We start from the raw sequence: 109,229 nt of genomic DNA on the forward strand, positions 1-109,229 counted from the left end.
AGGATGCGGCTGGGTTGTCACCGACCGAGTCGGCGCGCCTGGCGGCGGTGCTGCCCTCGCCACGCCGCTATGACGCGCGTCGTCCCGGCGCCTATGTGCAACGGCGAACGGCATGGATCCAGCGGCAGGCGCGCCAGCTGGGTGGCCCTGCGTATCTGCAGGCGCCGTGAGCGTGCAGACGTCCGGGCCCGCACAATTGCCGGTGGCAGCAGACCGCCTCACGGTGGTGATTGCAGCCTACAACGAAGAGACCAGCATTCCACTGCTGCACCCGCGCCTGTGCGCAGTGCTGGCGGGCCTGAGTGGCGTGCAGACGCATGTGCTGTATGTCGACGATGGCAGCAGCGATGGCACCTGGAGCGTGTTGCAGGCACTTGCCGATGCCGATGCGCAGGTGAGTGCGGTGCGGCTGTCGCGTAACTTCGGCAAGGAAGTGGCCATTTCTGCAGGCCTGAACCATGTGCTGCCCGGTGCGGTGGTGCTGCTCGATGCCGATGGACAGGACCCGCCGGAGTTGATCCCCGAGTTCGTCGCACTATGGCGTGCCGGTTACGACAACATCTTCGGCACGCGGATTTTCCGCGAGGGCGAGAGCTGGCTGAAGCGCAGTGCGGCGCATGCGTTCTATCGGGTGATCCGGCAGTTGTCGCGCACACCGATTCCGGCCGATACCGGGGATTTCAGGCTGTTGTCGCCGCGGGTGGTGGAAGCCTTGCAGCAGCTGCGCGAGCGCCACCGTTTCATGAAGGGGCTGTTCGGTTGGGTCGGGTTTCGCCAGGTGGCATTGCCATACCGGCGTGCGCCGCGGCTGTCGGGGCGCAGCAAGTTCACGGTGTGGCGGCTGTGGAACTTCGCGCTGGATGGCATCACCAGTTTTTCCACCGTGCCGCTGCGCGTGGCAACCTATCTGGGCTTGCTCACCGCGCTGGTGGCATTCCTGTTCGGTGGCTGGGTGGTGGTCAAGGCGGCGCTGATGGGTGACCCGGTGGCCGGCTGGCCGACCATGATGTCGGTGATCCTGTTCCTGGGCGGTATCCAGCTGATCGCCCTGGGTCTGATCGGCGAGTACCTGGGCCGCTTGTATGACGAGGCCAAGCAGCGTCCGCTGTATCTGGTCGATACCCACTGCGGCGCGGTGGGAGTAGTCTGCGACCACCAGACCAAGCGCGGAGCGGGCCATGCAGACCGTACGACAGCTGTTGGGGACCAAACAGGTTGAGGTGTTCGCGGTAGCGGCAGACGCTGCAGTGATCGAGGCGATCCGGCTGATGGCCGAGAAAGGCATCGGCGCGGTGTTGGTGATGGACGGGCCACGCCTGGTCGGCATCGTGTCCGAGCGCGATTACGCGCGCAAGGTGGTGCTGCGCGATCGCGCCTCATCGACCACCAGCGTTTCCGACATCATGAGTACCCAGGTGGTGACAGTGTCGCCGTCGGATACGGTGGAGCGCTGCATGCAGTTGATGACCGATGGACGCTTCCGGCATCTGCCGGTAGTCGACAACGGCCGCGTGCAGGGCGTGATTTCCATCGGCGATCTGGTCAAGGCGGTGATCGAGAACCAGCAGCGCGATATCGATCAGTTGCAGCGTTACATCGCCAGCTAGGCCGTGCCGGCTATGTTCCCTGCGTTTTGTCTTGAACGACGCGGCTGCTCGAAATAGCTTGAGGAGTGTGGCGAGCCGATAGATCAGCTTTTGGAGCGTTTGATCTGCGGCCTGGTCGCAAGGCCCTTGCCCGCCCACCATCGCAGGACACGCCGCAAGTACGTCCCTGTAGGCTCTTACGCGGCATCCATGCCGCGTAAGGTCCCGCGACGGGGAGCGGGCAAGGGTCAGTTGAGATGGTCGGTGTGCATCGCTCTCAATAAAACAGTCAGCAAACTCCCTGGTGCGGTGTTCTCGACGCTGTGAGTTTGCTGCAAGGCCCTTGCCCGCCCACCATCGCAGGACACGCCGCAAGTACGTCCTTGTAGGCTCTTACGCGGCATCCATGCCGCGTAAGGTCCCGCGACGGTGAGCGGGCAAGGACCAGTCGCGATGGCCGGTGTGCATGGTGCAAGCAGTGCATGCCTTGCGGTCTTCAGAGGACTGCGGTCTGATCAGCTCACTTCGATCCGGTCCATTACTGCAGGTTTCGGGATCACTGCACCAGTCAGAGAAAGTGCATGCGGTCATAACCTTGCCACCATCGCTACAGCGTTGGACAGGTCTGCTGGCCGCCCAAAGTCGTGTAGTGCACTTACTTTGCGAATTTGCCGCCGCAATCGCTGTCCTTGCCGGGGCCCGGTTCGAAGGTTGCTAGCAGGGCGGCGGGTGGAGCGATCATGCCCAGGCCGACCGCAAGCGCGCCGCGCAGACCCAATGCCTTGAAGTCGGGACGGAAGGTCGGGTCCTTGAAGCTGCCAGCGATTCTCAATGGCGAGCGCAGGCTCAGGATGCTGCGGTCTTTCGGGCGTGGGCGCAGCAGCAGATCCAGCGTTTCGTCTTTCAAGCTGATGTTGCCTTCGCCAATGATGATGGTGTCGGTGCTGTCGAAGGCCAGCGCACGCGATTGCATCAGGCCGTCTTGCACGCCGAAGTCGCCGAAGATGCAGCGCACCGGAATCTGGCGGTCCTTGGTGACCAGATACTTGAGCGACTCTGCGATATCCAGCCCGGCCAGTTCCATGATCAGATTGCCGACATGGCCGCGGCCCATGCCCACGCCGATCGTGCCGTCGGCGGTACCGAGCATCGCGCCGATCGAGTTGCCGCGTCCACGCAGATCGAATTCGCCACCGATGGCACCCGAGGCCTGCTTGGCGAGGGCGGTATCGGGGAAGAGCTGATCCAGCCGAATGCCGCGAAGACCTGCCTTGAGGTGCGTGGTGATCACCTCGTTGCGGGCATCCATGCGGATGGTGGAGCGGATATCGCCACCGGCAACGCCGAAGTTCAGCGGGTCCAGCTGCAGCAAGCCGTCCTTCAATGTCAGCGAGGCATCCATGTCGTCCAGCGGCCACGACGGCGCATTGATGCGCTGTGCGCGCCAGCGTACCTGCGCGTCCATCGCGCGTAGCTTCGACAAGTCGTAAGGAGTACTAGGCAGCACGCGCGCACTGGCTGCAAGTTGTGCCGCCTGTTTTTTCTGTTCGGCATTTGCCGACTCGTTCGCGCCGGTCTTCGGTGGTGCGCCGACGAACCCTGCCAGGTCGTCGAAGTCCAGGCGTTTGGACGCGAGATCGGCACGCAGGAACGGACGCTTGTTGCGCAGGTCCACTTCTGCAGTGCCCGACAGATCGCTGTCGCCGGCGGTACCGGTGAACTTTTCGTAGCGCCAGAGCTGGCCGTTGCGGCGCAGATGGCCGTCTAGCTTGTACGGCGGGGTCGACGGCATGGCCACGCCGGTCAGCGGATACAGGTCCTGCATGTCCTGGCCGCTGAGCGCCATCTGCAGATCGAAGACCTGGAACTGGAACGGGTTGGTCAAGGTGCCGCGCACGTGGGTGCGGGTGGCGCCGGCGCTGCCGCGCAGATCGATGCGGAACGGGTGCTCGCTCTGGCTCAGCTCCAGCGGCGAGGCGGTGTTGCCCTTGAGCGTAAAGGGATAGCCCTTCCAGCGGCCCTTGCCGTCGATGCCGATCGGTGCGGCACGCTGGTCGCTGCTCGGTGGTGCGAGGCTGTTGATTGCCACATCCACGTTAGAGCGATTGGCTGCATCGATGTATTGCAGGCGCCCGTTGTTCACCAGCAGGCGGCCAAGGCGCGGCATCGTGCCATCGCCACCGTCCTGATCGAATACCCAGTTGCCGGGGTGGGTGTCGTCGCCGGCTTCCAACAAGACGGTTGGGTGATCCAGACGAATTTCCGGCAGACGCACTTTGCCGCGCAACAGCGGCCACAACTCGACATCGATCTCGGCCGAATTGAGCTCGGCCATCGGCCCGCGCTTGGACCACGCTGCGTTGGCCAGACTCAGACGATTGCCGCGCACGGTGGTCGTGCGGCCCAGCTTCACGTCCAGATAGCCGAGATGGAATTCGCGACCGGTCTTGGCGCTGACTACCCGTTCGACCGGACCGCGCAGCCAGTTCCACTGGAACAGCAGCACGAAGATCACCATGGCGGCGGCGACGATGGCAAGCCCAACCAGCCAGCGTCGACGACGTGGCGTGGGGGAAGGTGGTGCAGCTGAGGTATCGGTCACGTTGTTCACGCGGGCCATGGTTGGCGATGCCTCGTGCACGGCGCGCGAACGCGCTGCAGATCGCGCCTCACATCACTTGCGCAATCACCGCAACGAAGTGGCAAGCGCTGCCCGCTAGCACGAACAGATGCCAGATCGCGTGGAAATAGCGCTGGGTGTCGCGTTGGTAGAAATACGTGCCCAAGGTATAGAAGAGTCCGCCAGCCAGCAACCAGCACAGAGACCATGTATCGACCGAGCGCAGCAACGGCTGGATCGCTACGACGATCAGCCAACCCATCGCCAAGTACAGCACCGTCGACAGCAGGCGGAAACGGCCGGTGAAAAACAGTTTGAAGACCACTCCAGCCGCGGCGATCGTCCAGATCGCGGCGAACAATCCCCAGCCCCAGGAGTCGCGCAGATTGATCAGCGTAAACGGGGTGTAGGTGCCGGCGATCAACAGATAGATCGCGCAGTGATCGAGCACCTGCAGGCGCGCCTTGGCGCCCGGATGCGGGATGGCATGAAACAGCGTGGAGGCGACGTACAGCAACACCAGGGTGGCGCTGAACACGATGGAGGTGGCCAGTTGCCAGCCGTCGCCATAGATGGCGGCCAGCGTGATCAGCACCGAGCCACCGGCCAATGCGGCAATGGCACCCAGGCCGTGGGTCACGGCGCTGGCTATCTCGTCGCGCAGGTCGGTCGAGGGGGAGGCGTCTGCGTTCATGCCAAAAAGGTACCGCAATTGCGAGCAATTCGCATCGCCAGCAAGTGCGGTCGCAGGCGTTGGTTCAAGCCGCGGTCAATCGATCGCCTTGGCATGCGCGTGTTCGCGCGTGGCAGAGAAGCGCACGTCTGGCGCGCGTTCCTGCGCCAGCTGCAGATTCACACGAGTGGGCGCGAGATACACCAGCTGGCCGGCCGCGTCGATGCCCAGGTTGCCGGCGTTTTTCTCGCGGAACTCCTCCAGTTTCTTGGCGTTGTCGCAATGTACCCAGCGTGCGGTGGTGACGCTGACCGGCTCGAAGATCGCGTCCACGCCGTATTCGTCCTTGAGCCGGTAGGCCACCACGTCGAACTGCAGCACGCCCACCGCGCCCAGGATCAGATCGTTACTCATCAACGGGCGGAAGAACTGCGTGGCGCCTTCTTCGGACAGCTGTGCGAGGCCCTTTTGCAGTTGCTTGAGCTTGAGCGGGTCGCGCAGGCGCGCACGCCGGAAAAGCTCCGGTGCGAAGTTGGGAATGCCGGTGAACGAGAGCGCTTCGCCCTCGGTGAAGGTGTCGCCGATGGAGATGGTGCCGTGGTTGTGGATACCGATCACGTCGCCCGGCCAGGCTTCGGCGGCGATCTCGCGGTCGGAGGCCATGAAGGTCAGCGCGTTGGCCAGCTTGACGTCCTTGCCGCTGCGCACGTGCAGTGCCTTCATGCCGGCGGTGAACTTGCCCGAGCACACGCGCATGAAGGCCACGCGGTCGCGATGCTGCGGGTCCATGTTGGCCTGGATCTTGAAGACGAAGCCGCTGAGCTTGGCTTCGGTCGCCTCGACCCGGCGGCCGGTGGTGTCGCGCGCCTGCGGCGGTGGTGCGTGCTCGATGAAGAAATCCAGCAGCGGTTGCACGCCGAAGTTGTTGACGCCTGAGCCGAAGAATACCGGGGTCTGCTGGCCGGCGCGATAGGCCTGCAGGTCGAACGGATTGCTGGCGCCCTGCACCAGTTCCAGTTCGTCGCGCAGCTCGGCCAGCATCTGCGCGCCGATCTTTTCGGCAAGGCCGGGCGCATCCAGAGACGGGAAGATGGTCGAATCCTGGCGGGTGAAGTTGCGGCCCTGTTCGTACAGGTGCACCTCGCCGGTGATCAGGTGCACCACGCCCTTCAGGCGCTGGCCCATGCCGATCGGCCAGGTGACTGGGGCGCACTGGATGCCGAGCACGGTTTCGACTTCATCCAGCAGATCGATCGGGTTCTTGCCCTCGCGATCGAGCTTGTTGATAAAAGTCATGATGGGGGTGTCGCGCAGGCGGCAGACTTCCATCAGCTTGATGGTGCGTTCTTCCACGCCCTTGGCGACGTCGATGACCATCAGCGCCGAGTCCACTGCGGTCAGCACCCGATAGGTGTCCTCGCCGAAGTCGGCGTGGCCGGGGGTGTCGAGCAGATTGACGATCTTGCCCTCGTACGGGAACTGCATCACCGAGGAGGTGACCGAGATGCCGCGCTCCTTTTCCAGCGCCATCCAGTCCGAGGTGGCGTGGCGGGCGGCCTTGCGGCCCTTCACCGAGCCGGCCATCTGGATCGCACCGCCGAACAGCAGCAGCTTTTCGGTCAGGGTGGTCTTGCCCGCATCGGGGTGGGAAATGATGGCGAAGGTGCGGCGGCGCGCGGCTTCGTTGGAGACGTCGGACATGGGCTGAGCGCGCCCGGTCGGACGCCTGCGGAAACTGAGGAAGCCGGAGATTATAGCGGCTTCGCCGCAGCCGGCCTCTGTAGCGCCGGTCAGGGGCTCTCCGGTCGGCAGGTTGGCGCTCCCGGGCGCCGCCACTCACGGTGCCGGCGAGGGGAACTGCAACTCGCCCTGCGGGCCCAGCATCCGGAACGGCAACGAGATCAGGCGCATGTCCGCATTGCGCTGGAGCGAAAAATGCAGGTGCGGGGCCGTGCTGAAGCCGGTACTGCCCGAGGCGCCCAGGCGTTCGCCGGTGCGCACCACCTGGCCTGGGCGTACTGCAACGCCATCGGGTGCCAGGTGGGCATAGATGGCCATGCTGCCGTCGGCGTGCAGCACCCGCACCAGGTTGCCGGCGCCGGCGGCCTGGTCATGCGGGCCGCCTTCGATGACATCGCGCCGCACCTCCATGACCGTGCCCGCGCGCGCTGCCAGCACCGGCGTGCCCTGCGGCAGCGCGAAGTCCACCGCGTACCAGTTGGGCGCATCGGCATGACTGAAGGCCCCACCAAAGCCCTGGTCCACTTGGATCGGCGCATCGCGAAACGGGAGCTGGTAACGCACTTGCTGCTGCAGGCGGGCCTGCGGATCGCCCGGCACCACGTCGAGCTTGAGTCCAAGCCCACCCAGGCTGCGCTGGTTGCTGGCCGGATACAGCCGGACGAGCAGGCGGCGCTCGTGCGCAGCCAGCTGCACCGTCAGCGGCAACTGCGGCACGGCGCGGTAATCCTCGCTGGGCGGTGCGCTCAGCTGCACCTGCGCGGGCCCGGCCAGCGGGTTGCTGACCCAGGCCAGGTAGGCCGGTGCCTGCCACTCCAACTGCAGCGACGGGCCGGTGCCGGAAGATGCGGGCGCCGTCTGTGCCGCTGCGATTGTTGGCGAGCTCGCAGTCGTGTTTGCGGCACCGGGCCAATGCCAGCGTTGCTGCGCGTTGGCGGGTGCGGCATACACCAGAATCGCGAGCAAGAAAGGCCCGACGAGGGCGGGCAAGGCGCTGCGGGACACGTGGTGGGGCACGCGATCGGCTCGAACGAAGGGGCCTCAAGTATGCGGTCCATCACAGGCCGCAGTGGTATCGGATGAAAATATATCTTTCCATCCGCATGAAGAGATTGACATCGCAAAAAAGCGGTGGCATCTTAGCCTCACCATCGAGACCGGCGGAGGGACAGGCCCTTTGATGCCGGGGCAGCCAGCGGAGCGCGCAAGCGCCCGCGTTTGGTGCCAAATCCTGCGGGGATCTCCGCGTCCGCCGAAAGATGGTTCGAATCGTGCCTTGCGCACGTCGAACGCGAGCTCCCGCGAAGCTCGATGGCCGATCCACCCCGGATATCGCCATGAGCCTCGTGAATACAGCATCGCCGACACCGACCGAATACGCCGATACACCCGCCGCCACCGATGACGGCTCGATTGCCGTGCGCGGCGAGCTTGTCATTGCCTTGCCGATGCGCCATGCCGGCATGCGCGAGCTGCGGCTGCGCTATGAACTGATCGGCGCCGCCAATGCGCCGGTGGTATTCGTGGCCGGCGGAATTTCCGCGCACCGCCATCTGGCCGCCAGCGACCTGTTCCCCGAGAAGGGCTGGGTGGATGGCCTGGTGGGTGCCGGCCGCGCGCTGGATCCGGCATCGCGCCGCCTGCTGGCGTTCGATTTTCTCGGTGCCGATGGCACGCTGGATGCGCCGATCGATACCGCCGACCAGGCCGATGCGATCGCCGCATTGCTGGATGCGCTGGGTATCGTGCGTTTGCATGGCTTTGTCGGCTACTCGTACGGTGCGTTGGTCGGCTTGCAGTTCGCGACCCGCCATGCCGCCCGTGTCGGTACCTTGGTTGCGGTCAGTGGCGCGCATCGCGCCCATCCGTATGCCGCCGCCTGGCGTGCACTGCAGCGCCGCGCGGTGGCGCTGGGCCAGCTGCAATGCGCCGAAAACCATGGGCTGGCGCTGGCACGGCAGTTCGCCATGCTCAGCTACCGCACCCCGGAAGAATTCAGCGAGCGCTTCGACGCGCCGCCGGAAGTGATCAATGGCCGCGTGCGCGTGGCCGCCGAAGACTACCTGGATGCCGCCGGCGCGCAGTACGTCGCGCGCACGCCGGTGACCGCCTACCTGCGGCTGTCCGAATCCATCGACCTGCATCGCATCGACCCGGCGCAGGTGCGCGTGCCCACCGTCGTCGTTGCGGTGGAGGGCGACCGCCTGGTGCCGCTGGCCGACCTGGTCAGCCTGGTCGAAGGGTTGGGGCCGCGCGGCAGTCTGCGCGTGCTGCGCTCGCCGTATGGCCATGACGCCTTCCTGAAAGAAATCGATCGCATCGACGCGATCCTCGCCACTGCCCTTCGCATCACCGGAGAAACCGCATGAGCTTTCGTGACCCCGCCGACGCCCCCTGTACCGCTGCCACCGCCGCCGTCCGCGCCGGTATCGATCGCGACACTGCCTATGGTGCGGTGACGCCGCCGATCGTGCTGTCGTCCAACTTCTCCTTCGATGGTTTCGGCAACAAGCGCCAGTACGACTACACGCGCAGCGGCAACCCGACCCGCGATCTGCTCGGCGAAGCGCTGGCCGAGCTGGAAGGTGGTGCGGGCGGGGTGATCACCTCCACCGGCATGGGCGCGATCAACCTGGTGCTCAATGCGTTGCTGCAGCCGGGCGATACCCTGGTGGTGCCGCACGATGCCTACGGCGGCAGCTGGCGCCTGTTCAACGCGCTGGCCAAGAAGGGCCACTTCGCGTTGATCACCGCCGACCTCACCGACCCGCGTTCGCTGGCCGATGCGCTGGCGCAGTCGCCCAAGCTGGTGCTGATCGAAACCCCGTCCAACCCGTTGTTGCGCATCACCGATCTGCGCTTCGTCATCGAGGCGGCCAAGAAGGCTGGCGCATTGACCGTGGTGGACAACACCTTCCTGTCGCCGGCGCTGCAGAAGCCGCTGGAGTTCGGGGCGGACCTGGTGCTGCACTCCACCACCAAGTACATCAACGGTCACAGCGATGTGGTGGGCGGTGCGGTGGTCGCGCGCGATGCCGAGCTGCATCAGCAGTTGGTGTGGTGGGCCAATGCGCTGGGCCTGACCGGTTCGCCGTTCGATGCCTTCCTCACCTTGCGCGGTCTGCGCACGCTGGATGCGCGCCTGCGCGTGCACCAGGAAAACGCCGACGCCATCGCCGAGCTGCTGGACGGGCATGCGGTGGTCAACCAGGTGTATTTCCCCGGTCTGGCTGCGCATCCGGGTCATGCACTGGCTGCGCGCCAGCAGAAGGGCTTCGGCGCGATGATGAGTTTCGAGCTCGACGGTGGCGAAGCCGCAGTGCGCGCGTTTGTCGATGGCCTGCGTTATTTCACCCTGGCCGAGTCGCTGGGCGGTGTGGAAAGCCTGATCGCACATCCGGCCTCGATGACGCATGCGGCGATGACCGCCGAAGCCCGCGCTGCGGCCGGGATTTCCGATGGCCTGCTGCGCTTGTCGATCGGTATCGAATCGGCAGAAGACCTGTTGATCGATCTGCGCGCCGGCCTGGCGCGTGCCGAAGCGACGCTGACCAGCGCAAGCCGCAAACAGGTCGACGCGTGAGCACTGTGCTGCCTGTTTCGCGCCGCGCTTCGGCGGCAGCGGTGACGCCGACACCACGGCTGGCCTTGCTGGGCACCGGGACGGTGGGGCGCGCGTTCGTGGCGCGCTACACCGCGCTGCAGGAGCGCCAGCTGCAGTTGCCGCGCTTTGACTGGTTGGCCAACTCGCGTATTGCCCACGATTGCGGCACCAGCGCCGCACAGGCCTTGCAACAGGCCAATGCCGCGCCGCGTGGCCAGGCCGTGCTGCAGCCCTGGGCGGAAACCACTGCCTTGCGTGCCGGCGATGTGCTGGTGGATGCGACCGCCAGCGAGGTCGTTGCCGATTGGCATGCGGAGTGGCTGCTGCGCGGCGTGCATGTGGTCACTGCCAACAAGTTGGGCCAGGGTACCGCGTTGTCGCGGGCGCAGGCCTTGCACGCGGCGCGTCACGCCAGCGGTGCGCACTACGGCGATAGCGCCACCGTGGGAGCGGGGTTGCCGGTGCTGAGCAGCGTGCGCGCGCTGGTGGCGGGCGGCGACCATATCCATTCGATCGAAGGCGTGTTGTCCGGATCGCTGGCATGGCTGTTTCATCGCTACGACGGCAATGGCGCGTTTTCCGATTGCGTGCGTGAGGCGATGGCGGCCGGCTATACCGAGCCGGATCCGCGCATCGATCTGTCGGGCGAGGACGTGCGGCGCAAGTTGCTGATCCTGGCGCGCGCGGCGGGCTGGCAGCTGGAAGCCGAACAGGTGCATGTGGAATCGCTGGTGCCCGCAAGCATTGCGCGGCTGCAGCTCGATGCCTTGGATGCGCAGCTGGGCGCGCTGGATGCGGTGGTCGGCGCGCGCTGGCAGCAGGCACGTGCCGCGGGGCGTTGCCTGCGCTTCGTCGGCCGCGTGGATGCGCATGGTGCCAGCGTCGGCTTGCGCGAGTTGGCGCTGGATCACCCGCTGGCCGGCGGCGCCGGCACCGATAACCGTGTCGCCATCAGCAGCGATCGCTATCGCCAGCAGCCATTGCTGATCCAGGGGCCGGGCGCGGGTGCCGAGGTGACGGCGGCGGCGTTGCTGGATGATGTATTGCGGATTGTGGCTGGGTAGCGGGTTGATCAAATGGCGAAGCGCCGGCTCTGCTTGAGAGCGGCTGTGGTGCGCGTGCAATCGATTCCGTCATTGACTGCACGGATGGCCTGTTGCCCTTCCTGCACGTTGCAAACGCATCCAACTGCAGCTCGCTTGTCCGCGAGCTGCAGCTTTCGAAGACGCTTTGGTCATGCCAGTGCGCTGCCGTCGGTGCTGCTTACGGCGCAATCGCCTTCAGTAACGCGGCATTGAACCGTGTCGGGTCCTGCACCTGCGGCGAATGTCCGAGGTCGGCGAATTCGACGAGCTTCGCGTTCGGAATCGCCTCGGCCGCACGCTTGCCCAGCTTGGTGTAATCGCCGACACGTGCCTTGACCTCCGGCGGTGCGGTGTCCTTGCCGATCGCGGTGCGGTCCTTGAGACCAATGAACAGCGTGGTCGGCACGCTGAGTTTGGGTAGTTCGTAGACCACCGGCTGGTTGAGCACCATGTCGTAGGTCAGCGCCTGGTTCCAGGCAACCGCCTGCCTGCCGTTGCCCAGCGACATGCCGGCCTGCATGCGCGCCCAGCGTTCGAACTCGGGCTTCCACTGGCCGGCGTAGTAGACCTCCATCTGATACTTCTTGATGCGCTCGAAGCTGATCTTCAGTTCGTTGTCGTACCAGGCGTCGACGCTGCGCCACGGAATGCCTTCGGCCTTCCAGTCTTCCAGGCCGATCGGGTCGACCAAGGCCAGGTGCTCGGTGGCCTGCGGATACATCAGCGCGTAACGGATGGCGAGCATGCCGCCCATCGAATGGCCGACCACCACCGCACGTTCGATACCCAGCTTTTTCAGCAGCGCCTGGGTGTTGTCGGCCAGTTGCGCGAAGGAAAACTGATAGGCGGCCGGCTTGCTGGATTTGCAGAAGCCCACCTGGTCAGGCGCGATGACGCGGTAGCCGGCGGTGCTCAACGCGGCAATGGTCTGTTCCCAGGTGGCGGCGCAGAAATTCTTGCCATGCAGCAGCACGGCGGTGTGCCCGTTGGGTTTGCCGGTGGGCGGGACATCCAGGTACGCCATTTCCAGCGGCTGCCGTTGCGAGGTGAACGCAAAGGTCTTGACCGGATGGGGGTAGTCGAAGCCTTCCAGGCGCGGGCCGTAGCTGGTTTCCTGTGCCATCAATGGGCCGCAGGCCAGGGCCAGGGCGAGAGTGCAGGCAAGCTGTCGCATCGCGATCTCCGTCGGAATCCAGCGTCAAACGGTACACGGCGGCATGTGGTGGGGACGTACAGCGCTGTCATGCGACTGCATCGGCGGGCGCTGCCGTTGGACGCATTGCCCAGTTTGGCGATGTCTGGAGAGCGACTGCAATACATGGCGCGGCCTGGGCCCGCGCCCGGCTCAGCACTCGATAACGTTGACCGCCAGGCCGCCGCGGCTGGTTTCCTTGTACTTGTCCTGCATGTCGCGGCCGGTGTCGCGCATGGTCTTGATGACCTTGTCCAGCGACACCTTGTGCTTGCCGTCGCCACGCATGGCCATGCGGCTGGCGTTGATCGCCTTCACCGCGCCCATTGCATTGCGTTCGATGCACGGGATCTGCACCAGGCCGCCGATCGGGTCGCAGGTCAGGCCCAGGTTGTGTTCCATGCCGATTTCCGCGGCGTTTTCGATCTGCCCCGGGTTGCCGCCCAGCGCGGCGACCAAGCCACCGGCGGCCATCGAGCAGGCCACGCCCACTTCGCCCTGGCAGCCGACCTCGGCGCCGGAAATGGAGGCATTTTCCTTGTAGAGGATGCCGATGGCCGCAGCGGTGAGCAGGAAGTCGAAGATGCGCTGCTCGGATGCGCCGGGGCAGAAGCGGTCGAAGTAATGCAGCACCGCCGGGATGATGCCGGCTGCGCCGTTGGTGGGCGCGGTGACCACGCGGCCACCGGCTGCGTTTTCCTCGTTGACGGCCAGTGCGTAGAGATTGACCCAGTCCAGTGTGGTCAGTGGATCGCGCATCGCCGCTTCCGGTTTGGACGACAGCTCGCGGTACAACGCCGGTGCGCGCCGAGAGACGTTCAGGCCACCCGGTAGCGTCCCTTCCTGGCGGATGCCGCGCTCCACGCAGGACTGCATAGCGCTCCAGAGTTCGCGCAGGCCCGCGCGAATCTCGTCCTCGCTGCGCCAGCTCTTTTCGTTTTCGAACATCAGCGCGGCGATGCTCAGGCCGCTGCGCGCGCACTGCGCGAGCAGTTCGTCGCCGCTGAGGAAGGGGTAGGGCAGCGGCGTTTCGTCGGCCACGATGCGGTCGTCGGCGGCATCGTCCTGGTTGACCACGAAGCCGCCACCGACCGAGTAGTAATCGCGCGTGGCGATCACCGCTTCATCGGCATCGTAGGCGGTAAAGCGCATGCCGTTGGTGTGGTAGGGCAGTTTCTGCCGCTTGTTCATCGGCAGGTCGCGCTTTTCGTCGAAGGCGACGACGTGCTGGCCCATCAGGTTGATGCGCTTGCTGGTGCGGATGCGCTCCAGCGTGGCCGGGATGATGTCCGGGTCGATCAGGTTGGGGCGGTGGCCTTCCAGGCCGAGCAGCACGGCCTTGTCGGTGCCATGGCCGCGGCCGGTCAGGGCCAGCGAGCCGAAGACTTCGGCGCGGATGCGCACCACATCCTGCAGGCGGCCGGCATCCAGCAGCCAACGATGCACGAAGCGCTCTGCCGCGCGCATCGGCCCCACGGTGTGGGAGGAACTCGGACCGATGCCGATCTTGAACAGGTCGAACGTGCTGACAGCCATGCTTGCCGGAGAGGTGAGCGTAAAGGCGGCTATTCTAGTCGGTCGGCGCTTGCGGCACGGCTGCAGCGCAGCATGAGATTTCCCGATGGCCTTGATCCTGTATCAGCGCGACGATTGCCACCTGTGCGACCAGGCCGTGGAAGTGCTGGCGCAGGCACGCGCAGGCGAGTTCGGCAGTGTCTTCATCGACGGCGATGCGGCGCTTGAGGCCGCTTATGGGGAGCGCGTGCCGGTGCTGCGCGATGCGCACGGGCGCGAGCTGGGCTGGCCATTCGACAGCCTGCGGTTGCGAGAGTGGTTGAACGCCGGCACGCGATGAAGCGGTGTGTTCGCCCCCCGTACGCAACAGATTTTGGATTTGGAGTGGCTGAAAACGACGTAGTGCCGGTCTGGTGCGGAGCGGATGTTTGGGCCTTCGCTGCAAGGCGGCCGATCTGCTGCTTGGCTGCAGGGCCCTTGCCCGGCCACCATCGCGGGACACGCCGCAAGTACGTCCTCGCAAGCTCTTCTGCGGCATCCATGCCGCATAACGTCCCGCAACGGTGGGTGGACAGGGACCAGTCGAGCTGGTCGTTGTGTATGGTTTTCAACAGAGCAATCGGCAACTGTCTGGTGCGGTGTCCTTGCCGATTGCGGGACCGTGTGGCGGCATGGATGCCGCCACCGAGCCCCCAGGGACGGGGTCACGGTGTGTCCCGCGAGCGGTGAGGGCACCGCGCCCTCGACCGATTCAGCGTTTGACCTGGACTTTTGACTGCATCCAACAAGATGTGGCTAACAGACTAATCTTGGCGGCCGCCCGCTACGTTCTCGAAGGAAACTTTTGCGCGGTGTCATCCGGCCGACAGGCATAAAAAAACGGCGGACCCGACGAGGTAGTCCGCCGTTCAATGGCCGCGTCCGGTTGCGGCCGGTGGCGTTACTTCGCCTTGAACACGACCTTGGTGCTGATCGCGGTTTCGTTGGGAATGGTCTTGGTGTCGGCCCAGTCGCCGCCGCCGACGCCGAAGTCCAGGCGCTTGACCAGCGCCTTGCCGGCCAGCACCGGCTGCGCGCCGGGTGTCCAGGTGAAGGTCAGCGTGACCGGCTTGCTGACACCGCGCAGTTCCAGCGTGCCGTCGGCCGCGTACTGGTTGCCGCCGAGTGCGCGGAACTTGTCGGCGCGGTAGCGCGCGGTGGCGAACTTGGCGACGTTGAAGAAGTCCGGCCCCTGCAGGGTCGAATCGCGGTCGTTGTTGCCGCTGATGGCACTGGCCAGCGGGATGCGTACATCGAGCTTGGCGCCGGCAAGATTGGCCGGGTCGAAACTCAGCGTGGTGTCGAAACCGGGGAACTTGCCGGTAAACACTTCGCCGTCGTACTTGCTGGCAAACACCAGCGACGAGCCGGGCGCCTGCACGTAGTCGGCAGCGAGGACCGGGGCGGCAGCAAACGTGGCCACCAGGGAGGCGGCGACCAGCAGGGGAGAGGCGAACAACCTGGACGACATGGGGGAATCCTTTAGGGTTTGGAAGAGAGCCAGCCGCGCGGCAACATCCGCACCAAGGTGGCGTCACGCTGGAACAGGTGGTGGTAGAGCGCAGCGCCGGCATGCGCCAGCACCACGGCAATCAACAACCAGAAGCCCCATTCGTGGATGAAGTGCGCAACCGCACGCAATTGTTCGTCCGGCGGGCTGAGCTTGGGCACGGCAAACAGGCCAAACCAGCGGAACGGGCGCAGGCCGCTGGTGGAGTCGTACAACCAGCCCGACAGCGGCATCGCAAAGATCATCGCGTACAGCAGCCAGTGGGTCAGCCCGGCGATGCGTTCCTGCCAGCGTGGGGTGCCGGCCACCGGCGGCGGCGCGCCCGCATAGAGGCGCCAGCCCAGCCGGACGATCACCAGTGCCAACACGGTCAGGCCCACCGATTTGTGCGCTGTGTAGACCCAGAAGTATTTCGGCGTCTTGGGCAATTCGCCCATGGTCAGGCCGACGATGCCCAGCACCAGGATCAGCAGTGCGATCAGCCAGTGCAGGGCCTGGCTGACACCGCCCCAGCGTTCGACGTTCTTCAGGGTCATGCTCAGGATTCCGGGCTGGGCGCAGCGTCAGGGGCGGTGGGTGCGTTTTGGGGTTGCGGTTGCGGCGCGTCGTCGTCGGCGCGGCCTTCGCGCACGGCTTCGGCTTCGATGCGCAGCTCCACCGTATCGCCGATCATCGATTTCCACGCGTCGATGCCGAACTCCGCACGGCTCAGCGTAGCGGTGGCGGAAAACCCGGCGGTACGGCGAAACGGCGGCAATGGATGGCGTTTGAGCGCATTGAGGGTGACGTCCAGGGTGACCGGGCGGGTGACCCCGTGCAGGGTCAGGTTGCCGGTGACCTTGGCGTGGTTTTCGCCGCTGGCTTCCACCTGTGTGGAGACGAAATGCGCGTCGGGAAAGCGCTCGGCGTCGAGTAGGTTGCGTGCCAGGGTGGCCTCGTTCCACTTGGCATCGCCCAGGTCGGCGCGGCGCAGCGGCACGGTCACGTCCAGCCGTGCCGAGGCCCAGTCGTCCGGGTCGAACACCAGCGTGCCGCTAGTTCCGGAAACGGTGCCCAACGCCTTGGAAAAGCCGGCATGTTCGACCGCAAACAGCACCCGCGTATGCACCGGATCCAGCGCGTAACGCACCGGCGCGGCGGTCGCGGCAAGGCTGGTCACGACCAGGGCGGGAAGCAGCAACAGGCGGGCGAGGGTTGTCATGGGCGGATTCTAGACATATCCCGCTGCACCGCGCTTGGCTTGCGCTCGCAACGATCCGTTGCGAGCATGCGGGCTGGACGTGGAAAGGATGCCCACATGCGTGCGCTTGCTGTTTTGCTGGTCTTGCTGCTGGGCGCGCTGCCCTGTGCGGCGAAGATTCCGGAGATTCCGCGTTTCCGGATCGTGGGTCCCAGCGACGGACTCCCATCGACCATGGTGGTTGCGATCCACCAGGATCGCGCCGGCTATCTGTGGCTTGGCACCCTGGATGGTTTGGTGCGGTACGACGGCGCAGGATTCAGGACCTGGCGGCATGATCCTTCCGACCCGGCATCGTTGCCCTGCAACGCGATCCAGGCGTTGCACATCGACGCGCTTGACAGGATATGGATCGGCTGCGGCAAGACGCTGAGCGTCATGGATGCCGGACGAGGCCATTTTCGGCACTACCGCGCGGTTGACTATCCGTTGATGAAGGACGGCGAGATCTACAGCATCACTGCGTTCGACGGCGATATCTGGGCCGGAACCACGACCGGCGCGCTGATTCGCATCGATACTTCCGGCGTGATGTCGTCGGTGGATCTGGGTACGGTCGATGGCGACCTTGACCAGGCAATGGTCATGAATCTCACGGCGGACAACCGGCAGCGGATGTGGATCGGAACCACCAGTGGCCTGGCGTATTACGACGGAAAACGTCTGCATCGCGTCTATGTCCCGGACGAGCCGAACCGGCAGTCTGCCATCTTCGGTCTGCAATGGGCGGGGGACCGTCTGTGGCTGGGCAGCGAATCGGGGTTACACGTCATGGGATCCGACGATGGATGGCAGCCGCTTCCCTGGGGGACGATGTTCGGCACTGGCAACGAATTCTGGGGTGCAGTGGCTGCCCCGGACGGCGAATTCTGGTTGGGAAGCGGACGCGGTCTGTGGCGGACCCGCGGCGAGCGTCCACCGGTCCCTGCCTTCAGCGGAGAGGGGGCTTTGTCACGCCGTAATGTCATTGGCCTGCTTGGAGCCGCTGATGGCGGGCTATGGGTTCCGATGCATGGCACCGGCCTTGGGTATTTGCCGGCAGACTGGAAGCGCACTGCCGTGCTCAGACCCGCGGTGCCGACGGGTGATGCCATCTATTGCAACCTGGCCCCTGCCACACGTTCTGGTGGCTTGTGGCAAGTCGATGCGGAAGGTCGCTTGTTGCGCGTCGATCCAAGCACTGGCGACACGTTTCAGACAGGGTTGCAGTCGTCGCAACTCAAGGACATGGAGTTGGTGTCGGCGCTGGAGGATCGCCTGCAACGTGTCTGGCTAGGCAATTTGAGCTTTGGCCTTTCCCGCATGGACCTGCGTACCGGTGAATTCATCCACTGGCCGTCCGATGGCCCCGAACCGGCGTCGGCGCTATCGGCGCCTGACTGGATCATCGAGCATGGCGATACGGTGTGGATGGCCTTCATCGACATGCTGCAGCAGCGCGATCTGCGTAGCGGTCGTGTCTTGCAGCGCATCACGCAGCAGGACTTGCACGGCTTGCGCGATATCGCCGTACAGCAGCTGGAACAGGGCCCGGACGGGCGTGTCTGGGTTGCAGGCGAAGGCGGCATGTTTGCCTGGGACGAAGCGTCACACCAGTTCGTACCGGTCCCCGGGTTGGAAGGGACGCAGATCCAGGCGTTTGCCAGCCAATCGCCGGAGATGGTGTGGGTGTATCGGGCCGTCGGTGCAGAACAATGGAAAAAAACCGCAACACGTTGGGTACGCGTGCGTCAGGTGGGCCAGGCCGACGGCCTGACCGGGTTCGACGCGTCCGCAATGCGGATCGACCCGCGTGGCAGGGTCTGGATTTCCAGCTTGCGCGGGCTATGGCGGATCGACCCTTCGGTGACGCCGGCACGCCTACGCAATATCGGTACACGCGATGGATTGACCAGCCAGGAGTTCATTCAGCACTGTCTGCTGATGGCGGGCGATACCCTGATCGGGGCGACCAGCGATGGCTCTACCGTGCTGCTGGATACCGCAATGCCCGATATCGCACCGTTTGTTCCGGCACTGCAGCTGGAACATGTCAGTGTGCTACGCAATGGTGCACGCATCGCGTTGCCAATGGATCGCCCGTTTCAGCTTGGCCCTGGAGATCGGCAACTGCAGATCGTCAGCCGTCTGCTGTCGTACAGCGACCCGCTGTCCAATCGTTATCGCAGTTTCTTGAAAGGCTTCGACACCGAATGGCAGACCTCGGGCAACGCGGGAATCCGAGAATTCGCCAGCTTGCCTGCTGGTAGCTACGAACTCACGCTGCAGGGGGTGGATCCGCTGGGCAATCGCTCACAGGTGCGCTCGCTGCGGTTCTCGGTCAATCCACCGTGGTGGCGCAGTGACACAGGCATCGCGCTCATTTGCCTGCTTGTGCTGCTGCTGGGCGCATTGCTCGCCGCCGCTTACCGCCGCCGTGTGCGCATGCGCGCGCAATGGCAGCTGGCCCAGCACAAACGCGAGCTGGCCGAGCAGGCATCGTTGGCCAAGACGCGCTTTCTTGCGACCCTGGGGCACGAAGTGCGGACGCCGATGACCGGTGTGCTGGGCATGAGCGAGTTGCTGCTGCAGACGCCGCTGGATGGCCGTCAGCAGGGCTATGCCAGCGCGATCCAGCTGGCCGGCAAGCATCTGCTGCGGCTGGTCAACGATGCATTGGATCTGGCACGGATCGAGGCCGGCAAGCTGCCGTTGGATTACCGCGACTTCGATCTGCGTCAGCTGATCGGCCAGGTGGCCGAGCTGGTGCGCCCGAGCGCCGAGCAGAAGCAACTGGTCTTCGCCTGCGAACTGGACGACGCGCTGCCGCCGGCCTTGCATGGCGATGCCAGTCGGGTGCAACAGATCCTGCTCAACCTGTTGTTCAATGCGGTCAAGTTCACCGAGCGTGGCAGCGTCAGCCTGCGTGTGGCGGTGGTGCCGCAAAGCCACAAGCAAGGCATCCGGATCGAAGTGTGCGACACCGGCCCGGGCATGAGTGCAGAACAGCGCGGGCGCCTGTTCCAGCGCTTCGAGCAGGCCGAAGGCGCCGTGACGCTGGCCCGGCATGGCGGCAGCGGCCTGGGCCTGGCGATCTGCCGCGAACTGGCAGCGGCGATGGGCGGTGCGGTAACGGTCAGCAGCGAACTGGGGCAGGGAGCGTGTTTTGTCGTCGAGCTGCCGCTGCGCTGGGTGAGTGCGCTCCCCGCGGTGCCTGCGCCTGCACGGGCAAGCTCGCCGCAGGCACAGGCGCCATTGCAGTTGCTGCTGGTCGAGGACGACCCGACCGTGGCGCAGGTGATCATTGGCCTGCTGCAGACGCGTGGTCATCGGGTCACCCATGTCCTGCACGGTCTGGCGGCGTTGGCCGAGGTGAGTACGCGCAGCTTCGATGCGGGGCTGTGCGATCTGGACCTGCCGGGCATCGACGGTGCGGCGCTGGTCGCGCAGTTGCGTGCGCGCGGCGTGCGCTTTCCGATCGTTGCGGTCACCGCACGTGCCGATGCCGACGCAGAACCGCAGGCGATGGCCGCCGGCTGCAATGGCTTCCTGCGCAAGCCGGTCACCGGCGAGTTGCTGGCACAGGCACTGGCAGGTGTGCTGGCCGACGCCGCCGATGCGCATGACGTCCCGGCCGTCGACTGAGCTGTCATCGCGTGCCCCGTCGTACGGTTGCCGCCTGGCGCGGATGCAACAGCGGTGAACCAGATCGAGACCCCGTGCATGCGTCGGTTCGGGCCGAGAAGTGGAAACGGATGAGCCACGCGGCAGGCTCGCTCGGGCTTGCTCGCACCGCGTGCGGCCCGCACTATGCGGCGACTTGTCGTGAAGCCTGTCCAGTGCGCCTTTTTTTGTGTTTTTCCTATTGGTTGATCGCGGCAGTGTCGCTGGGGCTGTGCGCCACGGTGCCACCTGCACGGGCGGCCACGCACGCGCTGCTCACGCCGGTGCCCAGCCAGGTCACGGTCGCCGACGGGCTGCCCTCGGACACCGTCAGTGAGCTTGCCGAAGACCAGCAGGGCTATCTCTGGATCGCCAGCGACGACGGCCTGGCCAGATTCGATGGCCGCAATTACCGCATCTGGCGGATGGAAGAAGGGCTGACCAGCAACGCGATCTGGACCATCTGCGTCGATCGTGACAATCGGGTGTGGATGGGGTTCGAGAACGGCGGGGCCGGGTTTCTGGAGGCCAAGACGCGCACGTTCAGGCGGCTGGAGAACCTGCAGTTTCCGGAGCTGCGCGAAATCACGGTGTGGGCGCTGGCAAACACCCCGAACGGCGATGTCTGGCTTGGTACTGCTGCCCACGGGCTATATCGGCGACGTCCCGACGGCAGCATGCAGCGATTTTCCAACGTGCCCAGCGACCCGACCAGCCTGCCGTCCGACAGCGTGATCGGGTTCGAGGTCGCGCCCGACGGAACATTGTGGATCGGAACCCATGGCGGGCTCGCGCGCTGGGACGGTACGCATTTTCAACGGGTGCGGTTGCCTGGAACCACGCAGGCGGTCAATCGCCTGCAAATGGAACACAGCGGCAACACCTTGTGGGTGTCGGACGTGGTCGGCGATGCGTTCCGTGTGGGCGCCGATGGCCAGGCGCGGCCCCAGCCATGGCAGAAAGCCGTGAGCAAGCGGCGGGTCATGGGGGTGTTGCTGCACGATCGCAGCGGGCGCTATTGGCTGGACACCGACAGCGGCCTGGGCCTGTCCACCGCAGGAACCGAGATCAGCAGCGTCCCGGTCTACAGCCTGTCAGCGCACGGCCTTGTCAGGCGCAACTGGATTGCAGCCTACGAAGATCGGGAGGGCGGGCTGTGGTTTGCGGCGCTCGAAGGTGGCCTGTGGCACCTGCCTCCCCATTGGGACACCTTTGCGGTACTGGCCCACCACGGCGATGACTCACAGTCGCTGGCCAATCCGTCCGTGCTGGCGACGGCGTCTTCGGCTGCGGGCGGTGTCTGGCTGGCTGGTTCGCGGCATGTGCTGGAGTATCTCGATGCGGCAACCGGCCAACTGCAGAAGCATGTGGCTCAGATCGATGCCCGTCCGCCCGACTCCATGCTTGAAAGCCGGCGCGGGTTGGTCTGGATCGGCGTCGAAGGAAAATTGGTCCGGTATGACCCGCAGACCCGGCAAGTCAAACGCTGGCAGTTGCGTGAGGATGTCGAACCCGATCCGGACGGTGCTGCGGACCGACCGGGCTGGATGGCAGAGGACGCGCAGGGCCGACTGTGGGTGACGGTGCTGGAATATGGCCTGCAAATCCGCAACCAGGAGGGGCAGCTGCTGCGGACCATCGTCAATGGCAGTCATGGACTGGAGGTGTTGACCATCCTGGACATACGCCTTGGCCCGGATGGTCAGATATGGCTGAGCAATAACGCCGGTCTACGGCGCTGGGACCCCGCTGCCGACCGGTTTGTCCCCGTCGAGGGCACGCCGTCCCTGCCGACATATCTGTTCCGGCTGGGAGAGGGGGGCGTGGTCTGGACCGGGTTGGCTGGCGAGATCCGGCGGTATCTGTGGGATGGAAAGCGGCTCAAGCACCTGGACACGGTCGGAAAGGAGCAGGAGTTTCCGATGGTGGCGCCCAACGGCCTGGTGGTCGATGCCAGGGGCGTGGCCTGGGTGTCCAGTCAACGCGGCCTGATCCGGATCGACCCCGGCAGCAGGCTGGTGCGTGTGTACGGGGTGCACGATGGGCTCCCCAACCAGCAGTTGCTGATCAACACCCTGGTGCAGGCTGGTAGCGGGCGGATTGTTGCTGCATCGCCCGACGGCGTGGTGGTGTTCGACCCGGCCACGATGCGTCCCAGCACGCGCAGGCCGCCGTTGATCATCGAACGCGTGGGCTTGCGGCGCGGGGAGCGTGGTCTGGATATCACCGGACAGGAGCCGCTGACGATGCAGGACGGCGACCGCGATCTGCATATCGTCGCGCGCCTGCTCAGCCTGGCCGATTCCGAATCCAACAGTTACCGCTTTCGTTTGAGTGGCTACGATCCGGACTGGATCGATGTCGGTCCCAGCGGCGAGCGGCAGTTTTCGCGGCTGCCAGCAGGGCATTACACGCTGGAAGTGCAGGGGCGCACCGCCGATGGGATCTGGTCGGCCAGCCAGACGCTACGTTTTCAGGTGCTGCCGCCGTGGTGGCTGGCGCCGTGGGGACTGGTGTTTCTGGGCCTGCTCGCGCTCTGCATCATCGCCGCGGCGGTGTTGTTGTATCGCCGCCGCCTGCGGCGTTTGAACGCCTGGCAACTGGCAGTGCACAAGCAGGAGCTGGCCGAGCAGGCGTCGTTGGCCAAAACGCGCTTTCTGGCCACGCTCGGCCACGAGGTGCGTACCCCGATGACCGGCGTGCTGGGCATGAGCGAACTGTTGCTCAAGACTTCGCTGGACAACAAGCAGCGCAGCTATACCGAATCGATCCGTCGTGCCGGCGCGCACCTGCTGCGCCTGGTCAACGATGCACTGGACCTGGCGCGGATCGAATCCGGCCGCCTGGAACTGGATCTGGAGCCGTTCTCGGTGCGCCAGCTGGTGGCCGAGGTGGAAGGCCTGATGGCGCCACTGGCACAGGAGCGCGGCCTGCGTTTCAGCCTGGAAATCGGGCTGCTTGGCGACATCACCGCCAGCGGCGATGTCACCCGCATCCGCCAGATTCTGCTCAACCTGCTCAGCAATGCGATCAAGTTCACCGAGCGCGGCGTGGTCGGGCTCAAGCTGACCACGCTCGGGTCGTATCAGGGGCTGCGTTTCGAAGTGGCCGATACCGGCCCGGGCATCAACGCCGACCAGAAAGCGCGTCTGTTCCAACGCTTCGAACAGGGCGACGGCGCCAAGACCACCTCGCGCTACGGCGGCAGCGGCCTGGGTCTGGCCATCTGCCAGGAACTGGCGATGGCGATGGGCGGGCATATCGAAGTGATCAGCCGGTTGGGCGCGGGTACGCGCTTCGTGGTCGATCTGCCGCTGCGCTGGGTCGCTTCCAACGCCACGCTCGGTGGCGAGGTGGCGCGCGCCGGGGGCGCGGTCGCCCCGCAGCGCATCCTGCTGGTGGAAGACGACCCCACCATCGCCGAGGTCATCGTTGGCCTGCTGCGTTCGCAAGGTCACTCGGTGGTGCATGCGCCACACGGGCTGGCCGCGCTGACCGAAGCGGCCGACAACCCCTTCGATCTGGCCTTGCTCGATCTGGATCTGCCCGGGCTGGACGGCTTCGCCCTGGCGCGGCAGCTGCGCGTGTTCGGTTACGACATGCCGCTGGTCGCAGTGACCGCACGTTCGGACGAAGAGGCCGAACCCACCGCGCAGGAAGCCGGGTTCGACAGCTTCCTGCGCAAGCCGCTTACCGGCGACATGCTGGCCGACACCATCGCCGAGGCATTGCGGCGCGAACGCCCGCGCGATGAGATCTAGAGCCGTGTGCCGCGGTTGAAATCGCGCACGGCCCTGCGCTGGCGCACGGCGCTGGTCGATGGCGCAGCGGCCGTGTCATTCGGCGACTTCTTCCACCTGCCTGGGGTGCGGCCGCGTCTCGGCCAGCTGCCAGAAGATCAGTGTCGACGACAAGGTGATGCCACCGACGCACAGGAAGGTCGCATGCAATGCGGCAGTGGCGCCGTGGCTGTCGCCCAGATGCGTGTTGAAGGCGGCCAACAAGCTGCCCGCCGCCGCCGCGCCGAAACCGGTCGCCAGCATCATCACCATCGATAGCAGGCTGTTGCCGGGGCTGGCCTGCTCGCGATCGAGGTCGCGCAGGGTCACGGTGTTCATGACGGTGAACTGCAGCGAGTTCACCGCGCCAAAGCAGGCCAGCTGCACCAGCCGCAGCCATAGCGGCTGGCCCACATCGATCAAGGCAAAGCTGGCCATCGCCAGGCCCACCAGCACGGTGTTGAGCATCAGCACACGGCGATAGCCGAAGCGACCGACCAGCTTCACCGCGGCACGTTTGGCCGCCATGCCGGCCAACGCCACCGGCACCATCATCAGCCCGGCATTCATCGGGCTCATGCCCAGGCCGACCTGCAGCAACAGCGGAATCAGGAACGGCATCGAGCCGCTGCCCACCCGCGCGAACAGGTTGCCCAGGATGCCGATGCGATAGCTGGCCACCTTGAACAAGGCCAGCGGAAACAACGCCGCTGGCGTGCTGGCCGCATGCAACCAATAACCGGCCAACGCGGCCAGCCCACCGATGGCCAGCAGCATGACAAAGGCATGGCGCAGGCCGAGCTCGGAAATGCCGTCCAGCGCCAGCGACAGTGCCACCATGCCGAACGCCAGCATCAGATAGCCGATCAGGTCGAAGCGCTGGCGCGCATCGCCGTAGTGGTCGGGCATGATCTTCAGCGCAGCGATGAAACCGATCACGCCAATCGGCAGGTTGATCAGGAACACCCAGTGCCACGAGGCGACTTCCACCAGCCAGCCACCCAGCGTGGGGCCGATGAGTGGGCCGATCAATGCGGGAATCGCGATGAAACTCATCGCGCGCAGGAAGTCGGCGCGCGCCACGGTCTTGAGCACCGCCAGCCGTCCCACCGGCAGCAGCATCGCCCCGCCAATGCCTTGCACCACGCGCGCCGCCACCAGCTGCGGCAGCTGCTGCGCGGCGGCGCACAGCAGCGAGCCCAGCGTGAACACGATGATCGCCGCCAGGAAGGTACGCCGGGTGCCGAAGCGGTCCGCAATCCAGCCCGATGCAGGGATGAACATCGCCACTGCCAATGCATAACTGAAGACCACCGACTGCATCTGCAGCGGGCTTTCATGCAGGCTGCGCGCCATCGACGGCAACGCCGTATTGACGATGGTCGCATCCAGCATCTGCATGAAGATCGCCAGCGACACCAGCCACAGCAGCGGCTTGATGGTGTCGTAGGCGCGCAAGGTGGGGACGGGCTGAGACATGGCGACCACTGTCGAGGAGACAGGGCATTATCCCCACGCCGATGTGCAGGAACTCAGAAAAACGTGCGCATTCGCGGCCCAGGGTTCAAAGCATGTACTGCGATCAGTCCATCACATCATGCGGGATGGACCATCGCCTCGCACCGCGCGTCATGCCGGATCTAGCGGCGACCAACCGCGCATCACGCGCGGCTGGTCACGCGGCGCATCAGCGCTTGCTCAGCGTCTGCACCGCTTCCACCAGCACGCCCACATGTTCCGGGTTCATGTCGGGCGACATGCCGTGGCCGAGGTTGAAGACATGGCCTTCGCGCGAGCCGCCGTTGCCCTGGGCGTAGCTGTCCAGGGTCTTGCCGACCTCGGCGCGGATCGCCTCGGGCGAGCCGTACAGGGTGGCCGGGTCCAGGTTGCCCTGGAGCGCGACGCGGCCGCCGGCGCGCTGGGCGGCGTCGGCCAGCGCGATGGTCCAGTCCACGCCCACCGCTTCGGCACCGCTGGCGGCCAGCTCGCTCACGTAGGCCCCATTGCCCTTGCCGAACAACACCAGCGGGGTGCGCTCGGCACCGTCGCCGCGTTCCAGCTCGCGCGCGATGCGGGTGAGGTAGGGCAGCGAGAATTCGCGGTACATCGCCGGCGACAACACGCCGCCCCAGGTGTCGAACACCTGCAACGCCTGCGCACCGGCCGCGCGCTGCGCGGACAGGTAGGCAATCACGGCATCGGTGACGGTGCCGAGCAGGTGATGCAGCACGTCCGGCGCGTTGAAGGCCATGGCCTTGATGCGCGCGTATTCCTTGCTGCCGCCGCCTTCGATCATGTAGCAGGCCAGCGTCCACGGGCTGCCGGAGAAGCCGATCAACGGCACCGCGCCATCCAGCTCACGGCGAATCAGGCGCACCGCATCCATCACGTAACGCAGCTCGGTTTCCATGTCCGGCACGCCCAGCCGATGGATCGCGGCGGCATCGCGCACCGGGTGGCGGAACTTGGGGCCTTCGCCTTCGACGAAATACAGCTCCAGGCCCATCGCATCGGGAATGGTCAGGATGTCGGAGAACAGGATCGCCGCGTCCAGCGGAAAGCGTTGCAGCGGCTGCAGCGTCACTTCGCAGGCGATCTCGGGATTCTTGGCCATGCCGAGGAAGCTGCCGGCGCGCGCGCGGGTGGCGCGGTATTCCGGCAGATAGCGGCCGGCCTGGCGCATCAGCCACACGGGGGTGCGGTCCACGGGCTGACGGTTCAGGGCGCGCAGCAGGCGATCGTTCTTGAGCATGGGAGGTGTGTCCTCAGCGCGGCGCGTCGGCGCCGCCGGTGATGAGTTGGAAGCCGCGTTTGAGGTGGGTGTCGCGCGCCTTGTCGAAGGCCCGGTCCGCTTCGTCCTGCAGCAGGTATTGGTCGCGTCGCAACTGCGAGCGTCCACCGATCTCGCCGCTTTCACGCAGCAGCTCCCAGCCGCCGAACAAGTCCGGTTGCAGGGTCAACTGGACGTAGCGGAGCGGCGCGTTGCCGCCAGGATCGTGTTGCAAGTGGATGCGCATGACGCCGATTGTAGCCGGGCGGTGCTGAAGGCTGGGAGCAGTGGGCGCGCCGGGTTGCTCCGCTTGCGAAGGGAGCGTCGGCAAGCAGGGATGACGTAGGAGCGCACCTGGGCGCGACGGGATTTACCGGCAAGCCCTGTCGCGCCCGGGGGCGCTCCTACGAATGCGCCGGAGACAGTGAGTGATGGCGTTGCTCAGCCCGCCAGGATCTCCAGCACTGCCGCCTCGTCAACATCGGGTACCACCTCGGCCTTGCCGATGCCGCGCCACAACACCAGCCGCAGGCGGCCGGCGATGTTCTTCTTGTCCAGCCGCATGCGCCCCAGCAGGGCCTGCGGCGACAGGCCGGGCGGAATGTCGGTGGGCAGGTCGAAGTCATGCAGCAGCGCGCGCAGCGCCTCGGTGTCCTGCGCATCGCTCATGCCCAGCGCGGCCGACAGCCGCGCGGCCAGCACCATGCCCACCGCGACCGCTTCGCCATGGTTGAGGTTGTCGTTGCCGGGCGCGCCGTAGCCCTGTTCGGTCTCGATCGCATGGCCGAAGGTGTGGCCAAGGTTGAGCAGGGCACGCTCGCCCTTTTCCAGCGGGTCGCGCGCCACGATGTCGGCCTTGTGCTCGCAGCTGCGCGCGATCGCCTGTGCCAGGGCGTCGGCATCGCCCTCCAGCAGCGCGCGGCGTTCGGCATGCAGCCATTGGAAGAACAGCGGGTCGCGGATGGCGCCGTACTTGATCACCTCGGCCAGCCCGGCGCGCAGCTCGCGCGCGGGCAGGGTGTGCAAGGTGTCGGTATCGGCGATCACTGCGCGTGGCGGATGGAACGCGCCGACCAGGTTCTTGCCCTGCGGGATGTCCACCGCGGTCTTGCCGCCGACCGAGGAATCCACCATCGCCAGCAGGCTGGTGGGCAGTTGCACGCAATCCACCCCGCGCATCCAGCAAGCCGCCGCGAACCCGGCTAGGTCGCCGACCACGCCGCCGCCGAGCGCGAACACGCAGGCGTCGCGGGTGGCGCCCAGCTCGGCCAATGCCGCGATCGCGGCGCCGAAATTGTCCAGCGTCTTGGAGGCTTCGCCGGCGGCGATCACCAGCTCGCCCAGTTGCAGGTCCGGGCGCGCCTGCAGCAGCGCCTTGCGCACGCCGGCGGCGTACTGCGGGGCCACCTGCGAGTCGCTGAGCAGCAGCACGTGGCGGCCGCGCACATGGCTGGCCAGGCGTGCGCCGTCGGCCAGCAGGCCGGGCGCAATGGTGATGGTGTACGGCTGCGCACCGTCGACATCGACGCTGCGCGAGGAACGGGGAAGTGTCATGCGGGGGTACTCGACATGCGCCATTGCGCGGCCAGGCGCAGCACCAGCTGCGCGGTGGCCTCGGCGGGGGAGAAGTGATCGGTTTCCAGGCTGAGGTCGGCGACCTCCTGGTACAGCGGGGTGCGTTGCGCGGCCATCGCATGCAGCACCTGCTCGCGGTCGGCGCGTTGCAACAGCGGCCGGTTGCGGTCGCGCGCCAGCCGGGTCAGCTGGGCCGGCACGCTGACGTGCAGGTACACCACAAAGCCGCGCGCGCGGATGCGCTGGCGGTTGAGCGGATCCAGCACCGCGCCACCGCCGGTGGAAATCAGCTTGTTGTCCTGCTCCAGCAGCGTCTGCAGGGTCTGGACCTCGTGCTGCCGGAACCGCGCTTCGCCGTGCTGCTCGAAAATGGCCGGGATGCTGCTGCCGACCTGCTCGACGATGGCCTGGTCCACATCGACGAACTCCAGCCCGAAGCGCTCGGCCAGGCGGCGGCCGATGCAGCTTTTTCCGGCGCCCATCGGGCCGACCATCACGAGATTGGAAGCGGGGTTCATGCGCAGGGATCGTAGCATTCGGGCCCGCGCATCGGGCCGATCGGCATGGACTGAAACCATTCCGGCGCGGCGCCCGTCGTCTGCACGCTGCAGCATCGACACCCACGCTATGCGGACAACGGCCGCGTGGACCGCTGAAGATTGAGCGGTCGCACGCAACCCGTGGCGAATGCTTGGCAGCCAGCGTCAGTGACGCGAAGACGCCCCGATGCGCGCGACCTGCGTTTCAGGCGCCAGCCGCAGGTCCTGGCAGCGGGCGCGGGCCTGTCGACCGCCGCGCGTAGGCGAAGCAGGCCCGATGCGCCCACAATAGGCGTCAATCTTGCTGCCCTCGCACCGTCATGACCGATCTGTACGCAGAAGCCCTTGCCACCTTTACCGCGCTGTACGCCGAGGCGCAGGCCGGCGCCGAACTTGAAGCCAGCGCAATGACCGTGGCCACCGCCAACGTGGACGGCCGGCCGAGCGCGCGCACCGTGCTGCTCAAGGCCTTCGATGCGCGCGGGTTCGTGTTCTACACCCACCTGGACAGCGCGAAGGGCCGCGACCTGCAGACCCATCCGCAGGCCGCCCTGCTGTTCCTGTGGCGCAGCCTGCGCGAGGCCGGCATCCAGGTGCGCATCGAAGGCGGCGTGCAACTGGTCGGTGCGGAGGAATCGGATGCCTACTTCGCCTCGCGCCCGCGCATGAGCCAGATCGGCGCCTGGGCCTCGCTGCAGTCGCAGACGCTGGGCTCGCGTGAGGAGTTCGACGCGGCCATCGCCAAGGTCGAAGCCACCTTCGAAGGCCGCGAGGTGCCGCGCCCGGAGGGCTGGGGCGGGTTCCGGGTGGTGCCGCAGGCGTTCGAGTTCTGGTACGGCGCCAAGTTCCGCCTGCACGAGCGCTGGCGTTACGAGGCCGATGCGGCCAGCCACTGGAGCAAGCGGATGCTGTATCCGTGAGCACGCAGGCCGGCTGGCGGGTGCGCACGGCGGTGGGCGCCGATGCGCAGGCCTTGCTGGCCCTGCGCCTGGCCTTGTGGCCCGATGCCGACGACAGCGTCGCCGAGCTGCAGGCCGCGCTGGCGCAGGTAGACGCCAGCCACCTGCTGGTGGTGGACGACGCAGATGCGGCGCTGGGGTTTGCCGAGGTGTCGGTGCGCCACGACTACGTCAATGGCACCGAGAGCACGCCGGTGGGCTTTCTGGAAGGCTGGTATGTGAGTCCGGCCTGGCGCGGCCGCGGGCTCGGTCGCGCGCTGGTGGCCGCGGCAGTGGAGTGGACGCGGGAGCAGGGCTGCGCGGAGCTGGCCTCCGATGCGCGGCTGGACGACAGCGGCGCCCAGGCAGCGCATGCGGCATGCGGCTTCGAGCCAACTGAACGGGTGGTCTACTACCGCCTGCAGCTGGCCTGACCGGCTGACTTCCGGCCCTTTCTGCCGGTCGCGGACAGTCTGTAGTATGTCCGCCCATTGCACGGCTGCTGCTGCATCACCGCAGCGGCATCTGCATCACCACCGCTGCATGACCAAAGGACAGGACATCGTATGACGCAGTACACCACTGTCGAATTGCACGGCCTGCTGGCCGAGCGCTACCGCGACCAGCCGATCGAGGTCGAACTGATCGACGGGCTGGAGCCGGCCATCAACCTCACCCTGGCCGACCACGGCGACATGCAGATCCAGGTCGCCGCCTCCGGCTCGCAGGTGTTCGTTTCCACGCTGCTTGCCAATGCCGACCAGGTCAGCGACCGCGCGGCGTTCAACGACGCCTGCCTGCGGCTCAACCCGCTCAATCCCTTGTCCAACCTGGGCCTGGTGCAGGTCGACGGCAAGGATAGCTATGTGGTCTTTGGCGAACTGTCGGCGTCGTCCACGCTCGACCAGATCGACGAGGAAATCCAGACCCTGGCGGCCAATACGCTGGATGCCGCCGAATCTCTCAAGCCGTTCTTTTCCTAAAGGCGTGTTGTCATGAGTATCTTTTCAAAGCTGATCACGCTGCTGCGTGGCACTGCACACGAAACCGGCCAGAAGGCGGTCGACGCCAACGCGCTGCGCATCCTGGACCAGGAAATGCGCGATGCCGGCGCCCAGCTCACGCGCTCGCGCGAAGAGCTGACCAAGCTGATGGCGCAGAGCAAGCTCGCCCAGCAGAAGATCGACGCGCGCGCCGGCAAGATGGCCGAATACACGCGTTACATCGAAGGTGCGCTGGCCAAGAACGACGAGGCACTGGCGCACGACGTGGCGGTCAAGCTGGCGGCGCTGGAAAGCGAGGACGCCGGCGACAAGGCCTCCAAGAGCTCGCTGGACCAGTCGGTGGTGACGCTCAAGGCCACCATCCAGAAGACCGAGAACCAGCTGCGCGGCATGCGCCAGCAGATCGACACCGTCAAGGCCACCGACGCGGTGCAGAAGGCGCAGGCGGCGATTGCCGCGCGCCATTCCGGTGCCAGCAGCAAGATGGGCTCGGCACTGGAATCGCTGGAGCGGATCAAGGCGCGTCAGGCCGAAACCTCCGCACGCATCGAATCGGCCGAAGAGCTGGAGGCATCCAGCGGCGACGGCGATCTGAACCGGCGTCTGGCCGCGGCCGGCCTGATGGAAGGCGAGTCCAACGCCGCCGCAGTGCTGGCACGCTTCAAGAAGCCGGCCCAGCTCGGCCACGACACCGCCGGCGGCAGCGCGCCGCTGATCGGCCAGGTGCGCGACGTACAGCAGGTTCCGCGCAGCGACAGCTGATCCGCCGCACGGCACAGGACGCGCCATGATCATCGTCGGAAAGCTGTTGCGGGTATTGCGGCGCCACGTGCGCCGCGTCAGCTGGGGCATGGTGGCGCTGGCATTGCTGGCGCACATGGGGCTGAGCTGGGTGTTGCTGCTGCTGGCCGGCGAGCAAAAGCTCGTTGGCCTGGACGCGTTTCCGTACTACTACATGACCACCGCCACCACCATCGGCTACGGCGACCTGTCGCCGGGTTCGGTGGCCGGGCGCTATATCGCCGCGTTCGTGCTGATGCCGGGCGCGGTGGCGCTGTTCGCCACGGTGCTGGCCAAGACCAGCGGCGTGCTCATCACCTTCTGGAGGCGCCACCACATGGGCAAGATGGCTTACGCCGATCTGCGCGGGCACACCATCCTGATCGGCTGGCAGGGCGCCGCGTCCACACGCTTGCTGGAACTGTTGCTGTCCGACACCGCCACCGACGACGAAGGCGTGGTGTTGATTGCCGAGGGCGTGGCCGAGAACCCGATGCCCGACCATATGCGCTTCATCGCCGCCGAGTCCTACACGCATACCGAGGTGTACCTGCGTGCCGGCATCGCCGGCGCGGCGCGGGTGATCGTCAACCCGCCCTCGGACGACCAGACCCTGGCGGCGGTGTTCGCGCTGATGGCGCATGCGCCGCGTGCGCACGTCGTGGCGCACTTCGACTCGGGCAGCGCCGCGCGGCTGGTCAATTGCCACTATCCGGCGATCGAATGCACGCGGCCGATGACCGCCCAGATCCTGGCCCGCGCGGCGCAGGATCCGGGCAGCGCGGCGATCACGGCCGAACTGCTGTCGGTGGACGATGGCCCGACCCAGTTCAGCCTGGCGGTTCCTGCCGATGTCGACCCGCTGGATTACCGCGGGCTGGCCGCCGATTTCGGCCAGCGCGGCGCCCTGTTGCTGGGCCTGCGCGCGCCCGATGGCGCGCTGCGCTTGAACCCGCCCGCACACACCGCGGTGCCGGCCGGTGCCATGCTGTATTACCTGGCCGAACAGCGCGTGCCCGTGTCTGCCATCGCCTGGCAGGCCCTGCGCGCTGCCGCCGTGTCCCGTTCCCCATCGCCACAAGGTGCATGACGATGAGTTTTTTCAGCAAGTTGTTCGGTCAACCACAGCCGCCGCCGTTGCCCACCGCCGGCACCGGCGCCATCGGTCACGCGCTGCCGCTGGGCTTGCGCGTAGGTGGGCAGCTGGAGATCGATACCACGTTGTACCGCATGGCACCGGAGGCCATGACCGCCGAGTTGCCGGGCGGGCATCAAGGCATTCCGTGCTACGGCCACGTCAATCTGGGCGATGGCTATGCCCTGCATCGTTTCTATCTGGACGACGACGCGTTCCTGCAGGTCACCACCGTTGGCGGCGATCTGGAGGCGATGAAGGCCTTCGTGTATTGCGAGACGGTCAATCCGCCCAGCAAGCAGGCGTTTCAGGAGTTCGTGATGCAGCATCCGCATCTGGGTGCGGCGCAGATCGAGTACGCCGGCAAGCGCTGGCAACGCGCCACGCAGTCCACCGACGGTGCCGCGCGCATCCCGCCGATCGCCTACGACGAGGTGCTGTACCGCTATCAGCCCCCGCGCCGCGATGGCGATCTGACCCACTACGCCATGCTCTACAGCCGCGATGTGCCGGAGCTGCAGCGCGAGGAATTCCTGCTGGTCACCGGCGAGGATTCCGGCCCCAACGAGTTCTGCGTCACCTATGCGGTCGGCATCGATGTCACCGTCGCCGATCTGGATATCACCTGAGCGTGCGCGCTCGTCTTCCACTTACCCTGGTCCTGTCATGAACCCGATCAACCTGCAGAGTTTTCTCGCGTTTCTTTCCTACTTCGGCACCGGCCTGGGCGTGTTGATCGTGGCGGTGGTGCTGGTGACCCTGGTTACCCCGCACAAGGATTTCACCCTGCTGCGGCAGGGCAACGTGGCTGCGGCCACCGCCTTGGCCGGCAACCTGATCGGTGTGGCATTGCCGCTGCATTCGGCCATCACCCATTCGGTGAGCCTGGTCGATGCGCTGATCTGGGGCGCGGTCGCCTGCGGCATCCAGGTCGTGGCGTATCTGCTGGCCAACCTGGTGGCCGGGCGCATCTCGCGGCAGATCACCGACAACGTCACCGCCGCCGGCATCTTCTCGGCCGGCGTGTCGATCGCGGTCGGGCTGATCAATGCCGCGGCGATCACGCCGTAACGGAGCGCAGGCATGAAGCGATCACGCAATCTCAAGCTCACCCTGATGGCCGCATTGCCGGCCGCCCTCGTCACCGGCTGCGGCTCCGAACCGGAAACCGGCGTGGTACTGCAGTCGGCCTCCGACTGCTACCAGATCAAGCAGGAACAGACCGACATCCAGCAATGCCTCAAGGCCTACGACGAGGCGGTGACCAAGCACCAGCAGGCCGCGCCGCGCTTCAGTACGCGCTACGAGTGCGACGAGCAGTTCGGCAGTTGCACGGCAGTGCAGACGGCGCAGGGCCAGCAGAGCTGGATCCCGCCGATGGGCGGGTTTTTGCTGGGCTACGCGTTGGGCAACATGACCGGTGGTGGCGGCTACCGCTACGGCGGCTCGATTCCGCTGTACCGCGATTACCGCAGCGGTGGGTACTACAAGCCCAACGGCGATCTGGCCAGCAACCGCGTCGGCACCGTCCGCGGGCGCAGCGGCGCCATCGACATGCCGTCGCGGGCGATCACCGTGTCGCGCTCGGGTTTCGGCTCCAGTGCGGCGGCGCGCAGTTCGTTCGGTAGCGGCGGGCGCAGCTCCGGATACGGCGGCTGACATGCAACGGATCGCAATTGCCGAGCGCCCGGACTGGCGCGAGCAGGCCGAGTCGCTCGGCTTCCATTTCCACACCATCGACGGCGAGCGGTACTGGGACGAAAGCGCGTACTACGCGTTTACGCTGCAGCAGATCGAAGACGACATCGAGGCGCCCACGCAGGAACTGCACGACATGGCGATGCAGTTGGTGGACGAGGTGGTGGGCTCGGAGCAGCTGATGACGCAGCTGGCGATCCCGCCGTTCTACTGGGACTGGATCGCCACCTCGTGGAAGAACCGCGACCCGCATCTGTACGGCCGCATGGACCTGGCCTATGCCGGCAACGGCCCGGCCAAGCTGTATGAGCTCAACTACGACACGCCGACCTCGCTGTACGAATCGGCGTATTTCCAGTGGCTGTGGCTGGAACAGCAGATCGCCGCCGGTGCGCTGCCCAAGGGCACCGATCAGTACAACCTGATCCAGGACCTGCTGTGCGAAACCCTGGGCGCGTTGGCGGTGGATGGCGCGATCGGTGCGCAGATGCATTTCTCCGCGGTGCGCGATTCGCTGGAAGACCGCGCCACGGTGCGCTACCTGCGCGACTGCGCGCATCAGGTGGGCATCATTACCGAGGAAGTGGCCATCGAAGACATCGGCCTCAGCGCCGATGGCTGGTTCACCGATGAGCAGGACCGGGTGATCCACACGCTGTTCAAGCTGTATCCGCTGGAATTCATGATGGAAGAGCGCTTCGGCCCGGCGTTGTGCGCCAACCGCGTGCGCCTGATCGAGCCGGCGTGGAAATCGGTGCTGAGCAACAAGGGCATCCTGCCGCTGTTGTGGGAGCGGCATCAGGGCCATCCCAACCTGCTGGCGGCGCGCTTTGCGCAAACCTGCGAAGCGCCCACGGCAGGCTGGGTACGCAAGCCGCTGCTGTCGCGCGAGGGGGCCAATATTTCCCTGGTCAGCGCACAGGGCGACGCTGCGCAGACCGATGGCCCGTATGTGGACGGGCCGGCGATCCTGCAGGCGCATCATCCATTGCCGGTGTTCGATGGCCGGCACGCGCTGGTCGGCAGCTGGGTGGTGGCCGATCGTCCGGCCGGGCTGGGCATGCGCGACGACGATGGCCCGATCACCCGCGACACCTCGCGCTTCGTGCCGCACGTGATCGTGAACTGATGCAGCAGTGGGTGAGGCAGTGCCGCTGCGACGCGGCGCTGCCGTGTGGCGCGATCGCCCTTGCATGTGGTCGTGAGTAAAGCGCTTTTCCGCATGGCCGGGTGGTACGTAAGGGCCCGCGCTGCATGAAGCAGCTGTCGTCCCGTATCGCTTGACACACGCTGCAGTGGCGGGCAAGTCCTGCGCTGCCTGCCGCGCAGCGCAGGTTTTCCACACCCCCTGTGGATGGAACTTGCACAAGGCTGTGGACAAGTGGGTGCAGGCCCCGGCCTGCAACGCTATCAAGATGGGTGGCGAAAAAATGACCAGCCGCTCGCGGATGCGTTTTTCCGGTCCCGATCGCAGCGATCTCGGCAGGATCGGCAAAGTCGGTTGCGCTATCGGCGATGGGATGTGCCGGCCTGGGTTGCGTCATGCCAACGCGACGTTCCGAGCATGCGGATCATGCAAGCCGTGCAGACCGTACGCGCGCTGCATGCGATGCGGGCGATACACATCGACAAAGCGCGACACGTCAGCCTCGCGATCAGTGTTCTCTCATTTGCGCGCACCGCAAACCCATCACACCCGCCGCGCCACCAACAAGCCCGCCACCGCCAGCAGCCATGCCAGGGCGAACACGCTCAGGTAGGCGGCCGCAGTCGCCGAGGCCAGCAGCGTGGCGAACAAGGCGCCGGCCAGCGCTAGCATGCCGGCCACCGCAATCGCCTCGCTCAACTGCAGCGCCGAACTGTTGGCGCCTTGCTGCGCCGGCGGCGACAGCGACAACGTCAACACCGACAGGCTCGGATACAGCAGGCCCATGCCCAGGCCGGTCAGCGCCCAGCCGGCAATCGCCACCGGCACCGGGATGACCGGCCACACCGCCCCCGCGCTGATCACGATGCCCAGCGACATGAAGCACGCACCGATCTTGAGCAGGCGTGGGCGCGACCAGCCGGCGCGGCTATGGCCCTGGTACCAAGAGCCGCTGAACCAGCCCAGCGCGCCGACGCTCAGCGCCACGCCGGCCAGCAGCGGCGACAGGCCGCGTTCGCGCGACAGCAGCAACGGCAGGAACGCCTCGAAGCCGAAGAAGGCCGCCGCCGCGATGCCGCGCAGCGCGATCACGCTGGGCAGCCCGCGCGCAAGCCGCAGCGTGCCGGCCGGCAACAGCTGCCAGGCGCAGTACCCGGTCAGCGCTAGTGCCGGCAGCATCGCCAGCAACGCGCTCGTGCCATGCAGCTGTCCGCCCAGATACACGCCCAATACGCCCAAGGCCGCACCCACCGCCCAGCGCAACGCGGGATCCGACGCGCCCGCTGTATCGCTGGACCAGGTGCGCCCGCGGATCGCCGGCCACAGCATCAGCCCGGCCGGTATCGCCAGCAGCGGCACCGACAGGAACACCCAGCGCCAGCCGACGTGCTGCACGATCAATCCGCTGATGCCCGGCCCGATCAACGACGGCACCACCCAGCCGGCCGAGAACGCGGCAAACACGCGGGGCCGCAGGGCTTCCGGATACAGGCGCCCGACGATCACGTACAGCGCCACCGAATACGCGCCGGCCCCCAGGCCTTGCAGCAGGCGGCCGGCAATCAGTACCGGCATGCTCGGCGCCAGCCCTGCCACCAGCAGGCCGATCACGAAGCACAGCAGGCCGTAGGCCAGCGCCCCGCCGGGGCCACGTCGGTCGCTCCAGCGCCCGGCGGCGGTCATGCCGACCACGCTGGTCGCCAGGGTGCCGCCGAACGCCAGCGCATACAGCGGCAAGCCATTCAATTCGCGCGCGACGGTCGGCATGGCGGCGGCCACCGCCAGCGATTCGAAGGCATTGAGCGATACCAGTGCCACCATGCCCAGCGTTGCGGCGCGGTACGGAGCGGCCAGGATGGAAGTGGGTTGTGCCTCATTGAGTGGCGTGGCGGGCAGGGCGGTATCGGCGGGCATCGAGCATCCAGAAACTGAAGTGTGTAGAGCCATGACCATGGGGCTTGCACCGGTCATGGCCGCGCAGCATCCTGCCTCAACCAAGGTTGAGGTCAAGGCAATGCAGCGTGAGTTGTCCGTGGGCGAAGTGGCCAAGCGCAGTGGCGTGGCGGTGTCGGCTTTGCATTTTTACGAGCGCAAGGGCCTGATCCGCAGCCTGCGCACTGCCGGAAATCAACGCCGCTATGCGCGCGACGTGCTGCGGCGCATCGCCGTGATTCGCGTGGCGCAACGGCTCGGCGTGCCGTTGCAGCAGGTGCTGGATGCGTTCTCGGTGCTGCCGGACCAGCGCACGCCCACGCGTGCGGAATGGGCACGCATGTCGGCACGTTGGCGCGGGCAACTGGATGCGCGCATCGCCGAGCTGCAGGCCTTGCGCGACCAGCTCACCGACTGCATCGGTTGCGGCTGCCTGTCGCTGCGCCGCTGCCGGTTGAGCAACCCGGGCGATGCGCTGGCCCAGGGTGGGGATGGCGCGTTGCGCTTGTCGCGGCTTGCTGCCGACTGAGTTAACAAGCGCGGGCTAGCCGCCGCCGGGGCAGGGCTGTTGCGATCGGCATCTGCAGATCGCGCGCGGGCCGCGGCTGCTGCGCCCCGGGCAGCCTGTCACCGCCGAGAGAAGTTCGATGCCGCAACCGGGACCAATGACAGTGCCGTGCATGGCGAAGGCGACCGTAGGATGGGGATCCCCTCCGCCGCAGGATTTCACGCATGTTCCCCACCTTGCGCCGATCGCTCGCCGTTGCGCTGTCGCTGGCATGCATCACCTCGTCCGCGCATGCCGCGCCCGCCACCAGCGCCGCCGCGCCGGCAAGGCGCTGACCGTGCATGTCCGCTACCGCTACACGATTCCGGGCACCTGGGGCGGGCGCACTGCGGTCAGTGCCAGCAAGCAGGGCGAGATCTACGAGATTGCCCAGTGGTATCCGCGCATGGCCGTCTACGACGATCTGCGCGGCTGGGACACGCAGCCGTCGGCACGGGCCAGGCCAATGTAGGAGCGCGCTTGCGCGCGATTGAGCGTCACCGGTAACGCCTCGTCGCGCCCTTCCACCCCGGTTCCGAGCGCGCCGTCCACGCCCACCTGACGACTGCTTGCTGCGTGTCAGCCGCTCTTGGACACACGAGACTACAGATGCAGTGTCGCCTGCTGTGTCGTGCCCGCTCTGCACGATGTCTGGTGACTGCGTGCCGCTTGATAGCGGTTGGCGATATCACCGCCGGATACAGGGCGAATGCGCTGACGACAGTGCGCAGCCGGATCCATCGCTGCAGTGCCCGGCTGCTTCGCTACAACCGCATCAAGTCCTTGCCGACCACAATCGGCCCGGCGTAGTGCTTGCGCGCGCCCTCGCTCCACATCGCATCGGTGATCGTGGGGTCGCCGCCGGGCACGAAGTGATTGAGCACCAGCATCCTTGCGTTGGCCGCTGCCGCGATCCTGCCGACTTCCTCGCTGGTGGAGTGGCTCTTGAGCAGATGGTCGAGCAAGGTCGGTGCGTTGTCGTTGGTCTTGAGCATCTTTTCCAGCGCGGGCAGGTACATCACCTCGTGCACCAGGATGTCGGTGTCCTTCGCGAATTCGGCCAGTGCAGGCAGGTAACGCGTATCGCCGGAGAACACCACCGTGCGGTCGCGCGCGGCGAAGCGGTAGGCGAACGCCGGCTTGAGCGTGTAGTGATCCACCAGCGTCGCGGTGACGGTGACCTGGTCGTTCTGCAGCACCGTGCCGGGCTGGTCGAACTCGTGCACATGGATCAGCTGCTTGAACGGCGGGCGGCCTTCTTCGCGGATGCGCGCATCGATGTCGATGGCATTCATCTCGACGAACGCATCCACCATCCTGGCGATACCGGGCGGGCCATAGAGATGCACCGGTGTCTGCAGACCGCTGGCCCACGCCAGCCAGACCACGTTGAGCAGGTCGGCGTTGTGGTCGGAGTGGTGATGGGTGAGAAAGATATCGCGCAGCGCAGGCAGGCGAACGCCGGCCTTGGCCAGTTGCTGTGCAACGCCGTTGCCGCAGTCGATCAGGTAGGGCTGCCCGTCGATGACCAGCGCATTGGCGGCCGCGGCGCGCAGTGGTGATGGCGTGGGGCCGCCCTTGGTGCCGAGCAGCACCAGCACGCTGCCGTTGGCCGGGAAGGGCGCCGGTGACGCCGGGTCCGACGGCGCAGTGTCTTCCTTCGGTGCGCGCCGTAGTGCGGCACCGAGCTGGCTCGTCACGCTCAGCGTGGCCGCTGCCAGCGCGATGCGCAGCACCTGGCGACGGGAAGAGCGTGGCGAAGCGGCGGACATGACGGCTCCTGTCGAAGCGGGGAAGAGGATGTGCCAGGCGGGGCGTGGCACTGCGCCAGACTAGCGTGGGGCTGCCGGGTTTGCGAATGGATCACGCAAACCTCGGCACTGGCATGCCCGCGCCCGATGCAGCAGAGCTGCAACTGCGATGCACGTGGTGCGTGCACTGCTCGGTCCGATGGCCCGCCCCGAATCGGTCACGCCGACCCATCCATTGCCTTCCAACGGGGGACCTGCATCGATTGCCTTCAGAGTTCCCGTGCAATGAACGCGTTCAACGCAGGCGAACGATAAAACGCCATGCATTGCGCGAAGATCCTGTTGAACGGGCCGCGCCGGGCTTCGTCCTTCATCGGCACTTCGGCGCGATGGAAGTCCGCCGTCTGCTCGGCCACGAAACGGTGCAGGCGGTCGGTGGCACCGGTCTTGGCATTGTCGAGCGCATAGGTCGTCAGCAGATACGAGCGATCGCGCAGCTGGTCGGAGGTGTATTTGCCGCTACGCTCATAGTTGTTGTCCAGGCACAGCTGCAGCGCGTAGGCCCTGACGTCGTCGCGATTGGCGGGTTTGCCGGCTGCATGGGCGGTGACCTGTAGCGACAAGGCCAGGAGCGCAGCTACGGCGATGACACAAAGAGTGCGTTGAACGGGCATGCCGATCCAGGTGAAGGACGAGCTGCCAAGTCTGCATCATCCGGGCACTGCAGATGAAGTGCATGACGACTGACGCGCGTGACCGATGGGGTCCAAGGGTTAGCGCATAAAACATCAACCCGTACAGATCGATCCACACAGCACATCAAACAATCGACCACGCTCTGTACAGGCCAGGCGCAGTCGCACGTGGCAGGCGCTACCCGCCTGCCACGCGCATCACCCGCTTACGGGCCGAAGTAGGTGGAAATGCTGGAATACACGTCCGAGAAGCGCGAGTAGTAATCCGGATCGGTCTGCGCGGTGCAGAACGAGTAGCCGCCGTACAGGCCGCCGCGCAGCTGGTAGGCGCCACCGCTGGCGACGGTGAACAGGCCCGAGCCGGACGAGCCGCCCTCGGTGACGCCATCGTTCCAGACAACACGGTACAGCGGGCTCTTGCCGTCGATGCTGGTGCTCAGCCCATTGACGGTGCCCAGCGAATACTTCTTGACGTCACCGGACGGGTGGTGGATGCCGACGATCGAGGTGCCGGTCGCGCCGATCGCCGCGCTGTTCCATGCCGCATAGAACGCGCCGCTTGGCGGTGCGGTCTTCAGTTCCAGCAACGCGGTATCGCGCGTGGTATTGGCGTGGCGCAGGAATGCACCGCCGGTCAAGGTGGTGGCCTGCGAGCTGGCGGTATTGCCGTTGCAGGTGGCCGTGTCGTAGAACCAGTAGGTCTGCAGTGTGTTGGCGACCGTCTGCGTACTGATGCAATGCGCTGCGGTCCAGAACAGGTTGCGCTTGGGCGAGTTGGTGTTGTTGAGCAGCGTGCCGGTGCACAGGAACGAGCCCTGGCTGGTGGTGAACACCATGCGCGCCACCGCCTTTGCGGCATTGGTGAAGCCGGCGGTCGGATTGGCGCGGCAGACGATATCGTTCTGGCAGGAATCGCTCTCGCCGATGGCGATGGTCATCATGTCGCGCGCGCTGGCGGTGGGGCTGATGTCCAGGTGCGACAGTTGCGGGATGCTCAGGCTGAAGTTCTCCGGATACTGGCCGGCCCGCAGCGACAGTTCCACCAACAGATTCTCGCCGCTGACGGTGGGCGACCAACCGATGGCGTCGCCGCTGGCGGCGAAGCTGGCACCGGATTGCTCGAACACCCGGCCATCGTCGCCGGCAAAGCGCAGCGTCACCTTGGACGGATCGCCCGGCGTGGCGCCGGCACCACGCAGGATCAGCGACGCACGCAGCGAGGCCGCCTGCGCGGAGCCGACCTTCAAGGTCGCCACGCGCGAGCCGTCTTTGGCCATCTGCCAATCGAGCGTGGCCAGATTCACCAAAGGCTTGGCAACCGCGCGCGAAAACCCGATCTGCAAGGGCTGCCCATGTTTGACCTGTGCGATGCGACGCTCACGCACCCGACCGATCTCGGCGCTGGTGGGCGCAGTGAGTTGCACCACACGCGTGGGCAGGATGCCGCCACGCAGACTTGCCGACTGCAACGTCGCCGCGCCGAGCTTGGCCGCCTGCGGCGCGGTACTCACCGGTGCCGCATCCATTTCGGTCGGCGGCGTTGCCAGTGCAGCGCCGGAAACGGCGGAAAACAGCGCCAGGTACAAGGCATTCTTGCGATTCATGGGTAGTCCTTCTCGTCAGGGAACGACAGGCTGCGGCGGGGGCCACAGCCTGCGGGCGCCATCGTTGGCGCCGAACGAGACTAGCGAATGTTTAAAGATGAATATGTGCTGAAAATCTCGTTCAGAGATTGATAGTCGATAAAAAGATCATCGTTTTTTTGTACGCAGCGGTCGATGTGTGCACGCCCTGCCAGTGACTTTGCGCATGCGCATGCGCATGCGCATGGCGGCGCATCCCAGGAATCATGTGCAATACGTACGCCGCTCTACCTGCGGCAACTGCGATCACGCAGTGCACCGGCAGCGCCGCCTTGATCAAGCTGTCAGGCGATGCAGGTGGATACGCTGCATGTGGGATAGCGAGCGCGCATATCCTTTGCGGGCCTTAACAAGGCGCGCTCTAAGTCCCTGCAAGCAGGCATGTCGATGACGCCGGCGGCCGTCAGCAAGGCTGCATATCGGCTCGCGACGGATTACTCCAACGCGTCGCTGGCGCGGAAGTCGGTCGAGCGACCACTGGCTTTGAGAAACCCCAGGACTGCAAGCCCGACCACCATCCAGGCCGTGCCGCCGAGTTGCGCATGCTGGTCGGCATTGATCAGCACATAGGCCAGGATCACAATGCCGATCAACGGCGTGGCGACATGCAACAGCACGCTGCGGCCCTGTCCGCGGAAATGCCACAGCACCGCCACGTGCAACAGGATGAAGGCGGTCAGTGCGCCGACATTGCACAACGAGGACAGCAGCGCGATCTGTCCGACGAAGACTTCGCCCAGCACCATGCTCAAGCCTGCCACCAGCAGGATGGCACGCTGCGGCACGCCGGTGCGTGGATGGATGTAGCGCAGGAAGGCCGGTAGCTGGCGGTCACGCGCCATGGCGAACAACAGGCGCGAGGTGGCGGCCTGCGCCACCAGCGAATTGGCGATCGCCGCACTGATCGCAACCGTGAGCGCAATGACGATCTGCAACCATGGCCCGGCGATCAGGCGCCCGATCTCGAAGAAGGCATCGTTGGAGGCCTGCGCGCTGGGATAGCGTTGCAGGGTGGGCTGCAGCAGCGCGGCCAGCCAGGTCTGCAGCACGAACAAGCCGGCCACCAGCAACAGCGCCAGCAGGGTCGCGCGCCCGACCACGCGGTTGCCGCCACGGGCTTCTTCGGACAACGTGGAGATCGCATCGAAGCCCAGGAACGACACCACCGCCACCGACAAGGCGCTGAAGATCAGCTGCGGCGAAAAGGCCTGCGGGTTGTAGAACGGACGCAGGTTCCAGTGCGCACCATTGACGCCACGCTGGATCGCCAGGCTGGCCAGCACCACGAACACCGCCAGCACCACCAGCTGCGCGTAGAGGAAGAAGCGATTGGCCCGCGCGGTGGTTTCGATGCCGCGCAGGTTGACCAGCGTGTTGAGCACCACGAAGAAGGCGATCCACGCCGGCTGCGGCACGGCCGGCAACACGTTGTGCATGGCGTTGGCACCGACCACGTAGAGCAGGGTGGGCACCAGCAGATAATCCAGCAGGATCGCCCAGCCGGCCAGAAAGCCCATGCCGCTGCTCAGGCCGCGTCCCACATACGCATACACCGAGCCGGCGACCGGAAACGCCTGCGACATCTGCTGGTAGCTCAACGCGGTGAACAGCATCGCCACGAAGCCGAGCAGGTAGGTCAGCGGCACCATCCCGGCGCTGATGTCGAACACGCCGCCGAAAATGGAGAACGGCGCGGTCGGCACCATGAATACCAGCCCGTAGATCAGCAGGTCCTTGAGCGTCAGCTGCCGCTTGAGCTCCTGGGTGTAGCCAAAGCGTTCCAGCGCGGCCGCATCGTTGCGGCGGGGGGTGTCGGTCATGCAGGTGTCCGCTGAAAGGAATGCCGGGTCGCGACGCAGGCGCCGTGGGAGCGTCTGCACGTCGATGCTGCAGTGCAGCCATCCGACCGGCATTGTGACGATAATGTGGCCGCCAAGCCCATCCATTGGTAAAAATGCTAGGTTTTCCATGCCGGATGTCATCCAGCGGCGTACGTCGACACCGAAGGACCCCACATGTTCGACACTCTGGCCAGCCTGGGCCGCGACCTGCAGGCGCTGCACACGCTCAATGCCTGCCTGGACCGGGTGTTTTCCGACGTCTGCGGGCTGGGCTTCCAGTCCCTGGTCTACGACTACGCGCCGGTCCCGCTGAGCCTGGAAGGGGCACTGATCACCCCGTCGGTGTTCATGCAGCGCAATGCGCCGGGCGACATGCAGCACATCTGGTGCGAGCACGGCTATTACCAGCACGACCCGGTGCAGCAGCGCGCGACGCGACGCACCACGCCATTCGTGTGGTCCTACCGCAGCGACGGCGAGATGGAGGGCGTGGAATACGTCGGCAGCCAGCATCGGCAGGTCACGCGTTATCTGTGCGATAGCGGTATGGGAACCGGTGTCACCGTGCCTCTGCACCTGCCGGGTGGCGCGTTCGCGACATTCAGCGCTGCGGTCGATGCGGTCGCGGCCGAGGCGCCACGGCTGGCCGAAGCGCAGCTGTCGCCATTCCTGCTGCTGGCGCATACCTTCCAGGCACGCGCGCAGGAACTGCTCGATCCGCAGGAACGCCGCTGCCACCACATCGCGCTGACCCGCCGCGAGCGCGAATGCCTGCAGTATTCGGCAAAAGGGCTGACAGCCAAGAGCATCGCCGCTGCGCTCAACCGTTCCACGGCCACGGTGAACCTGCATCTGAACTCGGCAGCGCGCAAGCTGGGTGCGCGCAATCGCGTCGAGGCCGTCGTGCGCGGCATGCACTATCGATTGCTGGAGCCGTAAGCCCGGCGTGCTCGGCTGCGGCGACATGCCGCGATAGACGATTTCGCTGCGGCGAGAATTTGCGATCGGCAGGCGCAATCTCTGCCCTGATTGATGCCCGTCCTGGCGACCAAATACGCGTTCAGCTGGATCGCATCGCCCGCGCAGCCGGCCCCGATCTTCGAAAGCGCCACGAACCTGGGAGTTTTGCCAGTTAACGCGCGGCGGTTGCCTCGCTAGGCTCGGCGCTCATTCTTGCCGTTAGCAGGCGCAGGTCATGCAGTCCACCGAGGGTTACGTCGAATTCCGTGGGTACCGGACCTGGTACCGCATCACCGGCGACCTGCGCAGCGACGCCTGCCCGCTGATCGTGCTGCACGGCGGCCCCGGCTGCACCCACGACTATGTGGACAGCTTCAAGGACCTGGCGGCCAATGGCCGCGCGGTGATCCATTACGACCAGCTCGGCAACGGCAAGTCCACCCATCTTCCCGATGCAGACCCCGGTTTCTGGACGGTGGGGCTGTTTCTGGACGAGTTGCAGGCCTTGATCACGCAGGTGGGGCTGTCGCAGTACGCGCTGCTCGGGCAGTCCTGGGGCGGGATGCTGGCGGCCGAGCATGCGGTGCGGCGGCCGGCCGGCCTGCGTGCGTTGGTGATCGCCAACTCCCCGGCATCGATGGGCTTGTGGCGCGCTGCGGCGCTGCGGCTGCGCGCGCGTCTGCCCGAGGACATTCAGGCGGCGCTGGACGCGCACGAAGCGGCCGGCACCCTGGACGACCCGGCCTATCGCGCCGCAAGCCAGGTGTTCTACGCCCAGCACGTCTGCCGCGTGCTGCCCTGGCCTGCGGAAGTGGCGCGCACCTTCGCCGCCATCGACGCCGACCCGACCGTGTATCACGCGATGAATGGCCCGACCGAATTCCATGTGGTCGGCAGCCTGCGTAACTGGAGCATCATCGAGCGCCTGCACCGCATCAACGCGCCCACGCTGGTGCTGTCGGGCAAATACGACGAGGCCACACCGGAAACGGTGGAGCCGTACGCACGCCTGATCCCGGACGCGCGGTGGCATGTGTTCGCCAATTCCAGCCATATGCCGCATGTGGAAGAACGCCCGGCGTGTATGCGCCTGGTCGGCAACTTCCTCGACGACCAGACGCCGTGGCCCGGCGAGCAGTTGGTGCATGCGTCGGCGGTGGCCAGTCGCGCTGTTTGAGCGGATAGGGTAGGGATGTATGTGAGTGCACGTGAAGCAGAGCGCGCCCGGCTGCGGTGCGCAGCTGCGACGCGTGGCGATTGAGCATGCGCTGCCTTGCTTGCGCATCGTGCGAGCAAGGTTCGAAGAGTGGTCGTGAAGAGCAGTCGTGTTGATACACGCACCTGTGCCTCAACCGCGTGTCGTTGAGCCGACACATCCAATGCGGATTGCCAGCTACGGTCGAACACCACCTGACGCACCACGTGGTCGGACCGAAGCGGCCTGACAATGTCGAAAGAGGCTGGTCGTAGCGCCAGTGCTTGCCCACTGTCGCGATTGATCCAAAGGCGCAATCACGCATCGTCTTCTGCAAAGCGCCATCTGGTGTGGCGTAAACCGCACAAACCTCGCAAACCGCATATGCCTGCGATGGCGCTGCTGCTACGCACCAATGACGCTCACAACACACGTTCGTGTGCAGTGACCACTGCGCAGCATTTCATGTTGCACTTCGATGCTTAAAGAACGCATCTGCCGATAGCAACTGTGGTCGAACGCGCGCGTGAGTAAACCAGCATCGGCCTGCGTTTGCATGCATGAAAAAACACATCTGCGTAAGCACAAAAACACTGCGCACGCCGCAACGGTGTCCTGTCCCGGGTGTCTCTTGCTGTCCCTTTTGCATGTCCTGCACGGAGAACACCGTGGTGCGTCAAAGTTTCAGTAATTGATAATTGTTTTATGTTTTAAATCGCGCGAAGAATGCGGCCCCCACGCACCGCTTTGCTGTTGTCATCGCTCCGGCGCAGGCAGCACGCATCGCTTTTCCACACTTTGGGAGAGGCTGCATGATCATCAAGACATTCCAGGGCGCAGTTGCGCTTGCCCTGTCCGCCTGCGCTGCGGGCGCCATCGCCGGCCCGGTCGGGTACGGTGCCGGCACCACCGGCGGCGGCAACAAGACACCGGTCACCGTGACCACCTTCGAGGCGATGCAGGCTCCGATCGACAGTTATTCCGGCAGCGGCGGGTTGGTGCTCAACTACACCGGCAAGTTCGACTTCAGCAGCATCAAGGACGTCTGCGCACAGTGGAAGTTGCCGGCCAAGGCCGTGCAGATCAAGAACAAGAGCAACATCACCATCAAGGGGGCCAGCGGCTCGTCGGCCAACTTCGGGCTATGGGTGGTGGGCAACTCCAGCAACGTCATCATCCAGAACATGACCATCGGCCTGCTGCAGGGCGGTGAAGATGCCGACTCGATTTCGCTGGAGGGCAATTCCAGCGGCTCGCCGTCCAAGATCTGGGTCGACCACAACACCGTGTTCGCCTCCTTGACCAAGTGCTCGGGCGCCGGCGATGCGTCTTTCGATGGCGGCATCGACATGAAGAAGGGCGCCCACCACGTCACCGTGTCCTACAACCACGTCTACAACTACCAGAAGGTCGCGCTCAACGGATACAGCGACAGCGACACCAAGAATTCGGCCGCGCGCACCACCTATCACCACAACCGCTTCGAGAACGTCGAGTCGCGCGTGCCGTTGCAACGGCGTGGGCTGAGCCACATCTACAACAACTACTTCAACAACGTCACCACCTCGGGCATCAACGTGCGCATGGGCGGGGTGGCCAAGATCGAGTCGAACTACTTCGAAAACATCAAGAACCCGGTGACCTCGCGCGACAGCAGCGAGATCGGCTACTGGGACCTGATCAACAACTACGTCGGTAGCGGCATCACCTGGGGCACCCCGGATGGCAGCAAGCCGTACGCCAACGCCACCAACTGGATCACCACCAAGGTGTTCCCCGAACCGCTGGGCTACACCTACAGCATCACCCCGGCCGCACAGGTCAAGGCCAAGGTGATCGCCACCGCCGGTGCGGGCACCAACCTGGCCGAGTAAGCGACAACAGAGTGCGGTCACATCGATCCCCGGCCTGGCCGGGGATTCTTGTCTGTGGGGTGCAGCTGATTCGTGCATCGTCGGTCTGCGGCCAGGCACGGCGGCCACCGCTGGTTGCACGTGGCAGTGAATCCCTGGCGGTGGATGCAGGCAAGCGCTCGCCCGGCTTGATCGACCTCGCTCCGGCGCCGGCGTCAAGAGGCGCGGCAGGCGCCGCGACGCGGTATCGTGTCGCGATCCCATCCATGCAAGCCTGTCCATGCCGCTTCCAACCGATCCCGTTGCTGAGCACGCTCCGTCCGCCGCGCCCACCTTGCGCCACGCGCTGAAACCGCGGCAATTGATGATGATGGGCCTGGGCACGGCGATCGGCGCCGGGCTGTTCCTGGGCTCGGGCGTGGGGATCCACGCGGCGGGGCCGGCAGTGCTGGTGTCGTACCTGATCGCCGGAGCGTTGGTGATCATCGTGATGAACGCGCTGGGCGAAATGGCCGCGTCCAAGCCGGCCAGCGGTGCGTTTTCGGTGTATGCAGCCGACGCGATGGGCCCGACCGCTGGTGCGACGGTGGGCTGGTTGTGGTGGCTGCAGATCGTGGTGGTGATCGCCGCCGAAGCGGTCGGCGCGGCGGGCCTGCTCGCCTCGGTATGGCCGGCATTGTCGGTGCCGTTGCTGGCGGTGGTGTTCATGGCCACCTTTACGGCGATCAATCTGCTCGGCGTGCGCAATTTCGGCGAGTTCGAATTCTGGTTCGCCATCCTCAAGGTCGTTGCGATCGTGGTGTTCCTGCTGATCGGCGTGGCCCTGCTGGCCGGGTGGTTGCCCGGCGTGGTGTCGCCGGGGCTGTCCAACTTCACCCAGAACGGCGGATTCGCGCCCAAGGGGCTGGCCGGCATCGGCTCGGCGTTGCTGGTGGTGGTGTTCGCCTTCGGCGGCACCGAAATCGTGGCAGTGGCCGCGGCGGAAACCGCCGACCCGGGCCGCAGCCTGGCACGCACGATTCGCACCGTGGCCTGGCGCATCCTGGTGTTCTACATCGGCTCGATCAGCGTGATCGTGGCGGTGGTGCCGTGGACCAGCGCGGCGCTCAGCTCGCCGTTCGCCGCCGTGCTGGAGGTGGCGCGCATTCCCGGCGCGGCCACTGCCATCACTCTGGTCGCCGTGGTGGCCTTGCTGTCTGCGCTCAACGCCAATCTGTATGGCGCCTCGCGGATGATCTTCTCGCTGGCCCAGCGCGGCGAAGCGCCGCGGCTGCTTGGCAGGACCAGCGGCGAGCAGGTGCCGCTGGTGGCGGTGATCGCCAGCGTGCTGTTCGGGTTTGCCGCAGCCGCGCTGGAACTGCTCTACCCCAACAAGGTGTTGCCGATGCTGCTCAACATCGTCGGCGCCACCTGCCTGCTGGTGTGGACGATCTCGCTGCTGTCGCAGCTGATCCTGCGCGCACGCGCCGACCGCGCCGGCATCGCGCTGCCGTTCCGCATGCGGGGTTATCCGTTTCTGACCCTGCTGGCCCTGGCGATACTGGCGGTGATCTTCGTGCTGCTGGCGTCCTCGGCGGACACCCGCGCGCAGTTCCTGTCGATGGTCGGTCTGACTGTCTTCATTGCCGTGGTCAGCGAAGTGGCGCGACGCGTGCGTGCGCGGACGTGAACGTGTAGGTCCACGCGGCTGAGTGCGTGATCGTCCAGCGGCGCAAATACAGCTGCAGTGCGCTGTTGCACACCGTCGAAGCGAGAACACGCAAGCAGTCTTGCGGTTTCCTTCCCCATCAGACAGGCGAGTGGCTGGATCTGCTGATCCAGCTCGGCTACTGTCATTCGGCCGATTCTGTTGGTTGCATCGGTTGGCTGGAAAACATCCGCGCGCCAGCGCGCGACGATGAAAATGCATCGCTTCATTCCTTGATTGTTTCAGCAATCATCGCCGGGGTTCGTGCATGCATGCCGTTTCGTCCGAGAATTCTGCTGCCTTGCCTACCGCCCGCACCCTGGAGGCGGTGCATGCGCTGGCCTATCCGGTCGATACGCATCTGGACTCCCTGTATCTGTCGCGCCTGGGTGGCTTCGATTTCTGGAAGGGCGACTGGAAAGCACATCGACGCTCGCTGATCCTCTGGCTGATGTCCAAGACCTCGCCAAGAGGTCGCAACCAACCGCTGATGTACCACGTCAGCGGCCCGGACTTTCTGGCCGGCGGCTACGGCGCTGCCTGCTTCAGCGCCCACGCGTTGTGGGAGAACCTCTTCGGCGCGCCGTTTCTCGACCCCTGGAACAACTGGGTGGAGCATCAGCGCTATGTCGAGGAGATGGTGGCCGCGAGCAAGGGTCGGATGCGGCTGGCACGCAGCGCCGCCGAGCTGCGCGCGGTTCGGGCCGAGGGTCTTTGCTGCGCCATCCTGTCGCTGGAGGGCGCGCATATGCTCGGCCCACGCGGAGTCCGCAGTCAGGCGCTGCGGCTGGAGCGCCTGGACATCGCTGCCAGGGCCGGCGCCGCCTATGTGACGCTCAACCATTTCAGCCATACCGACATCTCCCAGGCCGGCTATGCGCCGCTCAATCCGTGGCGCGGGATCGAAGGGGCGGGGCTGTCGGAATTCGGCCGCAAGGTCGTGGAGCGCTGCATCGATGTCGGACTGCTGGTGGATCTTTCGCATACCTCGAGCCAGGGCGTCCTCGATGCCTGCGCCATCTGCGTCCGTCGCAACGTGCCGGCCTTCGCCTCGCATGCCGCCTCGCGCAGCGTCACCCGTGGCGCCGAGACGCGGCCGTCGCGTCATCTCGACCGCGGGCTCGACGACGCGGCGATCCGCGCCATCGTCCAGACCGGTGGCTGCATCAGCGTCATCCTGGCGCCGTACTTTCTGCAACACGCCTATCTGGCCGACGGCAAGCCGAACATGGATGCCGATCTCGCCTTTGTCGTCGGCTACTACGAAGCCTTCGCCCGACAGATCGCCGCCATGGGGATCGTCGAGGATCCGTGGAAGCACCTGAGTTTCGGCAGCGATTTCGATGGCGGCATTTCCAGCCTGCCGACCGGTCTGCGCAGCGGCGCGGATCTGCCCAGGCTCACGCAGGCGATGCTGGATGCCGGCTGGCCCACGCAACGCATCGTCGATGTGTATAGCGGCAATTTCCTGCGGGTCTGGGAGCGGGTGCGGCTTTAGCGTTTTCCGGCGACCTGCGTGTGGATGGGGTGGGGCAGCGCGGCGACCTTCCATCGCGTACCGGTGTACCTGCGAGAGCCGGGTGCATCGCAGTGACCGGCCTGCGTGCAACGCGTCTGCGTGCGAGAAATGCGCGCTGCATTGCACACCGGGTGTAGCATCGCCCAGAGAGCCAACAAAACTACAACGCCGCCGTCAGGCAGGTGCGGCCGGTGCGACGAATCGGCATGAGCCACGCATGCGCTGCGGTTCCGGGCGCGCCGTCCCCACCCACCTGACTGCCACTCGCTGCGTGTTGTGGGTCGCTGCTGGCTGCACAAGCGCGGCAATTTGCCGCAGATGCGACGCCGTGTCGCATCGGGAACGAGCACGACCGTCCTTATGATGATCCCGTAGCGCAGAGGTCGCGATCGACCGGCACTGGTGTTCGGCAATCGACCTGCAACCTGTGCGCTGATGCTGCCCCATCTTTTTCCTGGAGGATTCTCCATGGATGCCTTGCTGTTATCGCGGATCCAGTTCGGGTTCGTCATCGCATTCCACGTGCTGTTTCCCGCATTCACCATCGGGCTGTCCAGCCTGCTGGCATTTCTCGAATGGCGCTGGCTGCGCACCCGGCTGCCGGTGTGGCGCGAGCTGTATTTCTTCTGGCAGAAGATCTTCGCGGTGTCGTTCGGCATGGGCGTGGTCAGCGGCATCGTGATGGCCTTCCAGTTCGGGGCCAACTGGCCGGAGCTGAGCCGGATCGCCGGCAGCGTGATCGGCCCGTTGCTTAGCTACGAGGTGTTGACCGCGTTCTTCCTCGAAGCCAGTTTCCTGGGCGTGATGATGTTCGGCTGGGGGCGCATTTCCGAGCGCCTGCATTTCCTGGCGACCTGCATGGTGGCGCTGGGCACGCTGTTTTCCACGTTCTGGATCCTGTCGTCCAACAGCTGGTTGCAGACCCCGGCCGGCTATGAGGTGGTGGACGGCATCGTGCATCCGGTGGCGTGGCTGAAGATCATCTTCAACCCCTCGTTCCCGTACCGGCTTGCGCATATGGCGCTGGGCTCGTTCATCACCACCTGCTTTGTTGTCGGTGCGGTGGGGGCGTGGTATCTGCATCGCGGCGTGCACCGCGAGGCCGGGCTGCGCATGCTCAAGCTGGCAGTGGCCTTCGCGGCGATCACCGTGCCGCTGCAGATCTTCGTCGGCGACATGCATGGCTTGAACACGCTCAAGCACCAGCCGATGAAGATCGCGGCGATGGAAGCGCACTGGCATGACGAAGGCCAGGGCAAGGGGTTTCCGCTGGTGCTGTTCGCCCTGCCCAATGCGCAGGCCGAGCGCAACGATTACGAGGTGGCGATTCCGCGCCTGGGCAGCCTGATCCTGACCCACAGTGCGGAAGGCAGCATCGCGCCGCTGACCTCGGTGCCGGCGGCCGATCGCCCGCCGGTGCTGCCGGTGTTCTTCGCCTTCCGCATCATGGTCGGGCTGGGCTCGTTGATGCTGCTGGTGGCCTGGGTCTCGGCGTTCGCCTGGTGGCGCGGCAAGTTGCTGCAGTGGCGCTGGTTGCTGGCGACCTGGCGCTGGATGTTGCCGAGCGGCTTCATCGCGCTGGTGTCGGGCTGGTTCGTCACCGAGATGGGGCGGCAGCCGTATGTGGTCTATGGCCTGTTGCGCACTGCCGATGCCGTGGGCCCGCAATCGACGCTGATGACCGCAATCTCGCTGGCGGTGTACGTGGTCGGCTATGCGTTCGTGTTCGGCTGGGGCATCTGGTACCTGGTCAAGATCGGCAAGATCGGCCCGACCCCGCATGACGCGCCGCAGCTGGACCACGGCGAACACACCCCGGCACGGCCGCTGTCGGCGGCCGACGAACCGATCGACGGAGCCGCATGATGGACATGAGCAGCGTATTGCCGGTGGCGTGGTTCGCGGTGATCGGCTTCGGGGTGCTGATGTACGTGGTGCTGGACGGCTTCGTGCTCGGCATCGGCATCCTGGCGCCGTTCCGCAAGGACGAAGCGCAGCTGGATCTGATGATGAATACCGCCGCGCCGATCTGGGACGGCAACGAGACCTGGCTGGTGCTGGGCGGGGCAGGGCTGCTGGCGGCGTTTCCCAAGGCGTATGCGGTGATCCTGTCGGCGCTGTATCTGCCGGTGCTGTTGATGGTGATGGCGCTGGTGTTCCGTGGGGTGGCGTTCGAGTTCCGCTTCAAGGCGCATCGCTCGCGGCGGCTGTGGAGCAATGCCTTCGCTGCCGGCTCGATCCTGGCCACGTTTGCGCAGGGCGTGATCCTGGGCGCGCTGGTGCAGGGCCTGCCGATCGAAAACGACCGCTATGTCGGCGGCATCTGGGGCTGGTTCAGTCCGTTCGCGATGCTGACCGGCGCGGCGCTGGTGTTCGGCTACGCGCTGCTCGGCAGCACCTGGCTGATCCTCAAGACCGAAGGTCATGTGCAACAGCTCGCGCGGCAGTTGAGCCGGCCGCTGACCATCAGCGTGCTGATCTTCATCGGCCTGGTCAGTGCGTGGTTGCCGTCGCTGCAATCGCATGTGATGGACCGCTGGTTCAGCGGTGCGCATTACCTGTGGCTGATGCCGGTGCCGGTGCTGGTCGCCATCGTCGGGTTCGCGCTCTGGCGCTGCACCGAAGCGGGGCGGCCGGATACGCCGCCGTTCCTGCTGGCGATGGGCCTGTTCGTGCTCGGTTTCCTCGGCCTGGTGCTAGGCATGTGGCCGTATCTGGTGCCGCCGGTCTACACGATCTGGCAGGCCGCCGCGCCGCCGTCGTCGCAGCTGTTCGCGCTGATCGGTCTGGTGGTGCTGCTGCCGCTGATCCTGGGCTACACGGTGTGGTCGTACCGCGTGTTCCGCGGCAAGATCACCGCCGATACCGGCTATCACCACTGAGCGGGCGCAGACCGCATCGGCGCGATGCGCCGCCCGCTCAGCGCAGGCGTTGCTTGAACATCCACGCCCACATCGCCGGGTCTGCGTAGGTCGCATCCCAGGCATTGTGGTTGCCGTCCGGATATTCGCTGTAGCGCACATTGGCGCCGATGCCCTTGGCGGCGCGGTACAGCGCACGGTCGTCATGCGGTGGCACCGAGTCGTCCTTGGCGCCATGGAACATCCAGATCGGCACGTGCCTGAGCTGGGTGACTGCAGCGGTGTACGGGTCGGCTTCCTTGGCCACCAGGCTGACGTAGAGCGTGCGACGCTCATCGCGCGGGGCCTTGAGCGCGCCGCAGATCGGCACGATCGCGGCAAAGCGCTGCGGCTGCATCAGGCCGATTTCCCAGGCGCCATAGCCGCCCATCGAGATGCCGGTGAGATAGGTGCGCTGCGGGTCGGCACCGAATTCGGCGCTGGCCGCATCCAGCGCGGCGATCGCCATGCGTGCATTGATGCCCAGCCACTCCTCGTCGTCGGGCACCTGCGGCAGCACCACCAGCGCCGGGAACTCGGCAGTGTGTTCGCTCAGGTAAGGCCCAACGCCGACTTCGGCCTGATCGCGCCCGTTGTCGCCGCGTTCGCCCGAGCCATGCAGGAACAGCACGATGGGGCGCGGTTGCGGCGCCTTGGAGGTCGGCACAAACACCTGATAGCGGTAGAGCCGTCCTTCCAGCTCCAGCGTGCGGGTGACGAAATGGCCGCGGCGCCCGTCGTGGTGGCGCTCAGCCATGCTGGAACAGCCGGCCAGCAGCAGCGCAAGAATCGCAAGAACAAGACAACGACGGATCACGCACACCCCCTGACCGATGACATACCCGCAGTATCGCCGCATGCAGCTGTGCTGGCATGTCGCATTGCGGCGATTTCTGTCGAATATTCATCTGATTGTCGCCGCGGTGTGCTCGGCGCAACGTTGATCGCCATGGCCCGACACGGCGACTACGGCAGCAGGATCAGCGTCGCCAGGCCGAGGAAGCTCAGGAACCCCATCACGTCGGTCAGCGTGGTCAGGATCACGCCACCGGCCAATGCCGGATCGAAGCCCAGGCGTTTCAGCGTCACTGGGACCAGTACCCCGCCGAATGCGGCGGTGAGCATGTTCAAGGTCAGCGCGGTGCCGATCACCAGCGACAGCATCGGCTGCTGGAACCAGGCCAGCACGATCAGGCCCAGGCCCACGCCCAGCACCAGGCCGTTGATCAGCGCGACCGTGAGTTCCTTCTTGAGCAGGGTCATCACGTTGGAAGAGCCGATCTGGCCCAGCGCCAGGCCGCGCACCATCAGGGCCAGCACCTGGGTGCCGGCGTTGCCGCCCATGCCGGCGACGATCGGCATCAACGCCGCCAGCGCCACCAGCTTCTCGATCGTGCCTTCGAATCGGCTGACCACGCTGGACGCGAGGAACGCAGTGCACAGGTTGATGCCCAACCAGATCAGGCGGCGGCGGAAGGCGCGCCGCGCCGGGCTGAACATGTCCTCGTCCTCGTCCAGACCGGCCGCGCTCATGGCCTGGTGTTCGGCCTGTTCGCGGATGATGTCGACCACGTCGTCGATGGTGATGCGGCCGAGCAGGATGTTGTTGTCGTCCACCACCGGCGCGGAAATCCAGTCGTGGTCCGAGAAGCGCCGTGCCACCTCGTCGGAGCCATCGCCGACATCAATCGCCGGTTGCTCGTCGTCGATCAGGCGATTGACCGGCGTGCTGTCCTCGTGGGTGACCAGCGCGGCCAGCGACACCCGGCCCAGGTACTGGTGGCGCCGGCTCACCACGTACAGGTGATCGGTGTGGTCTGGCAGCTCGCCGCGCAGGCGCAGATAGCGCAGCACTACATCGACATTGACGTCGGCGCGCACCGTCACCACGTCCGGATTCATCAGGCGGCCGGCAGTGTCCTCCGGGTACGACAGCACCTGCTCGAGCCGCTCGCGGTTCTCGCGGTCCATCGACTTGAGCACTTCGTCGATGACGGTGTCGGGCAGGTCTTCGACCAGATTGGCCAGATCGTCGATGTCGAGGTCTTCGACCGCGGCGACGATCTCGTCGGTGTCCATGTCGGCCAGCAGGCTTTCGCGTACTTCATCGCCGACATGCAGCAGCACTTCGCCGTCGTCTTCCGGGTCGACCAGCCCCCACACCACTTCGCGCTTGCCGGGCGGCAGCGACTCCAGCAGGTTGCCGATCTCCGCCGGCGCCAGCGTATTGACCAGCCGGCGTACCGGGCCCAGGCGTCCGCTATCGAGCGCATCGGACAGCAATCGCAGCTGGCGCGTGGTCTTGTCGTGGCGGACGGCTTCGGCCATGCGCGGCTCCCTGGAAGAGTGGACACGTCCCGATGGAAGACGCGCTGCTGAGTCAGCACGGCATTATCGCTTGCGCACGGTGACGAAACATACAGTGCCGCTCGCAACGCGTTAGAACATCGCCTGCGCGATGACGCGATCGCTCAGCGCGCCAGGCCCTGCGCAACGGTAGCCAGCCACTTCTCGATGCCCTTGCGGTCGCGCGCGCGCAGCAGCTTGTCGCCCTGCACGCGCAACTCGCCCAGGTGGATGTCGCGCACCGCACGGCGCACTTCCAGCAGCGTGGCCGGATGCAGGCTGAACTCGGTGAGCCCCAGCGCCAGCAACATCGGCACGAAACGCGGGTCGCCCGCGATCTCGCCGCACACCGCCACCGGCTTGGCGTACGCGCGCCCGGTGGCGATCACCTGCGCGATCAGGCGCAGCACCGCCGGATGCAACGGCGAATACAGCTCGCCCAATGCCTCGTTGTTGCGATCCACCGCCAGCAGGTACTGCACCAGATCGTTGGTGCCGATCGACAGGAAATCGATGTCGTCGATAAAGCAGTCCAGCGCCAGGGCCGCAGCCGGCACTTCGATCATCGCGCCCAGCGGAATGTGCTCGGCGATCTCGTGGCCTTGTTCGCGCAATTGCGCGGCCAGCTTCTTGATCTGCCGGCGCAGCAGCTGGACTTCCTCGCGGCCGCTGACCATCGGCACCAGGATGCGCACCGGCCCGTAGCCGGAGGCGCGCAGGATCGCGCGCAACTGCGCCTGCGCCACCGCAGGCCGGGCCAGCGACAACCGCACCCCGCGCAAGCCCAGCGCCGGGTTGTCCTCATCGCTCAAGGTCAGGCCGGTGCGGTCGGCCTTGTCGGCGCCCAGATCCAGGGTGCGGATGGTGACCGGTCGCCCGCTCATGCCCAGCACGGTGTCGCGATAGGTGTGGAACTGTTCTTCTTCGTCCGGCAACTCGTTGCGCTGCAGGAACAGGAATTCGGTGCGATACAGGCCAAGGCCGCTGGCGCCGAGCGCGTGCGCCTTGGCCACGTCCTCCAGCGATTCGGCATTGGCCAGCAGCGTGATATCGACGTTGTCGCGCGTGCGCGTGGGTTTGGAGCGCAGCCGTCCCAGTTCGCGCTGTTCCTTGGCCAGCGCGCGCAGGCGCTCGCGGTAGTCGCGCAGATGCTCGGGCTTGGGGTCGACGATGACCTGGCCGGAGCCGGCATCGACAATCAATACGTCGCCATCGTCGATCCGCTGGACCGCATCGCTCACCCCCACCACCAGCGGCAGGTGCAGGCTGCGCGCCAGGATCGCGCTGTGCGACAGCGCGCTGCCGGCGGTGGTGACGATGCCGACCACCCCTTGCGCCTGCAGCTGCGCCAGCTCCGACGGCGCCACGTTGTCGCAGACCAGGATCTCGCCGGCCACGCCCTTGAGGTCGGGCGCGCGCTTGTGCAAGAACGCGTGGATGCGGCCGATGACGTGATCCAGGTCGTCCATGCGGCTCTTGAGGTAAGCGTCCTCCATGCCGTCGAACACCGCCGCCAGCCGGTCGCGCTGCACGCGCAAGGCGTAGTCGGCGCTGTAGCGGTGGGTGCGGATCAACTCGTCCAGGCCTTGCAGCAGCTCCGGGTCGTCGAGCAGCAGCGCATGCAGTTCGAGGAATTCGCCGACCTCGCGCGCAAGCGCGCCATGCAGGCGGTCGCGCAGCTGCTGCATTTCGGTGCGTGCCGCCTCGATCGCCACGTGCAGACGCTGCAGCTGGGTTTCCACCTGGCTGGCAGGCACGCGTTGTTCGGCCACTTCCAGCGTGTGGCTCTGGCGCACGCGCGCGCGTCCGAGTGCGTTGCCGCGCGAGGCGGCGTGTCCACGCAAACGCAGGCTCATATGCGGCCCTGGCGCGGACGCGCCCTGTCGGTCAGCCCCGCACCGACGCGGCGCATGCTCAGCTGTCCTCGTCGAAACGACGCTCGAACAAGTCCACCAGTGCCTGCAGGGCTTGCGCTTCGTCCTCGCCATCCAGCCGCACCACCACGCTGGTGCCCTGGCCGGCGGCCAGCAGCATCACGCCCATGATGCTCTTGGCATTCACCTCGCGGCCCTTGGCCGCCAGGGTGGCGTTGCTGCGATAGGACGACAGCGTCTGCACCAGCTTGGCGGTTGCCCGCGCATGCAGTCCGAGTCGGTTGGAAACTATGAGTTCGCGTTCAAGCATCGTCGATGATCGCTCCGTTGCGGGTGCCTGCCGCCGCGGTGGCGGGCAGCTCCTGCAATCCTTGTTCGGGGTAGTTCATCACCCGCAGCAGCATCGGCAGGCTGAGCGCGGACACCCGGCGAACCGGCGTGCCGAGCTTTGCCAACCGGCTGGCGAGATTGCTGGGGCTGGCGCCGTACAGGTCGGTCATGACCAGCACGCCGTCGCCGCTGTCGACCCGTCGCATCGCCGACGAGGCCTGGGGCAGCAAGGCGTCCAGGTCTGCATCGAGCGGCACATCGAATGCTTCGGTCTTCAGCGGCAACTGCCGCAACAGCCCCGTCGCCACGTTCAACAACGCCGCGCCGATGCCGGGATGAGTAATGAGGAGAATGCCACAGGCCATGCCGAAACGTTAACAGGTCGGCATGACCGCGCGATAGCGTCTGCTGGCACCGATGTGTTGCGAAATGAATAGCCGTTTAGGACCGCGGCAGCATGTCGCGTGCAGCGCATGCAGTAAGCGCGCCGCTGCCCGCACGGCAATGATCGCGACGCCCGGAGTCTGCCAATGCGAACCGCATCACAAGCGAACGCTGCAGCGCGCACCTGGCAGGCAGTCCCCGATCAGAACGCGCAGACGAATGCACCGATCAAAAGTTTTTTCCGCAGACCCAATGCCTGCGCCAGGCCGAACAATCTGCGCCCGCAGCAAAACTAAGGAAGCAGCAGTGACAAGGACGGCCTGCAGCTCCAAATGAGCTACCAAGATCAAAGCCTCGACAGCAAGCGCGGGGCGGGGACCCGATGCCGAGGCCAACCCGCAAGGCCAAGCTTCAAAGCACAGATGTCACCGACCGTACGCACATTCCAAGCCGCATGACACCGCTTTGACGATTCCCGATTCCCGATTCCCGATTCCCCAATCCCGATTCCCCAATCCCAGCCCCTCAGTCCTGCTCACGATGAAACGTCGCCACCTCCGGCCAGCCCTGCTCGCGCGCATGCCGCGCCATCCGTTCGGCCAGATACACTGAGCGGTGCTTGCCGCCGGTGCAGCCGAAGGCGATGGTCACATAGCTGCGGGTGTCGTTGCGCAGCCGCGGCAGCCAGGTGTCGAGCAGGTCCACGATCTGCGCGCTGTAGCGCACCACGTCCGGTTCCTTGTCCAGATACTCGCGCACGCCGGCATCGCGGCCGGTCAGCGGGCGCAGTTCCGGGTCCCAGTGCGGATTGGGCAGGACGCGCGCATCGAACACGAAGTCCGCCTCCGCCGGCACGCCGCGTTTGTAGGCGAACGATTCGAACAGCAGCGACAGCCGGTCGCTGCTGCCGAGCGCGAATTCGGTGACCACGCGGCGACGCAGCTGGTGCACGTTGAGCGCGCTGGTGTCGATGATGGCATCGGCCTGCGTGCGCAGCGGTTCGGTCAACTGCCGCTCGCGGGTGATCGCTTCCGGCAAGGCCAGGCCGAGATGGCTGAGCGGGTGGCGGCGGCGGGTATCGGCATAGCGCTTGATCAGCGCCTCGTCGCTGGCCTCGAAAAACAGCAGCCGCGCCTCGATGCCGTATTCCTGCGCAGCCTGGCGCCATTGCGCCAGCTGGGTCAGGTCGCTGCGGCTGCGCACATCGATGCCCACCGCCAGACGCTGGTCGCCGAGCGGGTTGCCGCGCAGGCGGCTGCGCACGAAATCCGGCAGCAGCTCCACCGGCAGGTTGTCCGAACAGTAGTAGTCCAGATCCTCGAAGGTCTTCAACGCAACCGATTTGCCCGAGCCGGACAGCCCGCTCACGATCATCAACGTGGAGGGCGCGGTACTCATGGCGTGCGTCGCTCCAGCAGGTTGCTGTGGCGGGCGATGAACATCGCCGCCGGGTCGATGCCCTTGGTGCGCAGGATATGCAGGCGCGTGGCCGCTTCGGTCAGCACCGCCAGATTGCGCCCGGGCATCACCGGCAGGGTGATCAGCGGCACGTCCAGATCCAGCACGTGCCGGCTGCCGGAATCGCCGGTCAGGCGTTCGTAGCCCGACGGGGTGGGCTCGGTCATCGGGCGGGTCAGGTGCACGATCAGGCGCAGGTACTTGTTCTTCTTCACCGCGGTGTCGCCGAACATGTCGCGCACGTTCAATACGCCCAGGCCGCGCACTTCCAGCAGGTCCTGCAGCAGTTCCGGGCAGGTACCGTCGAGTACGTCGGGGGCGATCTGGGTGAACTCGGGCGCGTCGTCGGCCACCAGCCGGTGACCGCGGCTGAGCAGCTCCAGCGCCAGCTCGCTCTTGCCCGAGCCCGCCTCGCCGGTGATCAGCACGCCGATCGAATAGATCTCCATGAACACGCCATGCAGCGTCACCCGCGGCGCCAGCGTGCGCGCCAGGTGGTAGGAGAGGTGATTGAGCAACTCGTGGCCGCGCTTGGGCGAGATCCACAGCGGCGTGTTGGATTCGTCGGCGGCCGCGCGCAGGTCTTCCGGGCAGGACTGGTTCTTGCTGATCGCCAGCGCCAGCGGCTGCACCTGGATGATCTTTTCGATGGTTTCCCAGCGTTGCCGCGCATCCAGCGAATCCAGCCAGGCCAGCTCTTCGGTGCCCAGGATCTGCACCTTGTTGGGATAGATCACATTGAGATAGCCGGCCAGCGACGGGCGGCGTGCATTGTTGCTGCCGGCCTCGATCTCGCGGTGCTCGCCTTTCTGGCCCGCCACCCAGCGCAGTGCCAGCTTGTCGCGTTGCTGGTCGAACAGTTCGCGTGCGGTGATGCTGGTATTCATGCGGCGCTGGCCTGTGCTGGCGGTGCGTCGGTGAGCAGCGCCATCAAGGCGTCGGCATTGGGGGCGGCGCGCAACTGCTGACGGAAGTCCGCGTCGGAAAACCGCTCGGCCAGTTCCGACAGCAGCATCAGATGCTGGTGGGTGTAGTGCGCAGGCACCGCCATCGCAAAGATCAGGTCCACCGGCTCGTCGCCACCGAAGGCCACCGGGGTGTCCAAGCGCAGCAATGCGCCGCGCGGTTCGGTGAGGTTGGGGCAGCGCCCGTGCGGGATGGCGATGCCGTGGCCGATGGCGGTACTGCCCAGGGCCTCGCGTTCGCACAGGTTGGCGTAGAGCTCGTCGGCACCGGCCTGGCGGCAGGACAGCAGGTCGGCGGCGGCATGCAGGACGGTGTCGCGATCGGCGGCCGGCGACACCACGGTGCGCACGGCCGCCATCAGATCGGTTAAAGGCATGAGGGCATCAAGCGGGAAGCGTCATGCGGGATTGTCGCGCACCTCGCGTGCATGGTGGTTACATTTCTTTTCCTTGTGCTTGAGCACAAGGCGGTCGAGCTTGTCGACCAGCAGGTCGATGGCCGCATACATGCTGGAGCCGCTGGCATCTGCGTGCAGGGTGCGACCGGGGAGGTTGACGGTGGCGACCACGTGATGATCTGGCTTGCGAACGGCCAGCTGGGTTCGGACTTCACAGTGCTGGTCGAAATGGCGCTGCAGTCGCTGCAGCTTGCTTGCCACGTACTCCCGCAGCGCGGGGGTCACTTCAAGCTGGTGGCCATACGTCTCGATACGCATCGGATACCTCCATTGGTCGGTGGGCCAATGAACCTTTCCGGTGCTCCGACTCACCCGGCGCAGGCCGGCGTTGCGGTGGGTGCAACGTCAGGCGATACGCACGCGTTCGTGGGAGGCGGAAATGTTCATGGCCTCACGATACTTCGCAACGGTGCGCCGCGCCACTGGTACGCCGGAGGTTTTCAGCAGATCGGCCAACTTGGCGTCGGACAGCGGTTTGCGCGGGTTTTCCGCCTCGATCAGGCGCCGGATCATGGCCTGGATGGCGGTGCTGGAGGCCTCGCCGCCGCTGTCGGTGTCGATGCCGGAGGCGAAGAACGAGCGCAGCGCGATGGTGCCGCGCGGGGTGCGCACGTATTTGCGCGCGATCGCGCGGGAAATGGTGGATTCGTGCAGGCCGAGCTCGCCGGCGATCTCGCGCAGGGTCAGCGGGCGCAGGGCCTGCGCGCCGAATTCCAGGAACCCGGCCTGGTGCTGCAGCAGGCAACGCACCACCCGCAGCAGGGTCTCGCCGCGCGCCTCCAGGCTCTTGAGCAGCCAGCGCGCCTCCTGCAGCTGGCCGCGCAGGTAGCCGGCGTCGGACTCGCCGCAACTGCGGATCAGGTTCTCGTAGCCGCGGTGGATGGTGACCTTGGGCTGCGCGCGGCCGGCCAGCGAGGCCCGCCACACGCCGCGCTGGCGCCAGATCACGCAGTCCGGCACCACGTAGGTGTCCTGCGACAGGTCGCCGATTTGTTTGCCCGGGCGCGGGTCCAGCGAGCGCACCAGCTGGACCGCCTGCTCGACATCGGCGGTGGAGCGCTTGAGTTCGTGCGCCAGGCCGGCCACGCCGCTGCGCGGCAGGCGCTCCAGCGGGCCGGCGACGATCTGCAACGCCAGCTCGCGCCCCGGAGTGGCCGGGTCGAGCACCGCCAACTGCAGTGCCAGGCATTCGCCCAGAGTGCGCGCACCCACGCCGACCGGGTCGAAGCGCTGGATCTGGTGCAGCACGGTCAGGACTTCGGCCTCGTCCACCGCCGCACCGAGCGCCAGCGTTTCCAGAATCGCCGACAGCGGCTCGCGCAGGTAGCCGTCCTCATCCAGCGCATCGATCAGCAGCGCGCCGATCTGGCGGTCGCGCGGCGACAGCGGCGACAGGTGCAGCTGCCACAGCAGATGGTCGGCCAGGGTTTCGGATTCGGCTACGCGCTCGGCGGCATCGCCGGACTCGTCGTCGTCGAAGCTGCCGCCGCTGCCCGAGCCGGTCCACTGCAGTTCGTCCTGCGACCAGTCGTCATCGCTTTCGGCCGGCGCCGGTTCCTCGCGCGGGGTGTCGTCGGTGGAGGCGGCCGACGACGCGTCCACCGGCAGCTCGTTGGCCGCATGCGCGGCCTCGTCGGCCCATTCCAGCAGCGGATTGGTCTCCACCGCTTCGGCGATTTCCAGTTCCAGCTCGGTGGTGGACATCTGCAATAGCTTGATCGCCTGACGCAACTGCGGCGTCATGACCAACTGCTGTCCTAGCGATGTCTGGAGCCGGGCTTTCATGCGGGCACTGACTGGAAGAATCGATGGCGCGGCGACGCGCTCAAAGGCGGAAAGTTTCCCCCAGATACACGCGACGGACGTCGGGATTGGCTAGCAGCGCATCTGGTGCCCCCTGCGCCAGCACGCCCCCCTCGGCGAGAATATACGCGCGGTCGCAGATTCCCAAGGTTTCGCGCACGTTGTGATCGGTGATCAGCACGCCGATGCCGCGTTCCTTGAGGTGGATGATGATGCGCTGGATCTCGCCGACCGAAATCGGGTCGACGCCGGCAAAGGGTTCGTCGAGCAGCATCATGCGCGGCTTGGCCGCCAGCGCCCGCGCGATCTCGCAACGCCGCCGCTCGCCGCCGGACAGGCTGGCGCCGAGCTGGTCGGCCACATGGGTGATCTGCAGCTCTTCCAGCAGCGAGACCAGTTCCTTCTCGCGGCCGGCGCCATCCAGCTCTTCGCGCAGCTCCAGCACCAGGCGGATGTTGTCGGCCACGGTAAGCTTGCGGAAGATCGACGGCTCCTGCGGCAGATAGCCGACACCGAGCTTGGCGCGGGCGTACATCGGCTCGGCGGTGAGGTCGCGGCCGTCCAGCTCGATACGCCCGGCATCGGCCTCGACCAGGCCGACGATCATGTAGAAGCAGGTGGTCTTGCCGGCACCGTTGGGGCCGAGCAGGCCCACCACCTCGCCGGCCTCGAGCGTGAGGCCGAATTCCTTGACCACTTCGCGTTGCTTGTACTTCTTGCGCAGACCGGTGGCGACCAGCATTACTTCTTCCCCTGCGGCTTGGCCGCGGGCTTGGCAGCCGGCGTCGCCGCAGGCGCTGCGGTCTTGGGCTGGATGATCGTGCGCACGCGGCTGCCGTCGCCGCCGCTCTGCATGTTGCCGGTCTTGGTGTTGTAGACCATGCGCTGGCCGGCGTTGGTGCCCTTGGGCGAGTCGACCTTGTAGTTGCCGGTCAGCACGATGACTTCGTTGGCGACCTGGTACTCGATGTTGTCGGCCTGGCCGTTCATCATCGCGCCGTCGTCCATCTGCTGCTTCAGCGTGGCCTGCTTGCCGGTCAGCACGACGCGGTCGGTCTGGCCGTTCTTCTGGAAGATGTCGGCGGTGTCGGCGTGGATTTCCAGCGTGCCCTGGGTGATCACCACATTGCCGCTGAAGCGGCACTTGCCGCTGTCGTCGAGCATGTTGCAATCGTTGGCATTGGAGTCGATCGCCATCGGCTGATTGCGGTCGCTGGTCTTGGCCATCGCAAGGGCGGGCAGCAGCAGCGCGGCAAACGCCAGTTTAGCGGGCAGCATTCGGTTCATAGCGGGTCTTGACCTGGGAAAGGAGCTTGTACTGGCGTGATTTGAGATCGGCCTCGAAGCCGACCCCGCTCTGCATGATACCCGGCCGGCTCATGCTCACCGGGGCCGCGGTCTTGGCGAGGTTCTGCTGCGGGAACACGTCCAGGCTCTGGGTGCGGAACGTGGTGGGCGGGGTCGCGCCGCCGGTGGGGCTGTCGCCCTCGACATCGCCGCGCAGGCGTAGCTCGTCGCCCGTGGGGCTGATCCAGCCGGTCTTGGAGCGCAGCGTCCACGGTTGATTGGTGTTGTCGGGCAGCAGGAACACCGGGGTGGTGACTTCGGAAGTGCGATCGGCACGGTTGCGATGCATTTCCGGCGCACGCAGCGTCATCGATTCCTTGCCGGTTTCCTTGTCCAGCGCAATCAGTTCGAAGTCGCGCAGCACGTAGTCGGCGCGCGCATCGTCCGTCGCCGCGGCGACCGGGCGCGCGCGCTGCTGCCACGCCGACCAGCCGGAAATCACCGCGGCGGCGAACAGCGCCACGCCCAGGGTGGTGCGCCAGTTCCAGCTCATGCGGAGAACCTTTCGATGATGCCCTCGACCTGGCCCTGCGCGGCCAGCACCACATCGCAGACCTCGCGCGCGGCGCCTTCGCCGCCACGTGCCCGGGTATGCCACTGCACGCGCTCGGCGATCCACGGGTGCGCATTGGCCGGTGCCACCGGCAGGCCGACCGCCAGCAGGGCCGGCAGGTCCGGCAGGTCGTCGCCCATGAACAGCACCTGGTCCAGCGACAGGCCGTGCTCCTGGCACAGGGCCAGCACTGCCAGGCGCTTGTTCTTGACCCCGATCTGCACATGCAGGCCCAGATCCTGGCCGCGTTTTTCCGCCGACAGGCTGGCGCGTGCGGTGATCAGCGCGACATGGATGCCGGCATGGTCGAGCTGCTTGAGCCCCTGGCCGTCGAGCACATTGAACGACTTGCTCTCGTTACCGGCATGGTCGTAATAAAGGCGGCCGTCGGTCAGGGTGCCGTCGACGTCGAAACAGGCCAGGCGGATACGCGCGGCGCGGTCGGTAATGTCGGCGGGCAGGTGTTGCAGGGGGGAATAGGGCATCGGCACGAATCGGTGAGAACGGGGTTCCAACGGTAGAAAACTGAACCTGTTAAACCACTTTGGCGCGCAACAGGTCGTGAATGTTCAATGCGCCCACCGCGCGCTGCTGCGCGTCGACCACGATCAAGCCATTGATCTTGTAATCCTCCATCAGCCGTGCGGCTTCGGCGGCCAGCTGGTCGGCGCCGATGGTGCGCGGGTTGCGCGTCATCACCTGGGCAATGCCGGCGCTGCGCACGTCGATGTCGCTGTCCAGCGCACGGCGCAGGTCGCCGTCGGTGAACAAGCCGATCAGGCGCCCGTCCGCGTCCACCACGGCAGTCATGCCCAGCCGCTTGCGGCTCATTTCCATCAGCGCATCGCTCAGGCTGGCGTCCTCGCGCACGCGCGGCAGGTCATCGCCGCTGTGCATCACGTCGGTGATGTGCAGCAGCAGGCGCCGGCCCAGGCTGCCGGCCGGATGCGAGCGCGCAAAATCGTCGGCGGTGAAGCCGCGCGCGTCCAGCAGCGCCACGGCCAGCGCGTCGCCCATCGCCAGCGAGGCGGTGGTGCTGGAGGTGGGCGCCAGATGCAGCGGGCAGGCTTCGGCCGACACGCTCACGTCCAGGTGCACGTCGGCGGCCTGCGCCAGCGAGGAGCTCGGGCGGCCGGTCATGGCGATGATCGGGTTGCCCTGGCGCTTGAGCACCGGCAGCAGCATGCGCACCTCGTCCGATTCGCCGGAATAGGACAGCGCCAGCACGATGTCGGCCTCGGTGATCATGCCCAGGTCGCCGTGCCCGGCTTCGCCCGGATGCACGAAGAACGCCGGCGTGCCGGTGGAGGCTAGGGTGGCGGCGATCTTGCGCGCGATATGCCCGGACTTGCCCATGCCGGTGGCCACCACGCGCCCGCGCGAGGCCAGTACCAGCCGACAGGCCGCGGCGAAGTCGCTGCCGATCCGCGCGCCCACGCTGGCCAGCGCCTCGCGCTCGATCTCCAGCACGCGCTGGCCGCTGGCGACCAGGCTGGCGTCGCTGACGGTGGCGGAGGGCAGGTGCGAGACGGCCATGCGGGACTCGGGTGAAGAGTAGAATGTGCGCTCATTTTATGAGGAAACGCCCTTTGGACGCCGAAACCATCCGTAAACTCATCGAATCCGGCTTGCCCGAAGCCCGCGTCGACGTGCACGGCGACGACGGCGTGCACTTCGAGGCGACCGTGATCAGCCCCGCATTCGCCGGCAAGGCCCCATTGGCGCGCCATCGCATGGTCTACGCGACCCTGGGCGAACTGATGGGCGGCGCGATCCACGCGCTGCAGCTCAAGACGCTGACGCCCGACGAAGGCTGAGCGTCAGCCGGGTCCTGGCCGGTCGGGCTGCGCCTGCGCCCCGACTGCCAGCGGCCCGGCCGGCTCCTGGCCACCCTTCCCATTCCCCCGACATCCCTTTTCGGATTTCCCAAGCTCCCATGGCAAAAATCGTAGTGACCGGCGGCCAAGCGCTGCACGGTGAGGTCAATATTTCCGGCGCCAAGAACGCGGTGCTGCCGATCCTGTGCGCGACCCTGCTGGCAGATGCGCCGGTGGAGATCAGCAACGTGCCGCATCTGCACGATGTGATCACCACGGTGAAACTGCTCAGCGAACTGGGCGCCGAGGTCACCATCGACGAAGGCACGCTGGCCAAGGGCCGCTCGATCCTGGTCGACCCGCGCTCGGTCACCCACCAGGTCGCGCCCTATGAGCTGGTCAAGACCATGCGCGCCTCGATCCTGGTGCTCGGCCCGCTGCTGGCGCGCTACGGCACCGCCGAGGTGTCGCTGCCTGGCGGCTGCGCGATCGGCTCGCGCCCGGTCGACCAGCACATCAAGGGCCTGCAGGCGCTGGGTGCGGAGATCAGCGTGGAGAACGGCTACATCAAGGCCACCAGCAACGGGCGCCTGAAGGGCGGCCGCTACGTGTTCGACATGGTCAGCGTCACCGGTACCGAGAACGTGCTGATGGCCGCCGTGCTGGCCGAAGGCACCACCGTGCTGGAAAACGCGGCGATGGAGCCGGAAGTCACCGACCTGGCCGACTGCCTGATCGCACTTGGTGCGCAGATCGAAGGTGCCGGCACGCCGCGCATCGTGGTGCAGGGCGTGGAGCGCCTGGGCGGCGGGCACCATGCAGTGCTGCCGGATCGCATCGAGACCGGCACCTTCCTGGTCGCCGCGGCGATGACCGGCGGCAGCGTCACCGTGCGCCGCGCCCGTCCGGACACCCTGGACGCGGTGCTGGACAAGCTCACCGAAGCCGGTGCCAGCATCACCACCACTGCCGACAGCATCACGCTGGACATGCACGGCAAGCGCCCGCGTGCGGTCAACCTGACCACTGCGCCGTATCCGGCGTTCCCCACCGACATGCAGGCGCAATTCATGGCGCTCAACTGTGTGGCCGACGGGGTGGGCGTGATCAACGAAACCATCTTCGAAAACCGCTTCATGCACGTCAACGAACTGCTGCGCCTGGGTGCGGACATCCAGGTCGAAGGCCATACCGCGATCGTGCGCGGCACCGAGCGCCTCAGCGGCGCGCCGGTGATGGCGACCGACCTGCGCGCGTCGGCATCGTTGATCCTGGCCGGCCTGGTGGCCGACGGCGACACCACCATCGATCGCATCTACCACCTGGACCGTGGCTACGAAAACATCGAGGAGAAGCTGGGGGCGCTGGGCGCGACCATCCGGCGCATCGCATGATCCTGCGCGGGCGCTTCACCACCCGGCGCAAGATCCTGCTCGGCGTGATCGTGCTGATCCTGGCATGGCTGGCCTATGCCTGGTCGGTCGGCATGGCAATCACTCAGGGCGTCGAGTTCAAGGACATGGACTGGAACAACGACGGCACCGCCGGCCGCGACGAGATCGCGCAGTCGTTCTATGCAGTGGCGGTCAAGAAGACCGTTGAAGGCAAGCGCCATTGCGACCTGTTCTACTGGCGCAGCACCGGCGAGCAGATCCGCGTGGACTGCCGCACGGTGTTCTCCAGCGGCGATGACAAGGCGGCGGGCAAGCCGTGAAAGTCGAGCGTTTCTGCGTGCTGCGCAGCGTCCGCCGCACGCCGATCGAAATGAAGAGCCGGGCTTGCAGCCGGGCTCTTCATCGCTGTCGGAGGCAGGATGCCTGTCGAGCAGGTTCCCATGCTCTGGTAGGAGCGTGCCCGCGCGCGACGGGGCGTTACCGATAAAGCCCCGTCGCGCGCAGGCACGCTTCTACCAGGCGCGCCTGGCGCTTAACGCAGGCCCTTGATGGTCAGATCCAGCGCGTCCTGGCCTTTTTCCTTCTGCAGCAGGCGTGCCGGCACCGGCAGATCCTTGACCACCCAGGCGATCAATTCCTTGTCGCCGTCCACGCGCGACACCTTGGTCGCCTGTTCCTGCTTGCCGTTGACGGTGATGGTTTCCTTGCCGACCACCTTGTAGCTCATCGGCTTGATGCGGCCTTCGTCCACCATGCGGTAGTTCAGCGGCTTGCCGGCGGCCAGGTCGCGGGTAATGGCCAGGTTGATCAGCAGCGCATCCATGTCACCAGGCTGCAACTTCACCGGGCCACGACGGTCCGGCTTGATGTCGCCGCCCCAGGTCGCCTGGCTGGTTTTCCAGTCGTAGTTGGCGGTGACGTTGCGGCGCTTGACCATCATCGACGAGGTGTCGTTGCTGCTGACCGGACGCAGTTGGCCGTTGCTCTCTTCGAACACCGTGCTCTGGGTCAGGTTGGCCAGCTGGTTCTGGATGGTGAGCGTATAGCGCCACTGATTGGCGCCGGCGGCGGCCAGGGTCATGGTGCCGTTGGCCTGCATGCCCATGTAGTTGGCCGAATAATCGGCCTGGAACGGCTGCATGGCGAACGCGGGCAGGCTGGCCACGGCCAGTGCGGCAGCGGCAATCAGCGAACAGGTGCGGGAAACAGTGTGCATGGGTCAGGCTCCTTGATATTCGACCAGGCGTAGATCGACCTGATCCTCACCTTTGTCACGTTGCAGGATGCGCACCGGCGTGGGAACGCCGTTGGCGATCCAGAGGATGGTTTCGTTGTCGCCGCTGTTGACGCGGTACACGCGCAACGCGTCGTAGCTCAGGTCGCCGACCTGTACCACCTCGGTGGCATCGGCGACCTTGTAGTCGTACTTGCGCACCCGGCCGACATCGACGTAGCGATAGCTCAAGCTGCGTCCGGGTTGCGCGTCGCGCATCAGCGACAGGTTCAGCGACAGCGCGCTCTGGTCGCCGCGCTGCAACGGAATCGCCTGCTGGCGCTCCTTCTTCAGATCGCCGTCCCACTGGGCGCTGGCGGTCTGCCAGTTGTAGACGCCGGTGACCTTCTTGCCGAAGAACATCGCCTTGCGCACCGTGCTCTGGCTCAACGGCACATAGGTGTCGCCATCGACGCGGAACACCGTGCTCTGTTCCAGGTTCAACCCCAGGATGCTGGCAAAACCCTTGCGGCCGCGCACCGACATGTCGATACGCCACTGGCTGCCTTCGCCGTTGCTGACCTGCATGGTGGCATCGCCGGCTTCCTTGCCACGGTAGAACGCCTGGTAGGTGGCCACGAAGGGTTGCAGTGGCGGCGGCGTCCAGGTGCTGGCAGGCAGGGCCGCTGCAGAGGCCGGCGCCGCTGGCGGCGCCGCACCTGGAGCAGGGGCTGCTGGCGCAGGCACGGCAGGCGCCTGTTGCGCACGGCCGGCACCGGCCGGGGCGAGCAGGGCGGTGGTCAACAGCGCGGTCGCGATCGGGAGGAGTTTCATGCGCTGGGAGGGAGGCACGGGGCCGCCAGGATGTCCGAGACAGGATGAGGAGGGCGTATCCGCATTCAGACGAGTGCGGTGTCAGCGGACTCTAGTCGCAGTGGCGTAAACAGGCACTGACCGTCGATATGGACGCCATCGCCACGCACCTCCACACGCCCGCTGGCGAGCAGGTCCAGCGTGGCCAGCAGCAGCGGGTGTTCGCGCGCCAGCACGCGCGCGGCCAGCTGCTCGGCGCTGTCGTCGGGCAGCACCGGCACGTGCGCCTGCGCGATCACCGTGCCGGCATCCAGCTCCGGCACCACCAGGTGCACGCTGGCGCCATGTTCGGTATCGCCGGCTTCCAGTGCGCGGGCATGGGTATGCAGGCCGCGGTACTTGGGCAGTAGCGAGGGGTGGATGTTGAGCATGCGCCCGGCAAAGCGGCGCACCAGCGGTTCGCCGAGGATGCGCATGTAGCCGGCGCAGATTACCCAGTCCGGCTGCGCGGCGGCGATCGCATCGCCCAGCGCAGCGTCGAAGGCCGCGCGGTCGGCGAAGTCGCGCGGACTGGCGCTCCAACGCAATGCCTCATCGACCTTGTGCAGTGCCGGCGCCTGCGGGCGATCGGAAAACACGCCGACGACCTCGGCCGGCAGCCGGCCGCTGGCGATGGCATCGAGAATGGCCTGCAGGTTGCTGCCACGGCCGGAGGCCAGGACCGCCAGACGCAGGCTCATGGGGTTGGGTTCGCTGAAGTCATGGGGCAGTGCGCGTCACGCGGCGGTGACGGTCGGAGCGAACAAGGCCTTGACCTGCGGGCGCAGCAGCACCACCAGCGTAAATACGCCGACGACGGTGCCGAACGGCATGAAGGAGCAGGAAATGCCGGCCACGATCAGGCACAGCAGATGCCGTCTGCGCTGGGCGATGCAGCGGCCCGCGTAGGCCATGAACGCCGCCAGCGTCAGGCCGCAGCCAATGAACACAGCCGCGAACACCACGAAGAACCAGCCGAACAATCGCGGATCCATCGATGGTGCGTCCGCGTTGGCATGTGTCATGGGCAGGTGCCCGGTGATGATTGCAATGCCCATGAACAGATGGATCAACGGGAAAAGCGAAAACAGCGCAGTGATGGCGGCCAGCACATAGTGAAAGACCGACAGCAGTTTCAGGTGCTGGAGATCGTCAGCGCTGGCCGATGCCGGCAGTGCGCGTGGGGAAGCGTCCATGCAGCTCTCCTCGATCAACCGATCCGCACGCGCTCGTCGCCCTGCGCCGGGACCACCTGGCCGATGCGCCAATGCACCAGCGACTGCGCATCCAGTGCTTGTTCCAGCGCGGCAGCCTGCTCGGGTGCGGCGATCAGCACGAAGCCGATGCCGCAGTTGAAGGTGCGCCACATTTCGGCATCGGCCACCGCGCCCTCGCGCTGCAGCCAGGCGAACACCGGCGGCAGCGTCCAGGCCTTGGCGTCGATGTCCAGGCCCAGGCCGTCGGGGATCACCCGGATGATGTTTTCGGTCAGCCCGCCGCCGGTGATGTGCGCCATGGCGTGGATGCTGTCGCCCTGCGACTTGAGCAGCGCCAGGATCGGCTTGACGTACAGCGCGGTCGGCGCCATCAGCGCATCGATCAGCTTGACGCCGTCGTCCAGCACCAGCTCGGCCGGTGAGCCGGCACGTTCGTAGATCTTGCGGATCAGCGAGTAGCCATTGGAATGCGGGCCGGACGAGGCGATGCCGATCAGCACGTCGCCCGCGCGCACCTGTGCGCCGTCCAGCAGCTGCGATTTTTCCACCGCGCCGACGGTGAAGCCGGCCAGGTCGTACTCGCCCGGCGGATACATGTCGGGCATCTCGGCGGTTTCGCCGCCGATCAGGGCGCAGCCGGACAGCTCGCAGCCGCGCGCGATGCCGCCGACCACCGCCGCGGCGGTGTCCACGTCCAGCTTGCCGGTGGCGAAATAATCCAGGAAAAACAACGGCTCGGCGCCCTGCACCAGCACGTCGTTGACGCACATGCCGACCAGGTCGATGCCGATGGTGTCGTGCCGGCCCAGCTGCTGCGCCAGCTTGAGCTTGGTGCCGACGCCGTCGGTGCCGGACACCAGCACCGGCTCGCGGTACTTGCCGGACAGGTCGAACAAGGCGCCAAAACCACCCAGACCGCCCATCACCTCTGGCCGGAAGCTGCGCTTGACCAGCGGCTTGATACGTTCGACCAATGCATTGCCGGCATCGATGTCGACACCTGCCTCACGGTAGGTCATGGGCGAGGGATTGGAAGGCGTTGGGCTGGTCACGGGCGGGGAGGGCTCGGCTGTAAAGGCGGCGATTTTAGCAGCCACGTTGGCGCTGGCGTCCCATTCGGGCAACAATTCACCCGGATACGCTTAAGTCATGGAACCGTCGATGCGCCGCAGTCTCGCTTTCTTTCTCGCCCTCGTGGTCGCCATGCCCCTCGCGCCAGCCTTTGCGCAGGCCGATCTACGCACCGAAGGCGACGTCGCCAAGGCGCAAAGTGCCTACGAGGCCGAAGTGCCGGTCAACAGCCAGAGCGAGTCCGATCGCCCCGGTGCGCTGGCGCGCGCGCTCGGCGCGGTGCTGGGCAAGGTCTCCGGCGACCGCGGCGTGATGAGCCGCCCCGGCGTCTCGCAGGCATTGCGCGGCGCGCCGGGCTATGTCGAAAACTACGATTACCGTCAGGACCAGGGCACCTCGCGCACCGGCGCGCCGACCTTCCGCACCGTGCTGGTGGCGCGCTTCCGGCAATCGGACGTGGATGGCCTGATCGCCGCGCTGGGCCTGCCGGTGTGGCCGCTGCCGCGGCCCAAGCCGGTGCTGTGGCTGGCCATCGACGACGGCAGTGGCCCGCGCCTGGTCGGCGTGGCGCAGGCCAATGCCGCGCGCAGCGTGCTGGACCGGGCGATCGAGCGCGGCTACCGGCTCGGCCTGCCCGGCGGTGCCGCCGCCGAGCAGGTGCTGGCCGGCGCGATCTGGCGCAAGGACACCGCCGCGGTGGCGCGTGCCTCGGCCAAGTACAGCCCGCCGATGCAGTTGATCGGCAAGCTCTACCGCAATGATGCCGGCTGGACCGCCGACTGGGTCTTCGTCGACAACGGCAACGTGCTGTCCAGCTGGACCAGCAGCGACGCCGACGCGCGTCGCGCGATGGCTGCAGGTGCCGACGGCGCCGCCGATGCGCTGGTCAAGCGCTACGCCAAGCGCGTGGATTCGGGGGTGCCCGGGGTCTACCGCGCGGTGATCACCGGCATCAGCAGCGCCGACGATTACCTGCGCGTCTCTGCCGCGCTGCAGGGCGTCTCGGTGGTGCGCAGCATCCGCCCGGTCAGTGCCAATGGCGACCGCATGGAAGTGGATCTGGAATTGCTCACGGGCATTTCCGGCCTCAACCGTATGCTCGGCGACAACAGCCCGTTGGTGCCCGTTTCGGTACCGACCGAGGGCCCGATCATTCTCGAAAACGAGCACGCCGAGTACCGCCTGAAATGACTTTGACTCCCGAAGCCGAGATCGCCCTGTTTCTGCGTCGCCTGAAATGGGTGGCGGTGACCGTCGGCGTGTTGTGGGTGGTATCGCTGTTGTCGCCGATCCTGACGCCGTTCGTGCTGGCGCTGCTACTGGCCTGGCTAGGCGACCCGCTGGTGGACCGTATCGAGCGCGCCGGCCGCTCCCGCAACATCGCGGTGGTGCTGGTATTCGTGCTGGCGCTACTGCTGTTCGTGCTGGCGCTGATGATCCTGGTGCCGATGATCGAGCGCCAGATCATGACCCTGATCGACGCGCTGCCGCAGATGCGTGCCTGGGCGATCAGTACCGCGATCCCGTGGCTGGAAGCCAAGACCGGCGTGGAGCTGATGGGCTGGCTGGACCCGGAGCGCCTGATCGACTGGATCCGCAGCCACTGGGAGCAGGCCGGCGGCGCCGCCAAGACCTTCTTCGGCTACGTGCAGCGGTCGGGCTTTGCGATGGTGACCTGGGTGATCAACCTGGCGTTGCTGCCGATCCTGGCGTTCTACTTCCTGCGCGACTGGGACCGCCTGGTCGAGCGTGTGGCCGCGGTCATTCCGCGCGCCTACATCGGCACCGTGAGCCGGCTGGCGCAGGAATCCAACGACGTGCTGGGTGGCTTCATCCGCGGCCAGTTCCTGGTGATGCTGGCGCTGGGGGCGATCTACGCCGTCGGCCTGTCCATCATCGGGCTCAATCTGGGCCTGTTGATCGGCATCATTGCCGGCCTGATCAGCTTCATTCCGTATCTGGGCGCCACCACCGGCATCGTGCTCGCCCTGCTGGCGGCGGTGGTGCAGGCACAGGGCTTCGACCTGAAGCTGCTGATCGGCGTCGGCGTGGTGTTCACCGTCGGCCAGTTGCTGGAAAGCTATGTGCTGACGCCGCGCATCGTCGGCGACAAGATCGGCCTGCATCCGGTGGCGGTGATCTTCGCGGTGATGGCGGGCGGCCAGTTGTTCGGCTTCCTCGGCATGCTGCTGGCGCTGCCGGTGGCGGCGGTGGCCAATGTGCTGCTGCGCTATGCGCATGAGCAGTACACGCGCAGCGATCTGTATGCGGGCGAACGTGCCGGCATCGTGCTGCAGTCCACCAACGAGCGCAGCGTGATCATCGACCCAGGCAAGGACACGGATCGGCTGTGAGCGTTCCGCAGTTGCCACTGGCGCTACGCGCGCCGCCCGATCAGCGATTCGACAGTTACATCGCCGCGCCCGACGGCCTGCTGTCGCAGCTGCAGGCGTTGGCGGTCGGGCAGGTGAGCGACTGGCTGTATCTGGCCGGCCCCGCCGGCACCGGCAAGACGCATCTGGCGTTGTCGTTGTGCGCGGCCGCCGAGCAGGCCGGGCGCGCCCCAGCGTACCTGCCTCTGCACGCCGCCACTGGCCGGTTGCGCGATGCGCTGGAAGCGCTGGAAGGGCGCAGCCTGGTCGCATTGGATGGCGTGGAAAGCATTGCCGGGCAGCGCGACGACGAAGTGGCGCTGTTCGATTTCCACAACCGCGCGCGCGCTGCCGGCACTACCTTGCTGTACACCGCGCGGCACATGCCCGACGGCCTGGCCTTGGTGTTGCCGGATCTGCGCTCGCGGCTGTCGCAATGCATCCGCATCAGCCTGCCGGTGCTCGACGACGCAGGGCGCGCGGCGGTGTTGCGCGATCGTGCGCAACGGCGCGGACTGGCACTGGACGAGGCAGCAATCGACTGGCTGCTGACCCATAGCGAACGCGAACTGGCCGGACTGGTGGCATTGCTGGACCGGCTGGATCGCGAATCGCTGGCTGCCAAGCGCCGCATCACCGTGCCGTTCCTGCGGCGGGTGCTGGAGGATCGCGGCTCTTCGAGCAGCTGACGGAATTACTGCGCTCAGCGCTAGGTAGGCGCAGGTTGCTTAGCGCTTGCCATCTGCACATCTATCGCAGTGTCGGTGCATTCGAGGCACATCGCCTGAAGCTTGTAGAGCAGCTGATCTGCGGCCTGGCTGCAGGGCCCTTGCCCGCCTACCATCGCGGGACACGCCGCAAGTACGTCCATGTAGGCTCTTACGCGGCATCCATGCCGCGTAAGGTCCCGCGACGGTAGGCGGGCAAGGACCTGTCGGGATGGTCGGTGCGCATGGACAAGAGCAGGAGCGGCGCCGGCGCATTGGCTGCAAGCCCATCGAGATGGGCGATTGAGCAATGCACGACGCGCGGCCGGGCGTTTGCAGCGGCGTGGCTGCGATCAGCCGCCGTCGCGCAGCAACCGGGCATCCAGCTCCGCCAGTCGCTGCGGCGTGCCGACATCGGTCCAGCGCCCGGCGTGGTGGATGCCATCGATCAGGCCTGCCGCCATCTGCGCGCGCAGGATCGGCGCCAGCGCGAAGCGCGGCGCGGTGCCGGTGTGCTCCGGGAGCTGGCCGATGACCGACTGCCAATCGCGCAGCAACGCCGGTCGATACATGCCGATGCCGGCGTAGGTCAGCGTTGCGGGTAGATCTGCGCGCACCTTGCCATCGGCATCCAGCGCAAAGTCTGCGCGCGCCGCATAGGCGGGTTGATCGACCAGCACCAGCTGGGCCAAACCTGTCGGCGCACTCGACAACCGCGCGAAATCGAAATCGGTCCAGATATCGCCGTTGACCAGCAGGAACGGGGCCTCGCCCAGCAACGGCAACGCATGCAGCATGCCGCCGCCGGTTTCCAGCGGGGTGGCGCCCTCGAAGGAGTACGTCAGCCGCAGCCCGAACGCGCTGCCATCGCCCAGTCCCTGCGGAAACTGCTCGGCCAACCACGAGGTATTGATCACCACCTCGTTCACGCCCAGCGCGGCCAGCTTACGCAGATGCCAGACGATCAGCGGCGTGCCGCCGACCGACAGCAGCGGCTTGGGCGTGCGCTCGGTCAGCGGACGCATGCGCTCGCCGAAACCGGCGGCGAAGATCAGTGCCTTCATGCGCCGGCCTGCGCGGAGCGTGCCGCCAGGGCAGGTTTGACCAGGTTTTCCAGCAGGACGATCAGTGGCGCAAGGTCCGGATGACGCGGCAACACCTCGTCCAGATAGACAATGAAACGCGGCACGTTATCCAGATACCAGTGCTTGCCGTCGCGATGGCTCAGGCGCGAGAAGATGCCGAGATTCTTCAGGTGCCGCTGCACGCCCATCCAGTCCGCATCGCGCAGGAATTGCGCCAGCGGCGGCACCGGCAATCCGGCCGCTGCGGCACGCGCGTGGTAGCGCTCCAGCCAGCCATCCACGCGCGCCAGCGGCCAACTCACCGAGGTGTCCTTGAACAGACTGATCGGGTCGTAGGCGATCGGCCCGATCACGCAATCCTGGAAGTCCAGCACCGCCGGCCCGTCGCCGACCGGCATCAGATTGCGCGGCATGAAATCGCGATGGGTAAAGACGCGCGGCTGCGCCAATGCATTGTCCATCAAGCGGCGCTGCACCAACTGCAGCTGCTCGGCCTGGCCGCAGTCCAGCTGCAGGCCGAGGTGGCGACCAAGAAACCATTCTTCGAACAGGCCGGCATCGCGTTGCAGCAGCGCCTCGCCGAACACGCCGCTGTCGGCAGGCGGCGCAATGCGCTGCAGCAGCAGCAACTGGCTGATCGCAGCATCCAGCAACGCGTCGGCATTGGCGTCGGTCAGCACCTGCGCCAGGGTCGGCACGCCCAGGTCTTCCAGTAGCAGGAAGCCGGTTTCAAGATCCTGCGCAAGCACCTGCGGCACACGCACGCCGTGAGTGCCGAGCAGGGCGTGCATGCGCAACCAGGGCGCCACGTTTTCCAGTGCAGGTGGCGCATCCATCAGGATGCGGTCCACGCCGCGTCCTTGGGTACGCCAGTAACTGCGGAATCCCGCATCGACCGAGGCACGTTGCAGCGTGACCTCAGGGTCGTTCAACGCCTGCTTCGCCCATTGCAGACGGAGCGCAGCGCGCGCGGTATCGGGAGTCAACGATGACGTCATGGGTAAATGCTGTGTCGTGAAGTGAGGTGCAGCCAGGTCGGCAGCGGCGGCGGGTCGATCAACGCTTGCTGCCGCTGAACAGGCGCAGCAGCGCCAGGATCGCGATCGCACCCAGCAACGCACCGAGGAAACCGGCCGGTTCGCCAGCGTGGTACCAGCCCATGTAGCGGCCGAACCAGCTGGCCACCACTGCACCGGCGATGCCCAGCACGATGGTCAGCAGGCAACCCAGTCGCTGCGTGCCGGGCGTGATGAAACGGGCAAGCAGCCCGACCACGAAGCCGACCAGAATGATGTAAAGCCAGCTGTCGCTACCGAAGAGATTGTTCATCGCAGGCACTGAGGGAAGTGGGATCGGCAGACTAGCATTCGCCGCCGTGGCAACCACATGTGCAGCGCCGACTGCCGCGACGGTGTTGGGGCTACGTCCATGCGCGCGCCGCAACGCATGGCAATGCCATTGGACCGCCCCGGCATGCGCGGGGCGGTCCAGGGGTCAATCAGCAGCAGCCATGCCCGCCATGACGGGTGCCGCTATCGGCCGCCACCGGCGAGCCGCTGGTCTCGCCGCGCAGGCAGGCGGCGTGGTGCTCGGCGATCACCTTGGACACGCAGGCCGTGACCCGTTTGCCCATCGGGATATGCAGGAACTCGTTGGGGCCATGCGCATTGGAATGCGGGCCGAGCACGCCGGTGATCATGAACTGCGCGCCGGGGAACTTCTCGCCCAGCATGCCCATGAACGGGATCGAGCCGCCTTCGCCCATATACATCGCCGGCTTGTCGAAGAACGCCAGGCTGGCGTCGTCGATGGCTTTTGCCAGCCATGGCGCCATCTCGGGTGCATTCCAGCCCGATGAGGCCTTTTCCAGTTCCAGCGTCACCTGTGCGCCGTTGGGTGGGTCGCGCAGCAAGGCCTCTTTCAGCAGTTCGCCACAGGCCTTGCCGTCGGCGGTCGGCGGCAGGCGCAGCGACAGCTTCACCGCGGTCTGCGGACGCAGCACGTTGCCGGCCGACGCCAGCGGCGGCATGCCATCCACACCGGTGATCGACAGCGCCGGGCGCCAGGTGCGGTTCAATACCAGCTCGGTGAGGTCGTCATGCATCGGCACCAGGCCATCGACCATCGGGAACTTGTCGAAGATGGCGGTATCCAGCGTCGCCGCCGCGGCCTTGGCCTGCGCCAGCCGTTCGGCCGGCACCTGCACATGCAACCCATCCAGCAGGATGCGGCCGCTGGCTTCGTCCTCGATCCGCGACAGCAACTGACGCAGCAGGCGGAAGCTGGATGGCACCACGCCGGAGGCATCGCCCGAATGCACGCCTTCCTCCAGCACCTTCACGCTCAGGTTGCCGCCGGTCAGCCCTCGCAGCGAGGTGGTGCACCACAGCTGTTCATAGTTGCCGCAGCCCGAATCCAGGCACACCACCAGCGATGGCTTGCCGATGCGTGCGGCCAGATGGTCGACATAGGCCGGCAGGTCGTAGCTGCCGGATTCCTCGCAGGCCTCGATCAGCACCACGCAGCGCGCATGCGGCAGGCCCTGGGTGCGCAGCGCCAGTACCGCCGCCAGCGAACCGAAGATCGCATAGCCATCGTCGGCGCCACCGCGGCCGTACAACTTGTCGTCGCGCAGCACCGGCTCCCATGGGCCGAGGTCCGCATCCCAGCCGGTCATTTCCGGCTGCTTGTCCAGGTGGCCGTACAGCAGCACGGTGTCGTCGCCCGACTCGGCACCGGTTGCCGGAATCTCGATAAAGATCAACGGCGTGCGGCCTTCCAGGCGCACCACCTCGACCTGCATGCCCTCGATCGCCTGCGCGCGCGCCCAGGTTTCCATCAGGGTGACCGCCTGCTCCATATAGCCGTGCGCAACCCAGTCGGCGTCGAACATCGGCGATTTATTGGGAATGCGGATGTAATCGACCAATTGCGGGACGATCTCGCGGTCCCAGGTGTCGCTGATGAATTGGTCGATCTTGGCGCTGTCCATGGAGACTCCGAATACGTGACGTAACGGCACATTCTACGCCCGTGCCTGGGGGTAGGTATTTCCCTACAAGGCGGCGCGCAGTTCACCGGCTGTGTGAAAAGTTCGTTGGCGATAGGATTGCTGCATGTGGCGCGGGACACTGGCTCCGCCGGCAGGAATGCTGGCTAGGACCATCACCCAAGCCACAAGGAGCGTTGCAATGAAGTCATTTACCGTAGCCCTGAAGTCCCTGCTACTGGCGTTGCTGTTGTCCTCGAATGCGTATGCACTCGACAAGGTCGATATCAACACCGCGTCTGCTGAGGAATTGGACAAGGTGCTGACGAACGTCGGGCGATCAAAAGCCGAGGCAATCGTCGAGCACCGTCAGGCAAACGGTCCCTTCAAAAGTGCCGAGGAACTGGCACTGGTCAAGGGCATCGGACTCAAGACGGTCGAACGGAATCGAGACCTCATCGAAGTAGGAGCCACGATGGCTCCCGCCAAGAAGGCTGCCAAGGGGGCGGCGGTGAAACCGGTGGGACGGCGTTAATGGGAAAGGATCCGAGATACGGTTCGACGCGAGGATGCGTGGCCGCAACCTAACTGGACAGGATGTCCGGGGGATGGCTGGATGCCGACAAGGACGTGGAATCGCCCGGTGTTGCACTTGGATGTGCAGCCGGGCGTTTTTCGTTTTGGGCCCGCGTGGGTCGCGAGCGCACGCAAACATCGGTGACGTTGGGAAACCAGCGCACGCCGCATGAAGCGCTACTCACTCCGTGAGGCACTAGCCGCTTCGTAGGTCTCGGCCACACCCTCCAGTTGGCTTGGCATCGAGGCTAAGGCACATCAGCAGCCCTGAAGCACCGCATGACGGCTTGGCGCCGCGCTTGCGGCACAATGCGCCCATGCAGCTGACAGACCTGAGCAGCCGGGTGATTCCGGCCACCGAGTACCGCCGTGAGCGGTGGCGCAATCAATTGGGCTGGACGCGCGAGATCCTGCGTCTCGGCGACGCCGATGCGTGGTCGCTACGCCTGTCGATCGCCGAGATCGAGCAGGACGCGGCGTTTTCCGCATTCCCGGGCATCGATCGCGAGCTGGTGCTGTTACACGGCAATGGCATGCGGCTGCAGTTTGGCGATGCTGCCAGCGGTAGGGGCAGCGACACCGACACAAGCACAGGCAACGACACCAGCACAGGCACCGGGACCGGCACCGGTGCAGGCATTGGCATCGGCACGGCTACTAGCGGCGGCGTCAGCAAAAGCGATAGTGGCAATGGCAATGGCAATGGCAATAAGGGCAGTGGCGCTGACCAGGGCGTCCATGACGCCAGCGCCGGCGCCGGTGGCGATGGCAATGTCAATGTTCCTGGCAGCAGTCATCGCAGCTGCGAGTTGCTGCCGCCGCACCAGCGCGTCCGATTCGCAGGCGAGGAAACGGTACATGCGACGTTGCTCGACGGGCCGACCCAGGATTTCAACCTGATGTGGCGGCGCGATCTGGTGCAGACCGAACTGCTGCACCGGCCGCTGGTCGGCACCATGCTGTTTTTCGCCGACCCGGGCAGCGCCTGGGCGATCCACCTGCTGGCAGGCCAGGCCAGCTTTGGGCGCGAGAGTGGCCTGCCACCGTTGGCTGCCGGCGATACCGCGTGGCTGAGTGCCTCCACGCGCAGCCGCTATGTGCTCGATGGCGGCGGCGAGCTGCTGGCGATCCGGGTGAGCCCGGTCTAGGGCGTTTCACGTATCCGCAAGCAGATCGCACCCCCGCGGCACGCGCCCGGATGCGTTCGTGTCAATGCAGACAAGCGACGGCATCGCTGTGCCACCTGGCTAGGGAACAGTGCATGGGCCGGGAGTGGTTCCGGCAATTCCAGGGGGAAATCAATGAGTACCATCAGCTCGGTCGGAGCCGGCTACGTCGCCTACCCGTCCTATGCAAGCCGAAGCGCGAGCACCGGCAACAGCGCGTCCGCCGCGCAGGCGGAAAAAACCAATCCGCTGACACAGTTGTTCAAATCCATCGATAGCGACAGCGATGGCAGCCTGACCGCGTCCGAGCTGTCGACCGCGCTGTCGTCCAATAGCGATGACGACAGCAAGATCGACATCGACGGGCTGCTGAGCATGCTCGATCAGGATGGCGGCGGCACTGTCAGCGAGAGCGAACTGGCGCAGGCCTTGCCGCCGCCTCCGCCACCGCCGGGTGAGCAAGGACAGGATGTGCAGTCGTTGTTTGCCGGCCTGGACAGCGATGGCGACGACAGTGTCAGCAGCGGTGAATTGAGCACACTGGTCAATGGCGACAGTGCGTCGAGCACGCAGCTGCTGGACCTGCTCGACAGCGACAAGAGCGGGGCGCTCAGTCTGCAGGAGCTGCAGGAGGCGATGCAGCCGCGCGATCCGCCACCGCGACCGCCGTCATCGGCCGATGCATCCAGCAGCGACGGCACGCAGCAGGCCTATGCAGCGTTGGTGCAGATGGCCGTGGGGCAGTACCGCAGCATTGGCGGCAGCGCGACAACGAGCAATCTGGTCGATCTGGCAGCGTAACGCGGTATCGAGCGATAACGGGGACGCCGGGGCGTAGCGGTGTATCCAGCGCGCGCGGTGCAGCGAGGGTGCTGCATGCCTTGTCGATGCAGCACCGCGTTGGAAAGAGACTTCGTCGCGGGAGGCGTCGGACCAAAGACTGCTTCTGGCACCGCGGATGCATCACTGGATGCGCCTTCTGTGAAGTCCGGCTGTGAACTACTGCTTTCTTCTTGGGGCAACGCGGCTGTGAGCGCTGGGCAACGCGATTGCTTTTTTTTCGCCATTGGCCGCTGACAGAGGCCACAAGCGGTTGTCAGCGGCCGACAACGGTCAGAAGCATCGGGAAGGGCAGATGACTGCAGCAACGGCGCGCAGTCCTGGATCAGCCGGTGTGTTTAGCGCGCAGCCACTGCAAGCTGGGATGCTGCGGATTTCAGTACCAGACGTGCTGCTGGCACCTGCGTAATCGTTTTTTTGATCGCTTTTGGCAGTGCCGCACGCGATGGTTCAGTACACGTCGCGGCGATAGCGCCCGTTGCGTAGTAGTTCCTGTCTGACGTCGGCTCCGAGGATGCAATCCAGCGTGCGGTCGAGTTCGGGCGCCATACCACGCAGGCTGCCACAGACGTAGATGCAGGCGCCTTGATCGATCCAATGACGCAGGCGGTCGGCGGCTGCGGCCAGTGCGTGTTGGACGTAATGCGGTGGCTGTGGTTGATCGCGCGAGTAGACAAGATCCATGCGCTCGATCCAGCCATCCTGCTGCCACTGCTGCAGCTCGTCGGCATACAGCGTGTCGTGCGCGGCATTGCGTTCGCCGAACAGCAGCCAGTTACGCCGCGCGCCGGCTGCGATGCGTGCACGCAGATGGGCGCGCAGGCCGGCGATGCCGGTGCCGTTGCCGATCAGCAGCATCGGCTGGTCGGGTGCGGGTGGGTGGAAGCCGGGGTTGCTGCGCAAGCGCAGCGCGATGGCTGCGCCGATCGGTGCATGCACGCAGAGCCAGCCGCTACCCAGCCCCAGGTTGCCGTCGGCGTGCCGATGCTCGCGCACCAGCAGTTCGGCATGGCCTTCCTCGGGAATGGATGCGAGCGAATAGTCGCGATGGGGCAGGGTGACCAAACTACGCACCAACGCATCTGCGTCCAGTGGTGAAGTTGTGCTCGTGGCTGTTCCCGTAGCTGTATCAGTGCCTTTACCTGTGTCCGTAATTGGATCGATTTTGACTTCGACTTCGGCATCGGCATCGGCATCGGCATCGGCGCCAGCGCAAGCACCAGCACTATCGCTGAGGCTGGCACCGGCACCCACATCGATACCGAGAGCGGCATCGGTATCGACGGGAAGTTGCGCGCCGCCGAGCCAGTCGCGCAGGGTCCGGCCGTCGATGCGCTGTGCGCCATCGCGTTGGTTGCGCTGCAGCCAGCATTCCACCGCATCGGGGGCGTGACGCGGTGCGATCTCCGCGATATCGCCTGCGCTCCACTGCGGCAATGCGCCATCGCATGGCGTCAGGCGCAGCCGGTAAATCGGCGCACCCGCACTGCCGGGATTGACGTGGACACGTTCGCGTAGCTGCCAGGTGGTGTAGGTCGGCAGGCTCCAGTCGGGTTGCGTCGCCAGTGCGGGCGCCAGTTCCGCCAGACAGTGTTGCCAGTGCTGCAGGGCGTTGGGGTCAGCGTTATCGACCTCGATGCGTTCGAACAGGCGAGTGGCGCCGCGCGCCTGCAGGCGATCGTCGAGGCGCCGGCCGAACGCGCAGTAGTGCGCGTAACCACGGTCGCCGAGCGCCAGCACCGCGTACTGCACGGCCGTCAGATCCTGCGCATCGCCGGCCAGCCAATCGCGCTCGGCTGCTTGCGCATGGTCGGGCGCATCGCCCTCACCGGTGGTGCTGACGATGCACAGCAGCCGCGGCACGCGTGCGAGTTGATCGCTGTCGACGGCTTCGATCGGCAGCGCATGCGCGCCGACGCCTGCCGATTGCAACGCGGCAACGCTGCGTTGCGCCAGTTCACGCGCAAATCCGGTCTGGCTTGCCCAGACGATCAACACGCCGCTGGCGTCTGCGCGTTGTGCGCCGACGCGCTTGCGAGCACGCAGCAGCACGACCGCACACAGGCCTAGATACAGCGCCAGGCCGAGTGTGGCCAGTTGCCAACGATGCGGCGTGGGTGCGCTCCACCATGCGCCCTCATGCAGGCCGGCTAGCCAGCCGGCGATGACCGCAAGCGCCAGCAGAACCAGCCCGTTGCCCAGCCACACGCGTGAGGTGGCGCTGCTCATGACGCGGACAGGTGGCGTTCGAATGCCGGGCTCATGGATTCGAGCAGGATGCCGTCCTTGCGTGCCAGGAATCGCACGGCCAGTTCCGCCTTGCGCGCATGGGTAAGACCGGCATCGACGCCAAGCACGGTCATCGCGGTGGCCCAGGCATCGGCCTGCATCGCATCGGGCGCGAGTACGGTGACCGCCGCAGGGGCATGCGGAACGGGCGCGCCGGTGCGTGGGTCGAAGGTGTGCGTGTAGCGCGTGCCGTCGGCATCGAAGCGGTGCCAGCGATCGCCGGAGGTGGCGACCGCCAGGCCGTCCAGCACCAGCACGCGTGCCGGCAGCGCGCTACCGGCATCTTCGTCGGGGGCGGATTCGACCAGCACGCGCCACGCGCTGGCATCGGGCTTGCGTCCGTAGCCGAACAATTCGCCGCCGACCTCGATCAATGCACTGTCGATACCCGACTGCAGCAATGCGCGATGCACGCAGTCCACACCGAAGCCCTTGGCGATGCCGGACAGATCCAGCGCCGCTGCGCCCGGCTGCAGCACACGCCTGCCATTCAGCTGCAGGCGTTGCCAGCCGCAACGCAGGCTCGCCAATGCGATCGCCTGCGCTTCCGGCACGCGCTGGCGCGTGTCCGCCGCGCCGAAGCCCCATAGCTCGACCATCGGGCCGACGGTGGGGTCGAAGGCACCCTCGCTGGCCTGTGCGATCTCCAATGCTGCGCTCAGCACTGCGTGGAATTCGTCCGGCAGGTGGTGCCAGCTGCCCGCCGGTGCGCGGTTGTAACGGCTGATATCCGAATCGGCCTCCCAGGTACTCATCTGCGCGACCACACGATTCAGCGCGGTCTGGATGCACGCATGCAAGGGGTGCAGATCGCGCCCGCGCGGCGCCACCAGCTTCACGCTCCAGGTGGTGCCCATGCTGCGGCCGCCGAGCGTGGCAATGGCGTGGTCGGCGGAAGACGATGCGGACATGGACGGATCTTATGAAGATGGGGCGGCAGGGTGCACGCTGCGTGCGCTCCTGCCGCGTGCCGGCAGATTACTGCGGCAACACTTCCAGGGTGGCGACATAGCCCAGGCGGCGCTGCTTGGCCTGCGGCAGCGAGGTCTTGGTGTCTTCGGTGGTGGTTTCCAGCCAGTACATGCCCGGCTCCGGCCAGGTCACGCTGAAGCCGCCCTTGGCATCGGTTTTGAGCTTGATCTCGTTCTGCGCATCGCGATAGCGGGTGCCGCCGCGCACGATCTCGATCTCCAGCCCGGCCGCCGGCTTGCCATCCAGCTGCAGCGTGAATTGCGCCGCTTCACCGGCGACCAGATCGTTGGGATGGGTCACCGGAATCAACTCGATGCCCTTGCCGGCGGGCTTGAAGACCGTGGTGGTCGGTGCACCGCGGGTGACGAAGGTCTCCACCCGGTTGAAGGACTGCGAAACCTGCAGATCCTGCGCGTTCTTCGGCACTTCAGTGGCGAAGCGGGCTTCGTCGCCACGCCAGCGCTTGGGCTTGCCGTCTTCCTTCCAGCTGGCGAACAGGCCGGCGTTGACGATGCTCAGCTTGTAGGTGCCGGGCTGGGTGAGCTGCAGGTCGAACACGCTGCGGTACTTGCCGGTGGCCGGATTTTCCGGCTTGAGCGCGCTGCCATCGGGTGCGGTGATGCTCATGTTATCCAGGCGCAGTGGCACGTGGTTGAAGTAGAACAGGTCGTTGGACACCGCTGCATCCACGGTGATCCACGGCGCCTCACCGGCGATGACGGTCTGCGACGGCAGCAACCAGGCCTTGTGGGCGAGTGCGCTGAGCGGCAGTGCGGCGAGCATGGCGATCAGGACGAGCGAACGTTTCATGACAACTCCTTGAAGGACGATGAGGACGGTGGGTCACGTGTCTGATCAGCGCGCAGGTATGGCGCTGCGTGGATGCGTGGAAAGCGAATGTGTCTGGCAACGCGATGCACTGCGCACCTGCGCCGTGGCCGGCCGCCGACGCTGCGCGCGGCCGCCACCAGCAGGCAATGCTCAGGGTTTTGCGACCAGGCTGATGGCGCCGAGCTCGCTGCTGCCGCCGGCCTTGGCGGTCTGCGCAGACTTTGCCGGCCAGGTGAAGGGCACCTTGACCAGTTCGCGGCCGCCGACCTCGCGCGCGGCTTCCACCACCAGCGTGTACTGGCCGGGCGGGAGCGACTTCAACGCGCCCTTGGTGTCGGAGAACGACAGCGCATGCGCGCCGGCCGGACGGGTGGGGCCGGTGACGCCGTCGACCGGCACCTCGAGGGTGCGCCCGCTCTTGCGCCACCACTGGCGCAGGTCCGGCAGCCACTTGGTGCCGTGGCCTTCGGCGGTGTCCTTGGATTGATACCAGACCGCCAGATTGGCGGCGACCTTCTGGTCCGCACCTTCCAGCCAGATCGCCACGTACGGGCGGTGATATTCGGCGACGTTGAGCTTGGGAATCTCGACGTTGATGTCGAGCGTGGCGGCGTATGCCGGCATGGCGAGCAGGCCGCTCAGTGCGATGGTCAGGGTGGCGCGCATGATCGTCTCCGGTAGGAAAAAGTCAGTGGATCAACAGCAGGGCGAGCAGCAACGGAATCAGCAGACCCAGGCCGACCAATGGCCAGGTCATGCGGCGCTGGCGCGCATGCAGATGCAGCAGGAACAGCCCGGTGATGCAGAACACCAGGCAGGCAATGGCGAACACGTCGATGAACCAGCCCCAGGCCGGCCCGGCATTGCGTCCCTTGTGCAGATCGTTGAGATAGGCGATGGCGCCGCGCCCGGTACGCTCGTATTCGATCGCGCCGGTGCTGCGGTCCAGGCTCAGCCAGGCATCGCCGCCAGGACGCGGCAGCGCCAGATACACCTCGTCGGCCGACCATTCGGCCGCGCGCGTGCCGATGCTGATATCCAGCTCACGCCCCAGCCATTGCGCCACGTGTGGCGGCAGCGGGGCATCGCCGTCGTCGCGGCTGCCCAGGGACTTGAGCAGGGCCGGCGGCAGCGTGAGCGTGCGGTGTTCGGTCGAAGGGCTGGCTTCGATGCGCGCGGCATGGTTCAAGGTCAGCCCGGTGATGGCGAACAGCAGCATGCCGATCAGGCACAGCGCCGAACTGATCCAGTGCCATTGATGCAGCATGCGCAGCCAGAAACCGCGGCGTTGCTGGGAGGTGGCAAGAGTGTCGTTGGAGGTCGCCATGGCGCGCTCAGGCCACATCCACTGCGAGCGACGGCTGCAGGTGCGATTGCCGCACGGCCACTTCGCTCAGCAAGGCGCGCAGACGTGGCTGCGTTGCACCTGCAAGCAACGGGGTAATTTGTTGCAGGAAGCCGGCATGCCCGCCGGCGATCGCACGGCGCATCCATCGCTCGGCCTGATCGATGTCGCCCGCGTCCGCGAGCAAGGTGGCGTAACCGGCCTGGCCGCGAAAATCGCCTGCTTCGGCGGAACGGCGATACCAGTGGCGCGCGACGACCGGATCGGCAGCGCAGGCCAGGCCCTGGTCGAGATAGCGCGCCACGAAGTTCATCGATTTGGCATGCCCGCGTTCGGCGGCGGTGCGATACAGCGCCAACGCCTGCGCGTGGTCCTGGGCCACGCCGCGGCCGGAGCCGTACAGATGGGCGAGGTTGTACATGCCCCAATCCAGCCCATGCTCGGCGGCGCGGCGGTACCACAGCGCCGCCAGCACCGCGTTGCACGCGGTGCCGAAGCCCAGTTCGTGGCAGCGCCCCAACTGGTTCATCGCTTCCGCATGCCCGGCATTGGCGGCGACCTCGTACCACAGCATCGCCATGGCCGGATCGGCGGGGATGCCGCGGCCTTCGGCGTAGAGCTGGGCGAGCAGCAGTTGCGCCGCCGGATCCTGGCGCTCGGCGGCCTTGCGCAGCAGCACGACCGCGCGATCGGGCTGCGTGTGCAACAGCTCGATCAGCTGCGCCGGGTCCAGTGCGGGCTCAGACATCGGCCCACTGCCGCAGCAGGTTGTGATACACGCCGGTGAGCTGGATCAGCGACGGATGGCCAGGGGTGTCCTGGGTGAGCCGCCGGATCGACACGTCCAGTTCGAACAGCAGGCGACGCTGCGCATCGTCGCGCAGCATGCTTTGCGTCCAGAAGAAACAGGCGACACGCGCGCCGCGGGTCACCGGCATCACCCGATGCAGGCTGGTGCCGGGATAGATCACCAGGTGCCCGGCCGGCAGCTTCACCGACTGCGTGCCGTAGGTGTCTTCGATCACCAGCTCGCCGCCGTCGTAGCTGTCCGGGTCGCTGAGAAACAAGGTGGCCGAAACATCGGTGCGCACGGGATCTGCGCCTCCACGACTGCGGTCGTAGCGGATCGCGTTGTCGACGTGGTAGCCGAACGATTGCCCGCCGCTGTAGCGATTGAACAGCGGCGGATAGATGCGCCGCGGCAATACCGCCGAAAAAAACGTGCTGCTGCGCGAGAGTGCGTCCAGCACCAGCGCGCCGGCCTCGCGTGCAATGGCGCTGTCTTCGGGCAGTTGTGCGTTGTCCTTGGCCTGCGCCGACTGATGGCCGGCGGTGATGCGGCCGTCCGCCCAGTCGGCCGCGTCCAGCCGCGCGCGCAGCTCGGCGAGCTGGGCGGTGCTGAGAACATCGGGAATGGGCAGCAACATGCGGTGGTCTCCACGCCGCCCGCGTTGTGCGGACGGCGTGCCAGTGGGTCAGAAACTGAAGGTGGCGCTCAACACCGCCGAGCGGCCTTCGCCCGGAAGTGCCCAGCCACTGCCGGCGGTGACGGTGCCGGCGGCATTGACGGTGAGGTTGTTGCGCACGCTGGTGTAGTACTCCTCGTCGAACAGGTTGTTGACGTTCAACTGCAGGCTGAGCCAGTCGTTGACGCGCAGGCCGACCATCGCGCGGTGCACCCAGTAGTCGTCGGTCTTGCGATAGGCCGCGGCCGAGGCGTTGTTGGGATAGAAACCGCCCTGATAGGTGACGCCGTAGCCGAAGGTCCACTGATTGAGCGTGTAGGTCGTCCAGATGTTGCCGGCATTGCGCGGGGTCTGCACCAGGTCGCGTCCGGCCACCGGGTCGCCGGTGAGGCTCTCGGTGCGGTTGGACACGCTCTGCAGTACTTCGCTGTCCAGGAAGGTGTAGTTGGCGAAGATCGACCAGCGGTCGGTCAGGTAACCGGCGGCGCCGAGCGCGATGCCGTCCACGCGTGCCTTGCCATCCAGCACCTGCTCGGGGATCAGCGGATCGCCGCTGTTGACCTTGTAGTTTTCGCGCTCGTTGCGGAACAGCGCAGCGGTCAGTGCCAAGCGCTGGTCCAGCACGTCCCACTTGCCGCCCAGTTCGATGTTGACCGCCGTCTCCGGTTCGACATTGCAGTTGGCGCCGGCGGTGGCCGTGGCGATCGGCGTGCACGAGCCGTTGACCGAGGCCTTGGACGGGGTCTTGCTGTTGGCGTAGGACAGATACAGGCTGGCGTTCTCGGCTGGCTTGAACACCAGGCCGGCACGATACGAGAACAGGTCCTCTTCGCTGCCGGCCGGGAAGCCCGCGCTCACACCGGTGACGTTGCCGGCGGCGTTGACGGTGTAGGTGGTGCTGTCGCCTTCGTTGTGCTCGTAGCGGCCGCCCAGGTTGAGCATCCACTGTTCGTTGAACTGCAGCGTGTCGAACAGGTAGACCGCCTGATTGGTCAGGCTGCCCTTGCTGCGCCCGGTGCGGAAGTAATTCTGCGGTCCGGTCCAGATGTTGTACGGATTGTCGAAGGACTGTACCGGGTAGGTGATGCCGGTGGTGGAGCCATCGGCATTGCGGAAGGTGGTGCCGCTATTGAGTTCGAAGTCTTCCTTGCTGAAGGCCACGCCTGCGACCACACGGTGCTCGATGGCGCCGGTATGCAAGGTGGCGGTCAGGTCGGTCTGGCTGTGCGCGATGAAGTTTTCCGTCTCGCGGACCAGGCCACGCGGGCCGCTGTTGGGGTTCCAGCTGGCCGCCGGCTGGCCGACGCAGGCGCGGCCGGTGTACGGGTCGGTGCCGTTGGGCAGGCACCAGGTGCCCTGCGGTGCGGTGGCATTGGTGGTCTGGTCGACGCGCTGCACGCGCGCCAGGCTGCGCAGTTTGACGTTGTCGTCGAAATCCATTTCCAGCACGCCGGTCAGCATGTCCACGTCGATTTCCTGACGCGAGGTATTGCGGTAACTGAAGAAGGTTTCCGGGTCCACGCCCGGCAGCGGGCCGTCGTTGAACGGGCTGAGCGCGAACGGCACGCCGTATTGCGGCAGGTTGTTGTCGTGCTGGTGCAGGTAGCTCAGGGTGAAGCGGGTATCCGAGCCCAGTCCGAACGCCACCGACGGCGCAAAGCCCCAGCGATGACGAAACTCCTCATCGCGCCCCGGCACGTCCTGGGTGTGGCCCATCGCGTTCAGGCGCACGGCGGTGCCGTTTTCGAAATCGTAATTGCTGTCGGCGGTCAGCCGGCCATAGCGGTCGCTGCCGCCACCGACCACGACGTTGGTGAAGTCCCCCTGGCCGGCGGTCTTGGTGACCAGATTGATGTTGCCGCCAACCGAGCCGGCGCCGGACATGGCCGAGTTGGCGCCGTTGATCAGTTCCACCGCTTCCAGGTTGAAGGTGTCGCTGCGGCTGTACTGCGCGCTGTCGCGCACGCCATCGGTGGTGATGTCGCTGCTGGCGGTGAAGCCGCGCAGGTTGATGCTGTCGCCATAGCCACCGCCGCCTTCGCCGGCGCCGAAGGTGATGCCGGGCAGGGTGCTGAGCACATCGCGCAGCGACAGCAGGTTCTGCTGGTCCATGGTCTGCTTGGTGACCACGGTGATCGTCTGCGGCGTGTCGCGCAGCACCTCGGTGTACTTGGGCGAGGACGGCTTCTGCGCGCGTTCCTGCTGCACCCGGATGGCGTCCAGATCGACCGCGCCCGGAGGCGCTGGCGCATCGCCAGGCTGGGCGAAGGCAGGAGCGGACAGCGTCAGCAGCACGGCCGAGGTGAGCGGGGAAATCCTGGGAGTCATGAGGCGTCTCGAAGAGGAAAGCGAGGCTCCGGCCTGGCGATGGCTCGGCAGATGCGGGAAGGGAAGCGGATCGGGGAAGGCGCGCCCGCTAGCCCGAGGCGGCCAGTCGGCCCGACCAGTCTCCTGACACGCACAGGCACTGCGCAGCAAGGCGCACGCGGGGCAGGATCGGGGAAAAAGTGGCAAGCAGAGCTGGGCGCATGGGATCGCAGGGCAGGCCAGTTGTTAAGAAGGCCTGAAGGGCTGCGATCTTAAATGCAAATCATTCTTCTTTGCAATCTTTGTCGGCTGGCACCATGCACCGGGCAATCGCGCTGGCTGAGGCGTCAGGCCATTGCGGCGATCGATGCGGGCCTGCATGGGGACCCGCACGGGTTTGCGCCTGCTGGCCGGCCGAGGTGTCGCTTGCACGACTGGTCGCGCTCGCTGGCGTGGCAGCGCGTCTTTTCCTGCGGGGCGCGGATCTACGCACACCCGGGCACGCGCCGGACGGGGCCGAGACTGCGGATCGGCGTCCTGAGCGGTCTGCGCGCATGGCGACCGTATCACCCACGGGTCCGGCTGGTGTCAGCGGTCGTCGCGGGTCCAGATGCCGCCGTGTTCGCGCTTGACCGGGAACTTGGACACCGCGGTGTAGGCCGGTGCGCACAGCGGGCGGCCGTCGCGGATGTCGAAGCGGGCGCTGTGCAGCAGGCACTCGATGCTGCCTTCTGCCGGGTCGAACGTACCCGGCGACAATTCGTAGTCTTCGTGGCTGCAGCGGTCTTCCAGCGCGTACAGCTCGCCGTCGAGGTTGAAGATGACGATCGGGGTGTCGGTCACCTCATCCCAGACGGTCTGCAGCTCGCCGGGCAGCAGCGCCTCGCTGGCGCAGACGAAGGTCCAGGTTTCGCTCACGGCGCTGCGCCGCCAAGCGGTTTTTCCAGCACTTCGAAGCGCAGGTCCTGGCGCAGCGGCACGCCGAAACGCTCGTCGCCATACGGGAACGGTTTGAAGATGCCGGTGCGGCGGTAACCGCGTCGCTCGTAGAACGCGATCAACTCGTCACGGATGTCGATCACCATCATCCGCATCACCGGCAGCTGCCACTCGGTGTAGGCGATACGCTCGGCCTCGGCCAGCAGTGTCTTGCCCAGCCCGCTGCCCTGCAGCGACGGGTCCACCGCAAACATGCCGAAGTAGCCGGCACCATGGTCGTCGGCAATATGCGCGCAGACCCGCAGGCGCCCGTCCTGTTCGACCAGCAGCACCAGGCTGCGGTCGCGCAACAGGTCCTCGCGCAACACCGCAGGATCGATCCGCGCGCCGTCGAGAAAATCGGCCTCGGTGGTCCAGCCAACGCGGCTGACATCGCCGCGATAGGCCGAGGTCACCAGCGACACTAGGGCGTCGATGTCGTCGACGGTGGCGGTACGGAAGGTGGTGGTCTGCATGGGGAGCAGTTTAGCGGGAGTCGTGATTGGGGAATCGGGAATCGGGAATCGGGAATCGGGAATCGGGAATCGGGAATCGGGAATCGGGAATCGGGAATCGGGAATCGGGAATCGGGAATCGGGAATCGGGAATCGGGAATCGGGAATCGGGAATCGGGAATAGCGTTGCGCCGCCAGATGAGCTACTTCCAACGTGTCGAACTGCATCAGTATGCGGGAGAGCCGCTTTTTCGATTCTCCAGTCCCGATTCCCGATTCCAATCAACCCAGCAGGCGACGCACCTTCACTAACGCAGCAACAAAGCGCTCGATCTCGTCATGCGTGTTGTAGAACGCCAGCGAGGCGCGGCAGGTGGCGGCGACGCCGTAGTACTGCAGCAGCGGGTGCGCGCAGTGCTGGCCCGAGCGGACCGCGACGCCTTCCAGGTCGAGCAGGGTGGCCAGGTCGTGGGCATGCGCGCCTTCGATCAGGAACGACACCACCGCGGCCTTGTCCGGCGTGGTGCCGAAGATGCGCAGGCCGTCGATGCGCTGCAGTTCTTCGGTGAAATGCGCCAGCAGCTCGGCCTCGCGCGCTTCCACGTGCGCCAGCCCGACCGACTCCAGGTAATCGACTGCCGCGCCCAGGCCGATGAAACCGGCGATGTTGGGCGTGCCGGCTTCGAACTTGTGCGGGGCATCGTTGAACACCGTGCCCTCGAAGCTGACTTCCTTGATCATCTCGCCGCCGCCCAGGAACGGCGGCATCGCCTGCAGGTGCTCGCGCCGCGCCCACAGCGCGCCGGTGCCGGTGGGCCCGCACATCTTGTGGCCGGTGATGGCGTAGAAATCGCAGCCGATGCCGGCCACGTCGATACGCCGATGCGGCGCGGCCTGCGAGCCGTCCACCACGGTGACGATGCCGCGCTTGCGCGCCTCGCGGCAGATCTCGCGCACCGGATTGACCGTGCCCAGCACATTGGACACATGCGTGATCGCCAGCAGCCTGACCTCCGGCGTCATCGCCTTGCGCAAGGCGTCCAGATCCAGCGCGCCGTCCGGGGTGATCTCGGCCACGCGAATGGTCGCGCCGGTGCGTTGCGCCACCAGCTGCCACGGCACGATGTTGGCGTGGTGCTCCATGCGCGAAATCAGGATCACATCGCCGGCGCCCAGGCGCGGCAGCGCCCAGGAATAGGCCACCAGATTGATCGCAAAGGTCGTGCCGCTGCACAGCACCAGTTCGTCGGCACGCACGTTGAGAAAGCGGGCGAGCTTGCTGCGCGCGCCTTCGAAGGCGTCGGTGGCCTCGGTGCCCAGCGCATGCACCGCGCGGCTCACATTGGCGTTCTGGCGACGATAGAACTCGTCGGTCGCGGCGATGACCTGCAGCGGCTTCTGCCCGGTGTTGGCGTTGTCGAAATAGATCAGCGGCTTGCCATGCACCTGCCGCATCAGCAGCGGGAAATCCGAGCGCACGCGCTCCCAGTCCGGCGCGGCCAGCTGCGTGGCGGCGGGCGTGTTCATGCCACGCCTGCCGAGGCCAGTGCGCGGTCCAGCTGCAGCGCCAGCACCGCACTCAGCGCGGGGGGGAGCACGCGCAGCGGCTCGTGGCAGAACGCGGCGCTCAACAAACGCTGCGCCTCGGCCTGCGGCAGACCGCGCGAGCGCAGATAGAACAAGGCATTGTCGTCGAGCTGGCCGACGGTGGCGCCATGCGCGGCCTGCACTTCCTCGGCATCGATCACCAGCACCGGCTGGGTGTCGATCTCGGCATTGGCCGACAGCAGCAGATTCTTGTTCGACAGCCGCGCGTCGGTGCCATCGGCGCCCGGACGGATGTTGATGCCGCCGTGGAAGACCACCCGGCTGCGATCGGCGCCCACGCCGCGCCAGACCAGCTCGCAGGTGGTGTCGCGTGCGATGTGCGCAATGCCCAGACGTGTATCGACATGGCGGCGGCCGTTGCCGAGCAGCACGCCATTGGCGGTGAGCTGGGCATTGTTGCCCTCCAGGCGCACGTTGAGCTCGTGGCGCGACAGGTTGGCACCCAGTTCCAGGTCCACGCGCTGGTAGCGCGCATTGCGCGCCAGCACCGCATCGGTGCGCAGCAGCGACGTTGCGTGCGCGCTGTCGGCCTGCACGCGCGCATGCGACAGCACCGCATCCTGGGCCAGATGCACATGCATCAGGCTGTTGTGCAGATGTGCGGCATCGCCGACATGCAGGTGGTGCTCGACCACGTTCAGCGCCGCGCCGGCGCGCAGTTCGATCAGGTGGCGGTGGTGCCAGGACAGGTCGTGCTCGCCGGCCACGCCGATGAAGACCAGATGCAGCGGCGCCTCGATCTGCGCGCCTTCCTGTACGCGCACCAGCACGCCTTCGTCGGCAAGTGCGGCATTGAGGCGCGCAAAGATCTCATCGCTGCCTTCGAAACGGCGGCCGAGCAACTGCTGCGCCTCGTCGCCTGCGGCCAGCGACGCTGACAAGGTGTCCAGCCGCACGCCGTCCGGCAGCGTCGACAGGTCGCTCAATGCGTCGGACGGGCGGCCGTTGACGAACACCAGCCGCGGCGACGGGATCTCGTCCAGCAGCGCGGCATCGATCAGCGTCGGCACCAGCGGCGCGGGCTGGAAGCTGCGCCGCTCCAGCTGCCGCAGCGAGGTGTACTTCCAGGCTTCGGCGCGCGGGCCGGGCAGGCCGGCCTGCAGCGCGGCATCGAGTTCGACCCGGCGCGCATCGTTACCGCAGAAGCCGCGGGCGAGGGATTCCAGCAGGGCGCTCATCAGGCGGCCGCCTCGGGCACCACGCGGTCCTTCAGGAAGTGGTAGCCGTGCTTTTCCAGCTCCAGCGCCAGTTCCGGGCCGCCGCTCTGCACGATGCGGCCTTCGGCCAGCACATGCACCACGTCCGGGGTGATGTAGTCGAGCAGGCGCTGATAGTGGGTGATCACCAGGAACGAACGCTCCGGCGAGCGCAGCGCGTTGACGCCGTCGGCCACGCTCCTGAGCGCATCGATGTCCAGGCCCGAATCGGTCTCGTCCAGGATGGCGAGCTTGGGCTCGAGCACGGCCAGCTGGAAGATCTCGTTGCGCTTCTTTTCGCCGCCGGAAAACCCTTCGTTGACGCCGCGATGCAGCAGCTCGTCCTTCAGATGCAGCACGGCCAGCTTCTGCCGCACCAGCTTGAGGAACTGCATCGAGTCCAGCTCTTCTTCGCCACGCGCCTTGCGCTGCGCATTGAGTGCGGCGCGCAGAAAGTAGGTATTGTTGACGCCGGGGATTTCCACCGGGTACTGGAAGGCCAGGAACAGGCCGGCTGCCGCGCGTTCTTCCGGCGGCAGCTCGAGCAGGTCCTTGCCTTCGAACTGCACGGTGCCGGCGCTGACCTCATAGCCGTCGCGCCCGGCCAGCACGTTGCCCAGCGTGGATTTGCCCGCGCCGTTGGGGCCCATGATGGCGTGCACCTGGCCCGGCTGGATGTCCAGCGACAGGCCCTTGAGGATGTCTTTGCCGGCGATGCTGGCGTGGAGGTTGTTGATCGTAAGCATGGGAATAGGGAATCGAGAATAGGGAATGGGTAATGCGAGACGTTGGCGCGGCAAGGAGCAGGAAAGAGAACCGATACCGATTCTCCATTCCCCACTCCCGATTCCGTTGGCGTCAGCCGACGCTGCCTTCCAGCGAGACTTCCAGCAGCTTCTTGGCCTCCACCGCGAACTCCATCGGCAGTTCGCGGAACACCTGCTTGCAGAAGCCGTCGACGATCAGCGACACCGCGTCTTCCTGGCTGATGCCGCGCGCGCGGCAATAGAACAGCTGGTCGTCGCTGATCTTGGAGGTGGTGGCCTCGTGCTCGACGGTGGCGCCGGGATTCTTCACCTCGATATAGGGGAAGGTGTGCGCGCCGCACTGCTTGCCGATCAACAGCGAATCGCACTGGGTGTAGTTGCGCGCGCCGTCGGCATTGCGGTCCACCTTGACCAGGCCGCGATAGGTGTTCTGCCCGCGCCCGGCACTGATGCCCTTGCTGACGATCTTGCTCTTGGTGCGCTTGCCGATATGGATCATCTTGGTGCCGGTATCGGCCTGCTGACGGTGATGGGTCAGCGCCACCGAGTGGAACTCGCCGACCGAATCGTCGCCGAGCAGCACGCAGGACGGATATTTCCAGGTGATCGCCGAGCCGGTTTCGACCTGGGTCCAGGTGACCTTGCTGCGCGCGCCACGGCATTCGGCACGCTTGGTGACGAAGTTGTAGATGCCGCCACGGCCTTCCTCGTCGCCCGGGTACCAGTTCTGCACGGTCGAATACTTGATCTCGGCATCTTCCAGCGCCACCAGCTCGACCACCGCCGCATGCAGCTGGTTTTCGTCGCGCATCGGTGCGGTGCAGCCTTCCAGATACGACACATAGGCCTTGTCCTCGCACACGATCAGGGTGCGCTCGAACTGCCCGGTGTGGCCGGCATTGATGCGGAAATAGGTGCTCAGTTCCATCGGGCAACGCACGCCCGCAGGAATGAACACGAAGCTGCCGTCGGAGAACACCGCCGAGTTGAGCGCGGCGAAATAATTGTCGCCGACCGGCACCACGCTGCCCAGATACTGTTTGACGATCTCCGGGTGTTCCTTGATCGCCTCGGACATCGAGCAGAAGATCACGCCCTTTTCGGCCAGTTCCTTGCGGAAGGTGGTGCCGACCGAGACCGAGTCGAACACCGCATCCACCGCCACGCCGGCCAGCCGGGCGCGCTCGTGCAACGGCACGCCGAGCTTGTCGTAGGTGTCGAGCAGTTCCTTGGGCACGTCGTCCAGCGAGGCGTACTTCGGGCCCTTGGGCGCGGAGTAATAGCTCAGCGCCTGGAAGTCGATCGGCGAGACCTTCAGCTTCGCCCATTCCGGCATCGGCATCTTCAGCCAGTGCCGATACGCCTCAAGACGCCAGTCGGTCATCCATTGCGGCTCGTCCTTCTTGGCCGACAAGGCACGGATGACGTCCTCGTCCAGGCCGGGCGGGAGCGAGTCCGATTCGATCTCGGTGATGAAGCCGGCGTCATAGCGTCGGCCCAGCCGTTCGATAATTTCGGCATTCTGCGGGGGGGCAAGTTCGGTGGCCATCGGGCTGCCTACAGGGTCAGGTGGTCGCGACGCGTGCGGCGATGGAACGCCGACGGCTGTCGCCAGGGAGAGAGAGGGGCTGCAACATCTGTGCGAGCGTGACGCGACGTAATGCATCGCCGACCACGTCGTTGATCAGGCGCCAGTTGGAACGCACCCCGCATGTCTGCGCGATGCCGCACTGGCTGTGGTCCTGGCTGCATTCGGTGATCGCCAGCGGGCCTTCCATCGCCTCGACGATTTCCACCAGCGTGATCTCGCTGGCCGCGCGCGCCAGCCGGTAGCCGCCGTGCACGCCGCGCAGCCCTTCGACCAGGCCCGCCTGCGACAGCGGCTTGAGGATCTTGCTCACGGTCGGCGCTTCCAGGCCGGCCTGCTCGGCAAGTTCGCTGGCGCTGAGCACCTGGCCGCAGCGCGCTGCCAGGACGGTCAACACGACGGTGGCGTAATCAGTGAGTTTGGTGACGCGCAACATGGGGAAGGCGATAAATCCGAAAGCGGACCGAAATTGTACGCTTTTAGCCGGGGCAGGGCCACCTGCCTGGTTCAGCCGCCGGCAAGCAGCAGCCATTGCGGGTACTGCTGCGCTTGTGCTTGGCGCATCGTCGCGCTGCAGTCACAATGAGCGGCCCCATCACTGGACCCCTTCATGTCGCGCAAAGTTGCCGCCCGCAAGTCACGTATCCACGGCAATGGCATGTTCGCCCTCGCCGCGCTCCGCAAGGGCGAGCGCATCATCCAGTACAAGGGGCGCCTGCGCACGCACGCGGAAGTGGATGCCGATGACACCGGCGATGTGGAAAGCGGCCACACCTTCCTGTTCACGCTCAGCGACGACTATGTGCTGGATGCCAATTACGAGGGCAATGTCGCGCGCTGGATCAACCACAGCTGCAACCCCAATTGCGAGGCGGTGATCGAAGAAGCCGAGGGCGACGACCGCAGCAAGGACAAGATCTTCATCGAGGCCAAGCGCGCGATCAAGGCCGGCGAAGAGCTCACCTACAACTACGGCATCACCCTGGCCGAGCGGCATACGCCGCGTTTGAAGAAGATCTGGGCATGCCGCTGCGGGTCGAAGAACTGCACCGGCACGATGCTGCAGCCCAAACGCTGAGCACCGGTTTGCCGGCGTCGCACTGACGCGGCGCACACATCGATTCACTCATGCGCAACAGGCTCACGCCTAGCGTGCGGGCTTCTTTTTAGTAAGGAGTCCCCGCATGTCGTATTCGCTCTCCGGCAAGACCATCGCAGTGCTGGCCACCGATGGCTTCGAACAATCCGAACTCATTGAGCCCAAGCGCCTGCTGGAATCCTGGGGCGCCAAGGTCGATGTAATTGCGCCCGGCGACGCTGCGCAGATTCGCGCCTGGAACAAGACCGACTGGGGCGATTCGGTGCCGGTGGACCAGCGGCTGGATCAGGCCAAGGTCGACAGCTACGATGCGCTGGTGCTGCCTGGCGGGGTGCTCAACCCCGACACCTTGCGCGGCGACGCCAAGGCGATCGCATTCATCCAGGCCTTTGCCAGTGCCGACAAGCCGGTCGCGGCGATCTGCCACGGCCCGTGGCTGCTGGTGGAAAGCGAGCTGGTTCGCGACCGCGACGTCACCTCGTGGTCGTCGGTCAAGACCGACCTTCTCAATGCCGGCGCACGCTGGCAGGATGCGGAAGTGGTTGTCGACGGGTCGCTGATCACCAGCCGCAAGCCCGACGATATCCCGGCCTTCACCGCTGCAGTGGCCAAGGCCCTGGTGGCCTGACCGGTCCCCTGCAACGTTGAGATGAAAACAAAGGCCCGGCGTGGTGATGCCGGGCCTTTGTCTTGATCCGATGGCCGTTCGCGCGGGTTGGCGCGACGGCGTGGCGGCATGTTTCAAGCCATGCGTCGCAACTGGCGCGTCAGCCTATTTCCCGGACAATGCAGCGGCCGGCACCAGCTGCTCGATGTTCTGGTTGAAATTCACCGCGACGCGGCCGTTCTGGATGCCGACCGACTCCACCTGCACATTGCCCATCACTGCCGCGATGGCCGGGTCGATGCGATAGATCGGCTCCTTGCGCGCGTAATCGGCCAGCCAGGCGTTGAGCAGCTGGCGGGTGCTGTGGTCGAGTTTTGCGCCGGCGTTGGCCGGGCGGAAATCGTCGATGGTGGGTTGATCGAGATAAAAGCCCTGCTTGGCCGTGTCATAGCGCAGTGCGCTGGTCAGGGTCACGTTGCCGACCGGTGCAGGCGCGCCGCCGGCAGTGGCGAGCGCCAGGTCGAAGGCCATCTTGAGCCGGTCGCCCGGCGGCAGCGACAGTGCCGGATTGCTGACCGTCATCTCGACCAGGCCGCCCAGCGCGTCGTGCGTCTGCGGGAAGCGGCCACCCAGGAATTGCTGCAGGTCGCTGCCCTGTACGCTGATCTGGTGTCCCTGGATCTGCGGGGTCGCCCACGCGCTGGTCGTCGGTAGCGCCAGAGCGAGGGCAAGCATGGATCCGGCAAGCGAACGCAGTTTCATCGGGTGACTCCGGCAACAGGTGCGATCACCTTAGTCGGTGCCGGTGAACCGTGGGTTAGCGCAATATCGGGTGCAGGGTGGCCGAGTAGATCTCCCAGTCGTCGCTGCCGCTGCGCGGCTGCAGCCGGTAGGCGCCGACCAGGCGTTGGGTGCCGGTGTCGGTGCGCACGATCAGTTGCACCGGCACTTCGATCCGGCGCGGGGGCTGTTCCTGATCCAGTGCGATGGGCGCGTCGTTATTGATACGCATCGACTGGATATTGCCGATACCGCGCAGCGCCGCATCGTCCGGCACCGGGGCAGGGCGACCGCCGCTCCACAGCGCATCGGCATCGCCACGTGCCGCACCTGGCAACGCGCCCAGGTATCGCTGCACGGTCGCGCTTGCTTTGGCGAAGTTGGCGCGCGCAACCGCATCGTCAGGGGTGGCATCGCTTGCGGGTCGTGCGGGCGTGTTGTCTGTGGTAGCGGTAGTCGGCGTTTGCGTCGCCGCGGCGACGTGCGAGGACGCTGCCGCGTTGCCCGGTTCTTCGTCTGCGCTGCGATGGCAACTGCAACCGGCAATTGCCGTTGCAAGCATGACGATCCCCAACCCACGCATGGCGCATCTCCCGTCCCCGATGCGCGCAGTGTAGCGGTCGCCGCGACGCCGGTCTCAGGCGCCGGCGGCCGGCTGCACGCGTTGCAGGCGTTCCAGCAGCAACTGCAGTCTTGGCCGCAAGGCCTCCAGTGCATCGCTTGGCTGCGCGCGCGGGCGGGCGGCCAGGTCTTCCAGCAGCTGCGAGCCGACCGTCAGCGCCGCGCATTCGTCGCTGCTCAGATCGCGTCGCAGATGCAGCTCCTCGAGTAGCCGCATCCAGTCGGCCCGCGAGCGCTGTTCGAATTCGATGGTGCAGCGATCGCTGCAGGGGCGGCCATCGCTCTCGATGGGCGTGACCGTAATGCGATAGCGTTTTCGGGACATGGAGGGGCGTCGTTCCTTGGGCTGGCTCCACCATAGGCGTAGCCAGCAACGGCCTCGATAGCTCAGGCCATGACGCAGTGTTCCAGCATGCTCACTGTGCCGGCTGTGGCACGGGTTTGCGTAGCAGCGGCAGTGGATCGTACGCACCGTTGCGCCCATAGACACCATAGTGCAGATGTGGCGGCGTGCCGCGCGCGTTGCCGGTGGTGCCGACCATGCCGAGCGGTGTGCCGGGCTCGACGACATCGCCAACGGCAAGCCCGGCGGCCCAATCGTCCAGGTGCGCGTAGTAATGGCGTTCCATCGCCGGCCCGAGCACCCAGACCTGCTTGCCGCCCAGGCCTTGATCGCGGATGGCGCTGACCACCCCGCGTGTCGCGGACAGCACCGGCGTGCCGCGCGGCGCGAAGATATCCACGCCGGCATGGCGTCGGTCGCGACCGCGCGGTGCGCCGAAGGTGTCGGCGATGCGGCGCGCCTGCACGCCTTCGACCGGAACCGACAACTGCACGGGTGGCGGCATGCGCGACAGCTCCCAACTGGTACGCAGTTGCTCGGCAACCGGCAACTGCCATGCCCAACGCGCGGCCACACCCAGGGCGCACAGCAGTGCGATCGACACCAGCAGCCGGCGCACCCGGCGCGCGGGGCTGCGGGTTGCCGATGACGGCGGTGTGGCTGGGCGAGGAGACGACGGATCGGTCACATGCACCTGCTGCGTTGCAAATCAGCGTGCAGGGTAGGCAAGCGGCGATGAGCGGCATGTGGGGAGTGATGCGGGCGGTCACGCGCGCGCAAAAAAAAGACGGCCCGCAGGCCGCCTTCGTGACAACGCAGGCGTGCTCGATTAGAGCGCGGCGTCCTTCAACTTCTTCAGCAGGCGAGCCTTGACCTTGAAGCTGGCCGGCTTCGCTGCAAAGGTCTGCTCTTCCTTGGTGAACGGGTTGATGCCCTTGCGCTTCGGCTTGGCCGGCACATGGACGCTGGTCAGCTTCAGCATGCCCGGCAGGGTGAACGAGCCGGCGCCCTTCTTGCTCAGCGACGAATGGGCGGCCGATTCCAGCGTAGCCAGAACGGCGCGGACGTCCTTCGGGGCCAGCTGGGTGGATTCGGCAATGTGCGCGACCAGGCCGGTCTTGCTCAGCGCTTCCTTGATCGGCTTCGGCGCAGCGGACTTGGCAGCAGCGGCCTTGGCCGGCTTTGCGGTCTTGGTCGCGGCGACCTTTTTCACTGCCTTCTTGGGGGCAGCCTTCTTAGCGGCGGTTTTTGCCATGAGTTATGTGTTCCGTGATCGTTGGTGGTGTTGGGTCTGCCGACCCAGTCGGCAACGCGAAATGTAGGGCAACTGCTGCGCGCCGCCAATAGGGAAACGATGAAACAACCGAAAAAAAGCGTCTTTTGACGGGGATTCGTTCACCGGCGGCAGAAAACCTCCGCGAAAGCGCTGTCGACACGGCTGCGATGCGCAGGGCGATGCGGTGTCTGACGCATAGCAGCAGATCGTTTGCGCGAAGCCATGTGTGCGTTTTGCATCGAGCTCGCCGCTGAGGATTGGCTACGGCGTGCAGCTGGCGGTGGCGTTCGCTGCCGCGATCAGCGTCGCCGCGTGGCTACGCCTTGCAGGAGACGTCCGACGTCGCCGGCTGTTGGTGCGTGTTCCTGAGGCCTTGTTTTGATCCGACGAGCCGCTGCGTTTGCGCTGCTGCTGCCGTGTGCGCCCGTCGCGTGCGCCGGGTTTTTACGCGCCTGACAGGCGCCGACGCGCTGTAGGTGGTGACGGCTTAACTGCGCAATTGCAGCTGCACTCCCGCGCGCGGCACGGCCGGCGCTGCGAGACATTTCTGCTTTGGACGACGTCCCGTCACCGGTCGACTAATCATTGGCCGCCGACAGGCTGCGGCCGCGCTCGGTCGCTGCGGCAATCGCCTTGGCGGTGAGCGCTTCGAACTGGCCGGCCTGAAATGTCTCGATTGCCGCCTGCGTGGTGCCGTTGGGCGAGGTCACCCGGCGGCGCAGCAGCGCCGGTGCTTCGCCCGATTCGGTCAGCATGCGCGAGGCACCGAGCAGGGTCTGCAGCACCAGCGTGCGTGCGGTGTCGGCTGGCAGACCTTGTGCCTGCGCGGCGGCTTCCATCGCTTCGGCCAACAGAAACACATAGGCCGGCCCGCTGCCGGAGACCGCGGTCACCGCATCCATCTGCGCCTCGTCGTCGATCCAGACGGTGACGCCGGCGCTCTCCAGCAGGCCGGTTGCCTGCGCGCGTTGCGCGTCGGAGACGCGTGGATTGGCATACAAGCCGGTGACGCCGGCACCGAGTAAGGCAGGTGTGTTGGGCATTGCGCGCACCACCGCAAGCTCGCCGCCGGACCAGCGCTCCAGCTGCGGAGCGGTGATGCCGGCGGCGATGGACAGCAGCAGCGGCTGCTGCGCCTGCGCAAGATCGGCCAGCTGCACGCATACCGCTGGCAGCACCTGCGGCTTGACCGCCAACATCCAGATGGCTGCGCCGTCCACGGCGCTGCGCGCCTGCTCCACCGCATGCACGCCGAAGTCGCGCGACAGCGCATCGCGCAGTTCGGGCACCGGCTCGGCGACGCGAATGCTGGCCGCGGGCACGCCTTGCCGGATCAGCCCGGCAATCAGGCTGCGCGCCATGTTGCCGCCGCCGACGAATGCGGTGATTGCAGCGGAAGGCGCGGGCGAGGAGGGCAGAGTCATTGCGACACCTTAAGTAAGAGGAAACGGCGATGTGCTACGCGAGGCTGATCGGGACCGGGGGTCAGGACGCCGCGGCAGCCGACGAGCCGCGTTCGCCGAACAACGCAGTCCCGACCCGCACCATGGTCGCGCCGGCCGCGATCGCTTCGGCAAAATCCGAGCTCATGCCCATCGACAAGGTATCCACCTGCGGGTAGCGGCGCTTGAGTTCTTCGAACAGTACCTGCATGCGGGTAAACGCCGCCATGCGGCGCGCCTGCTCGGGGAATGGCGCGGGAATCGCCATCAGGCCGCGCAATTGCAGCCGCGGCTGCAGCGCGATGGCCGCGGCCAGACCGTCGACCGCCTCCGGCGCGCAACCATGCTTGCTGTCCTCGTCGTCGATGTTGACCTGGATCAGCACATTCAAGGGTGCGCGACCGGCCGGGCGGTGGTTGGCCAGCGGCGCGATCAGCTTGGCGCGGTCCAGGGTCTGCACCCAGTCGAACCACTGGCTGGCCAGTTCGGCCTTGTTGGATTGCAGGTGGCCGATCAGGTGCCACTCCAGGCCGAGCGTCTGCAGTTGGGCAATCTTGGTTTGCGCTTCCTGCACGTAGTTTTCGCCGAATGCGCGCTGGCCCTGCGCCGCCAGCGCGGCAACCGCGTCTGCCGGCCGGGTCTTGGACACTGCCAGCAGGCGCACATCGGCGCGTGCGTGCCGAGCCGCGGCGGCGTGGATGGCATCGAGAATCTGCTGCAGCGACGAAGCCGGCACGTGGCAATCCAGGCGGGAAAGGAACGCTATAGTGCCGCCCCCGGCTGCGTCCTTCCAGCCGGCGCGTCGGATCGGGTCGGCGATGACGCTGCAGTGGCGCCAGCCCGCGCCGAGCCTGTCCACAGGCGGGGCGAGCTGGCGATCGGCGCGGCGCTGGCCCAGGCAAGGACCGTGCCCGCACCGCGCGCCCAAACCAACGTCTTCAGGCGCGCCCGACGGTGCCGGCCTGAACCGGCCGCGCGCCGCTTCCCGCCAGCAGCCAGAACGCTATACTGCCGCTCGGGGAGTACCTTCCAATCGCAGCCTAGGGGAAAAGCAGCGCATGGATATCGCTGAACTATTGGCGTTTTCCGTCAAGAACAAGGCATCGGACCTGCATCTGTCGGCCGGCTTGCCGCCGATGATCCGTGTCGATGGCGATGTCCGTCGCATCAATATTCCGGCCCTGGACCACAAGCAGGTGCATGCGCTGGTCTACGACATCATGTCGGACAAGCAGCGTCGCGATTACGAGGAATTCCTCGAGGTCGACTTCTCGTTCGAGATTCCGTCGCTGGCGCGCTTCCGCGTCAATGCGTTCAACCAGAACCGCGGCGCCGGTGCGGTGTTCCGTACCATTCCTTCCGAAGTGCTGACGCTGGAAGACCTGGGCTGCCCGCCGATCTTCCGCCAGTTGATCGACCAGCCGCAGGGTTTGATCCTGGTCACCGGCCCGACCGGTTCGGGCAAGTCGACCACGCTCGCCGGCATGATCGACTACATCAACAAGAACGAATACGGCCACATCCTCACGGTCGAGGATCCGATCGAATTCGTGCATACCTCGCAGAAGTGCCTGATCAACCAGCGCGAAGTGCACCGCGATACGCATGGCTTCAACGAGGCGCTGCGCTCGGCGCTGCGCGAAGATCCGGACATCATCCTGGTCGGCGAATTGCGCGACCTGGAAACCATCCGCCTGGCGTTGACTGCCGCCGAAACCGGCCACCTGGTGTTCGGCACCCTGCACACCAGCTCGGCGGCCAAGACCATCGACCGCATCATCGACGTGTTCCCGGCCGGCGAAAAGCCGATGGTGCGCTCGATGCTATCCGAGTCGCTGCGCGCGGTGATTTCGCAGGCGCTGCTGAAGAAGGTCGGCGGCGGACGCACCGCGGCCTGGGAAATCATGGTCGGCACCCCGGCCATCCGTAACCTGATCCGCGAGGACAAGGTGGCGCAAATGTATTCCTCGATCCAGACCGGCCAGCAATACGGCATGCAGACGCTGGACCAGCATCTGCAGGACCTGGTCAAGCGCAGCCTGATCACGCGCAACCAGGCACGCGAGTACGCCAAGGACAAGCGGATATTCGAGTGATTCGGGAATAGGGAATCGGGAAAGGGGAATCGCGAAAGCACGCATCCCTGACCGGTCCCGGCTCCCGGCTTTTCCAATTCCCGATTCTCGATTCCCCATTTCCGGCTCCGAAGGAGCACGCCATGAGCACCATCGACTTCACCTCCTTCCTCAAGCTGATGGCGCACCAGAAGGCGTCGGATCTGTTCATCACCTCGGGGATGCCGCCGGCGATCAAGGTGCACGGCAAGATCAGTCCGATCACCCAGACCCCGCTGACCGCGCAACAGAGCCGCGATCTGGTGTTGAACGTGATGACGCCGTCGCAGCGCGAAGAATTCGAAAAGACCCACGAGTGCAATTTCGCCATCGGCGTGTCCGGGGTCGGGCGCTTTCGCGTGAGCTGCTTCTACCAGCGCAACCAGGTTGGCATGGTGCTGCGCCGGATCGAAACGCGCATCCCCACGGTAGAAGAGTTGAGCCTGCCGCCGGTGATCAAGACGCTGGCGATGACCAAGCGCGGCATCATCATCTTCGTCGGCGCCACCGGCACCGGCAAGTCCACCTCGCTGGCGGCGATGATCGGTTACCGCAACCAGAATTCCACCGGGCACATCATCACCATCGAGGACCCGATCGAATTCGTGCACAAGCACGAGGGCTGCATAATCACCCAGCGCGAAGTCGGCATCGATACTGACAGCTGGGAAAACGCGCTGAAAAACACCCTGCGCCAGGCGCCGGACGTGATCATGATTGGCGAGGTGCGCACCCGCGAAGGCATGGATCATGCCGTGGCCTTCGCCGAAACCGGCCATCTGGTGCTGTGCACCCTGCACGCCAACAACGCCAACCAGGCGATGGACCGCATCATCAACTTCTTCCCGGAAGACCGCCGCAACCAGTTGCTGATGGACCTGTCGCTCAATCTCAAGGGCGTGGTCGCGCAGCAGTTGATTCCGACCCCGGATGGCCGCGGCCGCCGCGTGGCGATGGAGATCATGCTGGGCACGCCGCTGGTGCAGGACTACATCCGCGACGGCGAGATCCACAAGCTCAAGGAGATCATGAAGGAGTCCACCAACCTGGGCATGCGCACCTTCGACCAGAGCCTGTTCGAGCTGTACCAGGCCGGCGAGATCAGCTACGAAGACGCGCTGCGCTACGCCGACTCGCAGAACGAGGTGCGCCTGCGCATCAAGCTGTCGCAGGGCGGCGACGCCAAGACCCTGGCGCAGGGCCTGGATGGCGTGGAGATCGCCGAGGTTCGCTGAGCGCCTGCAGGAGCGCTGCACGCCGTGGCGGATGGCCAGGCGTGCATGGAAGGAAGCGGGATGGTCTGCGCTGAATCCGATCCAGCGTGCTGCTTGCAGCTGTTTCGCACGCGATGCCGGCGGCGGGCGCCGCCATGGCCGATGACCGTGCAACGTCGCAACGCACGCGTGGGGTGATGTTTCAGATGTAACCAGGCGGGCCGATAGTGTCTAATATCCGCACCCCACCGCAGTGCCCAGCCCGTGAGCCTTCCCGATTCCGATCTCCGTCCGGAGCAACAGCCGTTGCCCGACGACGGCACAGTGATGACTTCCGGTCCGTTGACGCCGCCACCGGATTCGGCCGGCACCCCGGCCGACGATCACGCGTTTCACCACTCGGTGGCCGAGGACGTGCAGGGCATGGTGCTGGCGACGCTGGTGGCTTCGCTGGGCCTGGCGATCTTCGCCAAGGGCGGCCTGATGATCGGCGGCATGGCCGGCGTGGCGTTCCTGCTGCATTACGCGCTGCACTGGAACTTCGGCCTGGTGTTCGTGCTGGTCAACCTGCCGTTCTATTGGCTGAGCGTGCGTCGCATGGGCTGGGAATTCACCCTGAAGACCTTCGCCGCGGTAGGCGCCTGCGGTGCGCTCACCGACCTGCTGCCGCGCTGGGCCGATTACGCGCACATCAACACGCTGTTTTCGGCGATCGTCGGCGGCGCGCTGGCGGGCCTGGGCATCCTGTTCTTCATCCGCCACCGCGGTAGCCTGGGCGGC

General features: G+C 66.1%; 107 protein-coding genes, 2 other RNA genes and 1 riboswitch (2 of these 110 only partly in view). Of the genes, 43 read left to right on the plus strand and 66 right to left on the minus strand.

Going from position 1 to position 109,229, the window contains the following annotated elements; genetic code table 11:
- The 3 genes in view from mtgA to XARJCFBP2528_RS13490 are tightly spaced (at most 26 nt apart) and all read left to right on the plus strand, a layout consistent with a single transcriptional unit that may run on beyond the window.
- A protein-coding gene (gene mtgA, locus XARJCFBP2528_RS13480) for a monofunctional biosynthetic peptidoglycan transglycosylase (protein WP_016902760.1) crosses the window boundary here: on the plus strand, positions 1–170 show its end. It extends 571 nt beyond the left edge of the window; the window shows 170 of its 741 coding nt (coding positions 572–741); its start codon lies off the left edge, out of view; the stop codon is at positions 168–170.
- A gap of 26 nt (positions 171–196) precedes the next feature.
- A complete protein-coding gene (locus XARJCFBP2528_RS13485; protein ID WP_230673935.1) occupies positions 197–1,219 on the plus strand; it encodes a glycosyltransferase family 2 protein in 1,023 nt (340 codons plus the stop codon).
- Positions 1,179–1,607: a CBS domain-containing protein gene (locus XARJCFBP2528_RS13490; protein WP_039813414.1), complete on the plus strand. Its 429-nt coding sequence runs from the start codon at positions 1,179–1,181 to the stop codon at positions 1,605–1,607. Before XARJCFBP2528_RS13485 ends, XARJCFBP2528_RS13490 begins: the two co-directional genes overlap by 41 nt.
- Before the next feature lie 634 nt (positions 1,608–2,241).
- Here the strand turns inward: XARJCFBP2528_RS13490 and XARJCFBP2528_RS13495 are convergent.
- The 4 genes from XARJCFBP2528_RS13495 to XARJCFBP2528_RS13510 form a co-directional block, all read right to left on the minus strand.
- Positions 2,242–4,206, minus strand: a complete 1,965-nt coding sequence (locus XARJCFBP2528_RS13495; RefSeq protein ID WP_047124788.1) for an AsmA family protein — start codon at positions 4,204–4,206, stop codon at positions 2,242–2,244.
- Between the two features lie 49 nt (positions 4,207–4,255).
- Positions 4,256–4,900 carry a PAQR family membrane homeostasis protein TrhA gene (trhA, locus tag XARJCFBP2528_RS13500; protein ID WP_016902756.1) on the minus strand — a complete coding sequence of 215 codons (645 nt, stop codon included), beginning with the start codon at positions 4,898–4,900 and terminating at the stop codon, positions 4,256–4,258.
- Positions 4,901–4,975: 75 nt separating this feature from the next.
- A complete protein-coding gene (locus tag XARJCFBP2528_RS13505; RefSeq protein WP_039519673.1) occupies positions 4,976–6,580 on the minus strand; it encodes a peptide chain release factor 3 in 1,605 nt (534 codons plus the stop codon).
- Positions 6,581–6,715: 135 nt separating this feature from the next.
- Positions 6,716–7,636: a M23 family metallopeptidase gene (locus XARJCFBP2528_RS13510; protein ID WP_026064383.1), complete on the minus strand. Its 921-nt coding sequence runs from the start codon at positions 7,634–7,636 to the stop codon at positions 6,716–6,718.
- 128 nt (positions 7,637–7,764) lie between these two features.
- Positions 7,765–7,885: riboswitch (SAM riboswitch) on the plus strand.
- Between the two features lie 71 nt (positions 7,886–7,956).
- Between XARJCFBP2528_RS13510 and metX the strand changes: the two genes are divergently transcribed.
- The 3 genes from metX to XARJCFBP2528_RS13525 are packed head-to-tail and all read left to right on the plus strand — an operon-like array spanning position 7,957 to position 11,287.
- Positions 7,957–8,988: a homoserine O-succinyltransferase MetX gene (metX, locus tag XARJCFBP2528_RS13515; protein ID WP_016902753.1), complete on the plus strand. Its 1,032-nt coding sequence runs from the start codon at positions 7,957–7,959 to the stop codon at positions 8,986–8,988.
- A complete protein-coding gene (locus tag XARJCFBP2528_RS13520; protein WP_016902752.1) occupies positions 8,985–10,202 on the plus strand; it encodes an O-succinylhomoserine (thiol)-lyase in 1,218 nt (405 codons plus the stop codon). Before metX ends, XARJCFBP2528_RS13520 begins: the two co-directional genes overlap by 4 nt.
- Positions 10,199–11,287: a homoserine dehydrogenase family protein gene (locus XARJCFBP2528_RS13525; protein ID WP_026064382.1), complete on the plus strand. Its 1,089-nt coding sequence runs from the start codon at positions 10,199–10,201 to the stop codon at positions 11,285–11,287. The genes XARJCFBP2528_RS13520 and XARJCFBP2528_RS13525 overlap by 4 nt, the downstream gene beginning before the upstream one ends.
- 199 nt (positions 11,288–11,486) lie before the next feature.
- Here the strand turns inward: XARJCFBP2528_RS13525 and XARJCFBP2528_RS13530 are convergent, their stop codons facing one another.
- Both XARJCFBP2528_RS13530 and XARJCFBP2528_RS13535 read right to left on the minus strand, forming a co-directional pair.
- Complete coding sequence (locus tag XARJCFBP2528_RS13530) at positions 11,487–12,482, minus strand: alpha/beta fold hydrolase (protein WP_016902750.1); 996 nt, start codon at positions 12,480–12,482, stop codon at positions 11,487–11,489.
- 171 nt (positions 12,483–12,653) lie between these two features.
- Positions 12,654–14,036 (minus strand): L-serine ammonia-lyase, encoded by a 1,383-nt coding sequence (locus XARJCFBP2528_RS13535; protein ID WP_039526094.1) that lies wholly within the window; start codon positions 14,034–14,036, stop codon positions 12,654–12,656.
- 85 nt (positions 14,037–14,121) lie between these two features.
- On the opposite strand from XARJCFBP2528_RS13535, the gene XARJCFBP2528_RS13540 reads away from it, so the two are divergent.
- Positions 14,122–14,355, plus strand: coding sequence for a glutaredoxin family protein (locus tag XARJCFBP2528_RS13540; RefSeq protein ID WP_016904749.1), 234 nt, complete (start codon positions 14,122–14,124; stop codon positions 14,353–14,355).
- A 600-nt stretch (positions 14,356–14,955) separates the two neighbouring features.
- On the opposite strand, the gene XARJCFBP2528_RS13545 is transcribed toward XARJCFBP2528_RS13540, so the two are convergent.
- The 3 genes from XARJCFBP2528_RS13545 to XARJCFBP2528_RS13555 are packed head-to-tail and all read right to left on the minus strand — an operon-like array spanning position 14,956 to position 16,765.
- Positions 14,956–15,525: a YceI family protein gene (locus XARJCFBP2528_RS13545; RefSeq protein ID WP_016904748.1), complete on the minus strand. Its 570-nt coding sequence runs from the start codon at positions 15,523–15,525 to the stop codon at positions 14,956–14,958.
- Positions 15,526–15,536: 11 nt separating this feature from the next.
- Positions 15,537–16,100 (minus strand): cytochrome b, encoded by a 564-nt coding sequence (locus XARJCFBP2528_RS13550; protein WP_016904747.1) that lies wholly within the window; start codon positions 16,098–16,100, stop codon positions 15,537–15,539.
- Positions 16,101–16,102: 2 nt separating this feature from the next.
- Complete coding sequence (locus XARJCFBP2528_RS13555; protein WP_016904746.1) at positions 16,103–16,765, minus strand: YceI family protein; 663 nt, start codon at positions 16,763–16,765, stop codon at positions 16,103–16,105.
- 96 nt (positions 16,766–16,861) lie between these two features.
- Here XARJCFBP2528_RS13555 and XARJCFBP2528_RS13560 point away from each other — a divergent pair, with 96 nt between their 5' ends.
- Together XARJCFBP2528_RS13560 and XARJCFBP2528_RS13565 are read left to right on the plus strand one after the other, a co-directional pair.
- A complete protein-coding gene (locus XARJCFBP2528_RS13560) occupies positions 16,862–20,428 on the plus strand; it encodes a hybrid sensor histidine kinase/response regulator (protein ID WP_016904745.1) in 3,567 nt (1,188 codons plus the stop codon).
- A 206-nt stretch (positions 20,429–20,634) separates the two neighbouring features.
- Positions 20,635–24,207: a hybrid sensor histidine kinase/response regulator gene (locus XARJCFBP2528_RS13565; RefSeq protein ID WP_374057761.1), complete on the plus strand. Its 3,573-nt coding sequence runs from the start codon at positions 20,635–20,637 to the stop codon at positions 24,205–24,207.
- Positions 24,208–24,282: 75 nt separating this feature from the next.
- Here the strand turns inward: XARJCFBP2528_RS13565 and mdtD are convergent, their stop codons facing one another.
- The 5 genes from mdtD to XARJCFBP2528_RS13590 all read right to left on the minus strand — a co-directional run bounded on the left by mdtD (position 24,283) and on the right by XARJCFBP2528_RS13590 (position 29,088).
- Positions 24,283–25,704, minus strand: coding sequence for a multidrug transporter subunit MdtD (gene mdtD, locus XARJCFBP2528_RS13570; protein ID WP_047124790.1), 1,422 nt, complete (start codon positions 25,702–25,704; stop codon positions 24,283–24,285).
- 208 nt (positions 25,705–25,912) lie between these two features.
- Entirely contained in the window at positions 25,913–26,977 is a 1,065-nt protein-coding gene (gene hemE, locus XARJCFBP2528_RS13575; protein WP_047124791.1) for a uroporphyrinogen decarboxylase, read from the minus strand.
- Positions 26,978–26,990: 13 nt separating this feature from the next.
- Positions 26,991–27,242: a WGR domain-containing protein gene (locus tag XARJCFBP2528_RS13580; protein ID WP_006449079.1), complete on the minus strand. Its 252-nt coding sequence runs from the start codon at positions 27,240–27,242 to the stop codon at positions 26,991–26,993.
- Between the two features lie 194 nt (positions 27,243–27,436).
- Positions 27,437–28,549: a 3-dehydroquinate synthase gene (gene aroB / locus XARJCFBP2528_RS13585; RefSeq protein WP_039813451.1), complete on the minus strand. Its 1,113-nt coding sequence runs from the start codon at positions 28,547–28,549 to the stop codon at positions 27,437–27,439.
- Positions 28,546–29,088 (minus strand): shikimate kinase, encoded by a 543-nt coding sequence (locus tag XARJCFBP2528_RS13590; RefSeq protein ID WP_047124792.1) that lies wholly within the window; start codon positions 29,086–29,088, stop codon positions 28,546–28,548. Before XARJCFBP2528_RS13590 ends, aroB begins: the two co-directional genes overlap by 4 nt.
- Positions 29,089–29,429: 341 nt before the next feature.
- Here XARJCFBP2528_RS13590 and pdxH point away from each other — a divergent pair, with 341 nt between their 5' ends.
- The 9 genes from pdxH (at position 29,430) to XARJCFBP2528_RS13635 (ending at position 35,793) form a co-directional block, all read left to right on the plus strand.
- A complete protein-coding gene (pdxH, locus tag XARJCFBP2528_RS13595) occupies positions 29,430–30,029 on the plus strand; it encodes a pyridoxamine 5'-phosphate oxidase (protein ID WP_016904371.1) in 600 nt (199 codons plus the stop codon).
- Positions 30,026–30,481, plus strand: a complete 456-nt coding sequence (gene aac(6') / locus XARJCFBP2528_RS13600; RefSeq protein ID WP_047124793.1) for an aminoglycoside 6'-N-acetyltransferase — start codon at positions 30,026–30,028, stop codon at positions 30,479–30,481. The genes pdxH and aac(6') overlap by 4 nt, the downstream gene beginning before the upstream one ends.
- Before the next feature lie 132 nt (positions 30,482–30,613).
- A complete protein-coding gene (locus XARJCFBP2528_RS13605; protein WP_005995044.1) occupies positions 30,614–31,030 on the plus strand; it encodes a YjfI family protein in 417 nt (138 codons plus the stop codon).
- Positions 31,031–31,042: 12 nt separating this feature from the next.
- Entirely contained in the window at positions 31,043–31,813 is a 771-nt protein-coding gene (locus tag XARJCFBP2528_RS13610) for a PspA/IM30 family protein (RefSeq protein ID WP_039515231.1), read from the plus strand.
- A gap of 25 nt (positions 31,814–31,838) precedes the next feature.
- On the plus strand, positions 31,839–32,921 hold the full coding sequence (locus XARJCFBP2528_RS13615) for a potassium channel family protein (RefSeq protein ID WP_047124794.1): 1,083 nt from the start codon (positions 31,839–31,841) through the stop codon (positions 32,919–32,921).
- Entirely contained in the window at positions 32,918–33,595 is a 678-nt protein-coding gene (locus XARJCFBP2528_RS13620) for a YjfK family protein (RefSeq protein ID WP_047124795.1), read from the plus strand. Before XARJCFBP2528_RS13615 ends, XARJCFBP2528_RS13620 begins: the two co-directional genes overlap by 4 nt.
- A gap of 37 nt (positions 33,596–33,632) precedes the next feature.
- On the plus strand, positions 33,633–34,037 hold the full coding sequence (locus tag XARJCFBP2528_RS13625) for a DUF350 domain-containing protein (RefSeq protein WP_005995053.1): 405 nt from the start codon (positions 33,633–33,635) through the stop codon (positions 34,035–34,037).
- A 12-nt stretch (positions 34,038–34,049) separates the two neighbouring features.
- On the plus strand, positions 34,050–34,625 hold the full coding sequence (locus tag XARJCFBP2528_RS13630) for a DUF1190 domain-containing protein (RefSeq protein ID WP_016904951.1): 576 nt from the start codon (positions 34,050–34,052) through the stop codon (positions 34,623–34,625).
- 1 nt (position 34,626) lies between these two features.
- Entirely contained in the window at positions 34,627–35,793 is a 1,167-nt protein-coding gene (locus XARJCFBP2528_RS13635) for a glutathionylspermidine synthase family protein (RefSeq protein WP_047124796.1), read from the plus strand.
- Positions 35,794–36,354: 561 nt separating this feature from the next.
- Here the strand turns inward: XARJCFBP2528_RS13635 and XARJCFBP2528_RS13640 are convergent.
- The gene (locus tag XARJCFBP2528_RS13640) at positions 36,355–37,725 is read right to left on the minus strand and encodes an MFS transporter (RefSeq protein ID WP_016904448.1); all 1,371 of its coding nucleotides are present in this window, start codon (positions 37,723–37,725) and stop codon (positions 36,355–36,357) included.
- A gap of 100 nt (positions 37,726–37,825) precedes the next feature.
- Between XARJCFBP2528_RS13640 and soxR the strand changes: the two genes are divergently transcribed.
- From soxR to XARJCFBP2528_RS22600, 3 genes are all read left to right on the plus strand, one after another.
- A complete protein-coding gene (gene soxR, locus XARJCFBP2528_RS13645; protein WP_026064807.1) occupies positions 37,826–38,272 on the plus strand; it encodes a redox-sensitive transcriptional activator SoxR in 447 nt (148 codons plus the stop codon).
- Between the two features lie 250 nt (positions 38,273–38,522).
- Complete coding sequence (locus tag XARJCFBP2528_RS13650) at positions 38,523–38,762, plus strand: hypothetical protein (RefSeq protein WP_016904446.1); 240 nt, start codon at positions 38,523–38,525, stop codon at positions 38,760–38,762.
- Between the two features lie 54 nt (positions 38,763–38,816).
- Positions 38,817–38,875: non-coding RNA, sX9 sRNA (locus XARJCFBP2528_RS22600), on the plus strand.
- Positions 38,876–39,054: 179 nt separating this feature from the next.
- On the opposite strand, the gene XARJCFBP2528_RS13655 is transcribed toward XARJCFBP2528_RS22600, so the two are convergent.
- From XARJCFBP2528_RS13655 to XARJCFBP2528_RS13670, 5 genes are all read right to left on the minus strand, one after another.
- Entirely contained in the window at positions 39,055–40,062 is a 1,008-nt protein-coding gene (locus XARJCFBP2528_RS13655) for an MBL fold metallo-hydrolase (protein ID WP_026064806.1), read from the minus strand.
- A gap of 248 nt (positions 40,063–40,310) precedes the next feature.
- The gene (locus XARJCFBP2528_RS13660; RefSeq protein WP_039813377.1) at positions 40,311–40,715 is read right to left on the minus strand and encodes a hypothetical protein; all 405 of its coding nucleotides are present in this window, start codon (positions 40,713–40,715) and stop codon (positions 40,311–40,313) included.
- Between the two features lie 227 nt (positions 40,716–40,942).
- Positions 40,943–42,340, minus strand: coding sequence for a trypsin-like serine peptidase (locus XARJCFBP2528_RS13665; protein ID WP_016904443.1), 1,398 nt, complete (start codon positions 42,338–42,340; stop codon positions 40,943–40,945).
- Positions 42,341–42,461: 121 nt separating this feature from the next.
- Positions 42,462–42,659 carry a hypothetical protein gene (locus XARJCFBP2528_RS23485; RefSeq protein ID WP_144422004.1) on the minus strand — a complete coding sequence of 66 codons (198 nt, stop codon included), beginning with the start codon at positions 42,657–42,659 and terminating at the stop codon, positions 42,462–42,464.
- Positions 42,660–42,813: 154 nt separating this feature from the next.
- Positions 42,814–44,199 (minus strand): APC family permease, encoded by a 1,386-nt coding sequence (locus tag XARJCFBP2528_RS13670; RefSeq protein WP_026064804.1) that lies wholly within the window; start codon positions 44,197–44,199, stop codon positions 42,814–42,816.
- A 195-nt stretch (positions 44,200–44,394) separates the two neighbouring features.
- Here XARJCFBP2528_RS13670 and XARJCFBP2528_RS13675 point away from each other — a divergent pair, with 195 nt between their 5' ends.
- The 8 genes from XARJCFBP2528_RS13675 (at position 44,395) to cydB (ending at position 54,316) form a co-directional block, all read left to right on the plus strand.
- Positions 44,395–45,159, plus strand: a complete 765-nt coding sequence (locus tag XARJCFBP2528_RS13675; RefSeq protein WP_016904441.1) for a LuxR family transcriptional regulator — start codon at positions 44,395–44,397, stop codon at positions 45,157–45,159.
- Between the two features lie 256 nt (positions 45,160–45,415).
- The gene (locus XARJCFBP2528_RS13680) at positions 45,416–46,357 is read left to right on the plus strand and encodes a proline iminopeptidase-family hydrolase (protein ID WP_047124797.1); all 942 of its coding nucleotides are present in this window, start codon (positions 45,416–45,418) and stop codon (positions 46,355–46,357) included.
- Positions 46,358–47,187: 830 nt separating this feature from the next.
- Positions 47,188–48,249, plus strand: a complete 1,062-nt coding sequence (locus tag XARJCFBP2528_RS13685) for a pectate lyase family protein (RefSeq protein WP_016904208.1) — start codon at positions 47,188–47,190, stop codon at positions 48,247–48,249.
- A gap of 259 nt (positions 48,250–48,508) precedes the next feature.
- Positions 48,509–49,897: an amino acid permease gene (locus XARJCFBP2528_RS13690; protein ID WP_026064748.1), complete on the plus strand. Its 1,389-nt coding sequence runs from the start codon at positions 48,509–48,511 to the stop codon at positions 49,895–49,897.
- A 286-nt stretch (positions 49,898–50,183) separates the two neighbouring features.
- Positions 50,184–51,413, plus strand: a complete 1,230-nt coding sequence (locus XARJCFBP2528_RS13695; RefSeq protein WP_016904206.1) for a dipeptidase — start codon at positions 50,184–50,186, stop codon at positions 51,411–51,413.
- A gap of 227 nt (positions 51,414–51,640) precedes the next feature.
- Positions 51,641–51,717: non-coding RNA, sX9 sRNA (locus XARJCFBP2528_RS22605), on the plus strand.
- A gap of 185 nt (positions 51,718–51,902) precedes the next feature.
- Entirely contained in the window at positions 51,903–53,300 is a 1,398-nt protein-coding gene (locus XARJCFBP2528_RS13700; RefSeq protein ID WP_016904205.1) for a cytochrome ubiquinol oxidase subunit I, read from the plus strand.
- Entirely contained in the window at positions 53,300–54,316 is a 1,017-nt protein-coding gene (gene cydB, locus XARJCFBP2528_RS13705) for a cytochrome d ubiquinol oxidase subunit II (RefSeq protein ID WP_039515200.1), read from the plus strand. Before XARJCFBP2528_RS13700 ends, cydB begins: the two co-directional genes overlap by 1 nt.
- 37 nt (positions 54,317–54,353) lie before the next feature.
- Here cydB and XARJCFBP2528_RS13710 read toward each other — a convergent pair whose 3' ends face one another.
- The 15 genes from XARJCFBP2528_RS13710 to XARJCFBP2528_RS13780 all read right to left on the minus strand — a co-directional run bounded on the left by XARJCFBP2528_RS13710 (position 54,354) and on the right by XARJCFBP2528_RS13780 (position 67,388).
- Complete coding sequence (locus XARJCFBP2528_RS13710) at positions 54,354–55,193, minus strand: carboxylesterase family protein (protein ID WP_047124798.1); 840 nt, start codon at positions 55,191–55,193, stop codon at positions 54,354–54,356.
- Positions 55,194–55,300: 107 nt separating this feature from the next.
- Positions 55,301–56,662 (minus strand): magnesium transporter, encoded by a 1,362-nt coding sequence (gene mgtE / locus XARJCFBP2528_RS13715; protein WP_047124799.1) that lies wholly within the window; start codon positions 56,660–56,662, stop codon positions 55,301–55,303.
- A 143-nt stretch (positions 56,663–56,805) separates the two neighbouring features.
- Positions 56,806–58,536, minus strand: a complete 1,731-nt coding sequence (gene ptsP / locus XARJCFBP2528_RS13720; protein WP_047124800.1) for a phosphoenolpyruvate--protein phosphotransferase — start codon at positions 58,534–58,536, stop codon at positions 56,806–56,808.
- A 58-nt stretch (positions 58,537–58,594) separates the two neighbouring features.
- A complete protein-coding gene (locus XARJCFBP2528_RS13725; RefSeq protein WP_016904613.1) occupies positions 58,595–58,864 on the minus strand; it encodes an HPr family phosphocarrier protein in 270 nt (89 codons plus the stop codon).
- The gene (locus XARJCFBP2528_RS13730; RefSeq protein ID WP_016904612.1) at positions 58,857–59,249 is read right to left on the minus strand and encodes a PTS sugar transporter subunit IIA; all 393 of its coding nucleotides are present in this window, start codon (positions 59,247–59,249) and stop codon (positions 58,857–58,859) included. The genes XARJCFBP2528_RS13725 and XARJCFBP2528_RS13730 overlap by 8 nt, the downstream gene beginning before the upstream one ends.
- A gap of 544 nt (positions 59,250–59,793) precedes the next feature.
- Complete coding sequence (gene rapZ / locus XARJCFBP2528_RS13735) at positions 59,794–60,666, minus strand: RNase adapter RapZ (RefSeq protein ID WP_016904611.1); 873 nt, start codon at positions 60,664–60,666, stop codon at positions 59,794–59,796.
- Entirely contained in the window at positions 60,663–61,613 is a 951-nt protein-coding gene (gene hprK, locus XARJCFBP2528_RS13740) for an HPr(Ser) kinase/phosphatase (protein WP_016904610.1), read from the minus strand. Before hprK ends, rapZ begins: the two co-directional genes overlap by 4 nt.
- Positions 61,610–62,068, minus strand: a complete 459-nt coding sequence (locus XARJCFBP2528_RS13745) for a PTS sugar transporter subunit IIA (RefSeq protein WP_026064839.1) — start codon at positions 62,066–62,068, stop codon at positions 61,610–61,612. Before XARJCFBP2528_RS13745 ends, hprK begins: the two co-directional genes overlap by 4 nt.
- Positions 62,069–62,089: 21 nt before the next feature.
- Positions 62,090–62,407 carry a ribosome hibernation-promoting factor, HPF/YfiA family gene (gene hpf, locus XARJCFBP2528_RS13750; RefSeq protein ID WP_016904608.1) on the minus strand — a complete coding sequence of 106 codons (318 nt, stop codon included), beginning with the start codon at positions 62,405–62,407 and terminating at the stop codon, positions 62,090–62,092.
- An 87-nt stretch (positions 62,408–62,494) separates the two neighbouring features.
- Positions 62,495–63,934, minus strand: coding sequence for an RNA polymerase factor sigma-54 (locus XARJCFBP2528_RS13755; RefSeq protein WP_039813353.1), 1,440 nt, complete (start codon positions 63,932–63,934; stop codon positions 62,495–62,497).
- A 40-nt stretch (positions 63,935–63,974) separates the two neighbouring features.
- Positions 63,975–64,694, minus strand: coding sequence for an LPS export ABC transporter ATP-binding protein (gene lptB / locus XARJCFBP2528_RS13760; protein WP_016904606.1), 720 nt, complete (start codon positions 64,692–64,694; stop codon positions 63,975–63,977).
- Positions 64,694–65,239: a lipopolysaccharide transport periplasmic protein LptA gene (gene lptA / locus XARJCFBP2528_RS13765; protein ID WP_026064838.1), complete on the minus strand. Its 546-nt coding sequence runs from the start codon at positions 65,237–65,239 to the stop codon at positions 64,694–64,696. The genes lptB and lptA overlap by 1 nt, the downstream gene beginning before the upstream one ends.
- Positions 65,217–65,792, minus strand: a complete 576-nt coding sequence (gene lptC, locus XARJCFBP2528_RS13770) for an LPS export ABC transporter periplasmic protein LptC (protein ID WP_016904604.1) — start codon at positions 65,790–65,792, stop codon at positions 65,217–65,219. Before lptC ends, lptA begins: the two co-directional genes overlap by 23 nt.
- Positions 65,789–66,337 carry a KdsC family phosphatase gene (locus XARJCFBP2528_RS13775; protein ID WP_024938741.1) on the minus strand — a complete coding sequence of 183 codons (549 nt, stop codon included), beginning with the start codon at positions 66,335–66,337 and terminating at the stop codon, positions 65,789–65,791. Before XARJCFBP2528_RS13775 ends, lptC begins: the two co-directional genes overlap by 4 nt.
- A gap of 49 nt (positions 66,338–66,386) precedes the next feature.
- Positions 66,387–67,388 carry a KpsF/GutQ family sugar-phosphate isomerase gene (locus XARJCFBP2528_RS13780; protein WP_016905062.1) on the minus strand — a complete coding sequence of 334 codons (1,002 nt, stop codon included), beginning with the start codon at positions 67,386–67,388 and terminating at the stop codon, positions 66,387–66,389.
- Between the two features lie 53 nt (positions 67,389–67,441).
- Between XARJCFBP2528_RS13780 and XARJCFBP2528_RS13785 the strand changes: the two genes are divergently transcribed.
- The 3 genes from XARJCFBP2528_RS13785 to XARJCFBP2528_RS13795 all read left to right on the plus strand — a co-directional run bounded on the left by XARJCFBP2528_RS13785 (position 67,442) and on the right by XARJCFBP2528_RS13795 (position 69,383).
- Positions 67,442–67,669 (plus strand): BolA family protein, encoded by a 228-nt coding sequence (locus tag XARJCFBP2528_RS13785; protein WP_016905061.1) that lies wholly within the window; start codon positions 67,442–67,444, stop codon positions 67,667–67,669.
- A 119-nt stretch (positions 67,670–67,788) separates the two neighbouring features.
- Positions 67,789–69,063 carry a UDP-N-acetylglucosamine 1-carboxyvinyltransferase gene (gene murA / locus XARJCFBP2528_RS13790; RefSeq protein ID WP_039526178.1) on the plus strand — a complete coding sequence of 425 codons (1,275 nt, stop codon included), beginning with the start codon at positions 67,789–67,791 and terminating at the stop codon, positions 69,061–69,063.
- Positions 69,060–69,383 carry a hypothetical protein gene (locus tag XARJCFBP2528_RS13795; protein ID WP_016904620.1) on the plus strand — a complete coding sequence of 108 codons (324 nt, stop codon included), beginning with the start codon at positions 69,060–69,062 and terminating at the stop codon, positions 69,381–69,383. The genes murA and XARJCFBP2528_RS13795 overlap by 4 nt, the downstream gene beginning before the upstream one ends.
- Positions 69,384–69,595: 212 nt before the next feature.
- Here the strand turns inward: XARJCFBP2528_RS13795 and XARJCFBP2528_RS13800 are convergent, their stop codons facing one another.
- From XARJCFBP2528_RS13800 to purM, 5 genes are all read right to left on the minus strand, one after another.
- Positions 69,596–70,279, minus strand: a complete 684-nt coding sequence (locus tag XARJCFBP2528_RS13800) for a DUF3108 domain-containing protein (RefSeq protein ID WP_016904621.1) — start codon at positions 70,277–70,279, stop codon at positions 69,596–69,598.
- Positions 70,280–70,282: 3 nt separating this feature from the next.
- On the minus strand, positions 70,283–71,110 hold the full coding sequence (locus XARJCFBP2528_RS13805; protein WP_016904622.1) for a DUF3108 domain-containing protein: 828 nt from the start codon (positions 71,108–71,110) through the stop codon (positions 70,283–70,285).
- Between the two features lie 65 nt (positions 71,111–71,175).
- Positions 71,176–71,829, minus strand: coding sequence for a phosphoribosylglycinamide formyltransferase (purN, locus tag XARJCFBP2528_RS13810; RefSeq protein WP_016904623.1), 654 nt, complete (start codon positions 71,827–71,829; stop codon positions 71,176–71,178).
- A 36-nt stretch (positions 71,830–71,865) separates the two neighbouring features.
- Positions 71,866–72,324 (minus strand): hypothetical protein, encoded by a 459-nt coding sequence (locus tag XARJCFBP2528_RS13815; protein ID WP_026064842.1) that lies wholly within the window; start codon positions 72,322–72,324, stop codon positions 71,866–71,868.
- Positions 72,325–72,338: 14 nt separating this feature from the next.
- Positions 72,339–73,472 carry a phosphoribosylformylglycinamidine cyclo-ligase gene (gene purM, locus XARJCFBP2528_RS13820; protein WP_026064843.1) on the minus strand — a complete coding sequence of 378 codons (1,134 nt, stop codon included), beginning with the start codon at positions 73,470–73,472 and terminating at the stop codon, positions 72,339–72,341.
- A gap of 22 nt (positions 73,473–73,494) precedes the next feature.
- On the opposite strand from purM, the gene XARJCFBP2528_RS13825 reads away from it, so the two are divergent.
- Genes XARJCFBP2528_RS13825 through hda form a run of 3 tightly spaced genes read left to right on the plus strand, consistent with a single transcriptional unit; the run spans position 73,495 to position 76,477 of the window.
- Positions 73,495–74,607, plus strand: coding sequence for a DUF2066 domain-containing protein (locus tag XARJCFBP2528_RS13825; protein WP_016904626.1), 1,113 nt, complete (start codon positions 73,495–73,497; stop codon positions 74,605–74,607).
- A complete protein-coding gene (locus tag XARJCFBP2528_RS13830; protein ID WP_047124802.1) occupies positions 74,604–75,770 on the plus strand; it encodes an AI-2E family transporter in 1,167 nt (388 codons plus the stop codon). The genes XARJCFBP2528_RS13825 and XARJCFBP2528_RS13830 overlap by 4 nt, the downstream gene beginning before the upstream one ends.
- Entirely contained in the window at positions 75,767–76,477 is a 711-nt protein-coding gene (hda, locus tag XARJCFBP2528_RS13835; protein ID WP_039515168.1) for a DnaA regulatory inactivator Hda, read from the plus strand. The genes XARJCFBP2528_RS13830 and hda overlap by 4 nt, the downstream gene beginning before the upstream one ends.
- A gap of 371 nt (positions 76,478–76,848) precedes the next feature.
- Here the strand turns inward: hda and murU are convergent, their stop codons facing one another.
- The 4 genes from murU to XARJCFBP2528_RS13855 form a co-directional block, all read right to left on the minus strand.
- Positions 76,849–77,559 carry an N-acetylmuramate alpha-1-phosphate uridylyltransferase MurU gene (gene murU / locus XARJCFBP2528_RS13840; RefSeq protein WP_047124803.1) on the minus strand — a complete coding sequence of 237 codons (711 nt, stop codon included), beginning with the start codon at positions 77,557–77,559 and terminating at the stop codon, positions 76,849–76,851.
- Complete coding sequence (locus tag XARJCFBP2528_RS13845; protein ID WP_047124804.1) at positions 77,556–78,578, minus strand: aminoglycoside phosphotransferase family protein; 1,023 nt, start codon at positions 78,576–78,578, stop codon at positions 77,556–77,558. Before XARJCFBP2528_RS13845 ends, murU begins: the two co-directional genes overlap by 4 nt.
- Positions 78,579–78,636: 58 nt before the next feature.
- Positions 78,637–78,909 carry a GlsB/YeaQ/YmgE family stress response membrane protein gene (locus tag XARJCFBP2528_RS13850; protein ID WP_006452367.1) on the minus strand — a complete coding sequence of 91 codons (273 nt, stop codon included), beginning with the start codon at positions 78,907–78,909 and terminating at the stop codon, positions 78,637–78,639.
- 169 nt (positions 78,910–79,078) lie between these two features.
- Positions 79,079–80,572, minus strand: coding sequence for a M20 family metallopeptidase (locus XARJCFBP2528_RS13855; RefSeq protein ID WP_016904770.1), 1,494 nt, complete (start codon positions 80,570–80,572; stop codon positions 79,079–79,081).
- 157 nt (positions 80,573–80,729) lie between these two features.
- Between XARJCFBP2528_RS13855 and XARJCFBP2528_RS13860 the strand changes: the two genes are divergently transcribed.
- The 3 genes from XARJCFBP2528_RS13860 to xopAW all read left to right on the plus strand — a co-directional run bounded on the left by XARJCFBP2528_RS13860 (position 80,730) and on the right by xopAW (position 83,112).
- Entirely contained in the window at positions 80,730–81,104 is a 375-nt protein-coding gene (locus tag XARJCFBP2528_RS13860) for a ComEA family DNA-binding protein (RefSeq protein ID WP_016904771.1), read from the plus strand.
- Positions 81,105–81,462: 358 nt separating this feature from the next.
- Positions 81,463–82,293 (plus strand): HutD/Ves family protein, encoded by an 831-nt coding sequence (locus XARJCFBP2528_RS13865; RefSeq protein WP_026064877.1) that lies wholly within the window; start codon positions 81,463–81,465, stop codon positions 82,291–82,293.
- 153 nt (positions 82,294–82,446) lie between these two features.
- Positions 82,447–83,112: an EF-hand domain-containing protein gene (gene xopAW, locus XARJCFBP2528_RS13870; protein WP_047124805.1), complete on the plus strand. Its 666-nt coding sequence runs from the start codon at positions 82,447–82,449 to the stop codon at positions 83,110–83,112.
- Between the two features lie 489 nt (positions 83,113–83,601).
- On the opposite strand, the gene XARJCFBP2528_RS13875 is transcribed toward xopAW, so the two are convergent.
- The 15 genes from XARJCFBP2528_RS13875 to XARJCFBP2528_RS13945 all read right to left on the minus strand — a co-directional run bounded on the left by XARJCFBP2528_RS13875 (position 83,602) and on the right by XARJCFBP2528_RS13945 (position 99,389).
- Positions 83,602–85,380 carry a flavodoxin domain-containing protein gene (locus XARJCFBP2528_RS13875; RefSeq protein ID WP_016905041.1) on the minus strand — a complete coding sequence of 593 codons (1,779 nt, stop codon included), beginning with the start codon at positions 85,378–85,380 and terminating at the stop codon, positions 83,602–83,604.
- A complete protein-coding gene (locus XARJCFBP2528_RS13880) occupies positions 85,377–86,351 on the minus strand; it encodes an FAD:protein FMN transferase (protein WP_047124806.1) in 975 nt (324 codons plus the stop codon). Before XARJCFBP2528_RS13880 ends, XARJCFBP2528_RS13875 begins: the two co-directional genes overlap by 4 nt.
- A 67-nt stretch (positions 86,352–86,418) precedes the next feature.
- Positions 86,419–87,222: a DUF4198 domain-containing protein gene (locus tag XARJCFBP2528_RS13885; protein ID WP_016904967.1), complete on the minus strand. Its 804-nt coding sequence runs from the start codon at positions 87,220–87,222 to the stop codon at positions 86,419–86,421.
- 171 nt (positions 87,223–87,393) lie between these two features.
- Positions 87,394–87,909 (minus strand): DUF2271 domain-containing protein, encoded by a 516-nt coding sequence (locus XARJCFBP2528_RS13890; RefSeq protein ID WP_016904966.1) that lies wholly within the window; start codon positions 87,907–87,909, stop codon positions 87,394–87,396.
- Positions 87,910–87,931: 22 nt separating this feature from the next.
- The gene (locus XARJCFBP2528_RS13895; RefSeq protein ID WP_016904965.1) at positions 87,932–88,570 is read right to left on the minus strand and encodes a PepSY-associated TM helix domain-containing protein; all 639 of its coding nucleotides are present in this window, start codon (positions 88,568–88,570) and stop codon (positions 87,932–87,934) included.
- Between the two features lie 7 nt (positions 88,571–88,577).
- Entirely contained in the window at positions 88,578–89,336 is a 759-nt protein-coding gene (locus XARJCFBP2528_RS13900; RefSeq protein ID WP_016904964.1) for a tetratricopeptide repeat protein, read from the minus strand.
- On the minus strand, positions 89,329–90,015 hold the full coding sequence (locus XARJCFBP2528_RS13905; RefSeq protein ID WP_039512260.1) for a Fe2+-dependent dioxygenase: 687 nt from the start codon (positions 90,013–90,015) through the stop codon (positions 89,329–89,331). Before XARJCFBP2528_RS13905 ends, XARJCFBP2528_RS13900 begins: the two co-directional genes overlap by 8 nt.
- Before the next feature lie 48 nt (positions 90,016–90,063).
- Positions 90,064–92,382: a TonB-dependent receptor gene (locus XARJCFBP2528_RS13910; protein WP_026064285.1), complete on the minus strand. Its 2,319-nt coding sequence runs from the start codon at positions 92,380–92,382 to the stop codon at positions 90,064–90,066.
- Positions 92,383–92,949: 567 nt separating this feature from the next.
- Positions 92,950–93,279: a non-heme iron oxygenase ferredoxin subunit gene (locus tag XARJCFBP2528_RS13915; RefSeq protein ID WP_016902339.1), complete on the minus strand. Its 330-nt coding sequence runs from the start codon at positions 93,277–93,279 to the stop codon at positions 92,950–92,952.
- Complete coding sequence (locus XARJCFBP2528_RS13920) at positions 93,276–93,815, minus strand: GNAT family N-acetyltransferase (protein ID WP_016902340.1); 540 nt, start codon at positions 93,813–93,815, stop codon at positions 93,276–93,278. The genes XARJCFBP2528_RS13915 and XARJCFBP2528_RS13920 overlap by 4 nt, the downstream gene beginning before the upstream one ends.
- Before the next feature lie 261 nt (positions 93,816–94,076).
- The gene (locus XARJCFBP2528_RS13925; RefSeq protein WP_016902341.1) at positions 94,077–95,321 is read right to left on the minus strand and encodes a cysteine desulfurase; all 1,245 of its coding nucleotides are present in this window, start codon (positions 95,319–95,321) and stop codon (positions 94,077–94,079) included.
- Positions 95,318–96,580, minus strand: a complete 1,263-nt coding sequence (sufD, locus tag XARJCFBP2528_RS13930) for a Fe-S cluster assembly protein SufD (protein WP_039813281.1) — start codon at positions 96,578–96,580, stop codon at positions 95,318–95,320. The genes XARJCFBP2528_RS13925 and sufD overlap by 4 nt, the downstream gene beginning before the upstream one ends.
- Positions 96,580–97,344: a Fe-S cluster assembly ATPase SufC gene (gene sufC, locus XARJCFBP2528_RS13935; RefSeq protein WP_016902343.1), complete on the minus strand. Its 765-nt coding sequence runs from the start codon at positions 97,342–97,344 to the stop codon at positions 96,580–96,582. The genes sufD and sufC overlap by 1 nt, the downstream gene beginning before the upstream one ends.
- 112 nt (positions 97,345–97,456) lie before the next feature.
- The gene (gene sufB, locus XARJCFBP2528_RS13940) at positions 97,457–98,914 is read right to left on the minus strand and encodes a Fe-S cluster assembly protein SufB (protein WP_016902344.1); all 1,458 of its coding nucleotides are present in this window, start codon (positions 98,912–98,914) and stop codon (positions 97,457–97,459) included.
- Between the two features lie 16 nt (positions 98,915–98,930).
- Positions 98,931–99,389, minus strand: coding sequence for an SUF system Fe-S cluster assembly regulator (locus tag XARJCFBP2528_RS13945; protein WP_016902345.1), 459 nt, complete (start codon positions 99,387–99,389; stop codon positions 98,931–98,933).
- 174 nt (positions 99,390–99,563) lie between these two features.
- Between XARJCFBP2528_RS13945 and XARJCFBP2528_RS13950 the strand changes: the two genes are divergently transcribed.
- Both XARJCFBP2528_RS13950 and XARJCFBP2528_RS13955 read left to right on the plus strand, forming a co-directional pair.
- Positions 99,564–100,031, plus strand: coding sequence for an SET domain-containing protein (locus tag XARJCFBP2528_RS13950; protein ID WP_016902346.1), 468 nt, complete (start codon positions 99,564–99,566; stop codon positions 100,029–100,031).
- Positions 100,032–100,137: 106 nt separating this feature from the next.
- Positions 100,138–100,680 (plus strand): type 1 glutamine amidotransferase domain-containing protein, encoded by a 543-nt coding sequence (locus XARJCFBP2528_RS13955; protein WP_016902347.1) that lies wholly within the window; start codon positions 100,138–100,140, stop codon positions 100,678–100,680.
- 144 nt (positions 100,681–100,824) lie between these two features.
- Here XARJCFBP2528_RS13955 and XARJCFBP2528_RS13960 read toward each other — a convergent pair whose 3' ends face one another.
- The 7 genes from XARJCFBP2528_RS13960 to XARJCFBP2528_RS13990 all read right to left on the minus strand — a co-directional run bounded on the left by XARJCFBP2528_RS13960 (position 100,825) and on the right by XARJCFBP2528_RS13990 (position 105,857).
- Positions 100,825–101,421 (minus strand): YceB family lipoprotein, encoded by a 597-nt coding sequence (locus tag XARJCFBP2528_RS13960; protein WP_016902348.1) that lies wholly within the window; start codon positions 101,419–101,421, stop codon positions 100,825–100,827.
- 55 nt (positions 101,422–101,476) lie between these two features.
- A complete protein-coding gene (locus XARJCFBP2528_RS24000) occupies positions 101,477–101,797 on the minus strand; it encodes a hypothetical protein (RefSeq protein WP_080591330.1) in 321 nt (106 codons plus the stop codon).
- A 279-nt stretch (positions 101,798–102,076) separates the two neighbouring features.
- Complete coding sequence (locus tag XARJCFBP2528_RS13970) at positions 102,077–102,385, minus strand: DUF3861 family protein (protein ID WP_016902350.1); 309 nt, start codon at positions 102,383–102,385, stop codon at positions 102,077–102,079.
- Positions 102,386–102,476: 91 nt separating this feature from the next.
- Entirely contained in the window at positions 102,477–103,097 is a 621-nt protein-coding gene (locus tag XARJCFBP2528_RS13975; RefSeq protein WP_026064287.1) for a M23 family metallopeptidase, read from the minus strand.
- A 135-nt stretch (positions 103,098–103,232) separates the two neighbouring features.
- On the minus strand, positions 103,233–103,658 hold the full coding sequence (locus tag XARJCFBP2528_RS13980) for an HU family DNA-binding protein (RefSeq protein ID WP_026064288.1): 426 nt from the start codon (positions 103,656–103,658) through the stop codon (positions 103,233–103,235).
- Between the two features lie 599 nt (positions 103,659–104,257).
- On the minus strand, positions 104,258–105,103 hold the full coding sequence (proC, locus tag XARJCFBP2528_RS13985; protein ID WP_016902353.1) for a pyrroline-5-carboxylate reductase: 846 nt from the start codon (positions 105,101–105,103) through the stop codon (positions 104,258–104,260).
- Positions 105,104–105,164: 61 nt separating this feature from the next.
- Complete coding sequence (locus XARJCFBP2528_RS13990) at positions 105,165–105,857, minus strand: YggS family pyridoxal phosphate-dependent enzyme (protein WP_016902354.1); 693 nt, start codon at positions 105,855–105,857, stop codon at positions 105,165–105,167.
- A 322-nt stretch (positions 105,858–106,179) separates the two neighbouring features.
- Here XARJCFBP2528_RS13990 and XARJCFBP2528_RS13995 point away from each other — a divergent pair, with 322 nt between their 5' ends.
- The 3 genes from XARJCFBP2528_RS13995 to XARJCFBP2528_RS14005 all read left to right on the plus strand — a co-directional run.
- A complete protein-coding gene (locus tag XARJCFBP2528_RS13995; RefSeq protein WP_003489919.1) occupies positions 106,180–107,217 on the plus strand; it encodes a type IV pilus twitching motility protein PilT in 1,038 nt (345 codons plus the stop codon).
- A gap of 122 nt (positions 107,218–107,339) precedes the next feature.
- Positions 107,340–108,470 carry a PilT/PilU family type 4a pilus ATPase gene (locus tag XARJCFBP2528_RS14000; RefSeq protein ID WP_016902355.1) on the plus strand — a complete coding sequence of 377 codons (1,131 nt, stop codon included), beginning with the start codon at positions 107,340–107,342 and terminating at the stop codon, positions 108,468–108,470.
- 285 nt (positions 108,471–108,755) lie between these two features.
- Positions 108,756–109,229: the 5' portion of a YitT family protein gene (locus tag XARJCFBP2528_RS14005; RefSeq protein ID WP_016902356.1), read on the plus strand. 201 nt of this gene lie beyond the right edge of the window; 474 of the gene's 675 nt are visible here — the first part of the coding sequence; the start codon lies at positions 108,756–108,758; the stop codon falls past the right edge of the window.

It is taken from the genome of Xanthomonas arboricola pv. juglandis (assembly GCF_001013475.1).
GTDB lineage: Bacteria > Pseudomonadota > Gammaproteobacteria > Xanthomonadales > Xanthomonadaceae > Xanthomonas > Xanthomonas arboricola.

What these genes read in the sequence shown, in the direction of transcription:
- XARJCFBP2528_RS13615 (WP_047124794.1), top strand. Translation starts at nt 31,839, where the DNA reads ATGATCATCGTCGGAAAGCTGTTGCGGGTATTGCGGCGCCACGTGCGC.
- XARJCFBP2528_RS13690 (WP_026064748.1), top strand. Translation starts at nt 48,509, where the DNA reads ATGCCGCTTCCAACCGATCCCGTTGCTGAGCACGCTCCGTCCGCCGCG.
- XARJCFBP2528_RS13880 (WP_047124806.1), bottom strand. Translation starts at nt 86,351, where the DNA reads ATGTCCGCATCGTCTTCCGCCGACCACGCCATTGCCACGCTCGGCGGC.
- XARJCFBP2528_RS13920 (WP_016902340.1), bottom strand. Translation starts at nt 93,815, where the DNA reads ATGCAGACCACCACCTTCCGTACCGCCACCGTCGACGACATCGACGCC.
- purN (WP_016904623.1), bottom strand. Translation starts at nt 71,829, where the DNA reads ATGAGCCTGCGTCTGGCGGTCCTGGCCTCCGGCCGTGGCAGCAACCTG.
- soxR (WP_026064807.1), top strand. Translation starts at nt 37,826, where the DNA reads ATGCAGCGTGAGTTGTCCGTGGGCGAAGTGGCCAAGCGCAGTGGCGTG.
- XARJCFBP2528_RS13655 (WP_026064806.1), bottom strand. Translation starts at nt 40,062, where the DNA reads ATGTCCGCCGCTTCGCCACGCTCTTCCCGTCGCCAGGTGCTGCGCATC.
- XARJCFBP2528_RS13945 (WP_016902345.1), bottom strand. Translation starts at nt 99,389, where the DNA reads ATGTTGCGCGTCACCAAACTCACTGATTACGCCACCGTCGTGTTGACC.
- XARJCFBP2528_RS13670 (WP_026064804.1), bottom strand. Translation starts at nt 44,199, where the DNA reads ATGACCGACACCCCCCGCCGCAACGATGCGGCCGCGCTGGAACGCTTT.
- XARJCFBP2528_RS13490 (WP_039813414.1), top strand. Translation starts at nt 1,179, where the DNA reads ATGCAGACCGTACGACAGCTGTTGGGGACCAAACAGGTTGAGGTGTTC.
- XARJCFBP2528_RS13650 (WP_016904446.1), top strand. Translation starts at nt 38,523, where the DNA reads ATGCATCACCTCGTCCGCGCATGCCGCGCCCGCCACCAGCGCCGCCGC.
- sufB (WP_016902344.1), bottom strand. Translation starts at nt 98,914, where the DNA reads ATGGCCACCGAACTTGCCCCCCCGCAGAATGCCGAAATTATCGAACGG.
- pdxH (WP_016904371.1), top strand. Translation starts at nt 29,430, where the DNA reads ATGACCGATCTGTACGCAGAAGCCCTTGCCACCTTTACCGCGCTGTAC.
- XARJCFBP2528_RS13685 (WP_016904208.1), top strand. Translation starts at nt 47,188, where the DNA reads ATGATCATCAAGACATTCCAGGGCGCAGTTGCGCTTGCCCTGTCCGCC.
- murU (WP_047124803.1), bottom strand. Translation starts at nt 77,559, where the DNA reads ATGAAGGCACTGATCTTCGCCGCCGGTTTCGGCGAGCGCATGCGTCCG.
- murA (WP_039526178.1), top strand. Translation starts at nt 67,789, where the DNA reads ATGGCAAAAATCGTAGTGACCGGCGGCCAAGCGCTGCACGGTGAGGTC.
- xopAW (WP_047124805.1), top strand. Translation starts at nt 82,447, where the DNA reads ATGAGTACCATCAGCTCGGTCGGAGCCGGCTACGTCGCCTACCCGTCC.
- XARJCFBP2528_RS13680 (WP_047124797.1), top strand. Translation starts at nt 45,416, where the DNA reads ATGCAGTCCACCGAGGGTTACGTCGAATTCCGTGGGTACCGGACCTGG.
- sufC (WP_016902343.1), bottom strand. Translation starts at nt 97,344, where the DNA reads ATGCTTACGATCAACAACCTCCACGCCAGCATCGCCGGCAAAGACATC.
- XARJCFBP2528_RS13925 (WP_016902341.1), bottom strand. Translation starts at nt 95,321, where the DNA reads ATGAACACGCCCGCCGCCACGCAGCTGGCCGCGCCGGACTGGGAGCGC.
- XARJCFBP2528_RS13960 (WP_016902348.1), bottom strand. Translation starts at nt 101,421, where the DNA reads ATGAAACTGCGTTCGCTTGCCGGATCCATGCTTGCCCTCGCTCTGGCG.
- hprK (WP_016904610.1), bottom strand. Translation starts at nt 61,613, where the DNA reads ATGAATACCAGCATCACCGCACGCGAACTGTTCGACCAGCAACGCGAC.
- XARJCFBP2528_RS13625 (WP_005995053.1), top strand. Translation starts at nt 33,633, where the DNA reads ATGAACCCGATCAACCTGCAGAGTTTTCTCGCGTTTCTTTCCTACTTC.
- XARJCFBP2528_RS13700 (WP_016904205.1), top strand. Translation starts at nt 51,903, where the DNA reads ATGGATGCCTTGCTGTTATCGCGGATCCAGTTCGGGTTCGTCATCGCA.
- XARJCFBP2528_RS13610 (WP_039515231.1), top strand. Translation starts at nt 31,043, where the DNA reads ATGAGTATCTTTTCAAAGCTGATCACGCTGCTGCGTGGCACTGCACAC.
- XARJCFBP2528_RS13495 (WP_047124788.1), bottom strand. Translation starts at nt 4,206, where the DNA reads ATGGCCCGCGTGAACAACGTGACCGATACCTCAGCTGCACCACCTTCC.
- XARJCFBP2528_RS13970 (WP_016902350.1), bottom strand. Translation starts at nt 102,385, where the DNA reads ATGTCCCGAAAACGCTATCGCATTACGGTCACGCCCATCGAGAGCGAT.
- XARJCFBP2528_RS13890 (WP_016904966.1), bottom strand. Translation starts at nt 87,909, where the DNA reads ATGCGCGCCACCCTGACCATCGCACTGAGCGGCCTGCTCGCCATGCCG.
- XARJCFBP2528_RS13730 (WP_016904612.1), bottom strand. Translation starts at nt 59,249, where the DNA reads ATGGCCTGTGGCATTCTCCTCATTACTCATCCCGGCATCGGCGCGGCG.
- XARJCFBP2528_RS13980 (WP_026064288.1), bottom strand. Translation starts at nt 103,658, where the DNA reads ATGGCAAAAACCGCCGCTAAGAAGGCTGCCCCCAAGAAGGCAGTGAAA.
- XARJCFBP2528_RS13995 (WP_003489919.1), top strand. Translation starts at nt 106,180, where the DNA reads ATGGATATCGCTGAACTATTGGCGTTTTCCGTCAAGAACAAGGCATCG.
- XARJCFBP2528_RS13905 (WP_039512260.1), bottom strand. Translation starts at nt 90,015, where the DNA reads ATGTTGCTGCCCATTCCCGATGTTCTCAGCACCGCCCAGCTCGCCGAG.
- XARJCFBP2528_RS13855 (WP_016904770.1), bottom strand. Translation starts at nt 80,572, where the DNA reads ATGGACAGCGCCAAGATCGACCAATTCATCAGCGACACCTGGGACCGC.
- XARJCFBP2528_RS13775 (WP_024938741.1), bottom strand. Translation starts at nt 66,337, where the DNA reads ATGCCCTATTCCCCCCTGCAACACCTGCCCGCCGACATTACCGACCGC.
- sufD (WP_039813281.1), bottom strand. Translation starts at nt 96,580, where the DNA reads ATGAGCGCCCTGCTGGAATCCCTCGCCCGCGGCTTCTGCGGTAACGAT.
- XARJCFBP2528_RS13725 (WP_016904613.1), bottom strand. Translation starts at nt 58,864, where the DNA reads ATGCTTGAACGCGAACTCATAGTTTCCAACCGACTCGGACTGCATGCG.
- XARJCFBP2528_RS13620 (WP_047124795.1), top strand. Translation starts at nt 32,918, where the DNA reads ATGACGATGAGTTTTTTCAGCAAGTTGTTCGGTCAACCACAGCCGCCG.
- XARJCFBP2528_RS13550 (WP_016904747.1), bottom strand. Translation starts at nt 16,100, where the DNA reads ATGACCCTGAAGAACGTCGAACGCTGGGGCGGTGTCAGCCAGGCCCTG.
- XARJCFBP2528_RS13545 (WP_016904748.1), bottom strand. Translation starts at nt 15,525, where the DNA reads ATGTCGTCCAGGTTGTTCGCCTCTCCCCTGCTGGTCGCCGCCTCCCTG.
- XARJCFBP2528_RS13805 (WP_016904622.1), bottom strand. Translation starts at nt 71,110, where the DNA reads ATGAAACTCCTCCCGATCGCGACCGCGCTGTTGACCACCGCCCTGCTC.
- XARJCFBP2528_RS13910 (WP_026064285.1), bottom strand. Translation starts at nt 92,382, where the DNA reads ATGACTCCCAGGATTTCCCCGCTCACCTCGGCCGTGCTGCTGACGCTG.
- XARJCFBP2528_RS13900 (WP_016904964.1), bottom strand. Translation starts at nt 89,336, where the DNA reads ATGTCTGAGCCCGCACTGGACCCGGCGCAGCTGATCGAGCTGTTGCAC.
- XARJCFBP2528_RS13710 (WP_047124798.1), bottom strand. Translation starts at nt 55,193, where the DNA reads ATGCGGCGATACTGCGGGTATGTCATCGGTCAGGGGGTGTGCGTGATC.
- mgtE (WP_047124799.1), bottom strand. Translation starts at nt 56,662, where the DNA reads ATGGCCGAAGCCGTCCGCCACGACAAGACCACGCGCCAGCTGCGATTG.
- XARJCFBP2528_RS13630 (WP_016904951.1), top strand. Translation starts at nt 34,050, where the DNA reads ATGAAGCGATCACGCAATCTCAAGCTCACCCTGATGGCCGCATTGCCG.
- XARJCFBP2528_RS13695 (WP_016904206.1), top strand. Translation starts at nt 50,184, where the DNA reads ATGCATGCCGTTTCGTCCGAGAATTCTGCTGCCTTGCCTACCGCCCGC.
- XARJCFBP2528_RS13555 (WP_016904746.1), bottom strand. Translation starts at nt 16,765, where the DNA reads ATGACAACCCTCGCCCGCCTGTTGCTGCTTCCCGCCCTGGTCGTGACC.
- XARJCFBP2528_RS13950 (WP_016902346.1), top strand. Translation starts at nt 99,564, where the DNA reads ATGTCGCGCAAAGTTGCCGCCCGCAAGTCACGTATCCACGGCAATGGC.
- XARJCFBP2528_RS13635 (WP_047124796.1), top strand. Translation starts at nt 34,627, where the DNA reads ATGCAACGGATCGCAATTGCCGAGCGCCCGGACTGGCGCGAGCAGGCC.
- XARJCFBP2528_RS13780 (WP_016905062.1), bottom strand. Translation starts at nt 67,388, where the DNA reads ATGGCCGTCTCGCACCTGCCCTCCGCCACCGTCAGCGACGCCAGCCTG.
- XARJCFBP2528_RS13560 (WP_016904745.1), top strand. Translation starts at nt 16,862, where the DNA reads ATGCGTGCGCTTGCTGTTTTGCTGGTCTTGCTGCTGGGCGCGCTGCCC.
- lptA (WP_026064838.1), bottom strand. Translation starts at nt 65,239, where the DNA reads ATGAACCGAATGCTGCCCGCTAAACTGGCGTTTGCCGCGCTGCTGCTG.
- XARJCFBP2528_RS13505 (WP_039519673.1), bottom strand. Translation starts at nt 6,580, where the DNA reads ATGTCCGACGTCTCCAACGAAGCCGCGCGCCGCCGCACCTTCGCCATC.
- XARJCFBP2528_RS13825 (WP_016904626.1), top strand. Translation starts at nt 73,495, where the DNA reads ATGGAACCGTCGATGCGCCGCAGTCTCGCTTTCTTTCTCGCCCTCGTG.
- XARJCFBP2528_RS13845 (WP_047124804.1), bottom strand. Translation starts at nt 78,578, where the DNA reads ATGACGTCATCGTTGACTCCCGATACCGCGCGCGCTGCGCTCCGTCTG.
- XARJCFBP2528_RS13535 (WP_039526094.1), bottom strand. Translation starts at nt 14,036, where the DNA reads ATGGCTGTCAGCACGTTCGACCTGTTCAAGATCGGCATCGGTCCGAGT.
- trhA (WP_016902756.1), bottom strand. Translation starts at nt 4,900, where the DNA reads ATGAACGCAGACGCCTCCCCCTCGACCGACCTGCGCGACGAGATAGCC.
- XARJCFBP2528_RS13895 (WP_016904965.1), bottom strand. Translation starts at nt 88,570, where the DNA reads ATGGCGACCTCCAACGACACTCTTGCCACCTCCCAGCAACGCCGCGGT.
- XARJCFBP2528_RS13800 (WP_016904621.1), bottom strand. Translation starts at nt 70,279, where the DNA reads ATGCACACTGTTTCCCGCACCTGTTCGCTGATTGCCGCTGCCGCACTG.
- XARJCFBP2528_RS13605 (WP_005995044.1), top strand. Translation starts at nt 30,614, where the DNA reads ATGACGCAGTACACCACTGTCGAATTGCACGGCCTGCTGGCCGAGCGC.
- hemE (WP_047124791.1), bottom strand. Translation starts at nt 26,977, where the DNA reads ATGCTCAAGAACGATCGCCTGCTGCGCGCCCTGAACCGTCAGCCCGTG.
- XARJCFBP2528_RS13850 (WP_006452367.1), bottom strand. Translation starts at nt 78,909, where the DNA reads ATGAACAATCTCTTCGGTAGCGACAGCTGGCTTTACATCATTCTGGTC.
- XARJCFBP2528_RS13540 (WP_016904749.1), top strand. Translation starts at nt 14,122, where the DNA reads ATGGCCTTGATCCTGTATCAGCGCGACGATTGCCACCTGTGCGACCAG.
- XARJCFBP2528_RS13885 (WP_016904967.1), bottom strand. Translation starts at nt 87,222, where the DNA reads ATGAAACGTTCGCTCGTCCTGATCGCCATGCTCGCCGCACTGCCGCTC.
- XARJCFBP2528_RS13860 (WP_016904771.1), top strand. Translation starts at nt 80,730, where the DNA reads ATGCTGGCTAGGACCATCACCCAAGCCACAAGGAGCGTTGCAATGAAG.
- XARJCFBP2528_RS13675 (WP_016904441.1), top strand. Translation starts at nt 44,395, where the DNA reads ATGTTCGACACTCTGGCCAGCCTGGGCCGCGACCTGCAGGCGCTGCAC.
- XARJCFBP2528_RS13520 (WP_016902752.1), top strand. Translation starts at nt 8,985, where the DNA reads ATGAGCTTTCGTGACCCCGCCGACGCCCCCTGTACCGCTGCCACCGCC.
- rapZ (WP_016904611.1), bottom strand. Translation starts at nt 60,666, where the DNA reads ATGAGTACCGCGCCCTCCACGTTGATGATCGTGAGCGGGCTGTCCGGC.
- XARJCFBP2528_RS13755 (WP_039813353.1), bottom strand. Translation starts at nt 63,934, where the DNA reads ATGAAAGCCCGGCTCCAGACATCGCTAGGACAGCAGTTGGTCATGACG.
- XARJCFBP2528_RS13665 (WP_016904443.1), bottom strand. Translation starts at nt 42,340, where the DNA reads ATGAATCGCAAGAATGCCTTGTACCTGGCGCTGTTTTCCGCCGTTTCC.
- XARJCFBP2528_RS13745 (WP_026064839.1), bottom strand. Translation starts at nt 62,068, where the DNA reads ATGCCTTTAACCGATCTGATGGCGGCCGTGCGCACCGTGGTGTCGCCG.
- XARJCFBP2528_RS13865 (WP_026064877.1), top strand. Translation starts at nt 81,463, where the DNA reads ATGCAGCTGACAGACCTGAGCAGCCGGGTGATTCCGGCCACCGAGTAC.
- lptC (WP_016904604.1), bottom strand. Translation starts at nt 65,792, where the DNA reads ATGAGCTGGAACTGGCGCACCACCCTGGGCGTGGCGCTGTTCGCCGCC.
- XARJCFBP2528_RS13815 (WP_026064842.1), bottom strand. Translation starts at nt 72,324, where the DNA reads ATGGACGCTTCCCCACGCGCACTGCCGGCATCGGCCAGCGCTGACGAT.
- XARJCFBP2528_RS13530 (WP_016902750.1), bottom strand. Translation starts at nt 12,482, where the DNA reads ATGCGACAGCTTGCCTGCACTCTCGCCCTGGCCCTGGCCTGCGGCCCA.
- XARJCFBP2528_RS13590 (WP_047124792.1), bottom strand. Translation starts at nt 29,088, where the DNA reads ATGAACCCCGCTTCCAATCTCGTGATGGTCGGCCCGATGGGCGCCGGA.
- XARJCFBP2528_RS14000 (WP_016902355.1), top strand. Translation starts at nt 107,340, where the DNA reads ATGAGCACCATCGACTTCACCTCCTTCCTCAAGCTGATGGCGCACCAG.
- cydB (WP_039515200.1), top strand. Translation starts at nt 53,300, where the DNA reads ATGGACATGAGCAGCGTATTGCCGGTGGCGTGGTTCGCGGTGATCGGC.
- XARJCFBP2528_RS13580 (WP_006449079.1), bottom strand. Translation starts at nt 27,242, where the DNA reads ATGCGCATCCACTTGCAACACGATCCTGGCGGCAACGCGCCGCTCCGC.
- aroB (WP_039813451.1), bottom strand. Translation starts at nt 28,549, where the DNA reads ATGACACTTCCCCGTTCCTCGCGCAGCGTCGATGTCGACGGTGCGCAG.
- XARJCFBP2528_RS13660 (WP_039813377.1), bottom strand. Translation starts at nt 40,715, where the DNA reads ATGCCCGTTCAACGCACTCTTTGTGTCATCGCCGTAGCTGCGCTCCTG.
- metX (WP_016902753.1), top strand. Translation starts at nt 7,957, where the DNA reads ATGAGCCTCGTGAATACAGCATCGCCGACACCGACCGAATACGCCGAT.
- XARJCFBP2528_RS13875 (WP_016905041.1), bottom strand. Translation starts at nt 85,380, where the DNA reads ATGAGCAGCGCCACCTCACGCGTGTGGCTGGGCAACGGGCTGGTTCTG.
- XARJCFBP2528_RS13830 (WP_047124802.1), top strand. Translation starts at nt 74,604, where the DNA reads ATGACTTTGACTCCCGAAGCCGAGATCGCCCTGTTTCTGCGTCGCCTG.
- ptsP (WP_047124800.1), bottom strand. Translation starts at nt 58,536, where the DNA reads ATGAGCCTGCGTTTGCGTGGACACGCCGCCTCGCGCGGCAACGCACTC.
- XARJCFBP2528_RS13795 (WP_016904620.1), top strand. Translation starts at nt 69,060, where the DNA reads ATGATCCTGCGCGGGCGCTTCACCACCCGGCGCAAGATCCTGCTCGGC.
- XARJCFBP2528_RS13955 (WP_016902347.1), top strand. Translation starts at nt 100,138, where the DNA reads ATGTCGTATTCGCTCTCCGGCAAGACCATCGCAGTGCTGGCCACCGAT.
- lptB (WP_016904606.1), bottom strand. Translation starts at nt 64,694, where the DNA reads ATGCTGGTCGCCACCGGTCTGCGCAAGAAGTACAAGCAACGCGAAGTG.
- XARJCFBP2528_RS13640 (WP_016904448.1), bottom strand. Translation starts at nt 37,725, where the DNA reads ATGCCCGCCGATACCGCCCTGCCCGCCACGCCACTCAATGAGGCACAA.
- mdtD (WP_047124790.1), bottom strand. Translation starts at nt 25,704, where the DNA reads ATGTCTCAGCCCGTCCCCACCTTGCGCGCCTACGACACCATCAAGCCG.
- hpf (WP_016904608.1), bottom strand. Translation starts at nt 62,407, where the DNA reads ATGCGTATCGAGACGTATGGCCACCAGCTTGAAGTGACCCCCGCGCTG.
- proC (WP_016902353.1), bottom strand. Translation starts at nt 105,103, where the DNA reads ATGACTCTGCCCTCCTCGCCCGCGCCTTCCGCTGCAATCACCGCATTC.